Origin of the sequence: Mycolicibacterium austroafricanum (genome assembly GCF_000612725.1) — a bacterium.
GTDB classification, from domain to species: domain Bacteria; phylum Actinomycetota; class Actinomycetes; order Mycobacteriales; family Mycobacteriaceae; genus Mycobacterium; species Mycobacterium austroafricanum.
In genome coordinates, this window is record NZ_HG964457.1 from 155,568 (window position 1) to 268,205 (window position 112,638).

The following is a 112,638-nucleotide window of genomic DNA, read 5'->3' on the forward strand; positions in this document are numbered from 1 at the left end:
GCCGCCCGCTCCGCCGCCACGCCCGCAACCCCGCACCCCCGAACCGGCACCCACTGCTTCCGGGTGGAAGCCGGTGCCCGCTGAGGGGCAGTGGATTCCGGCGGGAGAGCCCGGCAGCCACTGGGCCGCCGCGCACGCCAACGGCGACCAGGGCGAGTATGTGGGCCGCCGCCGGGCGCCGGACCAGGTCGAGCCCGAGCCACCCCGCGGCAAGCATTCCGCGGCGGGTGAGGAGCCGACGGAGGCACCTGCTGCACCGGAGGCGCCGGCCGAGCCCGACGCCGACGGCGGCGCGCACACCGGTGGCCAGTCGGTGGCCGAGCTGCTGGCTCGGCTGCAGGCGGCCCCGTCGGGCGGTGGCAGGCGTAGGCGCCGCGAGGACTGAGCTAGGCTCGTACCCGACCGTCCGGTACCCGCGCCGCGGGACCGGAACGAAGCCATGAGGATCAGCGAGGTCGACTGCGATGGTGCAGCCTCCCGCGGGCGGTGATGTTCCGCACGACGGATTCCGCCCGGCCCGGCTCACGATCGGTGTCATCTCCGCCGGTCGCGTCGGCACCGCCATGGGCGTCGCACTCGAACGCGCCGAACACGTCGTGGTCGGCTGCAGCGCGGTGTCTGCGGCGTCCCGGGACCGCGCTCGACGGTGGCTGCCCGACACCCCGATCCTGCCCGTCGACGAGGTTGCGCGGCGGGCGGAGCTGCTGTTGCTGGCCGTACCGGACGCGGAACTGTCCGCGCTGGTGAGCGGGCTGGCCGCCACCGGCGCGGTGCGCCCCAACACGATCGTGGTCCACACGTCCGGGGCCAACGGCATCGGAGTTCTTGCGCCGCTTGCCGACCGGGGCTGCATCACGCTGGCGATCCATCCGGCGATGACGTTCGTCGGCACCGACGAGGACGTCGACCGATTGCGTGGCACCTGTTTCGGGGTGACCGCCGGTGACGACATCGGATACGCCATCGCGGCCTCGCTGGTGCTGGAGATCGGCGGTGAACCCTTCCGTGTCCGCGAGGACGCAAGGACGCTGTATCACGCGGCGCTGGCGCACTCCAGCAACCACGTGGTGACGGTGGTCCTCGACGCGGTCGACGCGCTGCGCGCGGCCCTGTGGGGGCAGGAACTACTGGGGCAGGAGCTGGTCGGGGACGTCCCGGGCGGTCTTCCGGAGCGGATCATCGGCCCACTGGCGCGGGCAGCGCTGGACAACGCCCTCCGGCGCGGTCAGGCAGCCCTGACCGGTCCGGTCGCGCGTGGCGACGCGGCCGCGGTGGCCGGCCATCTGCAGGCCCTCCGTGAGGTCAATCCCGATCTGGCGCAGGCGTATCGGACGAATTCGTGGCGCACGGCCCAGCGTGCGCACGCCCCGCAGGAAGTACTCGAGGTGTTGTCGGAAGCAGGACAATCATGACCAGGCGCGATACCCCGAAATTCACTGCGGGGCAATTGAATGTGTACACGCGACCCGGCGACGTCGCAGCTGTGACGCGTGCGTTGCGCGCCACCGGCAGGCGGATCGTGCTGGTGCCGACGATGGGTGCGCTGCACGAGGGCCACCTGACGCTGATCCGCGCCGCCAAGCGGGTGACGGGCGCGGTGGTCGTGGTGTCGATCTTCGTCAATCCGCTGCAGTTCGCCGCGAACGAAGACCTCGGCGCCTATCCGCGCACGCTGGACGCGGATCTCGACGCGCTGCGGGCCGAAGGCGTGGACATCGCGTTCACCCCGACCGCCGACGACATGTACCCGAACGGAATGCGGACCACCGTGCATCCGGGCCCGCTCGGCGCCGAGCTCGAAGGTGCCTTGCGCCCAACACATTTCGCCGGAGTCCTGACCGTCGTGTTGAAGTTGTTCAATACCGTGCGCCCGGACCGGGCCTACTTCGGCGAGAAGGATTTCCAGCAGCTCGCGCTGATCCGGCAGATGGTCCTCGACCTCGACCTCGAGGTCGAGATCCAGGGCGTGCCGATCGTGCGGGAGCCCGACGGCCTGGCGATGTCGTCACGCAACCGCTACCTCGACGCGGTGCAGCGTGAGCAGGCGGGCGCGTTGTCGGCGGCGCTGCTGGCCGGGATGTACGCGGCAGGGGAGGGAACCGCGGCGGCGGTGGACGCCGCGCGCGCGGTCCTCGACGAGGTGCCCGCGATCGAGGTCGACTACCTGGAGGTGCGTGACGCGATGCTGGGACCGGCGCCGGAGGTGGGGATGGGCAGGATGCTGGTCGCCGGCCGACTGGGCGCGACCAGACTTCTGGACAACATCGCCATCGACATCGGGGTGCCGTCGGGCCCGGGGCGGCAGGCCGAGTTCGATGAACACGAATTACCCTGGAGGAACTGATGTTCCGGACTATGCTGAAGTCCAAGATCCACCGCGCCACCGTGACGCAGGCTGATCTGCACTACGTCGGATCGGTGACGGTCGACGCCGACCTGATGGACGCCGCGGATCTCATCGAAGGTGAGCAGGTCACGATCGTCGACATCGAGAACGGTGCGCGACTGGTCACCTACGTGATCACCGGTGAGCGCGGCAGCGGCGTGATCGGAATCAACGGCGCGGCTGCTCATCTGGTGCATCCGGGCGATCTGGTGATCCTGATCGCCTACGGCACCATGGAGGACGCCGAGGCCAGGGCCTACCGGCCCAGGGTGGTGTTCGTCGACGCCGACAACCGTCCGATCGACCTGGGTGTCGACCCGGCGTACGTGCCGCCGGACGCCGGCGAACTGTTGTCGCCGAGGTGATGTCGTGCTACTAGCCATCGATGTCCGCAACACCCACACCGTCGTCGGGTTGATCTCAGGATCCGGTGACCACGCGAAGGTCGAGCAGCACTGGCGCATCCGCACCGAACCGGAGGTGACGGCCGACGAACTGGCGCTCACCATCGACGGCCTGATCGGTGACGACGCCGAACGCCTCACCGGCGCCGCGGGACTGTCCACCGTGCCCTCGGTGCTGCACGAGGTGCGGGTGATGCTCGACCAGTACTGGCCGTCGGTGCCGCATGTGCTGATCGAACCGGGGGTACGTACCGGCATCCCGCTGCTGGTGGACAACCCGAAGGAAGTCGGTGCCGACCGCATCGTGAATTGCCTTGCCGCATACCACAAATTCGGTACCGCATCGATCGTGGTCGACTTCGGGTCGTCCATCTGCGTCGACGTGGTTTCGGCGAAGGGTGAGTTCCTCGGCGGTGCGATCGCCCCTGGTGTGCAGGTCTCCTCCGACGCGGCCGCCGAGCGCTCGGCGGCGTTGCGGCGCGTCGAGCTGACCCGGCCCCGCTCCGTGGTCGGCAAGAACACTGTCGAGTGCATGCAGGCAGGTGCGGTCTTCGGATTCGCCGGTCTGGTGGACGGCCTGGTGAGCCGGGTACGGGACGACGTCGACGGTTTCGGCGGCGGCGACGTCAACGTGGTCGCCACCGGGCACGGGGCCCCGCTGGTGCTCGCCGATCTGCGCACCGTCGAGCACTACGACCGGCACCTGACCCTCGACGGTCTGCGGCTGGTGTTCGAACGCAACCGCGACAGCCAGCGGGGCAAGCTGAAGCAGGCCCGCTAGTCAGAAGAACGTGCGGATCAGGTCCACGACCCGGTCGTCGGCGTCCAGCACGGGAAGCAGCCGCCACTTGTCGAAAAGCGTGCAGGGGTGCGAGATCCCGAACCGCAGCCACTGACCCACCCCGGCGGCACCGCCGGGCCCGAGTTCCAGGTAGGCATGCTGGTCGTTGAGCTTGGTGACGGTGCCTACCGCCGGCGCCAGCGCAACCGGCAGCCCCTGGTCGAACGGCACGTCGCGGCGGCCCATCGTCAGGATCGCCAGATCGGGTTCCGGCCGCGAGACGACCTGTGCGTGCACCTCGAGCGCCGGACGCAGGCCGGTGCGGCCCCCGCGCGTCAGCGGGGACGTGTTCGCGTACAGGCCGTGGTCGTGCGTCAGATAGCAGCCGCTGCGCAGCACGGTGCGCACCGACAGGCCCGACAGGCCCGACGGCCAGCCGGTCAGCGCTTCCGCGACGTCGTCGAAATACGTGCTGCCGCCCGCGGTGACGAGGACGTCGTCGGTCTCGAACAACGCCGACAGCCGGATCACCGTCGCGCGCAGCTGCGCCAGGTGCGCGGTCACCGCGGCGACCGCCTCTGCGGTGAGGGTCTGCGACAGTGCGGCCTCGTACCCGGCCACCCCGACCAACCGAAGTCGCGGGGAATTGACCACGGCGCGGGCCACCTCGTCGGTGTCGGCCTCCGAGCGGCACCCGGTCCGTCCGTGCGGCATGCCCACCTCGACGCAAACATCGACCCGGCGCCGGGCGCCGGGCAGCGCGTCGGACATCAGCTCGACACCGCGGACCGAATCCACCCAGCACACGAATCGCAGGCCGGGATCGCGGTCCAGCTCGGCGGCCAGCCAGCGCAGCCCGGCCCCGTCGACGAGTTCGTTGGCCAGCACCAGGCTGCGCACGCCGAACGCGCGGTACACCGCGGCCTGGCCGATGGTGGCGACGGTGACGGCGCAGGCGCCCGCGGCGAGCTGGCGCGCGGCCAGCTGCGGGGACATGTGCGTCTTGCCGTGCGGTGCCAGCTCGACACCCCGGTCCCGGCACCAACCGGCCATCGTCTGCAAGTTGTGGGTCAACGCCTCGTCGCGCAAAACGCACACCGGGCCGATGGCGCCCGCGCCGAACAGCTCCGGGCGCTGCGCGACGATCTGGGCCGGGGTGCGGCCCCACCACTGCGCCGGGATTCCCTTGAAGCTCCAGTCCAGCGGCTGATCGGACAGGGCGCGCACCCCGGTGCGGTATACGGCCATGTCGATCGGCGCGTTGACGGGGACGGTCATTGGTTCATTTAAGCTGGCACGTCGTGACGTCCCCCGATTCTCCTGACGACATCCCCGAGCAGTTCCGCATCCGTCAGGGCAAGCGTGACCGGTTGTTGGCCGAAGGGCGTGACCCGTATCCCGTCAAGGTCGACCGCACCCACACCCTCGCGGAGTTGCGTGCCGCGTATCCGGACCTGCCCGCCGACACCAAGACCGGTCAGAAGGTCGGGGTGGCGGGGCGCGTGATCTTCGCCCGCAACTCCGGCAAGCTGTGCTTCGCCACGCTGCAGGAGGGGGACGGGACTCACCTGCAGGCGATGATCAGCCTCGACCAGGTGGGTCAGGACTCGCTCGACGCGTGGAAAGCCGACGTCGACCTGGGCGACATCGTGTTCGTGCACGGTGAGGTGATCAGTTCCCGGCGCGGCGAACTCTCTGTGCTGGCTGACTCCTGGCAAATCGCATCCAAGGCGCTGCGGCCGTTGCCGGTCGCGCACAAGGAGATGAGTGAGGAGTCCCGCGTCCGCCAGCGCTACGTCGACCTGATCGTGCGTCCGGAGGCCCGTGCGATCGCCCGCCAAAGGGTGGCGGTGGTGCGCGCGGTCCGGAACGCGCTGGAGCGTCGCGGATTCCTCGAAGTCGAGACCCCGATGCTGCAGACCCTTGCGGGCGGGGCCGCGGCGCGGCCTTTTGTGACGCACTCCAACGCGCTCGACGCCGACCTTTACCTGCGCATCGCTCCGGAACTGTTTCTGAAGCGCTGTGTGGTGGGCGGATTCGACCGGGTCTTCGAGTTGAATCGGAACTTCAGAAACGAGGGCGCGGATTCCACGCATTCACCGGAATTCGCGATGCTCGAGACTTATCAGGCCTACGGAACCTACGACGATTCCGCGCTGGTGACACGTCAACTAATTCAGGAGGTCGCCGACGAAGCCATCGGGACCCGCCAAGTGCCATTGGCCGATGGCTCTGTCTACGACCTCGACGGCGAATGGGACGACATTCAAATGTATCCCTCATTGTCTGAAGCACTCGGCGAAGAGATCACCCCGCAGACCGCTGTACCGCGTCTTTGGCGGATCGCCGACGGTTTGGGCGTCGAGATTCCCCGCGACCGCGGATATGGGCACGGGAAATTGGTCGAGGAACTGTGGGAATTCACGGTCGGCGACAAGTTGTGGGCGCCCACCTTCGTGCGTGACTTCCCGGTCGAGACCACACCGCTTACCCGACCGCACCGCAGTATCGAGGGAGTGACGGAGAAATGGGACCTCTACATCCGTAACTTCGAGCTGGCGACCGGATACTCCGAGTTGGTCGATCCGATCATTCAGCGGGAACGCTTCGAGGAGCAGGCCCGTGCGGCCGCGGCGGGCGACGACGAGGCAATGGCGCTCGACGAGGATTTCCTGGCGGCCCTGGAGTACGGGATGCCGCCCACCACAGGAACCGGAATGGGCATCGATCGCCTGTTGATGGCGTTGACAGGACTGTCGATTAGGGAGACGGTTTTGTTCCCGATTGTTCGCCGACACGGCAACTGAACCGCCGCGAATCGGGGTTTGTTGAAACAGCCCGCTCTTTTATGGCACATTGGTGCTCTAGATGGGGCGTATGCGTCCATCTGAGACGCACGAAAGGCAGCAGGCTAATGGCGAAGAAGGTAACCGTCACGTTGGTCGACGATTTCGACGGCGAAGGCGCCGCCGATGAGACGGTTGAATTCGGTCTCGATGGCGTCAGCTATGAGATCGACCTCTCCGCCAAGAACGCCGCAAAACTCCGCACGGATTTGAAGCAATGGGTCGAAGCGGGTCGGCGTGTCGGCGGCCGGCGGCGCGGCCGCGCCGTCGGGAACGGCCGGGGCCGCGCGGCGATCGATCGCGAGCAGAGCGCGGCAATCCGCGATTGGGCCCGTCGCAACGGCCACAATGTCTCGACCCGGGGCCGAATTCCGGCCGACGTGATCGACGCGTTCCACGCAGCAACGTAACGGTTCATTGCCGGCTCGCGTCGGGTAGCTTTTCCGTTCGCTAGCGGCGAACCATCGCCTGCGGGCGTCCGGAAACGATTTCCGGCACCGTCGCGTTGCTAGTAGCAGCGTCGGAGCCGCACTTCTGTCGTGTTCATGGTCATTTTCGCCAGGGGCCGACAGGCGGGGCACGCGACGTCGCCGACCATTACAGTGGACGGCGTAGGTGCAGAGCACTCGATAACCACCGCCAGCATCAGCATGGCGCCGCAGTGCGAGCACCTCCATATATGCGATGGAGAGCAGGTAACCACGGATGTTCGAAAGATTCACCGACCGTGCGCGTCGGGTTGTCGTCCTGGCTCAAGAAGAGGCCCGGATGCTCAACCACAACTACATCGGCACCGAGCACATCCTGCTGGGACTTATTCACGAGGGTGAGGGCGTTGCCGCCAAGTCACTCGAATCGCTGGGCATCTCCCTGGAGGGTGTGCGCAGCCAGGTCGAGGAGATTATCGGCCAGGGACAGCAGGCGCCGTCCGGGCACATCCCCTTCACCCCGCGGGCCAAGAAGGTGCTCGAGCTGAGCCTGCGCGAGGCGCTGCAGCTCGGCCACAACTACATCGGCACCGAGCACATTCTGCTCGGCCTCATCCGTGAGGGCGAGGGGGTGGCCGCCCAGGTGCTCGTCAAGCTGGGTGCGGAACTCACCCGGGTGCGCCAGCAGGTGATCCAGCTGCTGAGCGGCTACCAGGGCAAGGAGACCGCCGAGGCCGGTACCGGAGGCCGCGGCGGCGAGGCGGGCAATCCGTCCACGTCGCTGGTTCTCGACCAGTTCGGCCGCAACCTGACCGCCGCCGCGATGGAGGGCAAGCTCGACCCCGTCATCGGTCGCGAGAAGGAAATCGAGCGGGTCATGCAGGTGCTGAGCCGCCGCACCAAGAACAACCCGGTGCTGATCGGTGAGCCCGGCGTCGGCAAGACCGCCGTCGTCGAGGGGCTGGCGCAGGCGATCGTGCACGGCGAGGTCCCGGAGACGCTGAAGGACAAGCAGCTCTACACGCTGGATCTGGGCTCGCTGGTCGCGGGCAGCCGCTACCGCGGTGACTTCGAGGAGCGCCTGAAGAAGGTGCTCAAGGAGATCAACACCCGCGGTGACATCATCCTGTTCATCGACGAGCTGCACACGCTCGTCGGCGCGGGTGCCGCCGAGGGGGCGATCGACGCCGCCAGCATCCTCAAGCCGAAGCTGGCCCGCGGCGAGCTGCAGACCATCGGCGCCACCACCCTCGACGAGTACCGCAAGTACATCGAGAAGGACGCCGCCCTGGAGCGCCGGTTCCAGCCGGTGCAGGTGGGCGAGCCGACGGTGGAGCACACCATCGAGATCCTCAAGGGTCTGCGGGACCGCTACGAGGCGCACCACCGCGTCTCGATCACCGACTCGGCGCTGGTCGCGGCGGCCACCCTGGCCGACCGCTACATCAACGACCGGTTCCTGCCGGACAAGGCGATCGACCTGATCGACGAGGCCGGTGCCCGCATGCGGATCCGCCGGATGACCGCGCCGCCGGACCTGCGCGAGTTCGACGAGAAGATCGCCGACGCGCGCCGGGAGAAGGAATCCGCGATCGACGCGCAGGACTTCGAGAAGGCCGCGAGCCTGCGCGACAAGGAGAAGCAGCTGGTCGCGCAGCGCGCCGAGCGTGAGAAGCAGTGGCGCTCAGGCGATCTCGATGTGGTCGCCGAGGTCGACGACGAGCAGATCGCCGAGGTTCTCGGCAACTGGACCGGTATCCCGGTGTTCAAGCTGACCGAGGAGGAGACCACGCGTCTGCTCCGCATGGAGGACGAGCTGCACAAGCGGATCATCGGCCAGGAGGATGCCGTCAAGGCCGTCTCCAAGGCGATCCGCCGCACCCGCGCCGGGTTGAAGGACCCCAAGCGCCCGTCGGGCTCGTTCATCTTCGCCGGCCCGTCCGGTGTCGGTAAGACCGAGCTGTCCAAGGCGCTGGCCAACTTCCTGTTCGGCGACGACGACGCGCTCATCCAGATCGACATGGGCGAGTTCCACGACCGCTTCACCGCATCGCGGCTGTTCGGCGCCCCTCCCGGGTACGTCGGCTACGAAGAGGGCGGCCAGCTCACCGAGAAGGTGCGCCGCAAGCCGTTCTCCGTGGTGCTGTTCGACGAGATCGAGAAGGCCCACCAGGAGATCTACAACAGCCTCCTGCAGGTGCTCGAAGACGGCCGCCTGACCGACGGTCAGGGCCGCACGGTCGACTTCAAGAACACCGTGCTGATCTTCACCTCGAACCTCGGTACGAGCGACATCAGCAAGGCGGTCGGGCTCGGCTTCACCCAGGGCGGCGGCGAGAACAACTACGAGCGGATGAAGCAGAAGGTTCACGACGAACTCAAGAAGCACTTCCGTCCGGAGTTCCTCAACCGCATCGACGACATCATCGTGTTCCACCAGCTGACTCAGGACGAGATCATCAAGATGGTCGACCTGATGATCGGCCGGGTTTCCAAGCAGTTGGCGGCCAAGGACATGACGATGGAGCTGACCGACAAGGCCAAGTCCCTGCTGGCCAAGCGCGGCTTCGATCCGGTGCTGGGCGCCCGGCCGCTGCGCCGGACCATCCAGCGCGAGATCGAGGACCAGCTGTCGGAGAAGATCCTCTTCGAAGAGGTCGGCCCCGGCCAGCTCGTCACCGTCGACGTCGAGGGCTGGGACGGCGAGGGCGCGGGCGAGGATGCGAAGTTCACGTTCATCGGCACCAAGAAGCCGGTGAAGATCGAGGAGCCGGATCTTGCGCAGGCCGGCGCGGCAGGCGGGCCCAGCGCGGCCGAGTAACACCAGCGACACGCACAAGCGGGCGGTCACCTTCCCTTTTTCAACCCGAGGGGGAGGGTGACCGCCCCGCTTGCTTTACGATGCTCGAGTAATCGACGGATATCGGAATCTGGTGAGAGTCCAGAACGGTCGCGCCACTGTCAGAGTCAGACCCGGATCCGTCGCGCAACTGGTTGGGACGCGAAATCCCGGAAAGGAACCACAATGACCTCACCTGACCTGAGCAAGACATCCGCGAGGGCCATCGACTTTTCGGGGACCAAGGCGGCGCTCTGGCTCTCGATCACAGCCTTCCTGGCGCTTGTGGTTCTCTACTTCATCGGCATGGACCAGGGTGCGACCTCGGTGTTCGGCAGCAACACCTACATCCACGAATTCGTGCACGACGCACGTCATCTGCTCGGTTTCCCCTGCCACTGATCTCAGCGGCAGAAGGGATAACCGAAAATGGAGAAACAGATCATCGGGCGAGGCCTGCTGGCCGGCGCCGTCGCAGGCGTGCTCGCTTTCCTGTTCGCCCGGATCTTCGTCGAGCCCCAGATCCAGCTGGCCATCGGCTACGAAGAGGGCGTCGGCGCCGCACATGAGGCCCTCGAAGCCGCAGCGCACACGGGCCATTCACACAGCCACGGTGACGGCGGCGGGTTCACCCGCGGTGTGCAGATGAACATCGGTATGGGCTTGGGCGTGCTGCTGTTCAGCCTGGCCGTCGGTGCGTTGTTCGCCGTCGTGTTCGCCGTCGCGTACGGCCGGGTCGGAAATGTGTCGGCGCGGCTGCTGTCGCTGTACGTGGCCGGCGGCATGCTGTTGAGCCTCTACGTCGTGCCCACCCTGAAGTATCCGGCCAGCCCGCCGGCGCTGAGCCTGGACGAGACGATCCGTCAGCGCACGCTGCTCTACCTCGCGATCGTCGTGTTGTCGGCGGCGCTGCTGATCGGCGCGGTCTACCTCGGGAGGCGGTGGGCGTCGAAGCTCGGGGCGTGGAACGCCGCCGTGGCGGCCGGTGCCGGCTACGTGGTCGCGATCGCCGTCGTGATGCTGATCCTGCCGTCGATCAGGGAGACGCCGGGTCCGCTGGTCGACGACGCGGGCACCATCGTCTACGAAGGGTTCCCGGCCGACGTGCTCTACGAGTTCCGGCTGTACTCCCTGGGCACCCAGGTCGTCATCTACACGACGATCGGTCTGGTGTTCGCGGCGCTGGTGTCTCGGTTGGTCGGCGACCGGAAGCAGTCCGTAGCACCGTGAGTCCCGGTGAGTGAGGTCGTCCGGCTGACCCTCGTGTCACATGCCATGACCGATGCGATGGCAGCCGGACGATTTCCCACCGACGAATCGGTGAATCAGCTCGGGCGCGACCAGATCCACCGGGTGGATCTGGGGCCCGCCGGGCCGGCCTTCTGCGGGCCCGAGGCGCGCACCCAGCAGACGGCGGCGCTGCTCGGTCTGCGGGCGACGGTCGAATCCGGGCTTGCCGATCTGGACTTTGGGCGCTGGCGCGGTGACGTTCTCGGAAGGGTCCCGCCCGACGAGATGACCATCTGGCTCACCGATCCCACCCGCGCGCCGCACGGCGGCGAATCGGTGGTCGAGCTGATCGCCCGGGTGGGCCGGTGGATGGATTCGCTGACCACTGGACGCACTGAGCGCACCCGCGTGGTCGCCGTCACCCACCCCGCGGTGATCCGGGCGGCGATCCTGGTGGCGCTCGATGCGCCGCCGAAGTCGTTCTGGCGCATCGATATTGCGCCTGTCAGCCGCACGGTGATGCACTTCCGCGGCCATGCGTGGACCCTGCGCTCGGCGCCTTAGTCAGCCATTGGGAACGAGGTCGAAGGTCTGCCGGGCGATCGACATCAGCCATGCCGCGGCGGTCTGACTGCGGAACTCCGGCCAGTTCGACTGCAGGCTCACCACCCAGGGCTGCCCGGACGCGTCGACGGCGTACCAGCTGAACGTCAGGTCGCCGGGCAGGTTGCCCGCCTTGGCGCCGATGTAGGGCCACTCGTCGCGGTCGAGGTCGATCCCGGGAACCGCGGACAGGATGTCCCTGACCGGTGCGGCCTCGCCCACCGCGCCCTTCTGCAGCGCGGCGTGCAGCCGACAGATGTCGGCGGCGCTGCCGTACCACTCCGCACCGATGTCGGACGCCGGCAGGTGGGTGCGCTTCGGATCCGGTTCATAGGGACGCGAATTCGTCTGCTGAAGTAGCTGGGCGCGTCCCTCCCGGGTGGCCCGCTTCCACTGCTCACGGAGGTCGGGTGTGCCCCAGCCGACCGAGAACAACTCGTGCATCGTGGGGAACGGCGTCATGCTCGCGGGGTCGTGATGTCCGGCGGCGACCAGAGCCCGTTCGATGGCGCCGGGCCCCAGCCGTTCGATAAGCAGATCGGTGGCCATGTTGTCGCTCGCCGAGATCATCTGCTGGGCGGCCTCGCGCACGGACACCGTGGCGCCGGGCTCGAGCTCGTCGAACGCCGAGGAGCCGACCGCCTTGGCCCCTTCGGTGATCGTCAGCGCATCGGTCCACTCGAGCGTGTCGGCCTTGACCGCTTCGGCGACGGCGAACAGCACGTAGAGCTTGAAGATGGACGCCAACGGCAACGACGTGTCGGTGTTGGTGCCTGCCACCTTCACGCACTGCCCGTCGGTCACCTTGGCCACCTGGTAGGAGTAGCGCGCCCCGGACTTGGTCAGCTGCTCGTCGATGTCGGACCACGTGGCGATCTTCGGGGGGACCAGCTGCACCTGGAACCGGTCGACCATGCCCGCCTCGTCGGTACGCAGCTCGATCGTCTGCGCGACCCCGTAGGAGGTCAGGACGTCGAGCTTCGCGTGCCCGGCGCCGACGTCGACGTTGGTGACGGTGAACGGCCTGTCCCACCAGATTCTGTCGAGCGTGACGCCGACGTGCTCGACGGCCTCGGGCGCCGCGAGTGTGCGCACGCCGACCTCGCCGATGGGCCAGTCGCTGTTGAGCATGTCCATGGTCTGCTTGGCGCGCAGACCCTGCGGCGTGTTGATCTGGATGGGTGCGCCGTACGCGGCGTCCGCCGGCGCCGGACGCGTGGCGGCGCACCCGCAGGCCAGGGACGCGACGCAGACGAGTGCGACCGCAGCGGTGGTCGCTCTGCGCCGGGCCCGGCCTGCGTAACGCCTAGGTGTCAGTCCCCGCAACGTCGAGTACAACCTCGAACTCGAGAAGCGACGCACCTGTGGCCACCGGGTTGGCGCGCTCGCCTGCGTGTGCCTCGACGGCCGGACCGGTCGCCCAGGCTTGGAAGGCCTCTTCGGAATCCCACTGCGTCACGACGAAGTAGCGGTTGTCGCCCTTCACCGGACGCAGCAGCTGGAAGCCGAGGAAGCCCGGCTGGTTGTCGACGGCGTGCGCGCGGTGGGCGAACCGCTTCTCCAGCTCCGGACCGGCGTCCGGCGGAACCTCGATTGCGTTGATCTTCACCACAGGCGTCTTGGTGGACATGATCATCAGGCTACCGCGCCCGATCGGCATGATGACCTGATGGATCTGCTGACGTTCCGCGGTGGCGAGGGTCGGCCGCTGGTTCTCGTGCACGGCTTGATGGGCAGGGGGACCACCTGGCCGCGGCAGCTGCCGTGGCTGACGCGGCTGGGACGGGTCTTCACCTACGACGCGCCGTGGCACCGCGGCCGCGACGTCGCCGACGCGCACCCGATCGGCACCGAGCGCTTCGTCGCCGATCTCGGCGACGCCGTGCAGCAGCTCGGGGAGCCGGCGTTGATGGTGGGCCATTCGATGGGCGCGCTGCATTCGTGGTGCCTGGCGGCGGCGCGCCCGGAACTGGTGGCCGGGGTGGTCGTCGAGGACATGGCGCCGGACTTCCGGGGCCGGACCACGGGTCCGTGGGAGCCGTGGGTGCACGCGCTGCCCTTCGAGTTCGCCACCGCGGATGAGGTGTATGCCGAATTCGGGCCGGTGGCCGGTCAGTACTTTCTCGAGGCTTTCGATCGCACGGAGACGGGCTGGCGCCTGCACGGCCTGCCCGAGAAGTGGATCGAGATCGCCGCGGAGTGGGGGACGCGGGACTACTGGGAGCAGTGGCGGGCGGTGTCGGTGCCGACGCTTCTGCTGGAGGCCGGCGCCTCGGTCACTCCGCCGGGTCAGATGCGTGCCATGGCCGAGATGGCCCACCGGGCGACGTATCTGCACGTGCCCGGCGCTGGCCATCTCATCCATGACGACGCTCCCGGGAAATACCGGGATGCCGTGGAGGCGTTTCTAACGTCGTTCACCCGAGACGCCTGAGGCGGGCCAGCTCGGCTGCTGTTCAAACCGGGTGCGGATGGCGTCGGTGTCGTGCTGCATGCGAGACCAGTCGCGGTCGTCGGACAACCGGCCGGTCAGCGGGGCCGCCCACCGGAATTGGTCGAGATGGACGCGCAGCGCGCCGGCGCGGTTGGCGGCCCAGCACAGCAGCCCGGCCAGGGCGAACGGGGCGAGAAGGATGAGGAAGGCCAATGCAGTGCTCATGGCAGCAATAGTGCGTTCAGGCAATATCCCGCCAACAGTGGCAGGAGCGACATCTGTCGATAAGATACTGCCATGGCGATAAGAAGCGTGTCGGCGCTGGTGCTCGACAACCTCGCGATGTTCGAGTTCGGGGTCATCTGCGAGGTGTTCGGCATCGACCGCTCGGCCGACGGCGTGCCCAACTTCGACTTCAAGGTGTGCGGGCCCGAAGCCGGCAGCCCGCTACGGACGTCCGTGGGGGCGACGATCATCCCCGACCACGGGTTGGACCACCTGGTCGGAGCGGATCTGGTGGCCATCCCGGCGATCGGCGGCTCCGACTATCTGCCCGAGGCGCTCGACGCCGTCCGCCGCGCAGCCGAATCCGGCTCGATCATCCTGACCGTGTGCTCGGGGGCGTTCGTCGCAGGCGCTGCCGGGTTGCTCGACGGGCGACCGTGCACCACGCACTGGATGCATGCCGACGAGCTGGCCCGTATGTATCCGACCGCGAAGGTCGACCGCAACGTGCTGTTCGTCGACGACGGCAACCTGATCACCAGCGCGGGCACCGCGGCGGGCATCGACGCCTGCCTGCACCTGGTGCGCCGTGAGCTCGGTAGCGAGGTGACCAACAAGATCGCCAGGCGGATGGTGGTGCCGCCGCAGCGCGACGGCGGCCAGCGGCAGTACATCGACCAGCCGATCCCGGTGAAGTGTTCGGAGCGGTTCGCGCCGCACCTGGACTGGATCCTGGCCAACCTGGACAAACCGCACACCGTCACGACGCTGGCGCGCCGCGCGCACATGTCCGGCCGCACCTTCGCCCGCCGCTTCGTCGAGGAGACCGGTCGCACGCCGATGCAGTGGGTCACCGACCAGCGGGTGCTGTTCGCGCGCCGGATGCTCGAAGAGACGAACCTGGACATCGACCGCATCGCCGAGCAGTCCGGCTTCGGCACCGCGACGCTGCTGCGGCATCATTTCCGCCGCATCATCGGCGTCACCCCGTCGGACTACCGCAGGCGGTTCAACTCCACGGCGTCCGAGGACGTCGCGGTCATCGCGTAGAGGTGGCGTGACGCAGGTCACTTTCTGTCACGTGGCGGCACCGGGCGGTGTCTAGAGGGCATGACTGATCACAATGCACCCACGAAGGTCGTCGTCATCGGCGGCGGCTACTCCGGAACGCTGGCGGCGAACCACCTGCGGCTGCGCTCCGATGTCGACATCACGCTGGTCAACCCTCGGCCCAAGTTCGTCGAACGCATCCGGCTGCATCAGTTGGCGGCCGCAGGCCGCGACGCGACCGTCGACTACGGCACGCTGCTCGGCGAGGGCGTCCGGCTCGTCGTCGACAGCGCGTCCCGCATCGACACCGCCGCCCGTAAGGTGCGGCTCGCGTCGGGCCGTCAGCTGGACTACGACTACGTCGTCTACGCCGTCGGCAGCACCGGCGCGCCGCCGGCGGGAGTGCCCGGGGCGGTCGAATTCGCCTATCCGGTAGCCGAACTCGAACAGGCCGACCGGCTGCGCGCCGCGCTCGACGACCTGCATCCCGCGGCGCCGGTCACCGTGGTGGGCGCCGGGCTGACCGGCACCGAAACCGCCGCCGAGCTCGCCGAGGCCGGCCGCAACGTGACGCTGGTGTGCGGCGGCGGGCTGCTCCCGACGTTCTCCGCAGCGGGTCGCAGGTCGGCCGCCAGGTGGCTGCGGCGGCACGGGGTCGCCGTACTCGAGTCCGACACAGTCGCCGAGGTTCGTGCCGGCGCGGTGGTGTTCGCAGACGGAGCGGTGCGCCCGAGCGCATTGACCGTCTGGACCACCGGGTTCGGTGTGCCAGACCTCGCTGCCGTCAGCGGGCTGGCCACCGACGACATCGGGAGGCTGCTCACCGACGAGACCCTGACCAGCGTCGACGACCCGCGAATCGTGGCGGCTGGTGACTGTGCGGCGCCGTCGGGCGCGCCGCTGAGGATGTGCTGCGCATCGGCCTCGCAGCTCGGCCCACAGGCGGCCAACACCGTGTTGAGCCGGATCGCCGGCGAGCAACCCTCGGATTTCGACTACGCGTTCGCGGGGTCGTGCGTCAGCCTGGGCCGGCGGACCGGGATCCTGCAGTTCGCCCGCAAGGACGACTCTCCGGTGTCGGTCTACATCGGCGGGCGGGTTGGGGGCTCGCTCAAGGAGGCGATCTGCAAGGGCACGCTGTGGGGGCTGCGCCGCGGGGCCCGCAAACCTGGTTCGGCAATCTGGTTCAAGGGCGGGCCACGCCCAGGGCAGCCGGCGGTGCGTCCGAGGGCGGTCACGCAGTCGTGACGGCCTCAACGGACGAGCACGGTGAGCGGTTCACCGTCCTGCGGCCGCTGCTGTTCACCATCGCCTACGAAATACTGGGCAGCGCAACTGAATCCGAAGACGTGCTGCAGGACAGCTATCTGCGGTGGGCCGACGTAGACCTCGCAACCGTGCGCGATACGAAGTCATACCTCGCCCAGCTGGTGACCCGCGAGGCGCTCAACGCGCTGCGTGCCCGGTCGCGTCGGCGTGAGGAGTATGTCGGTCCCTGGCTGCCGGAGCCGCTGCTGCTCGACGAGCGTGACGCGTCCGCCGACATCGTGCTGGCCGAGTCGGTCTCGATGGCGATGTTGGTTCTGCTCGAGACCCTCACGCCCGACGAGAGGGCGGTTTTCGTGCTGCGTGAGGTGTTCGGCTTCGACTACGACGAGATCGCCGGGGCGGTCGGCCGGTCGACACAGGCGGTCCGCCAGATCGCGCACCGCGCAAAGGAACACGTGCATGCGCGACGCAAGCGGTTCGGTCCCGTGGACTCGCGCAGGACCACACAGATCACCGAGCAGTTCCTGACCGCTGCGGCCACCGGTGACATGGAGGAACTGGTGTCGATGCTGGCACCCGGTGCGACCTGGACCGCAGACCACGGCGGAAAGGCCACAGCCGTCCGCAGGCCCGTGGCCGGGGCGCGCAAGGTGGCGGCAATCATGGCCCGGGTTTTCCAGGTGGTCAGGAAGACGCCACAGATGCGGCTCGAGACAGCGGTGTACAACAGCGCGCCCGCGGTGGTCGTCTACACCGAAGACCACCTGGAGGGAGTCCTGCTGTTCGAGGTGGTCGACGACAAGATCACCAACCTGTACGCGATGCGGAATCCGGACAAACTGACGGGCATCACCATCCCACGGAAGATCACCCGTTAGTCAGGATCCCGCCTCGCCGCACAGCGCGAACCGGCCGTCGGCGGTCTGCTCCACCAGCCCGTCGACGAGCAGCGAGTCCAGCGCCCGGTCGCGCTGGGCGGTGTCGGTCGTCCACGCCACGTCGAGCTCGGCTCGGGTCACCGGAGAATCGCTGCCGCGCAACACATCCAGCAGGCGTCCGCGGGCCTGACGGTCGGTACCCGCGTATTTCTGCGCCCGGCGTGCCGGGCCGGTGCCTGCCGGGAACCCTCGCGCGCGCCACGCGCACCTCTGCAGCGGGCACACACCGCACCGCGGGGCGCGGGCCGTGCACACCGTCGCGCCGAACTCCATGAGCGCCACCGAGAATCGGGGTGCGGTGTCGTCGGCGGGCAGCAGTGTCTCGACGTCACCGAGGTCGCGGGACGACGGGGATCCGGCGTCGGCCAGGCCGTGGACCGCGCGCGCCACCACCCGACGAACGTTGGTGTCCACCACGGGAACCCGCTGCCGGTAGGCGAAGCACGCGACCGCGCGTGCGGTGTAGGTCCCGATCCCGGGCAGTGTCAGCAGCGTTTCGACGTCGTCGGGCACCGTGTCGTCGTGGTCGGTCGCGATCACGGTGGCGCACTCGTGCAGCCGCTTGGCCCGCCGCGGATACCCGAGCTTGCCCCATGCCCGCAGGATGTCGGCCGGGCCGGCGGCCGCCGTCGCCGACGGCGTCGGCCAGCGCGCGATCCAGTCCAGCCAGATCGGCTCAACACGGGCCACCGGGGTCTGCTGCAGCATGAACTCGCTGACCAGGATTTGCCACGCCGAGACACCCGGCCGGCGCCACGGCAGGTCGCGTTGGGCGTGCTCGTACCAGTCGAGCAGCGCATCGGGATCGATCATCGGCACTGGTTGGGGCAGAATGACGACCATGCCCAACACCAACCCTTTGACCGCGTGGAAAGCACTCAAGGAGGGTAACGAGCGCTTCGTCGCAGGCAAGCCCGAACATCCCAGCCAGAGCATCGAGCGCCGCACCAGCCTGGCCGCGGCGCAGAAGCCGACAGCCGTGGTCTTCGGGTGCGGCGACAGCCGCGTCGCCGCGGAGATCATCTTCGACCAGGGGCTGGGCGACATGTTCGTGGTCCGCACCGCCGGTCACGTGATCGACGGCGCCGTGCTCGGATCGATCGAGTACGCCGTCTCGGTGCTCCACGTGCCGCTGATCGTGGTGCTCGGACACGACAGTTGTGGGGCGGTAGGGGCGACGCTGGCGGCGCTCGACGAGGGCGAGGTGCCCGGCGGATACATCCGCGACATCGTCGAGCGGGTGATGCCGTCGATCCTGCTGGGCCGTCGGGACGGGCTGACCCGTGTCGACGAGTTCGAGGCGCGCCATGTCACCGAGACCGGCAAGCAGCTGCTCAGTCGGTCCACCGCGATCGCCGAGGCGGTGCGGGACGGGAAGCTGGCGATCGTCGGGCTGACGTATCAGCTGGCCGACGGGAAGGCCGTGCTGCGCGACCATATCGGTGACATCGGCGAAGCCTGACCGCGACACGCCGGGTCACGTCGGACAACGCGGCGTGACCTGGCCTTACCGTGATGTTGTGCTGGATCTAGAACCACATGGGCCGCTGCCCAGGCAGATTTACTGGCGCCGCAGGGCGCTTGCGCTCGGTATCGCCGCGCTGGTCATCGGCATCGTCGTCGCTGTGGTCGCGGTCGTGGTGATGAACAGCACGAGCAACGAGCAGCCGACGGCGAACGAGTCGGCGGCACCGGCGGCCGAGGCCGCCCCGCCACCGCTGCCCGGCGAGAACCCCGAGGTCAAATCGCCGATCCAGCCGCCGGCGCAGCAGGCGCCGCCGCCCACCCCGACGCCGACGGCCGCGGTGGTGCCGCCGCCGATCCTCAAGGAGGGGGACGACTGCCCCGACTCCACGCTGGCGGTCAAGGGCATCACCAACCAGCCGCAGTACGTCGTCGGGGATCAGCCGAAGTTCACCATGGTCGTCACCAACATCGGCCTGGTCGCCTGTCAGCGGGACGTGGGGGCGGCTGTACTCGCGGCCTACGTGTACTCGCTGGACAACCAGCGCCTGTGGTCGAACCTGGACTGCGCGCCGTCCAACGAGACGCTCATCAAGACGTTCCAGCCCGGGGAGCAGGTGACCACCGAGGTCACCTGGACCGGTATGGGTTCGGCGCCGAACTGCCCGTTGCCCCGTCAGCCGATCGGGCCCGGCACCTACAACCTGGTGGTCCAGTTGGGCAATCTGAGATCGGCGACGGTGCCGTTCATCCTGGCCCAGCCGGCTCAGGCTCCTCCGCCCGCGCCCGCGGACGGAGCGCCTCACCTGCCGGTCCCCGGACCGGTCGGCTGAGCTCAGCCGAGGCGGTCGGCGATCGTCGACTCGGCCAACTGGGACAGGCCCTCCCTGATGTGGCGCGCCCACATCGAGCCGATGCCGTCCACCGACTGCAGGTCGGTGGCGGTCGCCGCGAGCAGCCCCTGCAGTGACCCGAAGTTGCGGACCAGCAGGTCGACGTGGGCGAACTGCAGTCTCGGAATGCCGGACATCGCCCGGTAGCCGCGGGAACTCATCGCCGAGTCCTGCGCCTCGGCAGTCGACGGATAGCCGAAAACCCTTGCCAGCGTGGTGAAGTCGAGAAGTTCGCTGTCGGAAAGTGCGTCGAGCTCCTCCAGCGTCGCGGTCACCTGCGCCGACGTCGGCGGGTCGGGGTTGGCATGGTAGTCGCGCACGAGCAGCTCACGGTCGGTGTCGTTGTCTCCGACGAGCTCGTCGAGCTGGAGCTTGAGCTGGCGTCCGTCGGTGCCGAGCTCGACCACATCGGAGTCGATCTCCAGGCTGATCCGGCGCACCATCTCCAACCGCTGCACCACGGTCATCACGTCGCGCAACGTGACGAAGTCCTCGATCTCTGCCATCGACAGCTGCCTGCTCACCTCGTCGAGCCGCGTCTTGTAGCGCTCGAGGGTGTCGATGGTCTGGTTCGCGCGCGACAGGATGGTCGCCGACTCCGGGACCACGTGGCGTTCGCCTGCGACGTAGACGGTGACGATGCTCATCGAGTGGCTCACCGAGATCACCGGGTAGCCGGTCTGGATCGCGGTCCGCTCGGCCGACCGGTGCCTGGTCCCCGACTCCTCGGTGGGGATCGACGGGTCCGGCACCAGCTGGACGTTCGCGCGAAGGATCCGGCTGCCGTCGCTGGACAGCACCACCGCACCGTCCATCTTCGACAGCTCGCGCAGTCGGGTCGGTGCGTAGCGCACGTCGAGCGAGAAGCCGCCGTCGCAGATTGTCTCGACACTGTCGTCGTAGCCGATCACAATCAGGGCGCCGGTCCGGCCGCGCAGGATGCGCTCCAGCCCGTCCCGCAGGGGTGTGCCCGGAGCCAGCCGGGCGATCGTCTCCCGCAGCGTCGGGCGCACCAGCGGCACCACCGTGCGCGCGGCCCGGGCTGACGACGACTTCACGGCCACATCTTCTCCACGCTCTGCCCTGGACTGTCAGTTTGCGTCATTCTGGCTGATCCGCCGTAGCACCTGCAATGCCGAGGTGATGTTGTCGGCCGGTAGCACCTGAAGACCGGCCGGTGCCGACGTCACTCCCGACGGCACCACGGCGTAGGTGAACCCGAGCCGGGCCGCCTCGGCCAGTCGGCGGTCCATCCCGGTCACCCGGCGCAGATCACCGGCGAGCCCGACCTCACCGATGGCGATCGCCGTCGTCGGCAGCGCCAGATCCGTGAACGCCGATGCGATCGACAGCGCGACCGCCAGGTCCGACGACGAATCGGTCAGCCGCATACCGCCGACCGTCGACAGGTAGATGTCGTTCATGCCGACCGGCAGCTTCGCGCGCTTCTCCAGCACAGCCGTGATCATGGCTGCGCGCGAGGAGTCGATACCGCTGACGGCGCGGCGCGGACTGCCGCTGGCCGGCGAGCCGATCAGCGCCTGCACCTCGCCGATCATCGGGCGCTTTCCGTCCAGGGTCACCGTCACCGCGGTGCCCGAAACCGGCTTCGGCCGCTGGTCGAGAAACAGCCCCGACGGGTCGGACACACATTCGATTCCGTTGTCGTGCAACAGGAAACAGCCGACCTCGTCGGCGGCGCCGAACCGGTTCTTGATGCCACGCACCATCCTCAGCGCCGACGCTCGGTCGCCCTCGAAGTGCAGTACGACGTCGACGAGGTGTTCCAGCGAGCGCGGCCCGGCGATCGCCCCGTCCTTGGTGACGTGCCCGACGAGCAGCATCGCGACCCCGGTGGTCTTGGCGGTCATGGTCAGCGCGGTGGTGACGGCGCGGACCTGGGTGACCCCGCCCGTCACCCCGTCGGCCTCGGTGGTCGACATGGTCTGCACCGAGTCGACGACCACGAGGCTGGGTTGCACGGCGTCGATGTGGCCGAGCGCGGTCTGCAGATCGGATTCCGCGGCCAGGTACACCTCGTCGTGGCTGCACCCGGTGCGCTCGGCCCGCAGCCGGATCTGCCCGGCCGACTCCTCACCCGACAGGTACAGCGCGCGGCGGCCCTTCGACGCCCAGCGGTGCGCCACCTCCAGCAGCAGCGTCGACTTGCCGACCCCCGGATCACCCGCGAGCAGGGTCACCGACCCCGGCACCAGGCCGCCGCCGAGCACCCGGTCGAGTTCGCTGATCCCGGTGTGGAAGTGCCGGGTGCTGCCCGGATCGATCGAGCTGATGGGCACGGCGGGGGAGGCGGGCGCCACCGCGCGCCGGGTCGCCGAACCCCCGACCGCGGTCAGCGCGACTTCGTTGACTGTGCCCCACGTGCCGCAATCGGGGCAGCGGCCCACCCACTTGGGCATGACATGGTGGCATTCCGAACAACGGAACTGCGAACGTGTTTTCGAATTTGTCCGGGCCACGGGCTGACGGTAGCCGCCACGACCGACAGAACCGGGGCGCTACGCAACCGTGTCGGGCAGGGGACGGGTCTAGTGCCCGCCGCCCTCGCCCGCGGAGCCGCCCGATCCTGCGGCCTCTTCGCGGCGCGGCGCCTCACCGGCCGAGATGGGCACCGCGACGATGGTCTCGCCGGCGTTCTCGAACTTGAAGGTGAAGTCGTAAGTCAGGCCGTTGGTGATGGGCTTGCTCAGCTCCACCTTCGCCTCGGCCGCGTCGGCGGGCTCGATGCTCTCCAGCGGCGTGATCTGGCCGTCGGGTGAACCGACCACCAGCACGCCGTTCACGGGCACCTCGCCGTCGCCGGTCAGCGTCACGGAGCCGATGTCGGACGTGATCGAGACCAGTTTGTCGGCGACGTCGGGGGACGTGTTCGCCGCGACGAAGATCAGCTCCACCTCGGTGCCCGGCTGCACGTAGTCCTTGGTCTGGTCGGCGCGGATGTGGACGTTGCGCAACGCGATGGGGCCCGCCGTGGCGCTGGTGCCGTTGACTGCGGGCTCCTGCGTCGCGGTCTGGGAGACCTGACCGGCGCTGCAGCCGCTCAGCACGACCGATGCGGCCAGGCCACAGGCCGCCAGCGTGGTGAGGACAGAAGAGCGCCGATTGAAGGGTTTCACTGGGGGCCTCCTGCTCAGCCGGCGGTATGACTTTCCCGCCGGGCACCGTCGTTCGACTATGCACAGTAGTAGGTGATGAATCGGCGCGGTAGCCGAGGTCGTGGCGGGTTGGAAAAGGGTCGAAAATAAGCCCGCCGGAACCGCTCACGATGCACGTATTCGCTGGCCTGTCAACCCCTAGTGTTCGCTGTCGGTGCCCCTGACCTGCATTGTTGATCCGCGCCCGCTGGCGGCGCGTGTTAAGATCGAGGGGTGAAAGGGGCTCGGAACTGATGATTTTTAAGGTCGGAGACACCGTCGTCTATCCACACCACGGTGCTGCGTTGATCGAGGCGATCGAAACCCGGACCATCAAAGGCGAGCAGAAGGAATACCTCGTCCTGAAGGTGTCGCAGGGAGATCTCACCGTTCGTGTTCCCGCAGATAACGCAGAGTACGTGGGTGTGCGTGATGTCGTCGGACAGGAGGGTCTGGACAAGGTCTTCCAGGTGCTGCGCGCCCCGCACACCGAAGAGCCGACCAACTGGTCGCGTCGGTACAAGGCCAATCTGGAGAAGCTGGCCTCCGGTGACGTGAACAAGGTCGCCGAGGTCGTCCGTGACCTGTGGCGCCGCGATCAGGAGCGTGGGCTGTCCGCTGGCGAGAAGCGGATGCTGGCCAAGGCTCGGCAGATTCTGGTGGGTGAGCTCGCGCTCGCCGAGAACACCGATGACGCCAAGGCCTCGACGATTCTGGACGAAGTACTCGCTGCAGCGTCCTGACCGCACCTCTTGATGCGGCGGTGATGTTGCCGAGTATCCGCGTCGGGCTCGGTACCGACGTACATCCCATCGAGGCCGGTCGTCCGTGCTGGCTGCTGTGTCTGTTGTTCGACGACGCAGACGGCTGTGCCGGTCATTCGGACGGCGACGTCGCTGCCCATGCCCTGTGTGACGCGTTGCTGTCCGCAGCGGGCATGGGCGATATCGGCGAGGTGTTCGGCACCGGTCTGCCGCAGTGGCGGGGAGTCAGCGGCGCGGACATGCTGCGGCACGTCCATTCGATGATGACGGCCGAAGGGCTGCGCGTGGGCAACGCCGCCGTGCAGGTCATCGGCAACCGACCGAAGATCGGACCCCGCCGTGCGGAGGCGCAGCGGGTCCTCTCCGGCATTCTCGGCGCCCCCGTGTCGGTGTCTGCGACCACGACCGACGGTCTGGGTTTGACTGGGCGCGGAGAGGGGCTGGCGGCCATCGCCACGGCCCTGGTCGTTGGCGATGAGGGTAAAGGCTGAAACGGCCGGTAAGCTGGCCGGTCGTGACCGAAAGCCCCGCAGCTGTCATGCGGCTCTATGACACCTTGTCTGGTGGTGTGCGCGACTTCGTGCCACTGCGGCCCGGCCACGTGTCCATCTACCTGTGCGGCGCGACTGTCCAGGGCCTGCCCCACATCGGGCACGTCCGCAGCGGCGTCGCGTTCGACGTGCTGCGGCGCTGGCTGACCGCCAAGGGCTTCGACGTGGCGTTCATCCGCAACGTCACCGACATCGACGACAAGATCCTCCACAAGGCGGCCGATGCGGGCCGCCCGTGGTGGGAGTGGGCGGCCACCTACGAGCGGGCGTTCACCGCCGCCTACGACGCGCTCGGCGTGTTGCCGCCGTCGGCGGAGCCGCGGGCGACCGGGCACATCACCCAGATGGTCGAGTTGATCGAGCGGCTGATCGAGCGCGGTCACGCCTACACCGGGGACGGCGACGTCTATTTCAGCGTGGCGACCCTGCCGGACTACGGCAAGCTCTCCGGTCACCGGATCGACGACGTGCACCAGGGCGAGGGCGTGGCGACGGGCAAGCGCGATCAGCGGGACTTCACGCTGTGGAAGGGCGCGAAACCCGGCGAGCCGTCGTGGCCGACGCCGTGGGGCCGCGGCCGTCCCGGCTGGCACACCGAATGTGTGGCGATGTGCGAGTCCTACCTGGGCGCCGCGTTCGACATCCACGCCGGCGGCATGGATCTGGTGTTCCCGCACCACGAGAACGAGATCGCGCAGGCCGAGGCCGCCGGTGACGGCTTCGCCCGGTTCTGGCTGCACAACGGTTGGGTCACCATGGGCGGCGAGAAGATGAGCAAGTCGCTGGGCAACGTGCTCGCGATTCCCGCTGTGCTGCAACGAGTTCGGGCTGCCGAGCTGCGGTACTACCTGGGTAGCGCGCACTACCGGTCGATGCTGGAGTTCTCCGAGACGGCGCTGCAGGACGCCGCGAAGGCCTACGCCGGTATCGAGGACTTCCTGCACCGGGTCCGCACCCGCGTCGGCGCGGTGGTGCCGGGCGAGTGGACGCCGAAGTTCGGCGCCGCCCTCGACGACGATCTGGCCGTGCCCGCCGCGCTGGCCGAGGTGCACGCCGCGCGCGCCGAAGGCAACCGGGCGCTGGATGCGGGTGATCACGACACCGCGCTGACCCACGCCATGTCGATTCGCGCGATGATGGGCATCCTGGGCGCCGACCCGCTCGACGAGCGCTGGGAGTCCCGCGACGAGACCTCCGCGGCGCTGGCCGCCGTCGACGTGCTGGTGCAGGCCGAGGTCCAACGCCGGGAAGACGCAAGGGCCCGGCGCGACTGGGCCGAAGCCGACGCCATCCGCGACCGCCTCAAGGAGGCGGGTATCGAGGTGACCGACACCGCCGACGGTCCCCAATGGTCACTTCTGGACGGAACGGACAAGTAGATGGCGGGCAATTCACAGCGGCGCGGCGCGGTGCGCAAGGCCGGTACCAAGAAGGGGCCGACCGTCGGCTCCGGCGGCGTCCGCAGGCGCGGGCTGGAGGGCAAGGGCGCGACGCCCCCGGCGCACCAGCGCCCGCACCACCCTGCCGGCAAGCGGGCCGCCAAGGCGGCACGACAGGCCCAGGGCAGGCACAAGAAGACCGACGACACCGAGATCGTCCTCGGCCGCAACCCGGTGCTCGAGTGCCTGCGCGCGGGCGTTCCGGCGACGGCTCTCTACGTCGCCCTCGGGGCCGACTCCGACGAGCGTCTCACCGAGTCGGTGCAGATCGCGGCCGACAAGGGCATCGCGATCCTCGAGGTGCCGCGCCACGACCTGGACCGGATCGCGGCCAACGGCATGCACCAGGGCATCGCGTTGCAGGTGCCGCCGTACAACTACGCGCACCCCGACGATCTGCTCGCCGAGGCGAAGTCCGATGCGATGCCGGCGCTGTTGGTCGCGCTGGACAACATCTCCGACCCGCGCAACCTCGGGGCGATCGTCCGCTCGGTGGCCGCGTTCGGCGGGCACGGGGTGCTGATCCCGCAGCGCAGGTCGGCCTCGGTCACCGCGGTCGCGTGGCGCACCAGCGCGGGCGCGGCGGCGCGGACGCCGGTCGCGCGGGCGACCAACCTCACCCGCGCGCTCAAACAGTGGGCCGACGCCGGGTTGCAGGTGGTCGGGCTCGACGCCGACGGCGACACCACGGTCGACCAGATCGACGGAGCCGGCCCGATCGTGGTGGTGGTCGGCTCGGAGGGCAAGGGCCTGTCGAGGCTGGTGCGGGAGAACTGCGACGCGGTGGTGTCGATCCCGATGGCCGGGCCGACCGAGTCGCTCAACGCGTCGGTCGCCGCGGGTGTGGTGCTCGCCGAGATCGCCAGGCAGCGGCGTTCCGCTTAGAGCCCGAACAGCTGGATCCAGGCCCACAGTCCGAGCACCGCGGCCACCAGCGTGAGCGGTGCGGTCACCAGGCCGACGCGGCTGAACTCGGCGAAACCGACGCGCATGTCCCGGCGTACCACGCTGCGCCACAGCAGGTTCGCCAGTGATCCGACATACGTGAGGTTGGGTCCGATGTTCACCCCGATCAGCACCGCCAGCACCGCGGCGGGCCCTATGGGTGTGGCCAGGGGGAGCAGTACCAGTACCGCGGGCAGATTGTTGACGACGTTGGACAGCACCGCGGCCACCGCGGCGATCCCGAGCAGCGCGGCCAGGCCCTGGCCCTCGGGTATCGCGTCGCGCATCGCCGACTCGAGTCCGTTGCGCATCACCGCGGCGACGACGACGCCCAGGCAGAGCACGAAGATGAGGAACGGCACGTCGGCCGCCGCGGCGATCCGGGTGACGGTGGTGTGCCGCGTGGCCAGCGCACGCACGCCCAGCACCAGCGCGCCCGCCAGCGCCGCCCAGGCCGGCGAGAGGCCCAACAGCGAGGTCACGGCGAACCCGAGCAGCGTCAGGCCGAGGACCACCAGCGCGAAGACCGGCACCTCGACCGGCTCGGTGACCGCAGCGCGCCGGGGTTCCACCGCCAGATCCTTCGCGAAAAACCAACGCAACAACACGAACTCGACCGCGATGGCGGCCAGCCAGGGCAGCGACATGGCCGCGGCGAAATGTAGAAAGGACAGCCCCGCGGCTCCGAACGCCAGCAGGTTGGTCAGGTTCGACACCGGCAGCAGCAGCGACGCGCTGTTGGCCAGGTGAGCGGTGGCATAGGCGTGGGGGCGGGGCGGGACGGCCAGCGTGCGCGCGGTGGCCAGTACCACCGGGGTCAGCAGGACGACGGTGGCGTCCAGGCTCAGTATTGCTGTCACACCCGCCGCGATCGCGAAAACCGAAGCCAGCAAGCGAGTTTGGCCACCGGAGGTGGCCCGCGCCATCATCACCCCGGCGGTGTGGAACAGCCCGACGTCATCGCACAGCCGGGCCAGCACCAGCACGGCGGCCAGGAAGCCGACCACGGGCGCCAGGCGGCCGGCCTCGGCCACGGCGTCGTCCCAGGAGATGGCGCCGCTCGCGATGACCAGACCAGCGGCCGGGACGGCGACGACGGCCTCGGGCCAGCGGTGCGGGCGCAGCAGGGCGAACGCGAGAACCGAGGCGAGGGTGGCGACGGAGAGGATCAACTCCATGGAGCGGCAGGCTGCCACAGCGTGGGCAGGTGTAGACCGACCCCGTCCTCGGCGGCGAGCCGGGACAACACACGCATCGAGACGTCGAGGTCGTCGACGGCGAACGGCAAGGCGCGCAACGGTTTGTCGAGCGGCCGGAAGAAGTCGTCCCAGTGGATCAGGACCACCTGGCGCGCGCCGACGGTCCGCACGGTCTGCGTCCAGTAGTCGACCAGGTACCCCTCCGGCTGCAGGCCCAGCTGTCCGACCCCGAGGTAGACCACGTCGGCGCGGCGACCGGCGAGCGCGTCAGGTACGAAACCGGCACTGCCGACGACGAGCAGTCCCACTCCGGTGGGGCGGTGGTGCACCAGTGTCGACCACGCCTCCCCGCACCGGTAGGCCGAAACCCGCGCCGGCGGGGTGACCGGTGCCGTGATCGTGCCGGGAAACCGGTCCGGCGGGCAGTGGCTGCCCTCGACGAGGGTGATGTCGTAGCTGCCTACTGACACGGTCTCGGCCGGGGCGACGACGTCGACGCGGTCCAGCCCGTGCCCGCGGCCGATCGCGGCCGCCGACCGCCCGCCGATCAGCCGGGCCCCGGTCAGGTCGGCCACCACCGCGGAGTCCATCGCGTGGTCGTAATGGGTGTGCACCGGGGTGACCGCATCCAGGCGCCGCACACCGAGCCGGGACAGAGCATCGTCGATACGGGATCGCGACGACCTCAGCGGCCGGGCGGCGACGCTCAGATGGCTCGGTCGGGAGAAGAACCCGTCGGTCATCACCGCGGATTCGCCGTCGTCGACCAGAAGTGTGGTCACTCCCGCCCACGTCACCGTCACCGGCGCGCCGGGCGGGGCCGGGGGTAGGTCGAAGTACGCGGAGTAGGCCTGCAAGTCAGGCCGGCCGAGCTTGAGGCGCATCTGGTCACCCTAGGTGGACCACTGCGAAGGGGGCGACAGTTGCAGCCGGCCGAAGCTATCGCCGGGGGTGCTCGGAAAACAGTTCGCCCCAGATTCGCAGCGCCTCATCACGGTGTGATGTGTGCCCGCTGTGGGCATCGGCGACGGCGATAAGCGCTCTGGTGACCTCGCCGAGGGGAAGGCCCATACGGTGCGCGGCGGCAGCGATCTCTGCGAAAGCCTGATCTTCGGAGCAGCGGCGCAGGGCCATGAGGATACCGACCGCAACATCAATGCTTCTACGGGACAGGAGATCTGGGTGCAGCGGCGCATGCATCGGGAAGGGCACCTCCTCTGGATCGGCGCGGGGGAAGCCCGTTCGGGCCGTTCGGGTTGTCACTGTACCCTCGGAAGCGTATTAATGGAAATGGTTTTCAATAACGACAGTGGAAGGTGCACATGAAGCCAGGAATCCACCCCGACTACCACCCGGTCGTCTTCCAGGACGCGAACACCGGCAAGCAGTTCCTCACCCGATCCACGTTGACGAGCGCGCGAACCGTCGAATGGGAAACGTCCGAGGGTGTTCGCGAATATCCGCTTGTCGTCGTCGAGGTCACGTCGGATTCACATCCGTTCTGGACCGGCAGTCGTCGAATCGTCGATGCGGCCGGACAGGTCGAGAAGTTCCGTCGGCGATACGGCTCTCGCAAATCGGGTGCTAGCTCCGACTGAAGCCGGTGGGGTCGCCCTCGTCGGGCCGGTCGCGGGTGGCGGCCCCGTCCGCCTTGTCGAGGCCCTCGCAGGGGTCTTCATGCCATTCCCCGAACGGGTCTTCCCAGTGTGCCCACAGGTCGGGCCGGGAAAGTTCATCGTCGGTGAGCAGCGCTGCGGAAAGTGAGGCGGTGACGGCCTCGGGGTCGGCCCCGCAGATGAGTGCGGTCAGAGAGATGTGACGGTCGCCGAACTGCTCGTCCCATCGCAGGCTGGCCAACACCGCGCGTTCGGGGTCGGGGTCGGCCGGTTCGTCAATCGCCGAGGCGGCCAGCCACTCGCCGGCATGGCCCACGCGCAGTCCGCCGCCGGCCGATTCGATCCACAGCACAACGTCGGGTTGACTTGCCAGCCAGGCACGTCCGCGCAGTCGGACTACACCGTCGAGAAGGTCATCGATTGCCCGGTGCAGGCGAAGCGGGTGAAACGGCCGGATCGCCTGGAATTCAACGAGCTTCACGCCGTGCTCGGCGACCAGCGGAGGCTCGCCGGAGAGCAGAGGCTCGTGCGGGTCATGGTCCGCGCCACGCCGTGCGCTGTCGCTCAGCGCATCAAGTGCCGAGCTCAGTTGTTCGGTGCCGGTGATGATCTGAGCCCGGGGTGCGAGTCGGTGAAGTACCGCCTGCGTCGTGCGGTCGGGTGCCGATAGCAGCAGCACGTCGGCGAACTCGGCCTGTCCCACCACCACTTGGGCAACGGTCCGGCCATCGTCGAGGACGTCGGCGCCCAGGGCATCGGTCAGCCATTGCCCGGTGGCCACGGTGGTGATCACCGCCTCGATTCGCACGTCGCGGGCGGCGGGTCCGTCGATATACCCGGGTCCCACCACCACGTCGACGTTGTTGATGTCCCAGCAGAGCGGTTCTGGCTCCAGCCACGGGGGAAGGTGAACGACGACGCGGCTCACGTCATCACGGCGGTGCAACCGGCGCAACAGGACGAGCAGGTCGCTTCTGATCGTGCAGTCGACGCAGCAGTTCATGAGCTCGATCGGCCACTGCGAGGTGTGTGGTTCGTCGCCTCGGCGGATGCAGACCGACCGCAGCACGACTTGTCCGTCGAAGCGGTGTCTGACCACAAGGGTGCCCGACTTGTGGAGCAGGGCTTCACTGATCTGGTCCGTCAATTCCTGGCCGGAGACGAGGAGCACCGGTGTCCGATTCACAACCCAACCCTAACGAAAATCATTTCCATTAACACTCGGGTGCAGATTACGCTGTCGCGCCTCACGTGGGAAACCGAGCTCGGTCAGTAGCTGTAGGTGTTCTCGGGTGGATCGATCTGCTCGACGACCGTGACATCCAGCTGCGGTATGAAGCTGCGCGACGAATCGCTTTGTCCGGCTGGGACCTTGCCCTCAACCCGGACCCAGGTGCCGTCGGGAAGGTTGCCCGCCGAGGTGGCCGCCGGTCCGCCGAGGACGATCCTGGCCAGCTGGGCGTCAGCGGCGCAGCACAGAATGACCACCCGTCCGAGATCGGTACGGGCACCGTCCTTGATCGTGAATCCGGTGACGCTGACGACCCGATCGTCGAGCGTGCCTGCGGAGTCCTGTGCGATTCGGATGAGCAGGTCGGGAAGCGAGATCTCCGGAGCACGCTCGTCGGACAGCGGAGGAAACGGTCTCCGGAGCACATCGGTGGAGATCGCGGTGACCGAAGTGCGCGCGGTCAGCGGACCGATGGCAGGCGGAACAATGAACGCCAGCAACGCAACCGGGACCAGAAGCAACCAGACGATTCCCGACCGGTGCTCATGGCCGCCGTGTGTGGCTTCGGTGTGGCCACCCCGGCGGACATCTCTGACGATGGAGACCACCGCCAATGTGATGAGTAGGGCTGCCGAGGCCAACAACCACGGCTGCAGTGAGGGTTTCACGTAGCGGGTGTAGGCGCCGCTGAAAGTGATGAGCGCGGCGCTCACCCCGACGAGCAGCAGCAGGGCATTCTCGGTTTCGCGGTTCATCGATTTCCCAGCACGAGAAGTCCGACGATCGTCGCCGTCGCCGTCGCGACGACGAACGTCACCGGCGCGAACCGAATGGCGAAGGCGCGTCCGAACATCCCCACTTGCATTGCGAACAGTTTGATATCGACGGCGGGTCCGACCACGAGAAACACCAGGCGGGGCAGCAGCGGCAGCATCGACAGGCTGGCGGCGACGAACGCGTCGGCTTCGGAGCACAGCGCCAGCACCACTGCGAGCAGCGCCATCACTGCGATGCCGAGCAGGAGTTGACCGGCGAGATGCTCGAACATCCAGGCTGGGACCAGCAAATGCAGCGCCGCGGCGGCTGCCGCTCCCACGACGAGGAACGAACTCGCCTGCAGGAAATCGTGCCGCGCCGCCTCGGAAAAGGCCGTCCAGCGGGAGCCACCGGTCGAATGCTCGTGCGGGACGCGGCGGGTGATCCAGCGTGGCAGGCCGAATCGCGCCCAGAGCCCGCCCATGATGAGCGCGGTGATGAGCGACGCCGCGCAGCGCGCGACGACCATGCCGGGTTCGCCGGGAAAGGCTACTGCGGTGGCCACCAGGACGACGGGGTTGATCGCGGGTGCGGCCAGCATGAATGTCAAAGCCGCTGCCCCGACGGTGCCCTCGCCGAACAACCGGCGGGCGATGGGTACCGAACCGCATTCGCACCCGGGTAGCGCGAAGCCGCCGACACCGGCCGCCAGGATTGCCGCGGACGGCCGCTTGGGTAGCCATCGCGCCAACCGGTCCGGGGTGACCAGTGCGGCCACTGCGCCGCTGATCACCACTCCGAGTGCCAGAAAAGGCAAGGCTTGGACGAAGATTCCGCAGAACACAGTGGCAGCGGTGGCGACACCGGGTGTGCCCGCGACGAATCCACGCAAGATACCGCCGACGAGTGCGAGTCCCACCACCGCGATGACGAGAACGTGCATCGAATTGGGTCGGTAGCGCGTTGACGGTGTCCCGACTGCCACGGCGGCCATTGTGCCACCGGGGCGTCGTCCCCATCCCGGATGGCGATGGTGAGTTCGAAAGCTGAGGTGGTTTCCGCCTGCGGTCGCTGCGGTCCGAATGTGCTTGCCGGTGCCGCGTTTTCCAACGACTCGGATTTCGCCACACAGAAACGGCCGTCGAGATCAACTCGACAGCTCAGCTATTGCGCCAGCCGCACACTGCGCACACCCGCGATTGCCGCGCCCATGCACGCTGCGGCGACAACCCCTGCGAACCAGGGGAACACCGCCGCGAGGTCCCACCGTGTGGCGGCCCAGCCGGCGATCAGCGTGGGCACCGCCATGGCGGAGTAGGCCAGCAGGTAGAACGCCGACATCGTCTCGCCGCGCCTCCCTGCGGGGACCACGTCGGACAGGTGTCGCAGTGAGCCTCCGAAGCCGAGCCCGAACGTCGCACCGAGCAGGGCGGCAGCGACGAACACCAGTTGCCATTGATGGGTCAGCAGCACCGGGATGGTGAGCAGCAGCGCGGCGGCCATCCCGGCGTCGCCGAGGATCGCCGAGTATCGTGCCGGCACCCTGGTCGCCGCCAACTGGGCGAGCGCGGCGGCGAACGCGGTGGTGCCGACGACGGCGCCGCCGAACACGAGGTTGTCGATGTGGGTCTGGCGCGCCGCCAGCGACGGATACAGCGACAGGAGCACGCCGAGCACCGACCACGACGCCATCGCGCCCAGCGCGGAGAACCAGAAGTCGGCGCGGATCTCCGCAGGGACGGCGGGTCTGGCGATCCGGATCGGGCCGCGGGTGCGGGCGGTGTGCGGTTCGCGCAGCGCCAGCACTCCGACACCGACGACCAGGCAGATCACCGCGACGACCGCGTACGGCGTGCGCAGCGGATGCGGGGCGTACTGGGCGAGCAGTGCGGACCCGAGGATCGCCACGGTCATGCCGATGTTGAAGCTGACCCCGCTGAGCTGACCGGCGCGCACGCCGTGGTCGGGTCGCAGGTCGAGCAGGGCCGCGGCGCCAGCGACCACGATCGAGCCCACCGCCGCCCCGTGGATCGTGCGGGCCAGCAGCAGCATCGCCATGCTGTCGGCGATCAGGAACACGCCGAGCCCGATCAGCAGCGCGACAAGGGCGCCGACCAGCACCGGCTTGCGGCCCACGACGTCGGAGATCCTGCCCGAGACGAGCACGGCGGCCAGCGCGGCGACGGCGTACACCGCGAACACGACGGTGGTGGCCAGCGGTGAGAGGTGCCAGTTCGTCTCGTAGATGCCGTACAGCGGTGCAGGCAGTCCGGACACCCCGAGCGCCACCCCGCTCAACACCAGCAGCAACGGGTAGGCCCAGCGCTGGGTGTCGGGGATCGAGCGGTCGAACGCCACCATTCGGCTTCACTCCCGGATCGGCAAGGTTTGACGGACATCGAACCCGGCCGAGCGTACGCTGGGTTCGACCAACATCAAACCCGCCGTGACGAAGGATATTCCCGTGGCCGCTGAAGCGCTGGTCGGCGATCCGTCGGCGCATCCCGTGGCTCCGCTCCAGCAGGTGCTGGCCGCGATCCACGATCCCGTCCGTCTCGAGATCGTCCGGCGTCTGCACAACGCGGGAGGGCCCATGCAGTGCGGGGCACTCTACGACGGCATCAACAAGTCGACGGCCACTCACCACTTCAAGGTTCTGCGGGAGGCGGGCGTCACCGAACGCCTCGTCATCGACGGCCTGACCTACCAGCGGCTGCGCCGTGAGCAGGTCGGCGCCGCCATTCCCGGTCTGCTCGAGAGTGTGGTGGCCGGCGCCAACCGGGAGGCCGGCCTCAGCTGAACGGGGCCAGCGTCACGCCGTCGGCGATCAGCCGTTCGCGCACCGCGGTCGCGATCTGCACCGCCCCGGGTGAATCCCCGTGCACACAAACGGATTCCACGGTGATGGGGATGGTCGAACCGTCGACGGCGGCGACCCGTCCGGTGGTGACCATGGAGATGACGCGGTCGACGATCTCGTCGACGTCGCGCAGCACCGCGTTGCGTTCCCGGCGGGAGACCAGTTGCCCGTCGGGCCGGTAGGCCCGGTCGGCGAAGGCCTCGGGAACGGTGCGCAGCCCCAGTTCGGTTGCCGCGGTGAAGAACACCGACCCGGCCAGCCCGAGGACCGGCAGCGTGGGGTCGACGGTGTGAACGGCCTCGGCCACGGCGTGGGCCTGCAGGTGATTGGTGGTAATCGCGTTGTACAGCGCCCCATGTGGTTTCACATAGGACACCGACGAGCCGGCGACGGCGGCCAGCGTCGACAACGCGCCGATCTGGTACATCACGTCGGCGACCAGGTCCTCGGCGCTGACGTCGATGAAGCGCCTGCCGAACCCGGCCAGATCGCGGTAGCTCACCTGGGCGCCGATCCGCACTCCACGTGCGGCGGCCGCTCGGCACACCCTCACCAGGGTTGCGGGGTCGCCGGCGTGAAATCCGCACGCCACGTTGGCGGACGTGACGATGTCGAGCATCGCGTCGTCGTCGCCGAGCGTCCACACGCCGAAGCCCTCGCCGAGGTCGGCGTTGAGGTCGACGGAGACCGTGGTCATGGCGTTCAGCCTAGTGCGGGCCCGGCCTGTCCAGATCGATGCGATGGTCGGCGGTCTGCACGACGGCGGGGTCGTGGGTGGCGGTGACCACCGTGGTGCCCTCGCCGGCGAGACGCCGGAGATGGCCGATCACCACGCCGGCCGAGTCGGTGTCCAGGCCGGTGGTCGGCTCGTCGAGCAGCAGCAGCGGGGCCTGCTGCACGAACGCCTGGGCCAACAGGACCCGTTGCCGCTGACCTCCGGAGAGCTCCCCGAGGGCCCGGTGCCGAAGATCGCTCAGACCCAGTTCGGTCAGCCAGTGCTCGACCACCGCGCGGTCATCGGCCTTCGGCCTCCGCAGCAGTCCGAGCCGGCGCCAGCGTCCCATCATGACCGCCTCGCCGGCGGTGACGGGAAAGGAGTCGGTGACTGCGCTGCGTTGCACGGCGAGGGCGATGTTGCGCGCGTCGACGTCCACCCGGCCGGTGGCGGGGCGGAGCACCCCGGCAAGCAGGCTCAACAGCGTCGACTTCCCCGAGCCGTTCGCCCCCACGACGGCCGTCACGGCGCCCGGGGTGACGGACAGTGTCAGGCCACGGAACACCGGCATGCCGGGGTAGCCGAAGTCGACTGCCGACACGTCGATTCGGGCGGTGGCCGAGGTGCCCTTATTAAAAATGATTGTCATTACTGCTAAGACTTTACGGCATGATGCACGCGCTGGTCGACCCGTTCCAGGCCGACATGGTCCTGCGGGCCTTGGTCGCCGGCGTGATCGCCGCGTGCCTGTGCTCACTCGTTGGCTGTTGGGTCCTGTTGCGCGGCAACGTCTTCCTCGGCGAAGCGATGACACACGGCATGCTGCCCGGGGTGGCCCTGGCGGCACTGCTGGGAATCAGCCTGCTCATCGGCGGCCTGGTCGCCGCCCTGGTCATGGCAGTGGGTGTCGCTGCCCTCGGAAGGTCGTCGAGACTGTCGTCCGACACCAGCGTCGGGCTGCTGCTGGTCGGCATGCTCGCCCTCGGCGTCATCGTGGTGTCCCGCTCGCAGAGCTTCGCCGTCGACCTCACCGGATTCCTGTTCGGCGACGTATTCGCCGTCCGCACCGCCGACCTCGTCGTCCTTGCGACGGCGCTCGTCCTGACGCTGGGAGCTGTGATCATCGGGCACCGCGCATTCGTCGCCGTCACATTCGATCCGCGCAAGGCCGCGACACTCGGACTGCGCCCGCAGCTCGCGATCCCGGTGCTGACCATGCTCATGGCCGTCGCGATGGTGGCGTCCTTCCACGTCGTCGGCACCCTGCTCGTGCTCGGACTGCTCGTCGCGCCTCCCGCGGCCGCCTTGGCCTGGTCCCGATCGATCCCGCGGGTCATGTTGCTGTCCGCCCTGATCGGCTCGGCCGCAGTCTATTTGGGTCTGCTCATCTCGTGGTATGCCGGCACGGCCGGTGGTGCGACGATCGCGGGGGTGGCTGTTCTGATCTTCTTCGCCTCCACGCTGCTGTCGTTCGGCCGGGGCAACTGGAAGCGCATGTCTGTCGTCGCCGCCTCGGCCTGCGTGGTGGCGGGTTGCGGAACCGGGGGCGAGTCGCCGGCGCCGGCTGAACAGCCGACGTCCGCCGGCGAGGACGAAGTCGTCGTGGAAGGAGCGCGCGAACTCGACGGCGCCCTGACCAGGTTGGTGCTCGTGGACCCGGCCACCGGTGCCACCTCGGTCTATGACGCCGTCGACGAGGTGGAGACGTCGATCGGCTCGTACGGGCCGGTCGACGGTATCAGTGGTGACGGCCGGTTCGCCTACCTGCGCACCGGCGGCCGCACCACGGTCGTCGACGCCGGTGCATGGACCTTCGGCCACGGCGACCACGACCACTATTTCGCCACCGAACCGGCGGAGGTCGCCACTCTCGACGTGCCTGCGGCCTCCGTCAGCGCCGTCAACTCGATCGTCGCCGTCCGGACACCGACGAACGCGACAGCATTGTTCGACCGGGAGAAGCTGGCGGACAACGTCATCGAAGCGCCCGCGGGACTCGCGCTCTCCCCGGACGTGGTCGCGGTGGCGCCCTACGGCAGTCGGCTCGTCACGGTCACGGCAGCGGGCCGGATGCAGGTGACCGGGGATACCGGGACCACGGATCTGGTCGGCGAATGCCCGAACCCGACCTGGGCGATGCCGACCCGACGCGCCGTGGTCTTCGGGTGCGACACCGGGGCGGTCAGGGTCACCGGGGGCGACGGGGACCTGACCGTCACCCCCGCTCCGTTCCCGGCAGAGGCGCCGGTCGAGCGTCCCCGGCGGATGGAGCACCGCGACCGAGCCGACGTCTTCGCGGGGGTGTCTGCAGGTACGGTGTGGATACTCGACAGCAGGCAGCGATCGTGGACGCTGATCCCGGTAGCGGATGCGGTGGCGACCAACACTGCCGGTGGCGGAACCGTTCTGGTCCTGCACCGCGACGGCACGCTCAGCGCATACGACGTCAACTCTCGCGCCGAGACCGCGCGGATTCCGTTGTTCCCTGACGACATCCCCGCCGACGGTGCACAACCGGTCGTCGACCTCGACTCCGACCGGGCCTACGTGAACAACGCGGCCACCCGCGAGGTCTACGAGATCGACTACGCAGACGGGCTGCGGATCGCCCGCACGCTGCGCACCGAGGTGGCTCCCGGCCTGATGGTGGAGGCCGGCCGGTGAGGCGGTGGACGCTGGTCTGCATCTGCGCGATCCTGACCGCGGTTGCTGCGTGCACTGGTGGCACTGCCGCCTCGGCCACGGGTGAGGTCATCGTCACCACGAACATCCTCGGGGATGTCGTCCGCAACGTGGTCGGCGATGCTGCCGACGTCCGCGTGCTGATGCAACCGAATGCCGACCCCCATTCCTTCGGCGTCTCCGCCCAGGACGCGGCGGCCATGGGTCGTGCCGGCCTGATCGTCTACAACGGACTCGGCCTGGAAGAGACTGTCATCCGCAATGTGGAAAGCGCTGCAGCCGAGGGGGTTCCGACGCTCGCGGTGACCGACCACGTCGACCCGATCGAGTTTGCGGAAGGGGACAGCGCCGGCACCTCTGACCCACACTTCTGGACCGATCCGCAGCGCATGATCATGGCGGTGGACGCCATCGAGGAGGCGGTCCGCGAGATTGACGGAATCGACCGCGACGCCGTGGCACGCAACGCCGAGAGCTACCGCGCGAAGCTGCGGGAACTCGACACCTCGATGCGCACCGGCTTCGACACCATCCCGGCCGAACGGCGCAAGCTGGTGACCAACCACCACGTATTGGGTTATCTCGCGCAGCGCTTCGGTTTCACAGTGACCGGCGCGGTTGTGCCCAGCGGAACCACTCTCGCCGCGCCCAGCGCGTCAGATCTGCAGTCTCTGGTCGACGCAATCGATTTCGCGCGGGTGCCCGCGATCTTCGTCGACTCGTCGCAACCTGACAAGTTGGCCAGGGTGCTGGCCCGGGATGCCGGCGTGGACGTCGAAATCGTGCCCCTCTACAGCGAGTCACTCAGCCCTCCCGGCACCCCCGGAGCGACCTACCTCGACATGATGCGCGCCAACACCGACGCCATCATCACCGGCCTGCGCTGACCGCAGGTCAAGACAATTCAGCTCGGAAGGGAGCGAACATGTCCAATCCGCGGTGGCTGTACCGCGTCGGAGTGTTGTCGTGTGCGGCGGCGCTGACCGCCTGCTCGTCGGGCGACGACAACGCCCAAAGCGCGGGGACTTCCGAGCCGACCTCACCGGTTCAGAGCGCCCCGATCCCCGAACCCCTGGTGGCCACCTACGACGGCGGCCTCTACGTTCTCGACGGTGAGACGCTGGAGCTCAGGCAGGACATTCCGCTCGACGGGTTCCTGCGCGTCAACCCGGCCGGCGACGACGCGCACGTGCTGGTGACCACGAACGAGGGGTTCCGGATCCTCGACGCGGCATCCGGGCAGCTCACCGACGAGACCTTCCCGGCTGCAGAAGCGGGACACGTTGTGCCGCACGGGGAAACGACGGTGCTGTTCGCCGACGGCTCCGGTGAGATCACCGCATTCGATCCGCACGCGCTGGCGGACGGCATGCCGGAGACGCAGACGTTCACCACTCCGCAACCCCATCACGGGGTGGCGGTGATTCTGTCCGACGGGACCCTGGTGCACAGCCTCGGCGATGCCGAAAGCCGCACCGGCGCCGTCGCGCTGCAGGGCGACCGTGAGATCGCGCGCAACGAGAACTGCCCCGGCCTGCACGGCGAGACCGTCGTCGCCGACGAGGAGGTGGTGCTCGGCTGCGAGAACGGCGCACTGATCTTCGCCAACGGTCGCTTCACCAAGGTGGCGAGCCCGACTCCGTACGGCCGCATCGGCAACATCAAGGGCCACGACGACTCCCCGGTAGCGCTGGGCGACATGAAGATCGACCCGGACGCCGAGCTGGAGCGCCCCACGCAGTTCTCGCTGATCGACACCACCACCGACAAGCTCACGCTGGTGCAGCTACCGCCGTCGGTGAGCTACTCCTTCCGGTCGCTGGCCAGGGGACCCCAAGCCGAGGCGCTGATCCTGGGCACCGACGGCAAGCTGTATGTGTTCGATCCGGTGACGGGTGCGCAGATCAAGACCATCGATGTGACCGGCGCATGGACCGAACCAGACGACTGGCAGGATCCGCGGCCGACCGTCTTCACCCGTGAGGACGTCGTGTACGTCACCGATCCCGCCACCAGGCAGATCCACCTGCTCGACCTGCAGAGCGGGACGGTGACCGCGTCGGTGACGCTGGACCAGGCGCCGAACGAGTTGAGTGGGGCCGTCGGCCACGACCACTGAAACAGTGCGACGATGGCAGGGTGACGCGTGCTGACATCTTCATCACCGCAGCGGAACTGGCCCGCCTGATCGCCGAAGGCGCACCTGTGAACGTCCTCGATGTCCGCTGGGAGCTGACCCGGCCGGACGGACGGGAGGCGTACACCCGAGGGCATGTGCCCGGGGCGGTGTACGTCTCCCTCGAGGACGAACTCAGCGACCATGCCGTCACCGGTCGCGGGCGTCATCCCCTTCCCTCGGGAGATTCCGTCGAGTCGGCGGCGCGCCGCTGGGGCCTACGCCGGGGCGTTCCCACCGTTGTCTACGACGACTGGAATCGAGCCGGCTCGGCACGCGCATGGTGGGTGTTGACCGCAGCCGGCATCGGAGGGGTGCGGATCCTCGACGGTGGACTGGCCGCGTGGACCGCTGCCGGTGGGCGGCTCGAAACTGGGGTCCCGGCAATCGAACCCGGCGACGTCGCGGTCGAGTTCCGCGACCTGTACCGTGGTGCGCTGCCCGCCCTCACCGCCGAGGACGTGACCGGGTTCGACGGAGTGCTGCTCGACGCCAGGGCGCCGGAGCGGTTCCGTGGTGACACCGAGCCCGTCGACCGGGTGGCTGGTCACATTCCGGGTGCCCGCAACGCGCCGAGTGTCGAAACCCTTTCCGTTGACGGCACGTTCCTGCCCGACGATGAGCTGGTCCGCTACTTCCGAGGTCGCGGCGCCACCGAGGGCGGTGTCGGCGTCTACTGCGGATCCGGTGTCACCGCCGCGGTGACCATCGCTGCGCTGCGGGCAACCGGCGTCGAGGCCAAGCTGTTCCCCGGCTCGTGGTCACAGTGGAGTGCGGACGCCTCGCGCCCGGTCGCCACGGGGGAGTGAGGTCCCGTCAATTTGCGTGACTGTGCGTCACGCCCCAGGCTGGGAGTGGATCGGCGTATTCCGTCCAAATCTGTTCGCCTTCGGCCAGTTCGGCATCCGTCAGCAGCGCGTCCTCGAGCAGTCGCCGCACCTTGTCGCGGTCGAGCTTCACCCCGATGAACACGATCTCCTGGCCCGGCGCGATCTCGGTCGACGACCAGTACTGGGCGGGCTCGATCACGAGGTTCGGTCCGGCCTGCGACCAGATAGCCGCGATCGTCGGTCTACTGGCGATCCAGCAGAACCCCTTGCTGCGCAGGATCCGCGTCATCTTCCCGAGCGATTCGGCGAGCCGTTGGGGATGGAACGGCCGGTCCGAGTGGAACGTCATCGAGCTGATGCCGTACTCCTCGGTCTCGGGCGTGTGGCCGTCGGCGATTTCCTAGTCCCAGCCGGGCGCCTCTTCTGCGGCGATGGGATCGAACAGGCCGGTGTCGAGCACCTCGGCGATGTCGACGACGCCGTGATCGGTCCGGATGAGTTTCGCGGTCGGGTTGAGACGGCGCACCAGGGTCTCCGCCGTGCCGAGCGTGGCCGCGCTGACCAGATCCGTCTTGTTCAGCAGGATGACGTCGGCGAATTCCACCTGGTCGACGAGAAGGTCCGAGATGCTGCGGGCATCGCCCTCGCCGGCCGTCAGATCGCGGTCGGCGAGTGCTTCACCGCGGGCGATCTCGGTGAGGAAGGTCGACGCGTCGACGACCGTCACCAGAGTGTCGAGACGCGCGAGTTGTCCGAGGCTGGACCCGTCCTCGAACTCCCAGCTGAACGTAGCCGCCACCGGCATCGGTTCGGAGATGCCGGTCGATTCGATGACCAACTGGTCGAATCGTTGTTGGCGGGCGAGCGCACCGACCGCCTCGATCAGGTCCTCGCGCAGCGTGCAGCAGATGAAGCCGTTGGTCAGCTCGACGAGCTTCTCCTGAGTGCGATCGAGGTGTCCCTGGCCGGCGACCAGCGCGGCGTCGATGTTGACCTCACTCATGTCGTTGACGATCACCGCGACCCGCCGCCCTTCCCGATTGGCGAGGATGTGGTTGAGCAGGGTGGTCTTGCCTGCCCCCAGAAAGCCGGAGAGGACGGTGACGGGAAGCAGGGGAGCGGGCGCCGATGACATGTTCTTAATGATAATCATTTTCAATAAGTGCGGCAACCGACATTGCGCGATGTGCGTCAGTTAATGAAAACGGTTATCGTTGCGAAGTGATTTCCTCGTTCCGGGGCGTGCGCGTCCTCGCCGCGATCCTCGCCGTCTCCCTGCCCTTCGTCCTGTCCGCCTGCGGCGGCGACGACACCTCCGCCATGGACACCTCGGCCGCCCCGGACTGCCCGACGACGCCCGTGAACGTGGTGGTCAGCGTCGACCAGTGGGGAAACATCGTGTCGCAGCTCGGCGGTGCGTGCGCCGAGGTCACCACGGTGCTGGCCGGCTCGGCAGTCGACCCCCACGACTACGAGCCCGCACCGTCGGACGCCGCGGACTTCGAGGGTGCGCAGCTCGTCGTCCTCAACGGCGGCCATTACGACGAGTGGGCTGCCAAGCTGGCCGCGACGTCGGCGGCGGACGCACCGGTGGTCAACGCCGTCGAGCTCAGCGGCGGTCACGCCGAGCAAGGCCAAGAGCACGCGGGCGAGGACGGGCACGGTCACGCCGAGGAGGGGCAAGAGCACGCGGGCGAGCAAGGCCAAGAGCTCGGCGACGAGGGCAACCCACACGTCTGGTACAACCCGACCGCGGTGACCGAGGTCGCCGAAGCCGTCACCGCCCAACTCGGCAAGCTCTCCCCCGACGCGGCGGGGTACTTCGCCGAACGTCACGCCGAGTTCGCCGAGTCGATGAAGCCGTATGACGAGGTGATCGCTGCGATCAAGGCGGGTGCGACCGGCAGGACCTACGCGGCCACCGAGAGCGTGTTCGGCGATATGGCCACCGCGCTCGGGTTGGTGGATCGGACGCCGCAGGGCTACCAGGTCGCCGCGGCCAACGAGAGCGACCCGTCGCCGGCAGACCTCGACGCCTTCCTGCAGCTGCTCGCCGACCGTGGTGTCGACGTACTGATCTACAACACCCAGACCGAGGGTTCGGTGCCCGAGCAGATCCGCTCGGCGGCCGAACAGGCGGGCATCGCCGTCGTCGACGTGACCGAAACATTGCCCTCGGATGCCAAGTCGTTCCAGGATTGGCAGGTGGCACAACTCGATTCCCTGGCCAAGGCCCTCGATGTCAGGACCTGAGTCCGTCGAGGCGGCTCCGGCGCTGACGTTCGACGACGTCAGTGTCGACCGCGGCGGACGGACCATCTGGTCCGAGTCGACGTTCCGCGTCGACGCCGGCAGCTTCGTTGCGATCATCGGTCCCAACGGTTCGGGCAAGACCACGCTGCTGCAGGTGATCCTCGGGCTCCTCCCGCCGTCGTCGGGCACGGTGCGGGTGTACGGTCGCCAGCCCGGCGCCGCCAACGACGAGATCGGTTACGTCCCACAGAATTACGACGCCAACGCCAACGAGGCGATCCGGGCCAGCGACGCCGTCCTACTCGGGCTGACCGGGCGCCGGTGGGGCTTCGGGCGCACCAGCACCGCCGATCGGCGCAGGGTCGACGAGGCGCTGGGATGGGTCGATGCGCTCGACATCGCCGACCGGCGGCTGTCGGATCTGTCCGGTGGACAACGGCAACGCATCGCGTTGGCCGGCGCGCTGGTCGCACGCCCACGGATGCTGATCCTCGACGAGCCGCTCGCCTCCCTGGATCTGCGCAACCAGCACGAGATCGTCGCGGTGCTGGCCCGCCTCAAGCGTGACCTCGGCGTCACGGTCCTCGTGGTGGCCCACGATCTCAACCCGCTGCTGACCGTCCTCGACAGCGCCATCTATCTCCTCGACGGGCACGCCCACCACGCCGCGCTGGACCGGGTGGTGGACTCCCAGCTGCTCACCCACATGTACGGGACCAGGATTCAGGTGGCCCACACCCTGCAGGGGGAGCTCTACATGCGGAGCGGGGGATGACGCAGGTCCTCGCAGTGGAATATGTCGCGCTGGGCTACCAGGACAACTGGCTGCACATTCTTGGTTCGTCGTTCATGCGTAACGCGTGGGCGGGCGGCACGATAGTCGCGCTGGCCGCCGGACTGATGGGCTATTTCATCGTCGTTCGGCACAGCTCTTTCGCCGCGCACGCGCTGGCCCACATCGGGCTGCCGGGGGCGACGGGAGCGGTGCTGATCGGACTGCCCGCCGCGGTCGGTCTCGGGGTGTTCTGCGTCGGTGGGGCGCTGGTGATCGGCGCGCTGGGAAAGCGTGCCGCCGACCGCGAGGTCGCCACCGGCACGGTACTGGCGTTCGCCACCGGCCTCGGACTGTTCTTCAACTCGCTGGCCACCCGCAACTCCTCGACGCTGACCAACGTGCTGTTCGGCAACCTGCTGGCGATCACGTCCGAGCAGTTGTTGTCATTCTTCGCGCTGTTGGTGTTGACCGCGGCGGGCATCGCGTTCATCTTCCGCCCGCTGCTGTTCACCTCGGTCAACAGCAAAGTGGCTGAGGCCAAGGGTGTTCCGGTGCGCGGGCTGTCGATCGTGTTCATGGTGCTGCTGGGGCTGACGGTCACGATGGCTGTGCAGGCGGTCGGGACGCTGCTGTTGTTCGCCCTGGTCGTCACCCCGGCCGCGACGGCGTTGATGGTCACCGCCCGGCCGGTCATGGCGATGGCCGTCTCGGCGGTCATCGGTCTGGTGTCGGTCTGGGCCGGCCTGGCGTTCTCGGCGATGTTCAACCTGCCGCCGAGCTTCGTCATCGTCAGCATCGTCTGTGCGGTGTGGCTGCTGGTGTGGGCGGGCTGCAGGGTGCCCGTCCGAGCCTGAAGCCGAGCCTGCGGCCGGCGGCGCACGTCATCCACTAACCTCGGAGGGCATGCCGAGGAGTCCGACGCCGAGACGGCGTGCGACCCTGGCTTCCCTTGCCGCCGAACTGAAGGTGTCGCGCACCACCGTCTCCAACGCCTACAACCGGCCCGACCAGTTGTCGGCCGAGTTGCGCGAGCGGGTGCTCTCGACGGCGGAGCGGCTCGGCTACCCGGGGCCGGACCCGGTCGCGCGGTCACTGCGCACCCGCAGGGCGGGGGCGGTGGGCCTGGTGATCACCGAGCCGCTCAATTACTCGTTCAGTGATCCTGCGGCGCTGGATTTCGTTGCCGGACTTGCCGAATCGTGTGAAGCGGTGGGTCAGGGCCTGCTGCTTGTCGCGGTCGGTCCCAACCGCAGCGTGGCAGATGGTTCGGCAGCCGTGCTGGCCGCCGGTGTGGACGGCTTCGTGGTGTATTCGGCGTCCGACGACGATCCGTATCTGCCTGCGGTGTTGCAGCGCCATCTCCCGGTCGTGGTGGTCGACCAGCCCAGGGATGTAGCCGGGACGTCCCGGGTGTGTATCGACGACCGCGCGGCGATGCGGCGGCTGGCCGAGCACGTCATCGAGCTCGGTCATCGCGAGATCGGCCTGCTGACGATGCGCCTGGGCCGCGATCGGCCGCACGGCGGCTCCACCCCGGTGCTGGCCGATCCCGAGCGGCTGCGCACTCCGCACTTCCATGTGCAGGGCGAACGCATCCGCGGCGTGTACGACGCGATGACGGCTGCGGGACTGGATCCGGGGTCGCTGACCGTCGTGGAAAGTTATGAGCACCTGCCGTCGTCCGGCGGGGCGGGCGCCGACGTGGCCCTGGACGCCAATCCGCGGATCACCGCGCTGATGTGCACGGCCGACGTGCTCGCGCTCTCCGCCATGGACCATCTGCGCGCGAAGGGCATCTACGTGCCGGGTCAGATGACGGTGACGGGGTTCGACGGTGTGCCCGAGGCGAGGCGACGCGGCCTGACCACCGTCGTGCAGCCCAGCGTCGAGAAGGGCCGTCGTGCAGGCGAACTCCTGCACCACCCGCCGCGGTCGGGTCTTCCCGTCATCGAGGTATTGGACACGGAGATGGTCCGGGGACGGACGTCGGGGCCTCCCGCCTGACCAGCACCCGCGCGCCCGGGCACCTCGAGCAGAGCCGCGCGACGGATCCAGGCTCGGAGATCCCGGGACACAGATAGAGTTTCGAGGTGAGCACCGCTTCGCGTGACGCTCCGGCCGCAGGTCCGGGTGGCCCGTCGGAGCGCACCAGGACCCTGGGAATTCTGCTGCTCGCCGCATTCGGCTGGGTCGGTGCCTACGTCCTGAACGAGCACCTCTGGGATGCGGCAGTCGGTTGGCTGGGGCTCGATCTTCACACTCGCGCCGTCGGCGCCGTGCACTTCTTCCTGTACGACACGGTGAAGATCTTTCTGCTGCTCACCGGACTGATGTTCGTCGTCGGCATGCTGCGCGCGAGCCTCGATCTGGACAGGGCCAGGGACTATCTGCGAGGGCGCGGGCTGTTCGTCGGGCTGGTGCTCGCAGTGTTCCTCGGCGTCGTGACGCCGTTCTGCTCCTGCAGTTCGATTCCGCTGTTCATCGGGTTCGTCGCGGCGGGCATCCCGCTGTCGATCACCCTGACCTTCCTCATCGCGTCGCCGCTGGTCAGCGAGATCGCCGCGATCATGATCGGTGACCAGTTCGGCTGGCACATCGCAGCCGTCTACGTGGTGGCCGGCAGTGTGCTGTCCCTGGTGATCGGCTGGATCTTCTCGCGCTTCGACCTCAGCCGATGGGTCGAGCCCATGGTGTTCACCACGAAGGTGGCGGCGCTGCGCGCCGACGGGCGCGTGCCCTCGCTGGCCGAGCGGGTCGATGCCGCGGTCGACGAGACCAAGGACATCTTCCGGAGCGTGTGGCTGTGGGTACTGCTCGGAGTCGGCATCGGAGCCGTCATCCACGGGTGGGTTCCGGCCGACTTCTTCGTGCGTTTCGCCGGACCGGGCAACCCGTTCGCGGTCGTCGTTGCGACGCTGGCCGGAGTGCCCCTGTATGTCAACGGCGCCGGCGTCGTGCCGATCGCAGAGGCGCTGTGGGCCAAAGGAATGTCGCTGGGCACGGTGATGGCGTTCACGATGAGCACGATCGCCTTGTCGGTGCCGCAGGCGGTCATGCTGCGCCGGGTGATGAAGCCGCCCCTGCTGGCATTGTTCTTCGGCACGGTGGCCTTCGGAATCATGATCATCGGATTCCTGTTCAACCTCGTCGGCTGAAGGTCCCCCAACCATTTCCAACGAACGGAGTTGATCTCATGATCGTCAAGATCCTCGGACCCGGCTGTCGTAACTGCCACGCCCTCGAGGAGCACACTCGCGAGGCGCTCGCCCAACTGGGTCTGGACGCCGAGATCGAGGCCGTCACCGACTACGCCGAGATCGCCGGCTACGGCGTGATGAAAACGCCCGGCCTGGTGGTCGATGAGGAAGTGGTCGTGGCCGGGAAGGTGCCGAGCGTCAAGGACCTCACCCGACTGCTCGCCCCACGCTGACGCAGGTCACGCAGCTCGGGGCCTCCTGCCTGATCAGTGCCTGCGGGCAAGGACGATGTCGTCATGGGTGTGCTGTCCGTCGATCCCTGCAGGCACTACACGAAGGCGTCTTTTCTGGACGCTGACTTCCCACTCCTCGCAGAGCAATTCGATGACGTCGTCGTGGCTGAGGTAGTCGGCCGGGTCGAAGCCGTGTGCTTTGGCCGAATCGACGTCGATGTCGGCATGGTGCACGACCAGCAGGGTCCCTCCGGGTGCGACGGCCGCGAGAAGGGCGCGCTCGGCGTCCGCATCCGGCGAGTGCAGCAGAGCTGGGTAGTGCGCGGTGACCAGATCGAACCCGGCGGGCGGCAGTGGCAGATCCTCCAGCCTGCTGCACACCCAGTTCACGTCGACACCCGCGCGCCTGCCGCGTTCGGCGGCACGGTTCAGAGCTACCTGGGACACGTCCAGCGCTGTGGCCTTCCAGCCCTGGGCCGCGAGCCAGATCGCGTCAGACCCGACACCGCAGCCGACGTCCAATGCCGTGCCGGGCCTGAGGTTCCCCGCGGTCTCGATCAGTACCGCGCTCGGTGTGCCGTCCGGGATGCGTTCGGCGAGTGACGTGTAACGCTCGTCCCACTCCTCGGCGAGCGCGGCGGCGTCCGGTGGGTACGTCATGGCACCCAGCGTGCCCGGCTGTCCGGAACCGCGCAAACACTGTTGCCGATCAGGCAAATCGTTTCCGCGACGCCACCAGGTGTTCCAGCGCGGCCGCGACGTCGTCGGGGGAACCGATCCGGTACCCGGCCGCGGAGTCCCCCGGTCCGACCTTCACGCCGACGTCGTTGCCGCGCAACCGGGCGAATGCCTTCTCGTCGGTGACGTCGTCGCCGAAGAACACCACCGCTGTCGCATCGCATTCGCCGCGCAGGATGTCGACCGCCTCGCCCTTGTCGGTGTCGATGACGGCGAATTCCAGTACCGCCTTACCGGTCGTCACATGCGCCTCCCATTCGGGGGCCGCCTCCCAGGCCGCGGCGAGGGCGGCCTCACCGTCGGCGGGTGAGGCGTTGCGGACGTGCAGTGCCACGCTGGCGGGTTTCGTCTCCACCGCCACCCCCGGTTTGTCCGAGGCGATCGCGCGCAGTCGATCGGTGATGGCCCGCAGCAGGTCGTGGTCGATGTCGTGGGCGAAGCCGGAATCGAACTCGGCTCCGTGGCTTCCGATCAGATGCACCGTCGCCGGCATCGAGGACAGCTCCCGCAGTGTCTCCAGCGCCCGCCCGGAGATCAAAGCCGTTGTGGTGGCGGCCAAGTCGGCGAGAGCGACCAGTGCCTGCGCCGCGGCGGGCAGCGGGCGGGCATCGGCGGGATTGTTCACGATCGGCGCCAGTGTGCCGTCGAAGTCCGAGGTGACCAACAGGCGCGTTGTCGCTGCAGCCGAATCCAGCGCGGACACCAGTTCGGACGGGAGGTCGACGCTCACGCGTCAGATCTTAGGCTGGTCACCGTCTCCGATGAGCAGTCGCACGGCCAGGTCCAGCCGCTTGGCCACATCGGTGGCCGAGGCGCGCCGGGTCAGCCAGGCCAGCAGGTTGGACAGCCACACGTCGGAGATCACCCGGGCGATGTGGTACTGGTCCTCGGTGGGTTCGCCGTCGCTCATCGCGCGGGCGAACATCGAGTCCATCAGCTTGCCGACGTGGTCGACCTCTCCGGCGGCGGACGCGTCGGCGAACACGAAAGCCCGCGTCATCGCCTCGGTGAGCAGCGGGTTGCGCTGCATCGCCCGGTTGAGCTTGCCGACCATGATGTTGAGCCGCTGATAGGCCGTGGCTCCGGCAGGAAACGCGGACCGGTCGGTCTTGGCGTCGATGCGCTCGAACTCGCGGCCCAGCGCCGAGACCAGCAGATGCACCTTCGACGGGAAGTAGCGGTAGAGCGTGCCGACCGCGACGTCGGCACGTTCGGCCACCGCACGCATCTGGACGGCCTCGTAGCCGCCCTTCGACGCGATCGCCAGGGTGGCGTCCAGGATGCGCTTGCGGCGCTCACGCTGTGCCTCGGAGCCGAGTTCGGATTCGGCCAGCACCGCGACGTTCATCACCTGGCGGGGGCGGGATTCAGAGCCGGCACCCGACGTGGCGCGAGCAGACGTCTGCGACTTGTCAGCTGCGAACTCCGATGTCCCCGACATGCGGCGAATGGCTCCTTCGTGATGCGTTACCGGTGAAAACGATACGCATCCCGGTCCCGTATTTCTCTTCTCTGTGTCGTATGTACACCGACGTGCCCTGCTGTGATGGCGGTCGACTTGACGGTCGAACGCTGTCACTATTAGAACACGTTCTAGTGGGAAGCATGGCCTTCTCGCCCAATCGCTAGGAGACACGGTGTCGGCATCAACGTCCGCTCCCACCACCGACGACCAGTCCGCTGCGCGGGACCTGGTGCGGACCTGGGCCGCAGCGTCGCGCGCCGTCGAGGCGGCGCGCGACGTCGAGCAGGGCGACCCGGACGCGTGGCGGGCGCCCTACGCCGGCGTGGCCGAACTGGGGATCTTCGGGGTGGCGCTGCCCGAGGAGCACGGCGGGGCCGACGGGACGGTGTCCGACCTGGCCGCGATGATCGACGAGGCGGCCGCCGCGCTGGTGCCGGGCCCGGTCGCGACCACGGCACTGGCCACGCTGGTGCTGTCCGGCCCGCACGCCGACCTGCTGGAGGAGCTCGCGACGGGTGAGCGCACCGCGGGCGTCACGCTGACCGCCGACCTGGACTACGCCGACGGTCGGGTGTCGGGCAGCGCGCCGTACGTGCTGGGCGCGGCCGCGACGGGGGTATTGCTGCTGCCTGCCGGTGACACGTGGCTGCTGGTCGACGCCGCGGCGGACGGTGTGACGGTCGAGTCACTCAAGGCCACCGATTTCTCCCGCCCGCTGGCCCGTGTCGTGCTGGACGGAGCGCCCGCCGAGGTGTTGGACGTGCCGTCCCAGCAGGTCGTCGACATGGCGGCCACGCTGCTGGCCGCCGAGGCGGCCGGCCTGGCCCGCTGGCTGCTGGACACCGCGACCGAGTACGCGAAGGTGCGTGAACAGTTCGGCAAGCCGATCGGCAGCTTCCAGGCCATCAAGCACATGTGCGCCGAGATGCTGTTGCGCTCCGAGCAGGCCTCCGTCGCCGCGGCGGACGCAGCGAGGGCCGCCGGTGAGTCGGACGCAGACCAGCTGTCGATCGCCGCGGCGTTGGCCGCCTCGGTCGGCATCGAGGCGGCCAAGGCCAACGCCAAGGACTGCATTCAGGTGCTGGGCGGGATCGGCATCACCTGGGAGCACGACGCGCACCTGTACCTGCGGCGGGCGTACGGCATCGCACAGTTCCTCGGCGGTCGGTCACGCTGGCTGCGCCGTGTCGCCGCGCTGACGCAGCAGGGGGTGCGCAGGGAACTGCACATCGACCTGGAGTCGGTGGCCGGCCTGCGGCCCGAAATCGTTTCTGCGGTAGCCGAAGTCGCGGCCGCTCCGGAGGACAAGCGGCAGGTCGCCCTCGCCGAGGCCCGTCTGCTGGCGCCGCACTGGCCGCCACCGCACGGCCGCGCCGCGGGCCCGGCCGAGCAATTGCTCATCGACCAGGAGCTGGCGGCTGCGGGCGTGGTGCGCCCGGATCTGGTGATCGGTTGGTGGGCGGTGCCGACCATCCTGGAACACGGCAGCCCGGAACAGGTCGAGCAGTTCGTTCCGCCGACGCTGCGCGGCGAGCTGACGTGGTGCCAGCTGTTCAGCGAGCCCGGCGCGGGTTCGGACCTTGCGGCATTGCGCACCAAGGCTGTTCGGGTTGATGACGCATCCGCGAGCGGTGCATCAGGGCCCGGCTGGAAGCTCACCGGGCAGAAGGTGTGGACCTCGGCGGCGCAGAAGGCGCACTGGGGCGTGTGCCTGGCCCGCACCGACCCCGACGCCCCGAAACACAAGGGCATCACCTACTTCCTCATCGACATGAAGTCCCCGGGAATCGTGATCCGCCCGCTGCGCGAGATCACCGGGGACGAACTGTTCAACGAGGTGTTCTTCGACGACGTGTTCGTGCCCGACGAGATGGTGGTCGGCCAGGTCAACGACGGCTGGCGGCTGGCACGCACCACGCTGGCCAACGAGCGCGTCGCGATGGCGCAGGGCACCGCGCTGGGCAATCCGATGGAGGAGCTGCTCCGTGTCGTCGCCCAGCTGGAAGTCGATGGTGCGCAACAGGATCAGCTCGGTCAGCTGATCGTCACCGCCCAGGTGGGTTCGCTGCTGGACCAGCGGATCGCCCAGCTCGCGGTCGAGGGCCAGGATCCCGGCCCGCAGGCCAGCGCGCGCAAGCTCATCGGGGTGCGGTACCGCCAGGCGCTGGCCGAGTTCCGGATGGATCTGTCCGACGGTGCCGGCGCGGTCGAGAACCGACAGGTGCACGACTTCCTGAACACCCGCTGCCTGACCATCGCCGGCGGCACCGAGCAGATCCTGTTGACCATGGCCGGCGAGCGGCTGCTGGGCCTGCCGCGCTGAGGTTTCTCAGAACGTGGTCTGCGCGCAGGCGCTCGGCGTGGTGAGGTTCACCCCGCCGTAGACCACCTGGATCTGCGAGCACACGATGAAGTCCGACCCCTTGGCCGGAAGGCCGGTGGTCCACTCGGTCGGCACCGAGTCGCCGTCGGTGGTGAAGCGCTCGATCGGTCCGCCGCCGAAGTAGGTCACCGAGACCTCGACGTCGCGAAGCGATTTCAGCATCCGGGACAGCACATTGTTGTGGTTGGCGCCCTTCAGCTCGCGAGGGGTGCCCGCCGGGGCGCTGTACCAGGCCTCCTGCCAGACGTCCTGGGAGTTGCTGCGCAGCGTCACGGTCTGCCGGGCCCAGGTGTCGCCCGGGAACCCGGTCGGGCCGTTGGGCGTCAGCAGGTTCGCCGAGGTGTTGAAGAAGCACCTGTTCTGCGCGGGGTCACAGTTCGCGGTGACGTGCATCTGGATCTGAGTGGCGGGGTCGACGGCAATCGACGACGTCGCCGTGTTCGAGGCGGCCGTGGCCGGGGGAGATGCCGTGAGCGCCGCCATCAGCATCGTGGCCAGCGCCGCCGCACTTGTTGCTGCGAGCCGATTCATCGTGATGAAGGTAATCCCCCCGCTACTCGTCATAGGTGACTTCGACCGAATCCGACGTCGGATGCGCCTGGCAGGCCAGGATCAGGCCTTCGTCGAGATCCTGCTGCTCAAGGACGTCGTTGATCTCCATCTCGGTGTCGCCGGACTTCTTCAGCACCGCGCAGGCCCCGCAATGTCCTTCACGGCACGAGAACGGCGCGTCCAGTCCCTTGTCCAGCAGCACGTCGAGCAGCTTGGCGCGGCGCGGCCACGACACCTCGTGGGTCTGCCCGTCCAGCGTCACGATTGCCGTCGCCGGCCCTTCGTCGCTGTCGTCTTCCTCGATCTTGACTGCAGCGAACGGGTCCGACTCCAGCGACTTGAACACCTCGATGTGGATGCGCTCGGCGGGCAGCCCCGCGGCCTTGAGCGCTTCCTCGGAGGCCGCCATGAACGGGCCGGGACCACACACGAACGCCTCGCGCGCCCCGTACGGCTCGAACAGCTCGGTCAGCGCGGACACGCTCGGCAGCCCCTGCACCGATTCCAGCCAGTGGATCGCGGTGAGCCGGTCCGGGTACTTGGCCGCGAGGTCGCGCAGCGTCTCGGCGAAGATCACCGATTTCTCGTCACGGTTGGCGTAGACCAGCGTGACCTTGCCGGTGCCCTCGGACAGCGCCGATTTCAGGATCGCCAGCATCGGGGTGATACCACTGCCTGCGGCGAGCAGCAGGAAGTCGGTGTCCAGGCTCCTGGGGACGAAGGTGCCCGACGGGGCCAGCACGTGGATCCTCATGCCGGCATGGGCGTTGTCGCACAACCAGTTCGACGCATAGCCGTCGGCGGTGCGCTTGACGGTCACGGTGAGCGGGTCGCCGGTGAACGGCGAGCTGCACAGCGAGTAGCAGCGCGCCACCGAACCCGTGCGATCGCTGGGCACCCGCAGGGTGAGGAACTGGCCGGGCGCGTAGCGCAGCTTCTCCGGCGGGACCGGGGCATCGGCGGGAGATTTGAACACCAGCGACCGTGCGTCGGCGGTCTCGTCGATGACGTCGGCGATCTCCAGCTCGAGCACATGAGTGCCCAGCGGTTCGTCGGCGGCTACGTCCGTCACTAGATGGGCCCTCTCTCCACGCCAGCGTCGGTCATAATTAGAACAGGTTACAGAAATGCATGTCCGCAGGTCCAGCTGCCACAGGACACCGCTACTCGACACAAATCGTAACGTGTTCTAATCTCTTGTAGGTTACTTCGCACGCCTCGGGAGGCACACCAGTGACGTCCATTCAACAGCGCGACGCGCAATCAGTTCTCGCCGGTATCGACGACCTGTTGCCGCGGATCGCCAAGCGCTCGCAAGCCGCCGAAGAGCTGCGCCGACTGCCCGACGAGACCGTGACCGAGCTAGACGAGGTCGGTTTCTTCAAACTGCTCCAGCCCGAGCAGTGGGGCGGCCTCCAGTGCGACCCGACCATCTTCTACGAAGCCGTCCGGCGCATCGCCAGCGCGTGCGGCTCCACCGGTTGGGTCGCGTCGATCATCGGGGTGCACAACTGGCACCTGGCGTTGTTCGATCAGCAGGCCCAGGAAGAGGTGTGGGGCAGCGATCCGACGGTGCGGGTGTCGTCCTCGTACGCACCGATGGGTGCGGGCACCGTCGTCGACGGCGGCTACCTGGTCAGCGGGGCCTGGCAGTGGTCGTCGGGATGTGACCATGCGACCTGGGCGTTCCTGGGCGGCCCGGTGATCAAGGACGGCAAGCCGGTCGACTTCGGCAGCTTCCTGATCCCGCGCACCGAGTACCGCATCGACGACGTCTGGAATGTGGTCGGCCTGAAGGCCACCGGAAGCAACAACGTCGTGGTCAAGGACGTCTTCGTCCCGCGGCACCGCTTCCTGTCGTACAAGGCGATGAACGACGGCACCGCGGGCGGCTACCAGAACAACACTGCGCCGGTCTACAAGATGCCATGGGGCACCATGCATCCCACCACGATCAGCGCCCCGATCATGGGGATGGCGTACGGGGCCTACGACGCTCACGTCGAGCATCAGGGCAAGCGCGTGCGCGCGGCGTTCGCGGGCGAGAAGTCCAAGGACGATCCGTTCGCCAAGATCCGGATCGCCGAGGCCGCCAGCGACATCGACGCCGGCTGGCGGCAGTTGATCGGCAACGTCGGTGCCGAGTACCGGCTGCTGGAGGCAGGTGAGGAGATCCCGTTCTCGTTGCGCGCCGCCGCCCGTCGTGACCAGGTCCGTGCCACCGCGCGCGCGATCGCATCCATCGACCTGCTGTTCGAGGCATCGGGTGCGACGGCTCTGCAACTCGATCAGCCCGTCCAGCGATTCTGGCGGGATGCGCACGCGGGCCGGGTTCACGCGGCCAACGAGCCTGAGCGCGCGTACCTGATCTTCGGTAACGACGCGTTCGGTCTGCCACCCCAGGACACGATGGTCTAGATGACTTCCTTTGCCGCAGAAGCTGCCCAGCAGCAGGAGATCACGTTCGAGTCGACCTCGCGCTTCGCGCAGGTGCGTGAGGACATGCGCCTGCACTACCACGAGGCCGGCGACCCGGAGTCGCCCACCGTGGTGCTGCTGCACGGCGGCGGACCGGGAGCCTCGAGCTGGTCGAACTTCGGGAAGAACATCCCGGTGCTGGCCGAGCACTTTCACGTGCTGGCCGTCGACCAGCCGGGGTACGGGCACTCCGACAAACACACCGAGCACGAGCAGTACAACCGCTACAGCGCCACCGCTCTGCTGAACCTGTTCGACTACCTCGGCATCGAACGTGCTGCGCTGGTGGGCAATTCGCTCGGCGGCGGCACTGCGGTCCGGTTCGCGCTGGATAACGGGAAGCGGGCAGGCAAGCTCGTGCTGATGGGGCCGGGCGGGCTCAGCGTGAACCTGTTCTCGCCGGACCCGACCGAGGGTGTCAAGCTGCTCGGCAAATTCGCCGCGGAGCCGACGCGGGAGAACATCGAGAAGTTCCTGCGCATCATGGTTTTCGACCAGAACATGATCACCCCGGAGCTGGTCGAGGAGCGGTTCCAGATCGCCAGCACACCGGAGTCGTTGGCCGCAACCAAGGCGATGGGCAAGTCGTTCGCCGGCGCCGATTTCGAGCTGGGCATGATGTGGCGTGACGTGTACAAGCTGCGTCAGCGGGTACTGCTGATCTGGGGTCGCGAGGATCGGGTGAACCCGCTCGACGGAGCTCTGGTGGCGCTCAAGCAGATTCCGCGGGTACAGCTGCACGTGTTCGGCCAGTGTGGCCACTGGGCGCAGCTGGAGAAGTTTGACGAGTTCAACAAGCTCACCATCGATTTCCTCGGAGGGGGATAGTTCGTGACGATCAAGTCCCTGGGCTACCTGCGCATCGAGAGCACCGACGTCGCGGCGTGGCGGGAGTACGGGCTGAAGGTGCTCGGCATGGTGGAGGGCTCCGGTAGTACCGAGGGTGCCCTCTACCTGCGCATGGACGAGTTCCCCGCCCGCCTGGTGATCGTGCCGGGCGAGCGCGACCGGCTGCTGGTGTCGGGCTGGGAAACCGCGAACGCTTCGCAGCTGCAGGACATCCGGAAGCGGCTGGAGGTCGAGGGCACTCCGTACAAGGAGGCCACCGCCACCCAGTTGGCCGAGCGCCGCGTCGACGAGATGATCATCTTCGACGACCCGTCGGGTAACACGCTCGAGGTGTTCCACGGCGTCGCGCTGGAGCACCGCCGAGTCGTCAGTCCGTACGGCCACAAGTTCGTCACCGAGGAGCAGGGGCTCGGCCACGTCGTGCTGACCACCCGCGACGACGCAGAGACGCTGCACTTCTACCGCGACGTCCTCGGCTTCTATCTGCGCGACTCGATGAAGCTGCCGCCGCAGTTGGTGGGCAGGCCCGCCGACGGAGCCCCGGCGTGGCTACGGTTCCTCGGGGTGAACCCGCGCCATCACAGCCTCGCCTTCATGCCGGGCGAGACCCCCAGTGGCATCGTGCATTTGATGGTCGAGGTGGAGAACTCCGACGACGTCGGCCTGTGCCTGGACCGCGCGCTGCGGCGCAAGGTCAAGATGTCGGCCACGTTGGGCCGCCACGTCAACGACAAGATGCTGTCGTTCTACATGAAGACCCCGGGCGGCTTCGACATCGAGTTCGGTTGCGAAGGACTCGAAGTCGACGACGAGAACTGGGTGGCGCGGGAGAGCACCGCGGTCTCGCTGTGGGGTCACGACTTCAGCGTGGGCTTCAAATCCTAGTGTCCTCCGCTGTGTCCAAGCCCCCGATCGATCCGCGCACGTTCCGGAATGTGCTGGGGCAGTTCTGCACCGGCATCACCGTGATCACCACGGTCCACGACGGCTCGCCGGTGGGCTTCGCCTGCCAGTCGTTCGCCGCGCTGTCCCTGGATCCGCCGCTGGTGCTGTTCTGCCCGACCAAGGCGTCACGGTCCTGGGCGGCCATCGAGGCCAGCGGGACGTTCTGCGTGAACATCCTGCACGAGAACCAGAAGGACGTCTCTGCCCGGTTCGGCTCCCGGGAGCCGGACAAGTTCGCCGGCATCGACTGGACGCCGTCGAAAACGGGCTCGCCCATCATCGACGGCACGCTGGCCCACATCGACTGCTCGGTACATTCGGTGCACGACGGTGGTGACCACTTCGTGGTGTTCGGAGCGGTGCACTCGCTGTCCGACGTTCCGAAGACGAAGCCGCGGCCGCTGTTGTTCTATCAGGGCCAGTACACCGGCATCGAGCCCGACAAGAACACCCCGGCCGACTGGCGCAACGACCTCGAGGCGTTCCTCACCGCTACCACCGACGACACCTGGCTCTAGCCGGTCCGCTCGGCGGCCCCCTCGACGAGGGACCGCACCATCGCCAGGTGTGCAGGCAGGACCTTCGCCCACACCATTCGGGCGACCGGGTTCCCCAACCGGACGAACGTTGCGAACGTGACACCGTCGTCGGACACCCGGGTCACGAGTTGACCCGTGAGGCCGGCTCGCGAATCACCGTGCAGCCGAACGTATTCAGCAGTGTTCGCGGTGATCGGCCAGCCCGCGATCGTGTCGTGTCGACCGTGGTGCAGCGTGATCCCCAGGGCGGACCATCCGGTGCGGAGCCGCATGCGCATCGTGACGGACGTGTGCTCGAGGATCTCGCGCGCCCACGCCTCGGGTGTGCGCACCCGCGGCCGGCCGATGCGCAGGAGGTGCACGTCGACGTGATCGACGCGGGGGAGGGTGCTGCACGCCAGGAGTGCGTCGTCGGCCTCGATGCGGTCGACGGTGCCGGGTCGGGAAATGTTCATCGGATACCGCCTCGATAGATACAGAACAGTACTGTATCTATCGTAGGGTGGGGGATCAAGGGCAGACGACGATCGGAAGCGAGAATGCCGCCACCAGTTCGGACCACACGCGACACATGGATCGAGGCCGGGCTGGCGCTGTTGGCCGCCGACGGGCCGGATGCCGTGCGGGTCGAGGTGCTGGCCCAGAGGCTCGGCGTGACCAGGGGCGGGTTCTACCGGCAGTTCGGCGGCCGACGCGAACTCATCGACGCGATGCTCGACACCTGGGAGCGGCGCAGCATCGACGAGGCGCAGGCGCGGGTGGAATCAGAGGGTGGTGACGCGCGGAGCAAGGTCCGCAGAGCCGGGATGTTGACGTTCTCCGCGGAGTTGCTGCCACTCGACCTCGCCGTGCGGGACTGGGCCCGGCGCGATGTGGAGGTGGCGGCACGGTTACGCCGGGTGGACAACCGCCGAATGGACTACCTGCGTGAACTCATCGCGACGATCTCCGACGATGCCGGCGACGTCGAGGCCAGGGCGATGCTCGCATTATCGTTGGTGATCGGGAACCACCTGATCGCGGCGGAGCATCCCGGACGGCCCCGCGACCGTGTGGTGCGCGATGCCGCCCGACTGCTGCTCGGTGAAATGACACCGATGTGATTCATCCACACTGTTAGTAACTCCTGTGGATGAAGTCGATGATCGCGGCGGCGACGTCGCGGTGCTGGACCTCGTTGAGGACGTCGTGCCGGGCGCCTGCGAACTCGACCAGCTGCAATGCCTCGATCTGCTCGGCGTAGGCGCGGACCGCTCCGATCGGCGCGATGGGGTCGTTGACGCCGTGGACGGCCAACGTCGGAACCGACAGTGACGGCAGGTCGGTGCCGAACCGGTCCCAGCCCCGGTCCAGTTCCCGGGTCAGCGCCGTGCTGTCGGAGGCGACGAATGCCAGCGGATCGTTCTCCAGGGAATCCACGTAGAACGGGTCGGCGGACAGCCATGCCGGATCGAGGTCGAACGAGGTGTCGGCGTCGAGCAGGTCCGGGATCGGGATCAGCGGGGCACCGGAGACGACCGCGGCCCGGTAGCGGGCGGCACCGTCGAGGAGCCGGAACAGGGTGACGATCGCGCCGAACGAATGTCCCTGAGCGATCAGCGGCAGGTCCGGGTGCTGCCGCGCGACGAGGTCGGTGAGCTGTTCGGCCAGCGCCGAGCTGTCCTCGATGGTGCCGAAGTCGCCGCGATCGCCGGGGGTCAGCCCGTGCCCGAACTGGTCGACAGCCCACAGGTCGATCCCGGCCGCGTTGAGCGCGAACCCGTACCGGTGGTAGAGCCCGGTGTGCTCACCGAAACCGTGCAGGAAGACCACGGCCGCCGCGGGTTCGGCCGCCGCCCAGTGTCGGTAGTAGGCGCGTCCGCGCTCGTGGCCGAGGAAGGGCATGGGTCGACGTTAGCCCGCTCCGAGCAGCACGTCGTGCTGCTCACGAACGCGGTCGCGGATCGCGTCGACGACCGCCGCCACCTCGGGGCGGCGCAGCGTCTCGGCGCGGGTGACGAGCCAGTAGGTGAGCCGGATCGAGACCGCCGCGGCCAACACCCGCTCCAGGTCGGGGTGGCGGTCGGCCATGAAGCAGGGCAGCAGCCCTATCCCCGCCGCCGCCCGGGTGGCCTCGACGTGGACGAACACGTTCGTCGACGTCACGGATTCCCGCATGGCAGGCGCGAAGCTGGTCGCCAGGTCGAGGTCGTCGACCTGCAACATCACGTCGATGAAGTACACGAGCGGAAACCGTTGCAGATCAGCGACACTCGTCGGGTGGCCGTGTTCGGCCAGGTAATCGCGGGACGCGTAGAGGCCGAGGCAGTAGTCGCCGAGCCGCAGTGCCTTCGCCCGGTGCACCTTCGGCTCACCCACCACCACCTCGATGTCCAGGCCCGAGCGCTGCTGGGTGGCGCGGCGCGTGGTGGCCACGATCTCGACCGCCACCTTGGGATGTCTGCGTTGCACCGCCGCGGCGGCCGGCGCGGCGATGTAGGCGGAGAACCCGTCGGTGGCCGAGATCCGCACCACGCCTTCCAGCGCGCGCTGCCCGGCGGCGTCGGTGGCCAGAGAACGCACCGCGGTCTCGACGGCCTCGGCAGCCGCGAGCGCCTCGCGCCCGAGATCGGTGAGCTCCCAGCCGCCCGCGACGCGGGCCAGCACGCGGCCGCCCATCGCGCGCTCCAGCGCAGCGATGCGGCGGCTGATCGTGGTGTGGTTGAGCCCGAGCTCGTCGGCCGCCGTGGTGTATCTGCCGGTGCGTCCGACCGCCAGCAGAACCAGGAGATCGTCGGCGCTGGGGCGCCGGACGGGCGAGGACATCTCTGCATTTTTGCAGATGCCTGGTGCAGTTTTGGCCATTGCCGCACGGGGTAGCTGCATGAATACTCACACAGGTCTGTGGTGGGCATCACAAAGGAGGGGTGTGCGATGAGCACGCAACACGACGCGCGGCCGGACGGGCCGCCCTCGATCACAACCGGCCTGAAGCGGGTCGTCGTCGCCTCGATGGCAGGCACGGTCGTCGAATGGTACGAGTTCTTCCTCTACGCGACCGCGGCGACGCTGGTCTTCAACAAGGTGTTCTTCGCCGAAGGCACCAGCGAGGCCGCCGGCCTGATCGCCGCGCTGCTGACCTATGCGGTCGGGTTCGTCGCGCGGCCGCTGGGCGGCGTGGTGTTCGGCCATTTCGGCGACAAGTACGGCCGCAAGAAGCTACTGCAATTCGCGATCCTGCTGGTCGGGGCGGTCACGTTCCTGATGGGATGCCTGCCCACCTACGCGCAGATCGGAGTGTGGGCACCGATCCTGCTCGTCGTCCTGCGGTTCATGCAGGGCTTCGCGGTCGGCGGCGAGTGGGGTGGAGCGGTTCTGCTCGTGGCGGAGCACAGCCCGAACAAGGAACGCGGGTTCTGGGCCAGCTGGCCGCAGGCGGCGGTGCCGGTCGGCAACATGCTCGCCACCGTCGTGCTTCTGGTGTTGACCGGGACCCTGTCGAACGACGCGTTCCTGTCCTGGGGCTGGCGGGTCGCCTTCTGGCTGTCGGCGGTGGTGGTGCTGGTCGGGTACTACATCCGCACCAAGGTGACCGACGCGCCGATCTTCGTCGCCGCCCAGGAGGAGGTCGAGCGGGTCAAGTCGGTGTCGTACGGCGTGGTCGAGGTCTTGAAGCGTTATCCCCGTGGCGTTTTCACCGCGATGGGCCTGCGTTTCGCGGAGAACATCATGTACTACCTCGTCGTCACGTTCTCGATCGTCTACCTCAAGACGCACGTCGGCGCCGACACCAGCGACATCCTGTGGTGGCTGCTGGCCGCGCACGCGGTGCACTTCCTGGTGGTCCCGCAGGTGGGGCGCCTCGCCGACCGGTTCGGGCGCCGACCGGTGTACATCGCCGGTGCGATCCTGGCGGCCACGTGGGGGTTCTTCGCGTTCCCGATGATGAACTCCGGCGACTATCTGCTGATCCTGGGCGCGGTCATCCTGGGCCTGATGATCCATGCGCTGATGTACGCGCCGCAGCCGGCGATCATGGCCGAGATGTTCCCCACCCGGATGCGGTATTCCGGTGTCTCCCTTGGCTATCAGGTGACCTCGATCGTCGCGGGATCGCTGGCGCCGGCCATCGCCACCTGGCTGCTCGACCGGTTCGGCACGTGGGTTCCGATCGCGCTCTATCTGGCCGGTGCCGCGGTGATCACGCTCGTCGCGGCCTGGTTCACCCGGGAGACCAACGGCATCGACCTGCATTCGCTCGATGTGGCCGACCGTGAACAGCTGGCCAAAGCGGGCATCGTATGAGTGAGCCTCCGGGTGGGCTTCGTGGTCGCACCGCGCTGGTGACCGGCGGGGCCGGCGGGATCGGTGCGGCGTGCGCGCGGGCCCTGGCGGAGCAGGGAGTGACGGTCACGGTCGCCGACATCGACGACGTCGGCGCCAAGTCGGTAGCGCAGGAGATCGGTGGAAAGGCCTGGGCGCTGGACCTTCTCGATGTGGAGGCGCTGGAAGGCCTGCAGCTGGAGACCGACATCCTGGTCAACAACGCCGGCGTGCAGAGCATCCACGAAATCGCCGAGTTCCCGCCGGAGAAGTTCCGCTCGATGATGAGGTTGATGGTGGAGGCGCCGTTCCTGTTGATCCGGGCGGCGGTGCCGCACATGTACCGCAACGAATTCGGTCGGGTCATCAACATCTCGTCGATCCATGGGCTGCGCGCCTCGCCGTACAAGGCGGCCTACGTCACCGCCAAGCACGCGTTGGAGGGATTGTCCAAGGTGACGGCACTCGAGGGCGGACCCCACGGCGTCACCAGCAACTGCATCAACCCCGGCTACGTCCGGACTCCGCTGGTGACCAGACAGATCGCCGATCAGGCCAGAACGCACAACATCGGTGAGGATCAGGTGCTGTCTGACATCCTTCTCAAGGAGAGCGCAGTGAAGCGTCTCGTGGAACCGGAGGAGGTTGGCGCATTGGCCGCTTGGCTGGCATCGCCCGTTGCGGGCATGGTCACGGGGGCGTCGTACACCATGGACGGTGGATGGAGCGCGCGGTGACGGTGACCACCATCGAGGCGCAATGGGTGCCCAGCGACCGTGACATCGCCGAGGCTCAGGTCACCCGGTTCGCCCGCTTCGCCGAGGAACGCACCGGAAGGACGTTCGCGGACTACCACGCGCTGTGGCAGTGGTCGGTCGACGACGTCGAGGCGTTCTGGGGTGCGCTGTGGGACTACTTCGACCTCGGCGAGCGCGCCGACGTCCTCGATGGTGCGGAAATGCCTGGTGCCCGGTGGTTTCCGGGCGCCACGCTGAACTATGTCGACCAGGTCGTCCGGCAGGCGCGCACCGACCGGCCGGCGATCATCCACGTCAGCGAGGACGGATCCGACCGCGAGGTGTCGTGGGCCGAACTGCTCGGACGGGCCGCGGCGTTCGCCGAGCGGCTGCGGGCCGCCGGGATCGGGCCCGGCGACCGGGTGGTCGGCTATCTGCCCAACATCCCGGAGGCGGTGATCGCGTTCCTGGCGACCGCCGCCGTCGGCGCCGTCTGGAGCGCCTGCGGGCAGGACTACTCGGCCAAGGCCGCACTCGACCGGCTCGGCCAGCTGGAGCCGAAAGCCCTGGTGGCCGCCGACGGCTACCTGTTCGGCGGAAAGTACCGCGACAAACGCGACGACGTCCGTGCCGTGGCGGCCGGCCTGCCGACACTGCAGGCGACGTTCTCGACCGACGACCTCGCCGAGTGCAGCGACAATGCACTGGACCCGGTGCGGGTGCCGTTCGAGCATCCGCTGTGGATCCTGTTCTCGTCAGGCACCACCGGCCTGCCCAAGGGCATCATGCACGGCCACGGCGGTGTGTTGCTCGAACACCTCAAGGCCGTGGCCCTGCAGTCGGACATCGGCCGCGACGACACGTTCTTCTGGTACACCAGCCCCAGCTGGATGATGTGGAACTTCCAGGTCGCCGGGCTTCTGGTGGGTGCGACGATCGTCTGTTACGAGGGCAGCCCCAACGCGCCGCAGCCGGACTCCTTGTGGGGCATCGCTGCGCGGATTCGTGCGACCGTGCTGGGCACCAGCCCCGGCTATGTGCTGGGTTGCATCAAGGCCGAGGCCGAACCCGGCCGCACACATGATCTTTCGGCGCTGCGGACCGTCGGGATCACCGGCTCATCGCTTCCGCCGTCGTCGTCGCTGTGGCTGCGTGACCATGTCGGTGTGCAGATCGCCTCGATCAGCGGGGGCACCGATGTGGTGTCGGCGTTCATCGGCGGTGTGCGAACCGTCCCGGTGTGGCCCGGCGAGCTGTCGGCCCCGTACCTCGGCGTCGCGCTCGACGCGTGGGACGAGTCCGGCAAACCGGTGCGCGGTGAGGTCGGCGAACTCGTGATCACCAAGCCGATGCCGTCGATGCCCGTGGGCTTCTGGAACGACCCGGACGGAAAGCGTTACCGCTCCGCCTATTTCGAGACGTTTCCCGGTGTGTGGCGGCACGGCGACTGGATCACCATCACCGACCACGGCAGCGTCATCGTGCACGGCCGCTCCGATTCGACGTTGAACCGCCACGGCATCCGGATGGGCAGTGCCGACATCTACCAGGCAGTCGAGAGCCTGCCCGAGGTCACCGAGGCGCTGGTGATCGGCGCCGAGCAACCCGACGGTGGCTACTGGATGCCGCTGTTCGTCGTGCTCGCCGACGGCGTCGAACTCACCGACGAGGTGCGGGGGCGCATCAACGACACCATCCGCAGCGAGGTGTCGCCGCGCCACGTGCCCGACGAGATCATTCGCGCGCCAGGAGTCCCACACACCCGCACCGGCAAGAAGCTCGAGGTGCCGATCAAAAAGCTGTTCCAGGGCGGAGATCCGGCGAAGGTAGTCGAGCGCAGCGCCGTCGACGACCCTGCACTGCTCGACTGGTACGTCAGGCGGCGTCGAAGTTGACGACGGCGGTTCCTCAGGCGGCGTCGAAGGTGACGAGGTCGATGCTGAGTCGGCCTTCGAGCAGGCTGAGTCTGCGTCGGACGGGTGGTCCGGGCAGGGGTGGTGCGGTGGAGCGGTAGACCGCGCCGGTGGGGGTTTCGAAGTCGGCGGTGTGTGCGCCGTCGACGTCGCTGGTGGTGACCGTCCAGCCGGGGGCTTCTTTGGCGTAGTTGCAGGCCTCGCACTCACCCAGGCCGTTGAGGGCGCTGGTCGGCCCGCCCTGGCGGTCGGGGGTGGCGTGGTCGTGGTGGCGGATCGGCGCGTCACAGTACGGGGTGCGGCAGGTGCGATCCCGACGCTGCAACAGCATGCCCAGCCCTTTCGGGAAGATCCGGGCCCGCGACTCCATCGCCACCAACTGCCCACTCGTTGGGTGCCGGTACAGCCGCCGCAGCGTGGCCTTGACCTCAGCCTCAGCCTCGGCGTCGGCGTCGGCGTCGGCGTCGGCGTCGGCGTCGGCGACCGCGTTCCCGATCAGCGCCCGGCAGAACCCGGCCGGGACCGGGCCGTAGCCGTCGAGCCAGCCCAGTTCGTCATCATCACCGGCCAGCGTGGTGTCGGCCATCACCAGGTTCAACGCCACCGGCACCGGCGTGTCCGCCGGCCGCCCGGTGACCCGTTCATAGACGGTGTCGGTCATCACCTGCCCGCGCGGGCGCCCGTCGAAGGTGGTGTCGGCGGCCCGTTTACAGGCGGCGTAGATCCCGACCCCGCGGGTCAGCGGCAACCGCAGCGTGACATAGACCATGTTGTTCGGCGCCGGCCGGCACGTCACCGCACAATCGGCGGCGGCCTTTTCAGAGCGCTCGACGACCGCGGCGGCGTCGAGGCGGGCCGCGATCGTCTTGGCCTCGGCCTCCACCCGTTTGTTGCCCCACCCCTCCATTTTGGTGACGTCCCCGCACAGTTCGGCGTCCAACGCCCGCCGGTGCTGCACCGACAGACAGGCCGATTCCCGCACGATCAGGGTGGCCCGCCACTCCGACAGCGCCCCACTCTCCAGCGCGGCCAGGGTGTGCGGCATCTCCTGCACCAGGGCCTTGGCGAATCCCAGGTGTCGGTTGCCCAGCACCGGGGCGTCGTGGCGGGCCAACGCCACCTCCGACGCCAACCCCTTGCCACGTCGGGCGGCAGGCACACCACGAGCCTGCTCGGCCGCATGCCGTTTGGCCGCCCACAGCGCGGTCGCGCGCGCTTGGGCGGCCGCGGCCTGAGATTTCAGCCGCTCGCACCGCTCCACCGCAGCCCGCAGCTCGGCCTGCGACGCCCCCACATCGATATCGAACAAACTTTCGAACATAAACCCGACGCTACACCGCGCCCCCGACAAAACGGCTACAGGTCCAACGCCTGGCGCCGACAAACCGGAGCCGCGGCCTCCGACAAAACTGGAGCCGCACCCCCCACAGAAACGGCTACCGCAACGTCAGGGATGCCGCGGCGCGGTACCGCTCGAGCACCTGCGGCGTCGCGTCGGCGTCGTAGCGCGCAGGCTCCCCGACCGACCATGGCGGCGGTGTGTCCTGACCCGAGAGCACCCAGGCCGCCTGGCGGGCCGCGCCCAGCGCGACGTACTCGGCAGGCGTCGGGACATACACGGTCGCGCCCAGCACGGCGGGCGCGATCCGCCGAACCGCTTCGGACCGTGAGGCGCCGCCCACGAGGATGATGCGTTCGGCGGCAACTCCCTGATCGCCGATCTTGTCGATGCAGAAGGCCATCGAGCTGAGCAGTCCCTCCACCGCTGCGCGGGCGATGTTGGCGGGGTGTAGGTTTCGCATCGTCATCCCGTGTAGCGCTCCGGCCGCCAGTGGCAGGTTGGGCGAACGTTCCCCCGCGAAGTACGGGACCAGGACCAGCCCGTCGGCGCCCGCGGGTGCCGACAACGCGAGCCGGTCGAACTCGTCGAAATCCACCTGCAGCATCTCCGCGACGGTGGCGAGCACCGGGGCGCCGTTGAGGGTGCACACCAACGGCAACTGGTGTCCGGTTGCGTCGGCGAAACCGGCGACGATGCCCTCCGGGTCGTGCGGTGCGGCCCGTCCCACGGCGCTCACCACCCCCGAGGTCCCCAGCGAGACCACGCAGTCGCCGGACGCGGCGCCCAATCCCAGTGCGGCAGCCGCGTTGTCGCCCGCCCCGGGTCCCAGCGCGGCGCCGTGCGGGGTGGCGCCCGCGGACTCCCGCGGACCGAGCACCCTGGGCGCCAAGGGAATCCGGCCCCGCAGGGCGAGTGCGAGCAGATCGTACTGGTAGCCGTCGGTTTCGGCCGAGTAGTAGCCGGTCCCGCTGGCATCGCTGCGGTCGGTGCACAGGTCGGCGATGTCCGTGGACCCGCTCAGGCGCCACGTCAGCCAGTCGTGGGGAAGGCACACCGCCGCGGTGGCATCGGCATGGACCGGCTCATGGTCGGCCAGCCAGCGCAGCTTCGCCGCGGTGACCGCCGCCACCGGTACCACGCCGATGCGCTCGGCCCAGGCCGCGGGGCCGCCCAACTCGTCGACGAGCTGCTCGGCGGCCTCCGCGGAGCGGGTGTCGTTCCACAGCAGGGCATCACGAACCACCTGCCCGGCAGAGTCGAGGCAGATCATGCCGTGCTGCTGCGCTCCGACCGAGACGGCGGCGACGTCGTCGAATCCGCCCACCGCTTCGATAGTGCGTTGCAGCGCTTCCCACCACCGGTCCGGGTGGATCTCGGTGCCGTCCGGGTGTGGTGACGACGCCGAACGCACCACCTGTCCGGTGGCGGAGTCGCAGACCACGACCTTGCACGACTGGGTAGACGAGTCGACTCCGGCCACGAGTGTCATGTCAGTACCTCCCGGGATCGGCCAGTACGGGTGCAAACGCCAGTTCGGCCGCACCGATGACCAGCGTGTCGGCGCCGAGGGTCGCAGGCACGACTCGCACCAGGGCGCGCGGCGCGGCCATGCAGCGGCGCGCCAGTTCGTCGCGCAACATCGGGGCGGCGAAGGTCGGGAACACCCGGAGGAAGCCGCCGAGCACGATGAGTCCCGGGTTGAGCATGTTGACTGCGTTGCCGAGCGCGATCGCCAGCGCGCGGGACTGCCGGGCGAGTACGTCGCGCTCGGTGCTGCTCGGGTGTCTTGTTGCCGCGCCGTCCAATTCGGACAGCAGGCTGGTCAAAGGAGCCTGGGTGACCTCGGTCTCCAGGCAGCCGACACTGCCGCAGTGGCACTGTTCGCCGCCGCCCACGAAGGTGTGTCCGAGCTCGCCGGCGTAGCCTGCGACACCCTCCAGGAGCCCGCCTGCGACCACGAACCCGGCGCCGATGCCGCTCGGGCCGCCGTTGACGTAGATCAGGTGCTCGGCGTTGTGATGGTTGCCGAACCGGTGTTCGGCGACCGCTCCGGCGTTGGCGTCGTTGCCGGCGAACACGGGTAACTCTGTCGCGGCACTGAGCATCTGACCGATCTCGACGTCATGCCAGTCCAGGTTCGGGGCCAGCTGTACCGCCGACTCCCGACCGTGCACCAGTCCCGGTACCGCGACGCCTACGGCGGTCACCGTCTGCCCGTCCCGCAGGGTGCGCTGGATGTCGCAGATCGCGTCGGCTGCGATGGTCACGGTGTCGGCCGGGGTCGGCACCCGAGCGGTGGGTCGGCGGATGACCTCACGCACCGTGCCGCCCATCGACACGAGTCCCACCGTGACCGCGTCGACCTCCGGGGTGACCGCCACGGCGAGCACGCGATCACCCGGGCGCACAATCGGACTCGGGCGTCCGACCTGCGACGCCGAGGGCGCGGGCGACTCGTCGACCAGGCCCCGGGCCACCAGCTCCTCGACGAGGTCCTTCGTGGTGGATCGCGACAGGCCGGTGTGGCGGGTCAACTCGGCTCGGCTGACCGCCCGGCGACGGTGCACCATCGTCAGCACGCTGGACAGATTGCGCCGCCGCACGTCGTCGGTGCTGGTGCCCACGCGTGGCGTCCGGTTGCCTTGCGTCGCCCTCACCAGCGCACCATTCCCCTCGATTTCGGCCTTGACAGTGTCGCAGGCCACATCTTATGTTCGCACAGAGAACAAAACCATATCTCGTTGCCACTTGGAGTATCCGATGACCGTGCTGGAGTCCAGCCGCCCCGTTCCCGACGCCCTGAGCCCGAGACGCGAGGACAAGTTCTCGTTCGGCCTATGGACGGTCGGATGGCCCGGCGTCGACCCGTTCGGCGTCGCCACCCGTCCGGCGCTCGACGCCATCGAGGCCGTGGATCGGCTGGCCGCACTGGGCGCCTACGGCTTGACGTTCCACGACGACGACCTCTTCGCGTTCGGCAGCTCCGATGGCGAGCGCCGGCGGGCCATCGATCGGCTGACCTCCGCGTTGAGCGCCAACGGTCTGGTCGTTCCGATGGTGACCACCAACCTGTTCACTCAACCGGTCTTCAAGGACGGCGGCTTCACCAGCAACGACCGCGCGGTGCGTCGCTTCGCGCTGCGCAAGGTGCTGCGCAACCTCGATCTGGCCGCCGAACTCGGTGCCCAGACCTTCGTGATGTGGGGCGGCCGTGAGGGCGGCGAATACGACTCGGCCAAAGACGTGCAGGCGGCGCTGGAACGCTATCGCGAGGCGCTGGATGTGCTGTGCCAGTACGTGATCGACCAGGGCAGCGGAATCCGCTTTGCGATCGAGCCGAAACCCAACGAACCCCGGGGTGACATCCTGCTGCCGACGGTCGGTCACGCTCTCGCGTTCATCGAGACCCTTGCCCATCCGGAGATGGTCGGGGTCAACCCCGAGACCGGGCACGAGCAGATGTCCGGGTTGAACTTCACGCACGGCATCGCCCAAGCCCTGTACAGCGGCAAGCTTTTCCACATCGACCTGAACGGGCAGCGCGGTATCAAGTTCGACCAGGACCTGGTGTTCGGGCACGGAGACCTGGTCAACGCCTTCTCGCTGGTGGATCTACTCGAGCACGGTGGACCCGACGGTGGTCCGGCCTATGACGGCCCTCGGCATTTCGACTACAAGCCGAGTCGCACCGAGGACGCCGAAGGGGTATGGGCGTCGGCCGCGGCCAACATGCGGATGTATCTGCTGCTGCGGCAGCGCGCTGCGGCCTTCCGCGCCGATCCCGACGTGCGTGAGGCGATGGCTGCCGCCAAGGTGGCCGAACTGCGTAAGCCGACGCTGGCGGCCGGGGAGACCTACGCCGACCTGCTGAACGACCGGTCCGCCTACGAGGAATTCGACACCGGCGCCTATTTCGGTGGAAAGGGTTGCGGCTTCGTGGCTCTGCACCAGTTGGCCGTCGAGCACCTGATGGGGGCGCGGTGACGATGCGGACCGAAGACCTGTACCACGCCATACGTCTCAACACGCAACAAATACCGTCTGCCACCCACTCGGAAGGATCCTCGTGAAGCGAACCAGCAGCCTGCTCTTCACCGCAGTCGTCGGGGTCGGCCTGACCTTGACAGCGTGCGGATCCAACTCGGACTCGGGGTCGACCGAAGCGCGAAGCGGCAAGGTCGGTGTCATCCTGCCCGACACCAAGTCGTCGGTGCGCTGGGAGACCAAGGACCGGCCCGCGCTGGAGGCGGCGTTCCAGAACGCCGGCGTGGACTACACCATCCAGAATGCCGAAGGATCGGCTGACACGATGGCCACCATCGCCGACGGCATGATCGCCGACGGTGTCACGGTGCTGGCCATCGTCAACCTCGACTCCGACAGCGGTGCCTCGATCCAGCAGAAGGCGGCCTCTCAGGGCGTCAAGACCATCGATTACGACCGGCTGACGCTAGGTGGCTCCGCCGATGTCTACGTCTCGTTCGACAACAACGTCGTCGGTGAACTCCAGGGGCAGGGTCTCGTCGACTGTCTCGGCGGCAGACCGGCGAATGTGGTGTTCCTCAACGGTTCTCCCACCGACAACAATGCGACGCTGTTCAGCTCGGGCGCGCACTCGGTCGTCGACGCGACGCCGTCGATCACGATCGTCGGTGAGCAGGCGGTCCCCGACTGGGACAACGACAAGGCCGTGACGATCTTCGAGCAGCTCTACACCGCGGCGGACGGCCGGGTGGACGGGGTGTACGCCGCCAACGACGGCCTCGCCGGTTCGGTCATCTCGATCCTGGAGAAGAACAAGCGCGCCGGCCAGGTTCCGGTGACCGGGCAGGACGCGACGGTCGAGGGTCTGCAGAACATCCTGGCAGGAACACAGTGCATGACGGTGTACAAGTCGGCCACCGAAGAGGCCAATGCGCTCGCCGAAGTTGCGATCGCGCTCGCCAACGGGGAGCAGCCCCAGACCACCAGCACCTCGCGTGACGACACCGGCGGACGCGACGTGCCGTCGGTGCTGTTGACACCGAAGTCGATCACCAAGGACAACATCAACGTGGTGTTCGACGACGGTGGACAGTCCAAGGACGAAGTGTGCTCCGGCCAGTTCGCCGAGGCGTGCTCAGCCGCGGGAGTCTGATGGACACCCAACCGCCGATCCTCGAATTGCGGGGCGTCAACAAGAGTTTCGGTGTCGTGCACGTCCTCCACGACGTGGACTTCTGCGTCTACCCCGGCCAGGTGACGGCACTGGTCGGCGACAACGGTGCGGGTAAATCCACCCTGGTCAAGGCGATCGCCGGCATCCATCCCATCGACACCGGCACCTACCTGTTCGAGGGCAAACCGGTGACGGTGCACAGCCCCAACGACGTGTCGGCCCTCGGAGTCGAGGTCGTTTACCAGGATCTGGCGCTGTGCGACAACCTCGACATCGTCGAAAACATGTTCCTGGGAAGGGAACTCAAGCGCCGCGGGATGCTCGACGAGGCGCGGATGGAGACGATGGCCCGTGAGGCGCTGACCTCGCTGTCGGTGCGGACGGTGAAATCGGTGCGCCAGCCGGTGTCCAGTCTGTCCGGCGGACAGCGCCAGACCGTGGCGATCGCGAAATCGGTGCTGTGGAACTCGAAGGTGGTTCTGCTCGACGAGCCGACCGCCGCCCTCGGTGTCGCCCAGACACGTCAGGTGATCGAGCTGGTGCGCGGACTCGCCGAGCGTGGCGTGGGTGTCGTGCTGATCTCGCACAACATGAACGACGTGTTCGAGGTCGCCGACCGGATCTGCGCGTTGTACCTCGGCAGGGTGGCCGCCGAGGTCAAGGCCTCCGAAGTCTCGCACGGCCAGGTGGTCGAACTCATCACCGCCGGCCGCTCGGGCAGTCTCGGTCTGGCGCCCGCGCAGGCCGCCGAGTCGATGTGAACCCGGCCGTGCATTCCCGAGACACAGGTGAGGATCTCGAAGTGACCACTGTCCGTTCCGATTCCGATGTCAGCCTGGCAGACGCTGACTTCTCCGGTGACACCCGCGCCGACGAGACATTCGGCGCCGCGGTTCGCGGCTACCTGCAGCGTGTGCGCGGCGGCGACATGGGCTCGCTGCCTGCTGTTCTCGGTCTCGTCGTGTTGTTCGTGGTGTTCGGCCTGGCCAACGACCGCTTCCTGTCGGCGCTGAACCTGGCCAACCTCATCACCCAGGCCGGGTCGATCTGTGTGCTGGCGATGGGTCTGGTGTTCGTGCTGCTGCTCGGCGACATCGACCTGTCCGCGGGGGTGGCCGGCGGGGTGTCGGCGTGCGCGACGGCGCTGATCGTCGTCAACCTGAGTTGGCCGTGGTGGGCGGCGCTGTTGGTCGGAATCGCCTGCGGCGCACTCATCGGCCTTGCCATCGGGTTGCTGCGCGCCAAGCTCGGGATTCCGTCGTTCGTCGTCACTCTCGCGTTCTTCCTCGGTTTGCAGGGAGTCACGCTCAAGCTCATCGGCGAGGGCGGCTCCGTGCGTGTCGACGATCCGGTGATCCGGGGTCTGACCATCAGCAACCTGCCCGTCGCCGCCGGCTGGGCGATCGCGGCGGTGGTGGTGGTCGGGTTCGCCGGTCTGGAGTTGCACCAGCATCGGCGCAAGATCGCCCTGCGGTTGTCGCACTCACCGCTCGGCGTCGTCGTCGCGCGGGTGGCCGCCGTGGCCGCGGTGGTGCTCGGCGTGACGTACGTGATGAGTGTCAACCGCAGCGTCAGCGCCGTCGCGGACATCCGCGGCATTCCGTATGTGCTGCCGCTGATCCTGGTGCTGCTGATCGCGATGACCGTCGTGCTCAGGCGCACCTCCTACGGCAGGCACATCTACGCCGTCGGCGGCAACGCCGAGGCCGCGCGCCGCGCCGGTATCTCGGTGGACCGCATCCGGGTGTCGGTTTTCGTGGTCTGCTCGTCGCTGGCGGCGTTGAGCGGAATCATCGCCGCGTCGTACGCGGGCAAGGTGTCGGCGTCGTCGGGCGCGGGGAACACACTGCTCTACGCGGTCGGTGCGGCGGTCATCGGCGGCACGAGCCTGTTCGGCGGCAAGGGCCGTGCCATCGACGCGGTGATCGGCGGTGTGGTGGTCGCGACCATCGCCAACGGGCTGGGACTGCTCAATCAGTCGTCGTACATCAACTTCCTGGTTACCGGCGGCGTCCTGCTCCTTGCCGCGAGCGTCGACGCGATCTCCCGCCGCAGACGGTCGTCGACCGGGCTGGGGTAGACCGCTCCGTCAGGCCAGCCATGCCCCGATGCGGCGCAGCGCCTCTTCGAGGTCCGAGGCGGGGCCCGCGAACGACAGCCGCACGAACGCGCCACCGCGGACGGTGTCGAAGTCGACCCCCGGCGCGATCGCAACGCCGGTGTCGTCCAACAGCTTCGAGCAGAACGCCAGCGAATCGGTGGTCAGGTGCGACACGTCGGCGTACACGTAGAACGCGCCGTCGGTCGGGGCCAGCCGGTCGATACCGAGCGCGCGCAGCCCGTCGAGCAGCAGTGTCCGGTTCGCGGCGTAGTCGTGGAGCAGGGCCTCGGCCTCGGCGATGGATTCGGGGGTGAACGCGGACACGGCGGCGATCTGCGGCAGCGCGGGAGGGCAGATGGTGAAGTTGCCGGTCAGACGGTCCACTGCGCGTTTGAGTTCGTCGGGCACCAGCAGCCACCCCAGCCGCCACCCGGTCATCGCGAAGTATTTCGAAAAGCTGTTCACCACAACGGCTTCCCGCGACGTTTCCCATGCGCAGCTGGTCGCGGGTGCCCCCGGGTACACCAGCCCGTGGTAGACCTCGTCGCTGATCAGCCGCACTCCGGAGGATTCGCACCACGCCGCGATGGCGGCGAGTTCCGCTGGTGGGATGACGGTGCCGCTCGGGTTCGCCGGGCTCGCGACGATCACGCCCGACACCGGCGGGTCCAGCTCGGTGAGCATCTGCAGCGTCGGCTGGAACCGGGTCTCGGGTCCGCAGGGCAGCTCGACGACCTCGCAGCCCAGTGCGGTCAGGATGTTGCGGTAACACGGGTAGCCGGGGCTGGCGATCGCGACGCGGTCGCCGGGGTCGAAGCATGCCAGGAACGTCAGCAGGAATCCGCCCGACGAACCCGTTGTCACGACGACGTCGTCGGGATCGACGGTGAGTCCGTGACGCGCCGTGTACGAGCCGGCGATGGCCGCCCGCAGCTCCGGAATGCCCAGGGCGACGGTGTAGCCGAGGTCGTTGCGGTTCAGCGCCGCGACGGCCGCGTCGCGCACCGCCGACGGGGCGCCGGCGCTCGGCTGCCCGGCGGAGAGGTTGACCAGGTCACCGTGGGTGCGCTGGCGCTCGGCCGCGGCCAGCCACACGTCCATCACATAGAACGGTGGGATACCCGAGCGCTGCGAGACGGTCATCCCGCCAGGCTAGAACACCTGCGCTTCGAGCCGGCGCAGCTGTTCCCGCGGCGGCCCGAAGAGCTGGGCGCTGCCGTGGGCCCGCTTGAAGTACAGCTGGATGTCGCTCTCCCAGGTGATCGCGATGCCGCCGTGCATCTGCACCGCCTCGGCCGCGACCTTCGAGAACGCCTCGCCGGCCGCCAGCCGGGCCAGCGCCGCCGATGTCGCGGTCGGTTCCGCCACCGCCTCGTCGACGACGGCCTTGGCCGACTGCACGGCGACGTAGAGGTCGGCCATCCGGTGCTTGAGCGCCTGGAAGCTGCCGATCGGCCTGCCGAACTGCACGCGGTCCTTGGTGTACTGCACCGTCAGCTCGAGGCAGCGGGTGGCGGCCCCGATCTGCTCGGCCGCCAGCAGGATTGCCGCGGTGTCGGCCAGGCCGGGATCGGCGCCCAACGGCGAGGTTTCGGTGGCCTCGACGGCGGCCAGCGGCCGGGTGATGTCCATCGCCACGGCGGGTGTCGCGGTGAACGAGGTCCAACGCGTCAGCGCGTCGCCGTCTGCGGCGATCACGACGTCGGCGACGTTGCCGTTCACGACGTAGCCGGGATCGAAGACGACGGTGCCGATGGCAGCACCCTCAGCCAGCGCTGCCAGCGCTTCCGCGTCGGGCTCTGCGACGGACAGCAGTGCCAGCTCGGCGAGTGTGGTGCCCAGCAGCGGCGTCGGCACCAGGCCCTTGCCCAGTTCCTCGAGAACGACTGCGGCGTCACCCAATTCGCCGCCCGCTCCGCCGAGTTCCTCGGGCACCACCAGTGCGGCGGCACCCACCTGCTCGCACAGCATCTTCCACAGCGCCTCGTCGTAGCCCCGCTCGGAGGCCGCGGCCGTGCGCACCGCCTCCGGCGAGGCATGCTTGTCGACGAGCGCGGCGACGGTGTCGCGTAACAGGTCCCGTTCTTCGCTCATTTGGTCAGTGCCTCCAACACTCGCCGCCGGTGCCATGTCGGGTCGCCCCAGGCGGGGCGCAGCGCCTGCACCCGCAGCAGCAGCAGCGACAGGTCGTGTTCCTGGGTGAAGCCGATCGCCCCGTGGGTCTGCAACGAGGAACGCGCCGCCAGCAGGGCGGCGTCGGCAGCGGCCACCTTGGCCGCGCTGACGTCGCGCCCGGTGTCCGTCGAACCGTCGGCGAGCGACAGCGCCGCGCCGTAGACGAGCGGCCGGGCCAGCTCGACCGCGATCAACACGTCGGCCAGCTTGTGCTTGATGGCCTGATAGGTGCCGATCACCGTGCCGAACTGGCTGCGCTGCTTGGCGTACTCCACCGACGCGTCCAGCATCGCCTGCGCCGCGCCGACGAGCAGGGCCGAGGTCGCCAGCGCGCCGAATTCGAACGCGCGCGCCACATCGGCGGCCTTCCGGTCACCGGAGGCACTGACCTCGAACAACTTCCGGCTCGGATCCACCGACTCGTGTTCGGCGCCTGCCGATGCATTGCTGACTGAGCCGTCCTCGGCGAGCAGGATCAAGCCTGCGGTGTCCGCGTTCACGGCTCGGGGGACCAGCGGCGGTGCGGCGACGGTGGCGATCAGCTCTCCGGCGGCCAGCGCGGCGCTGCGATCATCGTCGGCCAGCAGCACCGGAGCCACCGCGACGGATTCGGCGACCGGACCCGGCACGTTCCACCGGCCCAGTCGCTCCAGCGCCACCACCAGGTCCACCGGGTGGGCTTCGATGCCGTCGAACTTCTCGGGCACCATCAGCGCGGTCACGCCGAGGTCGGCAAGCTGTGACCACACCTTGCGGCCGGGGGCGGTGTCGCCCTCATCCCACGCCCGCACCGCGGCGGGCACGTCCGCAGCACCCAGTGCGGCGTCGATGCTCGCGGCGAAATCCCGCTGCTGTTCGTCGATCTCAAAGTTCACGTTCGTCTACTTTCGGGGCAGGCCCAGGAGCCGCTCGGCGATGATGTTGCGTTGGATCTCGTTGGTCCCGGCATAGATCGGCCCGCCGAGCGCGAACAGTAGACCCTCGGTCACCGAATCGGTCAGCTCACCGTCTGCGCCGCGCAGATCCAGCGCGGTCTGGTGCAGGGCGACGTCGAGCTCGGACCAGAACACCTTGGTGATCGACGATTCCGCGCCCAGTTCACCGCCGTTGCTCACCCGGGTGACGGTGCCGAACGTGTGCAGCCGGTAGGCCTGGGCCTTGATCCAGGCGTCGGCCACCCGATCGGTGAACGCCGGGTCGGGATTGTCCTTCCATTGCGCGACAAGGCGTTCGGCAGGAGCGAGGAAACGGGCCGGGCTGCGCAGCGACATGCCGCGCTCGTTGCTCGAGGTGCTCATCGCCGCGCGCCACCCGTCGTGCACGCCACCGATCACGTCCTGATCGGGCACGAAGACGTCGTCGAGGAAGATTTCGCCGAAGCCGGTGTCGCCGCCGAGCTGAGCGATGGGGCGGACCGTGACCCCCTTGGCCTTCAGGTCGAACATGAAGTACGTAAGCCCCTTGTGGCGCTGTGCTTCCGGATCCGAGCGGAACAACCCGAACGCCCGCTCGCCGAACACCGCCCGCGAACTCCAGATCTTCTGCCCGTTGAGCAGCCAGCCGCCGTCGGTCCTGGTCGCCGTCGAACGCAGCGAGGCCAAATCGCTGCCGGACTCCGGCTCCGACCATGCCTGCGCCCAGATCTCCTCGCCGCTGGCCATCTTCGGCAGGATGCGGTCCAGCTGTTCCTCGGTACCGTGCGCGAACAGTGTCGGCGCCAGCATCGAGGTGCCGTTGGCGCTGGCCCGGCCCGGGGCGCCGGCGCGGAAGTACTCCTCCTCGTACACGATCCACTGCAGCAGCGACGCATCACGGCCGCCGTACTTCTCGGGCCACGTGATCACCGACAGCCCGGCGTCGAAAAGCACCTTGTCCCAACGGCGGTGCTGTTCGAACCCTTCTGCGGTGTCATAGGACTTGGTCGGGAACGCGCTCTTGTTCGCGGCGAGGAAATCACGTACCTCGGCCCGGAACTCGGACGTGGCGTCGTCGAAGGTCAGGTCCAATTCAGGCCCTCTCACTGTGTTGGCGCAGAAGTGGCTTGACCACCTTGCCGCCTGGGTTGCGCGGCAGCGCGTCGAGGAATTCGACGGTCCGCGGGGTCTTGAAGTTCGCGAGATGCTCTCGCGCGTAATCGATTACCGTCTTCTCGTCGAGCTCGGCGCTGGGGAGTGTGACCACGAATGCCTTGCCGACCTCACCGAGCCGCTCGTCGGGAACGCCGATCACCGCTGCTTCGGCAACACCGTCCAGGCGGGCCAGCACCTGCTCGATCTCGGCGGGATACACGTTGAACCCGCCGCAGATGTACATGTCCTTCAGGCGGTCGGTGATCTTGAGATTCCCGGCGTCGTCGAGCTCGCCGACGTCACCGGTGTGCAGCCACCCGTCGGCGTCGATCGCCGCGGCGGTGGCTTCCGGGTCGTCGAGATAGCCCAGCATCACGTTGGGGCCACGCAACAGCACCTCGCTTTGCTCGCCGATCCGCAGCTCGAAGTCGGCGATCGGGCGGCCGGACGTGGTCGCGACCGTCACCGCGTCGTCGTCGGCGCGGCACATCGTGCCGAATCCCGCGGCCTCGGTCAGTCCGTACGCCGTCAGCACGATGTCGATGTCGAGTTCGCTCTGCATCCGCTCGATCAGCACGACGGGAATGGTGGCCGCACCGGTGACCGCGAAGCGCAGCGAGCTCAGGTCGTAGTCGCCGCGCTTCGGGTGGTCGAGCAGCGTCTGATAGATCGTCGGGGGACCGGGCAGCACGGTGATGCCGTGCTCCTGGACGGCCCGCATCGCGTTCTCGGGGTCGAACGTCAGCTCGGGGAACAGCGTGGCACCGGTCTGCAGGCAGGCCAGGATGCCCGCCTTGTAGCCGAAGTTGTGGAAGAACGGGTTGATGCACAGGTAGCGGTCGTCGCTGGTGACCTGTCCGCACGCGGCCCACGCCGCGGACGCGTCGAGCGACTGGCGGTGCGCGCAGCGCACACCCTTGCTGCGGCCGGTGGTGCCGGAGGTGAACAGGATGTCGGAGACGTCGTCGCCGGTGACAGCCGCGACACGTTCGTCGACCGCATCCAGGTTGGCGCCCCTGCTCATGAACTCGTCCCAGGTCCCGTCGCTCTTCTCGATCGGGATCCGCACCACGTGTCGTAACGCGGGCACCGCGGCACGGTCGACCGAAGCGGCCTTGTCCGCGCCGAGGAACTCCCCGGAGGCGAACAGCAGGGGCGCCGCGGTACGCACCAGGATGTCTTCGGCCTCGCTGGCGGTGTAGCGCGTGTTCAGCGGGACCAGGACGCCGCCGGCGTGGTGGATGGCCAGGCACGCGACCACCCAGTGCCAGGTGTTCGGCGACCAGATCGCCACCCGGTCGCCCGGTTCGATGCCCAGGTCGATCAGGGCCGCGGCGGCCTGCCGGACCTCGGCGCGCAGTTCGGCGTAGGTGAGAGTCCGGGCTGCGGCCGGATTGCCGGATTCGCCTGCCACGGCTGGATTGCCGGCTCCGCCGGCGGTGGTCACGACCGCGGGGTGGTCGGGCAGCTCACGCGCGATCCGGTCCAGAACCGCGGGAGTGGTCCGCATCGATACTCCTCCAGGGATCGGCTACCCAAGCAAGTGCTTGGTAGGCTACCCTACAGGGGTGATAGAGGTCCAGGAGTTCAGGGCTGAGGTCCGCGACTGGCTCGCCGAGAATCTGGTCGGTGAATACGCCGCGCTGAAGGGCCTGGGAGGCCCCGGCCGCGAGCACGAGGCGTTCGAGGAACGGCTGGCATGGAACCGGCATCTGGCCGCCGCCGGCCTCACCTGTCTGGGGTGGCCCGAGGAGCATGGCGGCCGCGGCCTGTCGGTCGCGCACCGCGTCGCGTTCTACGAGGAGTACGCCAAGGCCAACGCCCCCGACAAGGTCAACCATCTCGGTGAAGAGTTGCTCGGCCCGACGTTGATCGCGTACGGCACGCCGGAACAGCAGCAGCGGTTCCTGCCGAAGATCCTCGACGTCACCGAGCTGTGGTCGCAGGGCTACTCCGAGCCGGGCGCGGGCAGCGACCTCGCCAACGTGTCCACCACCGCCGTGCTCGATGAAGAGGGTCGGCAGTGGCACATCAACGGCCAGAAGGTGTGGACCTCGCTGGCGCACTGGGCGCAGTGGTGCTTCGTGGTGGCCCGCACCGAGAAGGGGTCCAAGCGTCACGCCGGCCTGTCCTACCTGCTGGTCCCGCTGCAGCAGCCCGGCGTCGAGATCCGGCCGATCATCCAGCTGACCGGTGACTCGGAGTTCAACGAGGTGTTCTTCGACGACGCCCGCACCGACGCCGACCTCGTGGTCGGTGAGCCCGGCGACGGGTGGCGGGTGGCGATGGGGACGCTGACGTTCGAGCGCGGCGTGTCCACGCTCGGGCAGCAGATCCGTTATGCGCGTGAGCATTCCAACCTCGTCGAGCTGGCCAAACGCACCGGTGCCGCCGACGACCCCCTGATCCGGGAGCGCCTGACCCGGTCGTGGGCGGGTCTGAAGGCGATGCGCTCGTACGCCTTGGCCACCATGGATGTCGAGCAACCCGGCATGGATAACGTGTCGAAGTTGTTGTGGGCCAACTGGCATCGCGAGCTCGGCGAGATCGCGATGGACGTGCAGGGCATGGCCGGGCTGACCCTTCCCGGCGGCGAGTTCGACGAGTGGCAGCGGCTGTACCTGTTCTCCCGGTCCGACACCATCTACGGCGGATCCAACGAGATTCAGCGCAACATCATCGCCGAGCGCGTGCTCGGCCTGCCCCGCGAGGCCAAGGGATGAGCGCTCGCGCGAAGACCAGAGGAGCAGCATGACCGATCTTTCCGTCGCGCCCACCGAGATCGAGGGCCACGGCCTGCTCAAGGGCAAGGTTGTCCTGGTGACCGCCGCCGCAGGCACCGGCATCGGGTCGACGACGGCGCGGCGTGCGCTGCTGGAGGGTGCCGATGTCGTCGTCTCCGACTACCACGAACGGCGGCTGACCGAGACCCGCGACGAACTCGCCGCGCTCGGGCTCGGCAAGGTCGACTCGGTGGTCTGCGACGTCACCTCCACCGAGGCCGTCGACGCGCTGATCACCTCGACCGTCGAGAAGGCCGGTCGCCTGGACGTTCTGGTCAACAACGCGGGCCTGGGCGGCCAGACCCCGGTGATCGACATGACCGACGACGAATGGGACCGCGTCCTCAACGTCACGCTGACCTCGGTGATGCGCGCGACCCGCGCGGCGTTGCGGTACTTCCGCGACGCCCCGCACGGCGGCGTCATCGTCAACAACGCCAGCGTGCTGGGGTGGCGCGCGCAGCATTCGCAGTCGCACTACGCCGCCGCGAAGGCCGGCGTGATGGCCCTGACCCGGTGCAGCGCAATCGAAGCCGTCGAGTACGGGGTGCGCGTCAACGCGGTCTCACCCAGCATCGCCAGGCACAAGTTCCTGGAGAAGACCAGTAGCTCGGAGCTGCTGGACCGGCTGGCCGAGGGTGAGGCGTTCGGCCGGGCCGCCGAGCCCTGGGAGGTGGCGTCCACCATCGCGTTTCTTGCCAGCGACTACTCCAGTTACCTGACCGGCGAAGTGATCTCGGTGTCGAGCCAGCACCCATGAGCAGTGGGCAGGCCCCACAGGCCAACACCCGACGCGACGAGCTCCTGCAGCTCGCCGCGACGATGTTCGCCGAGCGTGGACTGCGCGCCACCACCGTGCGTGACATCGCCGACTCGGCGGGCATCCTGTCGGGCAGCCTCTACCACCACTTCTCCTCCAAGGAGGAGATGGTCGATGAGGTGCTGCGTGGTTTCCTGGATTGGTTGTTCGACCGCTACCAGCAGATCGTGGCGACCGAGCCGAACCCGCTGGAACGCCTGAAGGGTCTGTTCATGGCGTCGTTCGAGGCGATCGAGACCCGGCACGCCGAGGTCGTGATCTACCAGGACGAGGCCAAGCGGTTGTCCGCACAGGGCCGGTTCGCCTACGTCGAGGAACGCAACAAGGAACAGCGCAAGATGTGGGTCGACGTGCTGACACAGGGCATCGACGAGGGCTACTTCCGTCCCGACGTCGACGTCGACCTGGTGTACCGGTTCATCCGCGACACCACCTGGGTGTCGGTGCGCTGGTACCAGCCCGGTGGCCCGCTGACCGCCCAACAGGTTGGCCGGCAGTACCTTTCGATCGTCCTCGGTGGGATAACCGCCGAGCCAACAAGCAAGGAGAGCACCAATGGCTGAGGCGTATGTCATCGACGCTGTACGCACCGCGATCGGCAAGCGCAACGGCTCACTCGCCGGCATGCACCCTGTCGACCTCGGCGCGGCGGGCTGGCGTGGGTTGTTCGCGCGCAACGACGTGGACCCCGGCGCCGTCGACGACGTCATCGCCGGCTGCGTCGACGCGATCGGTCCGCAGGCGGGCAACATCGCGCGGCTGTCCTGGCTGGCGGCGGGCTACCCCGAAGAGGTGCCGGGTGTCACCGTCGACCGGCAGTGCGGCTCCAGCCAGCAGGCGATCTCGTTCGGCGCGCAGGCGATCCTGTCCGGCACCGCCGACCTGATCGTCGCCGGCGGCATGCAGAACATGAGTCAGATCCCGATCAGCTCGGCGATGATCGTCGGCGAACAGTTCGGGTTCACCTCTCCGACAAACGAATCCAAGAGCTGGCTGCACCGGTACGGCGACCAGGAGATCTCCCAGTTCCGCGGCGCGGAGATGATCGCCGAGAAGTGGGACATCTCCCGTGAGGACATGGAGCAGTTCGCGCTGACCAGCAACCAGCGTGCCCAGGCCGCGATTCGCGCCGGTCACTTCGAGAACGAGATCATCGATGTGGACGGCTTCCGTGTCGACGAGTGCCCTCGCGAAACCACGCTGGAGAAGATGGCCGGCCTCAAGACGCTCGTCGACGGCGGCCGGCTGACCGCGGCGATGGCGAGCCAGATTTCCGACGGTGCCAGCGCCGTGCTGCTGGCCTCGGAAAACGCAGTGAAGGTTCATAACCTGAAGCCGCGCGCGCGAATCCATCACATCAGCGCCCGGGGCGCCGACCCGGTGTTCATGCTCACCGGCCCGATCCCCGCCACCCAGTACGCGCTGGACAGGGCCGGTCTGACGATCGAGGACATCGACACCGTCGAGATCAACGAGGCCTTCGCGCCCGTCGTGCAGGCCTGGCTCAAGGAGACCAAGGCCGACCCGGAGAAGGTCAACCCCAACGGCGGCGCGATCGCACTCGGGCACCCGCTCGGGGCCACCGGCGCAAAGCTCTTCGCCACCATGCTGAACACGCTGGAGCGCACCGGCGGCCGTTACGGCCTGCAGACCATGTGCGAAGGTGGCGGCACCGCGAACGTCACGATCATCGAACGCCTCTAGCAGTACCCTGCCAGGACGCCGATGCAGGCGTGTTGGCGTGATGTGTCGAGAACCCCCGGTTCGGAGCGTCCTTCGAAGGCCGCCGCCGATCCCGGGGGTTCTCGTCGTTCTCGGCCGGGGAGTCCGCCGCGGTGACCGCGGAGATGACGGCTCGCAGTCACCGCGGACCCGGCCGGGCAGGGGTGAGGTAACGATTTGATCACAAGCTGAGAGGCTGCTGTGACCTGCCCAATCGGGCGATCGTCGCCGTCCGAGCGTCGCAGCCTCCAGGGTTTTCGCGGTCCGGGCGACCACCGCAGGTTTGCGTGCAAAACCTTTGCCGGAATACGGTCGGAGCACCGATGACGTAACTGATGACGCACGAAAACTCTGTTCGGTGGTGATCTTCTAGGTGAACATCCATGTGTCGCGTGGCGCGGGCATCGCGTCGCGTACTTGGACAACTGCTGCGAAAAGTACTGTGGTGCGCAGCAATTCGTGGGTCCGTTTTCTCCGGCGACCGTCTGATCGCGACGCGATCTCGATGCATCGCCTCGTGGCCGACACCAGGGTGCTCGATGTGAACTCGACGTACACCTATCTGCTGATGGCCACAGACTTTGCCGACACGACGATCGTGGCCGATCGGGACGGCGAACTCTGCGGTCTGATCACCGCCTACCACCCCCCGGTTCGGCCGGAGGTCCTGTTCGTCTGGCAGGTGGCGGTCGCCGAGTCGGCGCGGGGCACCGGGCTGGCCGGCGTCATGCTGGACACCCTGGTGGACCGGGTCCGGCGCGACCGCCACGGTCATCCGGTCACCGTGGAGGCGACGGTGTCCCCGGACAACGCGGCGTCACGGGCCTTCTTCGGCGCGTTCGCCAAGCGACACGGGGTGCTTCTCGTCGAACAGCCCCACTTCACTTCTGCCCAGCTCGATTCCGACGGAAACCACGAGGACGAGCCGCTTCTGCGAATCGGTCCAATCGCGACACCCATGGTCGACTGACCACCATCGAAAGGACACATGTCAACTCCAGCCACGATCGTCCGTCCCGGGGAACCCGACCTTCCAGCGGTGTACAGCTCCGTCGAATCGGAGGTGCGCAGTTACTGCCGCAACTGGCCGGCCACGATGGCCCACGCCCAGGGATCGTGGGTGACCGACGTGTCGGGTCGTCGCTATCTGGACTTCTTCGCCGGTGCAGGGGCATTGAACTACGGGCACAACAACCCCATCCTCAAGCAGCCGCTTCTCGATTACCTCTCCAGCGACATGATCGTGCACTCACTGGACATGGCGACCGAAGCCAAGACCCGTTTCCTCGAGACATTCGAGCGGCTGATCCTGAGGCCGCGCGGGCTCGACTACAAGGTGCAGTTCCCGGGGCCGACCGGCGCGAACACCGTCGAGGCGGCGCTCAAACTCGCCCGCAAGGTGACCGGCCGCGAGTCGATCATCAGCTTCACCAACGCATTTCACGGAATGACGCTCGGGGCGTTATCGGTTACCGGCAACTCGATGAAACGCGCCGGCGCCGGCATCCCGCTGGTGCATGCGACACCGATGCCGTACGACAACTACTTCGGCGGGGTCACCGAGGACTTCCATTGGTTCGAGCGGGTGCTCGACGACTCCGGCAGCGGTCTGAATCGACCGGCCGCTGTCATCGTGGAGACCGTGCAGGGCGAAGGCGGTCTCAACGTGGCGCGGGTGGAGTGGCTGCGCGGACTCGCCGAGCTGTGTCAGCGCCGCGAGATCCTGCTCATCGTCGACGACGTCCAGATGGGGTGCGGACGTACGGGTCCGTTCTTCAGCTTCGAAGAGGCTGGGATCGTCCCGGATATCGTCACGCTGTCGAAGTCGATCAGCGGTTACGGATTGCCGATGGCGCTGACGCTGTTCCGCCGCCAGCTCGACGTCTGGACTCCCGGTGAGCACAACGGAACTTTCCGGGGACACAACCCGGCCTTCGTCACCGCCGCGAAGGCGCTTGAAACCTACTGGGAAACTGAGACATTCGTCGAGGATACGCTGGCAAAGGGCCGACGGGTCCGGGAGCGGCTCGTCGGCATCGCCGGGAATCATCCCGGTGTCACTGCGCGCGGGCGGGGTATGGCCCAGGGGCTGAAGTTCGAGGATGCGGCGGTGGCGGGCGCCGCCGCCGGTGCCGCGTTCGAGCGAGGTCTCTTGGTGGAGACGAGTGGTCCGGCCGACGAAGTGATCAAGCTTCTGCCGCCGTTGACGACATCCGAAGAAGACCTGGACTCGGGCATCGACATCCTCGCCGAGGCGATCGCGGTAACGGTCGCCTGAACAACCGCCGGACCATGCGCAGAAAGGAGCGTGCAGACCATTGATCGTCCGCACCACTGACGAGATCACCGGGACGAATCGTGATGTGGCAGCCGAGCACTGGAGGTCCAAGCGGATCATCCTGGCCGACGACGGCGTCGGGTTCTCGTTTCATGAGACCACGATCGACGCGAACTCCGTGAGCGAGTTCCACTATCAGCACCATGTGGAGGCCGTGTGGGTCGTGGAGGGCACGGGTACGCTCACCAACCACGAGACCGGTGAGGTGCACCCGTTACGGCCCGGCACGATGTATCTGCTGAACGGCCATGAGCGGCACAGGGTTACCTGCGACACCACGATGCGCATGCTGTGCGTGTTCAACCCGCCCGTCACCGGCCGGGAGATCCACGACGAGAACGGTGCCTACCCTCCGGCGGTGCAGGCAAGTTGAGTTCCCGGCATCTTTCGCAGAGCACAGACCGGTACCCGACCCGGCTGGACACGCAGATCGACCCGATCGCACGCGAGGAGCCGACCGTGTGGGGCTCGGCGGCCAACGGTCCGCTGGCCGCGGCCGATCTCGACTCCATGGCGAGCAATGGATACATGGTGCGGCGCGACGCGGTGGAGGCAGCTTGGCTGCCGGCCCTGACCGCAGAACTCGACCGTGTCGCGGCGACGGCGGACCCGCGGGACCCGCGGATCATCCGCGAGCCGGGCGGCAGCATCCGGTCGGTGTTTCAGCCGCACCTCTTCAGCGATCTGATCAGCGAGGTCGTCACGCTGGACACCGTGCTTCCCGTCGCCCGTCAGTTGCTGGGCAGTGACGTCTATCTGCACCAGGCGCGCATCAACATGATGCCCGGCTTCACCGGGACCGGCTTCTACTGGCATTCCGATTTCGAGACCTGGCATGCCGAGGACGGCATGCCCGAGATGCGTGCGGTGTCATGTTCCATCGCCTTGACTCAGAACTTCCCGTACAACGGTTCGTTGATGGTGATGCCCGGGTCGCATCGGGTCTTCTATCCCTGTGTCGGGGCCACGCCCCGCGACAATCACGCGTCATCGTTGGTCAAGCAGGAGATCGGCGTCCCGAGTCATGCCACCTTGACCGCAGCTGCCGATCGGCACGGTATCGACCAGGTCACCGGTCCCGCCGGAACCGCGCTGTGGTTCGACTGCAACATCATGCACGGGTCGGGCTCGAACATCACGCCGTACCCCAGGTCGAACATCTTCCTGGTGCTCAACTCGGTGGAGAACCGGCTGCTCGCGCCGTATCGGGCGGAGACGCCACGTCCGGAGTACCTGGCGGCCAGGACCAGCCAACCGTTCAGCGCCACCGCCCTCACCACTTGACGCCGAAATTGCATTCCAGCAGGCCTCTACTCGAAAAACCGCTGCTGGAATGCAATTTCGGCGGATCGGTCAGTGGTCGTGCAGGATGACGCCGCGGATGTTGCGGCCCGCCCGCATGTCCTCGTAGCCCTCGTTGACCTCGGCGAGCTTGTACTCGTGGGTGACGGTCTCGTCGAGCAGCAGCTTGCCCTCGCGGTACAGCGACAGCAGGCGCGGGATGTCGGCGCGCGGGTTGGCCTCGCCGTAGAGGCTGCCCAGCAGCCGCTTCTGGAACAGCGTGAACATCATCATGCCCAGGGTCGGCTGGTTGTCGGCCATCGTCGACAGCGCCGTCATCACCACGGCGCCGCCCTTGCGGATGATATTGGCCGCCTCCTCGAGCATCGAGCCCTCCAGCAGGCCGACGGTCAGGATCGCCGAGTCGGCCATCACGCCACGGGTGAGGTCGGCAACCAACGCGGTCGCCTCTTCCATCGAGGTCACGAAGTGGGTGGCGCCGAACCGGAAAGCCAACTCCCGCTTCGATTCCACCGGTTCGATGACGATGATCTTCTCGGCGCCGGCCAGTCGGGCCCCCTGGATTGCACCGCTGCCGATCCCGCCGAGCCCGATGATGACGACGGTGTCGCCGGGTGACACGTCGGCGGTGTTGACCGCCGAGCCCCAGCCGGTGGTGACGCCGCAGCCGAGCAGGCACGCCCGCGACAACGGAATGTCGTCGTCGATCTTGACGATGGACGCCTCGGGCACGGTGCCGTACTGGGAGAACGTGCCGACGAGTGCCATCACGCCGACGTCTTGCCCGCGGACGTGGCGGCGGTAGGTGCCGTCGAGTTGCGTGCCGGCCATGATCATCGCGCCGAGGTCGCACAGGTTCTGGTGGCCGGTCGAACAGAACCGGCACCGCCCACAGGCAGGCAGGAACGACGCGACCACGTGGTCGCCCGGCGCGAGACCGACGACGCCAGGACCGACCTCGCGGACGATGCCCGCGCCCTCGTGACCGCCGATCAGCGGCAGCGGCGCGGGCAGATCACCGGTGCGGATGTGCTCGTCGGAGTGGCACAGGCCGGTTGCCTCCCAGGACACCAGCACCTCGCCGTCGCCCGGCGGGTCAAGGTCGATCTCCTCGACCGTCCAGTCGCCACCGTACTCCCACAGAATCGCCGCGTTGGTCTTCATGCGGCCGAGTCTAGGAAGCTCAGATGGAGCGCACGGCGGAATCGCTGGACGCGCGTCAAATGTGTGCTCAGCGGATGTGTTGCGAGGCCTTCTGCAAGTGTTCGACGGCTTCGGCGACGATCGCCGGCACCAGTTCCGCGCACGAGGGCAGATCATCGATGATCCCGGCCACCTGGCCGGAGGCGAGCACACCGGCATCGGTGTTGCCCTCGACGAGGCCCGCCTTGAGCAGCATCGGAGTGTTGGCGGCCATCACGACCTGCGACCACGTCAGGTCCTTGCCGTGCCGCATGGCCAGCCCGTCGGTGATCATCGACTTCCAGGTCATGCCGGACATCTTCTTGAACTTCTGCGCGTTGAGCACCGCTGCCGAGAGCCCCCGGATCGGGGACCCGCTCTCCAGCTTCTCGACCAGCCCGGTGCGCAGCACCCGGTGCGGCATACCGTCGACCTTGGTCGACACCACGGTGCCGTCCAGCGCGGCGTCCAGGTAACGCTGCTTGACCGCGTCGGGCACGGTCGAGTCCGACGTCAGCAGGAACCGGGTGCCCATGGCGACCCCGGCCGCGCCGTACGACAGCGCGGCGGCCAGGCCCCTGCCGTCGAAGAAGCCACCCGCGGCGATCACCGGCATCCCGGTGTCGGCGACGGCGTCGAGCACCGACGGCAGCAGCAGCGTGGTGGCGATCGGGCCGGTGTGCCCGCCGCCCTCACCACCCTGCACGATCACTGCGTCGGCGCCCCAGCCCGCCACCTTCTTGGCGTGTTTGGCCAGACCGACCGACGGAATCACCACCACGCCGGCGTCTTTCAGCCTCGCGATGAGATCGGGCTTCGGGGCCAGCGCGAACGACGCGACCTTGACCCCTTCGCGGATCAGCAGGTCGACGCGTGCGTTCGCATCGCCGGCATCGGCGCGGATGTTGATGCCGAACGGCTTGTCGGTGGCGGCCTTGACCTTGGCCACCGCGGTGGTGAGCTCCTCCAGCGTCATCGTCGCCGAGGCCAGGATGCCCAGCCCGCCGGCATTCGACGTCGCCGACACCAACCGGGCGCCGGCGACCCACCCCATCCCGGTCTGTACGACGGGATGCTCGATGCCGACCAGTTCGGTCAGCGGGGTGCTGAGCCGACTCATACCTTTACTTCCTTGTCGCGCAACGACTTCGGGTCGATGACCTCGCGCAGCAGCTTCTGCTCGTCACCGGACGGCAGTCGGGTAGTCGCTGCGTCGGCCAGGCCGTGCACCTCGAACGAGGTGTTCTCGGCGACCTGGTCCGGCTCGACGCCGGGGTGCAGCGACACCGCGCGCATCTGATGGTCGGGGCCGTTGAAGTCGAACACGCCGAGGTTGGTCACCACCCGGTAGACGTTGACGAACCGGTAGGCCGGATTGTCGGGATCGACCTTGTCCCAACCGATCCCGGACACGATGTCGACTTCTGTGCCGAACACCCGCTTGGAGTGGTTGCCCACCCAGTAGCTGGTGGCGTGGTTGATGGTGTTGCCTGGCGCGCCGCGCACGCCGAACATCTGGCGCGTCGGGTGCTGCAGCGGACCGAACGCGGACAGGTTCTGGTTGCCGTAGCGGTCGATCTGGTTTGCGCCCATCACCACATGCCGTCGACCCCAGGCCAGCGTCTCGAAGACCCGGCCGAAGGGCATCCAGCCCTCGATCGTCGCGGCGGCACCGATGGCCGGGGTGTCGGCGATCAGTCGGGCCTCACCGTCGGTCAGCACGATGTCGGGGGAGAACGTCAGCCGGGCCAGCCGGGCGCCGATCGACACGATGGTCGTCATCGGGCTGACCATGATCTCGCCTGCGTCGCGGAACAATTCGGCACAGGCGACGGCGCACACCTCGGCGCGGGTTGCGGAGATCACTTGGCGGCCTCCCGATCCTCGGTGAACTTGCGGACGGCGGCCTGGTAGTCGGCCTCGCTGCCGGACAGGTAGGTCTTGACGAACTCGGCCCACGTCTCGTCGGAGCCCGCAGCCTCGGCGTAGTGCCGCTGGAACTTCTCATCGCGGCGGTAGTCGGGCTCGGCGGTGGTGAAGTGAGCCCCGTTGGGCGCCTCGACCACGGTGTCGACCATCATCCGGTTGATCAGCAGAGCCTGTGGCGGAACGGATTTCACCAGCTCTTCGGTGGACACCACCCTCTCCACCGACAGGAGACGCTTCTGCGCCGACATCAGGAACAGGTCGTCGAAGTACGGGTCGATGCCGGTGTAGGCCGCATTGCCCTTGGCGTCTCCGATGTTCATGTGCACGAACGCGGCGTCCAGGTTCAGCGCGGGCATCGCGACCAGTTCCTCGTAGCCCGAACCCGTCGGATACGGCGAACGCACGGTCTTGAGCTCGTCACCCCAGAACGCGCGGACGTCGCTGCCCAGTCCGGCGCGGATCGGCAGGAACGGCAGGCGCTGTGCGGCCGCCTGCAGGCCGCAGCGCAGCATGCCCTCGTCCATCTCGCGGGCCTCGATCGATCCCGACGTGCGGGCCTTGGCAAACCACGGATCGTAGAACGGCGGCGAATCCAGCGACACGAAGCCGTAATACACCCGCTTGACCTTGCCCGCCGAGCACAGCAGCCCCAGGTCGGGTCCGCCGTAGGTGACCACGGTCAGGTCGGTGACATCGGTGCGCAGCAGGGCGCGGACGAACGCCATGGGCTTGCGCCGCGACCCCCAGCCGCCGATGCCGATGGTCATCCCGCTCTGTATCGAGGACACCGCCTCGTCCAGAGTTGTTCTCTTGTCGCTCACGCCTTCCCCTTTTCTGTCCCGGCGAACGCGTCGCGGTGCTCGTCGGACACGCCGGCGAGGTTCAGTTCGAACGTGAAGCCTTGCTCCATGCGGTATCTCGCGTTGACCGGCTGGATGTCGATGAAGTTCAGCGCTTCCTTGGCGGCGCGGATCACCCGGGTGTCCTTCGACGCGATGTCGCGCGCGACTCGCAGCGCGGCCTCGTCGAGATCGGCCCGTGGCACCACCTCGTGAACCGAACCGAAGTGGTGCAGGGTGTCTGCGGTGACGGTGGCGGCGGTGAAGAACAGCCGGCGCATCATGTGCTGTGGCACCAGTCGCGACAGGTGGGTGGCCGCGCCGAGCGCGCCCCGCTCGACCTCGGGCAGCCCGAACTTGGCGTCGTCGGAGGCGACGATCACGTCGGAGTTTCCGACCAGGCCGATGCCGCCGCCGACGCAGAAGCCGTTCACCGCCGCGACGACGGGCACCGCGCACTCGTAGACCGCGCGGAACGCCTCGTAGCAGCCGCGGTTGGCGTCGATCAGCGCGGTGAACCCTTCGGTGTTCTGCATCTCCTTGATGTCCACACCGGCGTTGAAACCGCGGCCCTCGGCCCGCAGGATCACGACGTGCGTGCTGTGGTCGCGCCCCGCGGCGGTGATGGTGTCGGCCAGTTCGAACCAGCCGCGGGACGGGATCGCGTTTACGGGCGGGTAGTCGACCGTGACGGACACAATGCCCGGTTCCACGGTCTTTGTGGTGATCGGCATGCAAACTCCTGGGTCGCTACCTAAGCAAGCACTTGCTTGGTACGCTAGCACAGTGACTGACGCCGTCGACAGTGCCCGCAGCGGCATCGCCCTTGGCCTGACCGGACGCGTCGTGCTCGTCACCGGTGGCGTGCGCGGCGTGGGTGCGGGTATCAGCAAGGTCTTCGCCGACCAGGGCGCCACCGTCGTGACGTGTGCGCGCCGTCCGGTGGAGGGATCCCCCTACGAGTTCCGGTCGTGTGACATCCGCGAGGACGACTCGGTCAAAGGCCTCGTCGAAGGCATCGTGTCCGACCACGGCCGCCTCGATGTGGTGGTGAACAACGCGGGCGGCTCCCCGTATGTGCTCGCCGCCGACGCGTCGGCCAAATTCAGCGCCAAGATCGTGGCACTGAACCTGCTTGGTGCGCTGTCTGTTTCAACCCACGCCAACGCAGCGATGCAGGCGCAGGCCGCCGGGGGCTCGATCGTCAACATCACCAGCGTGAGCGGCAGGAGGCCCACTCCGGGCACCGTCGCGTACGGCGCGGCCAAGGCCGGCATGGAGAACATGACCGCCACACTGGCCGTGGAATGGGCGCCGAAGGTCAGGGTGAACTCCGTCGTGGTGGGCATGGTGGAGACCGAACAGTCGGAACTCTTCTACGGAGACGCCGATTCGATCGCGGCGATCTCCAAGAACGTGCCGCTGGGCCGGCTGGCCAAACCCGAGGACATCGGTTGGGCCACCGCATTTCTGGCCTCTGACGCGGCGTCCTACATCAGCGGTGCGTCGCTCGAGGTGCATGGTGGCGGGGAGCCGCCGCACTACCTGGCGACCACCACTGCCGACATCAAGACACAAGGGTGACTTCAGAAAAGGGGTTAGCAATGGGACTGCTCGACGGCCGCGTGGTCATCGTGACAGGTGCAGGTGGCGGAATCGGTAGGGCGCACGCGCTGGCGTTCGCCGCCGAGGGAGCGCGCGTGGTGGTCAACGACATCGGCGTCGGACTGGATGGTTCCCCGGCCGGCGGAGGAAGCGCCGCCCAGGCGGTCGTCGACGAGATCGTCGCCGCCGGTGGTGAAGCGGTCACCAGCGGCGCCAACGTCGCAGACTGGGCTCAGGCCGAGGGGCTGATCCAGACTGCCGTGGACAGTTTCGGGACTCTCGACGTCCTGGTGAACAACGCGGGCATCGTCCGGGACCGGATGTTCGCCAACACCAGTGAGGAAGAGTTCGACGCCGTCACCGCCGTGCACCTGAAGGGCCACTTCGCCACGATGAAGCACGCCGCCGCGTACTGGCGCGCGAAGTCCAAGGCGGGCGAGAGTGTGGACGCCCGCATCATCAACACGAGTTCCGGTGCGGGACTGCAGGGCAGCGTCGGGCAGGCCAACTACAGCGCTTCCAAGGCAGGCATCGCGGCGCTGACCTTGGTCGCCGCCGCCGAGATGGGCAGGTTCGGCGTCAGCGTGAACGCGATCGCGCCGTCGGCGCGCACCCGGATGACCGAGACCGTGTTCGCCGACATGATGGCCACCCAGGACAACGACTTCGATTCGATGGCACCCGAGAACATTTCACCGCTGGTCGTGTGGCTGGGCAGCGTCGAGTCTCGCGATGTGACCGGCAGGGTGTTCGAGGTCGAAGGCGGCAAGATCCGTGTCGCCGAGGGCTGGGCGCACGGCCCGGAGATCGACAAGGGTGCCCGCTGGGATCCGGCCGAGCTCGGCTCCGTGGTGCCGGATCTGCTGGCCAAGGCGCGGACGCCGGTGCCTGTCTACGGCGCCTGACCCCGCTGCGCGCGGGGGAAGATGTGGTCGGCGGCCAGTTGCGCCAGGTCGCGCAGTGTGGTCACGTGACCCGACGTCCAGTCGCGGGGGATGGTGTCCCAGACGCACAGCGTGCCGACGGCGTGACGGTCTTCACCGATCAACGGGATGCTGAGGTAGGCGACCACGCTGCCGTCGCTGACCGCGGGGTTGTGCTGCAGCACAGGATCGGTGCGGGCGTCGGCGAGCACCAGCGGCTGGCCCGACGCCACGGCGTACTGGCACAGGGACCGCTGGATCGACGTCTCCCGTGATTCCGGCTCCTGGCCCGCCGACCCGTGCATGCTGACGAAGAACTGTCGGTCGTGGTCCACGAGTGAGACAGCCGCGCCCGGCGCTGCCAAGGCGGCGGCCGCCATGTCGACGATGCGGTCGTACACCTTCTCGGCGGGCGAATCGAGCAGACCGGTCGCGTACAGCACCCTAAGCCGTTCCGGGTCGGTGATGATCGATTGCGGCCACTGCCACTGTGCGGGAACCGGGATCTGCGCGTTGGACAGATGCGCCAGCAACTCGTCGTGCACCCCGTCGTTGGTCGTGACGTCGTCCATCAGTCGCATGGCGACGGCCTCGGCGACGTAGCGGTCCGGCGACAGGCCGGCCTTGTCCGCCAGCTCCATCACCAGGCGGTTGAGCCAGTCGTCGAAGCCGGATACCGAGACCACCCGCCAACGATAATTGAGCAGGGACACCCGCGGGCCGGTGTTCGCACCGAAATCCCGTGGTCAGACCAGGAAACGCGCCGATTTTCGCGGCCTGCCGAATCGGCTCAGGCGGCTTCCTTCTCTGCGGCACCGTCGGTACCTTCAGCCACTGCGGCACCGTCGTCGGTCTCGTCGGTCTCGTCGTCTCCGGTGGTGTCGGCGGTGGTGGTTTCGGTCTCGATCTCCGATTCCTCGGGCTGCGACGCGGAGATGTCGGGTTCCAGGGCCTCGGGTTCCGGGGCTTCGGATTCCTCCGGTGTCTCGGCATCGCCGGACGCCGCCTCGCGCGTTGGGCTCTCGACATCCTCGGACGGGACCACCGCGACGACGTCATCCGGCACGTCGGCGGGGACGTCGGCGGGGACATCGGATTCGTCGGTGGTGGATTGGGCCGACGTCGGCGCCTCGACCTGTATGGATGGTGCCGGAGGGAAGACCAGCTCGAAGACGTCGGTGGCGACCGCGCCGACGAACCTCACCGGCGCCAACACGACGTCGATGACCGCGTGCGCGAACGCGTCGGTGATGGCGGCGAGGTCTCCGGTGGCGAATGCCTTCTTGACGTTGTAGACCGCGGTCTGCGGAGTGGTGATCAGTTCCCGGACGTTGACGAACGTCTTGGTCAAGAATGACGGGTCCGGGTCCACGGCGACGCCGTCCCAGCTCACCAGCGTCCAGCCGTCCTCCGGATTGCCTTCGAGCACAACCACTCCGGTGTTCGGCAGCTGATGGCTGAGCAACAAGCCGAGGTCGGGGTTCTCGACGTTCATCATCGTCCAGAACATGATGGTCGCGCCGTGGGAGAACGCGACCGGCCGCGCCCACCCGTCCTCGTAGATGATCTGCACGGCTTCCGACATCCGGTCCTGGAAGACGTTGCCGTTGGTGTCCGTGGAGTGGGGGATCCACGCGGATCGCAGGCCCAATGTCCACAGCGCCGGGGTCAGTCCGTACCCCAGCCGGCCCAGGCCGTCGGTTTCCGAGGAGCCTTCGTAGGTGCCGGCGTCGATCTCGCGCAGACCGGGCAGCACCGTGACCGACTCACCGAGGATGTCGGCCAGCGGCGCGGCGGTTTCCTGGGTGCGGACCATGTCCGAGGCGTAGATGCCGTGGTAGCCGCCGGCCGCGAGCACTCCGGCGATGAGGGCGGCCTGCTGCTGTCCCAACGCCGTGATGTGGGGACCGGGAACCTCGGTGTTGATGATTCCGTCGGCGTTCGCCTGTGATTCGCCGTGCCGGACGAAGGTCAAGACGATGTCGGCGGCTGCGAACGCCGACGCGGCGAAAAGGACCGCCGCGGCCAGCGTCGCGACCAGGATTGTCAGCAGCCTGCGCGCTGTCCGGCGAACGTCCCGCATGGTGCTGACGCTAACAACAGCGTGCGCAGAATTACCGCGAATCTGGATCGCAGATCAGGATCGGGATCTGGCGGTCGGTGTAGGAGCGGTAGTTCGCGAAGTCCGGGTACATCGCGTCGAGCTTGGGCCAGTACTCGTCACGCTCGGCATCGGTCGCTTCGCGCGCGATCAGCTTGAGCTTCTCGTTCTTGATCTGGAACGTCACCGCAGGGTTGGCCTTGACGTTCAAGTACCACATCGGGTTTGTGGCGCGACCGCCCTGCGAGGCGACCAGCACGATCCGCTCGCCCTCGCGCAGGAACAACAGCGGGCTCTCCCTGGGCTGCCCGGACTTGCGGCCGATCGTGGTGAGGATCCCGACCGGAGGTGGCGCCGAGAACCGGTTGGAGCCGAGGCGCCAGTTGTAGCCGATCCGCCCGCCGGTGGCCTTGTAGGCCCACGTGTTGAACTTCGACATCCACTTGATGGCGACTCCGACGGCCTTGGAGTTGAGGTTCTCGACCTGCTTGGGGGTCAGCGGACGCGGGGATTGGGCCATGGCGTGCACCTTAACGGGTCAGGAACGGACGGATGGAGGCCTTGATGTGGTGGATCTGCGCCCGCCCGGACGGGTCGTCGGCCGGGATCAGAAACGTCTCGTCGATGCGCGCGCCGACGCGGCGGCCGGCCAACGAGGGCTTGGTGGCGAGCTCGAAGCGGGCACGGACGGTGTCGCCGTCGAGCGTGAACTCCGGCGCCGTCACATCCCGGATCACCCGGTATTGCAGGCCACGGTTGAGGCTGCGGCGCAGGTGATCTCCCGAGAAGCCGGTTTTGAGCCCGACCTCCACGCGGGTGCACCCGGGCGCGAACGGCACATCATCGGCCCGGTGGGTGGCCAACGCGCTGATGTAGGCCTGGGCCGCGGCGATACGGTCCGCGTCCGGAATCATCGGCAGGCCTCTAGATCCGCTCGATGATCGTTCCGGTGGAGAGTGCGCCGCCGGCGCACATGGTGATCAGCGCCGTCGCCTTGTCGGTGCGTTCCAGCTCGTGCAGCGCGGTGGTGATCAGCCGGGCGCCGGTGCTGCCCACCGGATGTCCGAGCGCGATGGCGCCGCCGTTGACGTTGACGGTGTCCATGTCGGCCTCATGCACCCGGGCCCACGACAGCACCACGGACGCGAAGGCCTCGTTGATCTCGGTGATGTCGATGTCGCCCATCTTCATGCCGGCCTTCTCGAGCACCCTGGCGGTCGACTGGACGGGGCCGTCGAGGTGGTAGTAGGTCTCGGCGCCCACATTGGCCTGCGCGACGATGCGGGCGCGCGGCTTCAGGCCAAGAGCCTTCGCCTTGTCCTCATCCATCCAGAGCACCGCGGCCGCGCCGTCGGAGATCTGCGAGGACGTCCCGGCGGTGTGAATCCCGCCCTCCATCACCGGGTTCAGCGCCGCCAGCGCTTCGGCGGTGGTGTCACGCAGGCCCTGGTCGCGGGTCACCGGCGCCCACTCGGCGGTCGGCTGCTTGTTCTCGTCGAGCACCGGAGCCGAGATGGGCGAGATCTCCCGGTCGAACCGGCCCTCGGCCCAGGCCTGCTTGGCCTTGGCCTGCGACGCCACGCCGAGCGCGTCTACGTCGGCACGGGTGATGCCGCGCCGCTTGGCGATCCGCTCGGCAGCCTCGAACTGGTTGGGCATGTCGATGTCCCACGACGAGGCGCGGATGATCGAACGGTCCGGCCCGGCGTTGGCGCCCAGCCCGACCCGGCTCATCGCCTCGATACCGCACGCGATGCCGACGTCGATGGCCCCGGTGGCGATCAGGCCGGCGATCAGGTGGTTGGCCTGCTGCGCACTGCCGCACTGGCAGTCGATGGTGGTGGCGCCGACATGCTCGGGCAGACCCGCGGTCAGCCAGCCGACCCGGGTGATGTTGTTGGACTGCTCGCCGAACTGGGTGACGCAGCCGCCGATGACCTGCTCGACCATTCCTGCGTCGATGCCGGCCTTCTCCACGAGCGCCTTCTGCACCGCGCCCAACAGCTCGGTGGCGTGCAGACCGGACAACCATCCGTTGCGTTTACCGATGGGGCTGCGAGTGGCTTCGACGATGACAGGGTTACCCATTGCGTCAGGCTAGAACACGTTTCATTACTCTGACAAGCGGCGATGCCGCCGCGCCTTTTATCTGCGGTGGAGGCATGTTTTACTGGCACTAGAACACGTTGCAATTGAGGAGTGCTTTCCTATGCCTGGCCCCAATTCCTGCCCCATCAGTCCCGAGTTCGATCCCCTCGACGCGAGCCTGAACCTCGAGCGTCTGCCCGTAGAGGAGTTGGCCGAACTCCGCAAGGCCGAGCCTGTCCACTGGGTCGACGTGCCGGGCGGCACGGGCGGCTTCGGAGACAAAGGTTACTGGCTGGTCACCAAGCACGCAGACGTCAAGGAAGTGTCCAAGCACAACGAGATCTTCGGCAGCTCCCCCGACGGCGCCATCCCGGTCTGGCCGCAGGAGATGACGCGTGAGGCGATCGACCTGCAGAAGGCGGTCCTGTTGAACATGGACGCACCGCAGCACACCCGGCTGCGCAAGATCATCTCCCGTGGATTCACCCCCCGCGCCGTCGGACGGCTCGAAGACGAACTGCGGACCCGCGCCCAGCGGATCGCCGCGACCGCCGCGGCCGAGGGCTCCGGAGACTTCGTCGAGCAGGTGTCCTGCGAGTTGCCTCTGCAGGCCATCGCCGAGCTGCTGGGCGTACCGCAGGAAGACCGCGACAAGCTTTTCCGCTGGTCCAACGAGATGACCGCCGGCGAGGACCCCGAGTACGCCGACGTCGATCCCGCGATGTCGTCGTTCGAGCTGATCACCTACGCGATGAAAATGGCCGAGGAGCGGGCCAAGAACCCGACCGAGGACATCGTCACCAAGTTGATCGAGGCCGACATCGAGGGCGAGAAGCTCTCCGACGACGAGTTCGGCTTCTTCGTGGTGATGCTCGCGGTGGCAGGCAACGAGACCACCCGCAACTCGATCACCCACGGCATGATCGCGTTCTCCCAGAACCCCGAACAGTGGGAGCTGTACAAGAAGGAACGTCCCGAGACCGCCGCCGACGAGATCGTCCGCTGGGCGACCCCGGTTTCGGCGTTCCAGCGCACCGCGCTGGAGGACACCGAACTCGGCGGCGTACAGATCAAGAAGGGCCAGCGCGTGGTGATGTCCTACCGCTCGGCGAACTTCGACGAAGAGGTGTTCGAGAACCCGCACTCGTTCGACATCATGCGCAACCCGAACCCCCATGTCGGCTTCGGCGGTACCGGCGCCCACTACTGCATCGGCGCCAACCTCGCCAAGATGACGATCAACCTGATGTTCAACGCGATCGCCGATGCGATGCCGGACCTCAAGCCGATCGGCGACCCGGAGCGGTTGAAGTCGGGCTGGCTCAACGGGATCAAGCACTGGCAGGTTGACTACACGGGTACATGCCCGGTCCAGCACTGACGGGCTGACAGGCCCAGAGGCTCAAGGAGGAGTCGGTGGATTTCAGTCCAGACGAGGGGCAGCAGGCTGTCGCCGATGTGGTGACGTCGGTGCTCGAGCGGGACAACACCTGGGACGCTCTGGTTTCCGGGGGTGTCACGGCGCTCGGCGTGCCCGAGCGTCTCGGCGGTGACGGCGTCGGCTTTGCCGAGATGACGACGGCCCTGACCGAGATCGGCAGGCACGGCACCATCAGCCCGGCGCTGGTCACGCTCGGGACGACGGCGGTGCTGCTCGACCTGGCCTCCGAGGCCCAGCAGGACCGGTACCTCGGCGGTGTCGCAAAGGGGTCGGTGCTGACGTTGGCGCTGAACGAGCCGGGTGCGCAGTTGCCGGTCCGGCCCGCTGTGACACTCTCCGCGGGAAAGCTCAACGGCACCAAGGTGGGCGTCGGATATGCGGCGCAGGCCGAGTGGATCGTGGTGACGACCGACAACGGCGTCGTGGTGGTCCCCGGCAAGGCCGACGGCCTGACGGTCACCAAGACGCCGACGTCGAACGGATCCGACGAGTACGTGCTGGCCTTCGCCGACGTCGCTGTCGCCGACGCCGACGTGCTGGAAGGGGCGACACCGCATCGGGTCAACCAGCTGGTGCTCGCCGCCGTCGGCGCGTTCTCGGCCGGGCTGGTCGCCGGCGCGCTGCGCCTGACCGCGGACTACGTGGCGACCAGGGAACAGTTCGGCAGACCGTTGTCGACGTTCCAGACGGTGGCCGCCCAGCTCTCGGAGGTCTACATCGCCTCGCGCACCATCTCGCTGCTCTCCACATCGGTGGCGTGGCAGCTGACCGAGGGCCGCGATGCCGCCGACGATCTGGCGGTCCTGGGTTACTGGCTGGCATCGCAGGCCCCGCCGGCGATGCGACTCTGCCATCATCTGCACGGCGGCATGGGCATGGACATCACCTACCCCATGGACCGCTACTACTCCTCGATCAAAGACCTGACCCGGTTGCTGGGTGGTCCGTCGCACTGTCTGGATCTGGTGGGAGCCTGATGTACATCGACCTGACACCCGAACAGCGGCAGCTGCAAGCCGAACTGCGGCAGTACTTCTCGACTCTGATCACGCCCGACGAGGCGGCGGCGATGGAGACCGACCGGCACAACGAGGCCTACCGCGCGGTCATCAAGCGGATGGGCTCCGACGGCAAGCTCGGGGTGGGCTGGCCCAAGGAATACGGCGGCCTGGGCTTCGGCCCGGTCGAGCAGCAGATCTTCGTCAACGAGGCCAACCGGGCGGATGTTCCGCTGCCGCTGGTGACCCTGCAGACGGTGGGCCCCACCCTGCAGGTGTACGGAACCGAGGAGCAGAAGAAGAAGTTCCTTCCCGGAATCCTCTCCGGCGACATCCATTTCGCGATCGGCTACTCCGAACCCGACGCCGGCACCGACCTGGCGTCGCTGCGGACCACCGCGGTCAAACATGGCGACGAATACATCGTGAACGGGCAGAAGATGTGGACCACCGGCGCCCACGACGCCGACTACATCTGGCTGGCCTGCCGCACCGACCCGGAAGCGGCCAAGCACAAGGGCATCTCGATCCTGATCGTCGACACCAAGGATCCGGGCTACTCGTGGACACCGATCATCCTGTCCGACGGGGCACATCACACCAACGCGTCGTACTACAACGATGTGCGGGTGCCCGCCGACATGCTCGTCGGCGAGGAGAACGGCGGCTGGAAGTTGATCACCACCCAGCTCAACCACGAGCGGGTCGGTCTCGGTCCGGCGGGGCGCGTCGCGGGAATCTACGACCAGGTGCACGCCTGGGCCTCGAAGCCGGGCTCGGACGGGGTGATACCGGTCGAGCACGACGACGTCAAGCGGCTGCTCGGCCAGATCAAGGCGATCTGGAGGGTCAACGAACTGCTCAACTGGCAGGTGGCGGCATCGGGGGAGACGATCGCGGTCGCCGACGCAGCTGCCACCAAAGTCTTTTCCACAGAACGCATCCAGGAGGTCGGTCGGCTGGCCGAGGAGATTGTCGGCGGCTACGGCAACCCGGCGGATCCCGAAACCGCAGAACTGCTCGACTGGCTGGACAAGATGACCAAACGCAACCTGGTCATCACCTTCGGCGGAGGTGTGAACGAAGTGATGCGGGAGATGATCGCGGCGTCGGGTCTGAAAGTCCCGAGGGTGCCACGGTGATGAGCGCTTGCGCGAAGAACGGACAATCGGGATGAGCGCTTGCGCGAAGAACGGACAATCGGGATGAGCGCTTGCGCGAAGAACGGACAATCGGGATGAGCGACCTGCAGTCCGCCATCGCGGAAATCAAGGCCGCCGGCCGCAGCAAGCCGCGCGCCGGCCGGGATCCGGTGAACCAGCCCATGATTCATCATTGGGTCGACGCCATCGGCGACAAGAACCCGATCTACGTCGACGACGAGGCCGCGAAGGCCGCCGGGCACCCCGGAATCGTGGCGCCGCCTGCGATGATTCAGGTGTGGACGATGGGCGGGCTCGGGCAGGGCCGCTCGGACGACGATCCACTGTCGAAGATGATGAAGCTGTTCGACGACGCCGGCTATGTCGGGGTGGTCGCCACCAACTGCGAGCAGACCTACCATCGTTACCTGCAGCCGGGCGAGGAAGTCACCATCGCGGCCGAGCTCACCGACGTGATCGGGCCCAAGCAGACCGCTCTGGGTGAGGGTTTCTTCATCAACCAGAAGATCACCTGGCAGGTCGGCGACGAGGATGTCGCCGAAATGATGTGGCGCATCATGAAGTTCAAGCCTGCCGAGCGAGCCAAGGGCGCGCAGGTTCCCGAAGATCTGGACCCGGACAAGCTGATGCGGCCCGCGTCGTCCCGGGACACCCAGTTCTTCTGGGACGGCGTGAACGCCCACGAGCTGCGGATCCAGCGCCGTCCTGACGGCACGCTGCAGCATCCGCCGGTGCCCGCGGTGTGGCAGTCCCAGGACGCACCGATCGATTACGCGGTGGCCTCGGGCAACGGAACCGTCTACAGCTACGTCGTGCACCACGCGCCCAAGGTGCCCGGCCGCACCCTGCCGTTCGTGATCGCCCTCGTTGAACTGGATGAAGGAGTGCGCATGCTGGGTGAGCTGCGCGGTGTCGACCCGGACCAGGTGGAGATCGGATTGCCGGTACGCGCAACGTATATCGATTTTCCGGACAGCGAGGTCAGCCCCGCATGGACGCTGTACGCGTGGGAGCCGGTGCGGTGAGCGCGCCCGCTCTGGAGGTCGGGACCAAGCTGCCCGAGCTGAAGATCTACGGTGACCCGACGTTCATCGTCTCCACGGCCATCGCCACCCGCGATTACCAGGACGTGCACCACGACCGGGACAAGGCGCAGGCCAAGGGGTCCAAGGACATCTTCGTCAACATCCTGACCGACACCGGTCTGGTGCAACGCTATCTGACCGACTGGGCGGGCCCGACGGCGCGGATCAAGTCGATCGGCCTGCGCCTGGGCGTGCCGTGGTACGCCTACGACACCATCACGTTCACCGGTGAGGTCACCGCCGTCGACGACGGTGTGGCCACCGTGAAGGTGTTGGGCAGCAACAGCCTCGGCGATCACGTCATCGCCACGGCGACACTATCTTTGGGGGACCGCTGATGCTCTCCGGAAAGGCCGCGATCGCCGGTATCGGCGCGACCGATTTCTCCAAGAACTCCGGCCGGAGCGAACTTCGCCTGGCGGCCGAGGCCGTCCTCGATGCGCTCGACGACGCCGGGCTGACACCGTCCGATGTCGACGGCCTGGTGACGTTCACCATGGACTCGAACCTGGAGACCGCGGTCGCGCGTTCCACCGGGATCGGGGACCTGACGTTCTTCAGCCAGATCGGCTACGGCGGCGGCGCCGCGGCCGCGACCGTGCAGCAGGCTGCGCTGGCCGTCGCGACCGGGGTGGCCGAAGTCGTTGTGGCGTACCGGGCGTTCAACGAGCGCTCGGAGCACCGCTTCGGCCAGGTGATGACCGGCCTGACGGTCAACGCGGATTCCCGCGGCGTCGAGTACAGCTGGTCCTATCCGCACGGGCTCAGCACCCCGGCCGCGTCGGTGGCGATGATCGCCAGGCGTTACATGCATGAATACGGCGCCACCAGCGCGGATTTCGGTGCCGTGTCGGTGGCCGACCGCAAGCACGCCGCGACGAACCCGAAGGCGCACTTCTACGGCAAGCCGATCACCATCGAGGACCACCAGAACTCGCGCTGGATCGCCGAGCCGCTGCGGCTGCTGGATTGTTGCCAGGAAACCGACGGTGGTGTCGCCATCGTCGTCACCACCCCGGAGCGCGCCAAAGACCTCAGGCACCGCCCGGCGGTCATCGAAGCGGCCGCCCAGGGTGCGGGCGCCGACCAGTTCACCATGTACTCGTACTACCGCGACGAGCTCGGCCTGCCGGAGATGGGTCTGGTGGGGCGGCAACTGTGGGAGCAGAGCGGCCTGTCCCCCGAGGACATCCAGACCGCGATCCTCTACGACCACTTCACCCCGTACACACTGATCCAGCTCGAAGAGCTCGGGTTCTGCGGCAAAGGGGAGGCCAAGGACTTCATCGCAGGCGGCGCGATCGAGATCGGCGGCCGGCTGCCGATCAACACCCACGGCGGCCAGCTGGGCGAGGCCTACATCCACGGGATGAACGGCATCGCCGAAGGTGTGCGTCAGCTGCGTGGGACCTCGGTCAACCAGGTGCCCGATGTGGAGCATGTGCTGGTGACCGCGGGCACCGGGGTGCCTACGTCGGGGCTGATCCTGGGCTGAGGCTCACAGTGTGAACGCGCGGTCGTAGACCGCGAACACCGCATCGCGCGAATAGGTCGACGCAAAATGTTCCCGAGCCTCGTCGGACACCTCTGCGTTGCGTTCGACTGAGGTCAGGGAGCAGAGCAGGTCCGCCGTCGCGGCGGCGTCGTCGGCAATCAGGATGCCGGTGCCCGGCCCGCTGTCGATCCCCTCCGCCCCGACCGTCGTGGAGATCACCGGCAGCGACCGTCTCAGTGCCTCGAACACCTTGAGCTTGATGCCCGAGCCGAAGCGCAGAGGGTTGATCAACGCGGCCGCACCGTTGAGTGCGTCGTCCAGATCGGGGACGTAGCCGGCGACCGTCACGCTGCCGGCGAGTTCGGCGGTCAGGGCCAGCAGTCTGGGCGAAGCGTCGCGACCGATCACGGTCAGGTGGGCATCCGGCATCCGGGCGAGCACGAGCGGCCATGCCGTCCGTAGGAACGACTCCAGCCCGTCCTCGTTGTGCGGCAACGACAACAGCCCCAGGAAAATGAATTCCTTTGTGCCCCGGTATGTCCGGCCTGACGACGCCACGATGTTGAGCAGCGGCGGCACGCACTGGATACGACCGGGGGCCACGCCGGTTCGCCGCTGCAACTGAGCTGTCTCGCCGGAGTTCAGCAGCAGGCAACGACCGAACCTGCGGGCCGCCCTGTCCTCGCTGCGCAACACCAGCCTGCGCTCGAGGCGAAGCAGCGCTGACTGGCTGACGCGGTGCGTTGCCAGCGGTTGGAGACGCTTGGGCACGTGCTCGGCGAAGTTGCCGAGCGGGCTCAACTCGACATCGGGGTAGCGGGCGGCAGCCTTGAGCATCCGGTCGTAGCGTTCGGAGAACAGATCGTCGAGGTAGCAGATCGAGTTTGCGGCGATGTCGTCGGATGCGTACTGCGCCATCCGGACCGTGTCGTAGATCCGCAGTCCCGGCTTGATGTCCTCGAGGATCTGGGTGATGGCCTCCATGGTCTGCCGCGAGCCGAGGAATGCTTCTTGAAGACTGGCTCGACCGGTCGCCACCCTGGCCGCCACATTGCGGAGGACGTCGACGCGGCGGGGGCCGGGTACCTCGTGAAGTTGCACGGGAAAATTCTCACGGCGCGCTGTTCCGACCTTGATGTAGTGCACGTTGTCGGCGCCGTGGCGGTCGGCCAGGTAATCGACGAAACCCGCCAACACCACTTTCTTGCCAGCATCGGTGGGGTACGGGTCCACTGCACTGATCAGCGCGACTGACACGACGCCATGATGGCACGAAGAAATCGCAGGAGCGGGCCTTTGCCCAGCGCCTAGCCGGTAACCTCGGCTGCTAGTTGGGGGAGCGCGGTGTCGCGCCGTGGGCGGGGGAGGGTGGTGTGACGGGCTCGGAACCGGCAGACGCACGTCCGCCGGACGCGAACCCCGCATCGGCATCGGCCGAGGGGGGCGGGGGCGATGACCGTGCCATGCCGTCGACCGCGCGGCAGACGGCATGGAACTACCTGGTCTTCGCGCTGAGCAAGAGCTCGACCCTGCTGATGACGATCGTCCTCGCCCGCATTCTGACCCCGACGGAATTCGGCATCTTCGCCCTGGCGGTGCTGGTCGTCAACCTCTTCGACTACGTCAAAGACCTCGGTGTCGCCGCAGCGCTGGTGCAGAACCGGCGGGAGTGGAGCATCCTCGCGCCGACCGGGCTGACCCTCTCGGTGCTGTTCGGTCTGGGCGCCAGCGGACTCCTGGCGGCCACCGCCGGCATCGCCGCGCGTGCCCTCGGCCAACCGGAACTCACCGACCTGATCAGGATCTTGGCCGTCGGACTGGCGATATCGGCACTGAGCACCATCCCGGCGGCGTGGCTGCGAAGGTCGATGAACTTCTCGGCCCGCCTGATGCCGGAGTTCGCCGGCGCGGCGACCAAGGCCGGGCTGACCATCGGGTTGGCAGCTGCGGGGTACGGCGTGTCGAGCCTGGCCTACGGCCAACTGGCCGCCGCGGTGGTGATGACGGTGTTGTATTGGCGGGTCGCGCACATCCGCCCGAGGCTTGCCTTCGACAGCGCGGTGTCCAGGGAGCTGATCCGGTTCGGGGTGCCGGTGACGGCCGTGACGCTGCTCGCCTACGCCATCTACAACGTCGACTACCTCGCGATCGGCGAGCGACTGGGTGCCACCGAACTCGGGCTGTACACCATGGCGTACCGCATCCCGGAACTCCTGGTGTTGAGCATGTGTGTGGTGATCAGCGAGGTACTGTTCAGCGCGCTGTCGGGGCTGCAGGACGATCGCACGCGGCTGACCGGGCACTACATGCAGGCCCTCACCGTGGTGGCTGCCCTGACGTTTCCCGTCGGAGTCGGTCTCGCCGTCGCGGCGCAACCGCTGGTGGGCACCCTCTACGGCAGCGCTTTCGCCGAATCGGCCCCGATACTCTCGGTGCTGGCGATCTACACAGCCGTGTACTCGGCCTCGTTTCACGCCGGCGACGTCTTCAAGGCGATCGGGCGCCCGGGCATCCTGACCGCGATCAACGCCGGAAAGCTCGTCGTCCTCGTCGGGCCGATCTGGTGGGCTGCCGGGCACAGCGCCTTGATGGTCGCTGTTGCTCTTCTGGGCGTCGAGGCGCTGCACTTCGTGGTCCGCATGTCGGTGCTGCACCGGCTGATGGGCACCCCGTGGCGGTCCATTGCGGGGGCGTTGTGCCGTCCGGCCGCCGCGGCGGTGCCGATGGGCTTGGCCCTGCTGGCTCTCGGCCGTGTCACCGATGGACTCGCCGACCCACTGGAACTCGTGGTGTTGGTCCTTGTCGGCCTGTGCGTCTACGGCCTGATATTACGATTTACCGCAGCGCAGCTTGTCAAGGCTGCGTTCGGGATGGTGCGGCAACGGCTTTCTCGGTCCGCGGCGGCATCAGCGACGACGGCGAAAGAAGGGCCATGACGAAGCGCCGAATGTTGATCGCGGTCCTCGCAGTGCTCGGCGCTGTCCTCGGGGCGGGGATCGGAGTCTTTGCCGTTGCCGCCCCGAGCCGGTACAGCGCCTCTGCCGATGTCGCGTTTCTGCCTGCACCGAATCTGACCACCGTAGAGGCCTCGGACTTCTGGGAGGTTCTGACCCGCGGCCAGGTCACCCGGACCGCGGCCATCGTCTACGACGATCCCCGCTGGCTCCCGTCCGCGGCCGACGCGGCGAAAGTCCCGCGCGACGACCTGACACTGGAGGCGGTGGCGCTCCCGGACACCACGATGTTGACGGTGACGGTGTCCGCCGGTTCGGCGGGCGCTGCCGAGGCGGCGCTGAACAACGTGCTGACCACCGCCACTCCGGAGGTGAGTTCGCTTGTCGCACCGTATTTCGTCAAGGTGCTGTGGCCGCCGGAGAACAGCGCGTGGCCGGAAGCCTCACCGGGGCGGCTGCAGTTGGCGGCCGCCGGTGCGCTGGGCGGGTTTCTCATCGGCGCGGGCATCGGGTGGTTGGTCCAGCGGCGACGCGGTGATGCCGGGTCGCCGGGTAAGCACTCAGATGGCTCAACCCACGGCGCCCCACCGGGCTCATGACCGGCTCCACCCGCGTCAGCCAGGGTGAGCTCGCGGGACTCGTTGTCGCGGTGGGCTTCGTCAGCATCGGGTCGCTTCTCGTTTTCGGATCGCGCAGCACGCTGCTTCTGATCGCCGCGCCGATCGGGGCGATCGCGTTGTTTGTCGTCGCCCGACGCCCGGTGCTGGCGCTGAGCATCATGGTGGTCATCGAGTTCGCCAATCTGTCCGGCCTTCTCGCGCCGAAGACCGGCCTCCCCATCTTTCCGGCGTCGCTGTTGCTGGGGCTGATCGCCGTCGGATTCGCGCTGCGCGATCCACAGTGTCGGGGCCGGATCAACGGCTGGACAGCGGTCTGTGCGGGATTGCTCGCCGTCTATCTGGCCACCCAGGCGGTCGCGGGGATCGGAAGCGTCGATACCGCAGAATCCGTTGCGATCCTGCAGCGCCACGTCATCGATTGCGTTTTCGTCATGGTGGTGCTGGTGCTGGTCCAGGTCACGGCACGACCCTGGACGGTGGCCGCCGTCATCGTCGTGACGTTGGCAGCGTTGTGCACGCTCACCGTGATCAGCCAGGTTGTCTACGGTGGTGCCGCGACGTTCGGCGGGTTGTCCACGGTGACAACGGCATCTGGAGAGATGGTCACCACGTTGCGCTACGGCGGTCCGCTTCCGGACTCGAACTTCTGGGGTCGGCACCTCGTCATGGGGTTGCCGATGGCCGCTGCGCTGATGACGCGCGCCCTCCGGTCCGCCCGCCGGGCGACGGCAGCGCCCTGGGCGATTGCACTTGCCCTGCTGCTCTGCGGCATCTACCTGACACAATCTCGTGGCACGTTCCTCGCCGCGGGTGTCGCGATCGTGGTGTGGTTCGTGGCCGTCGACCGCGCAGTCCGGCGGTGGGCGCTGATCCTAATACCGCTCGGCGTCGCCGTCTTCGCTGTCCCGGGCGTGGGCAACAGGATGGTGGCCGCATTCGAGGACTTCACCCACGCACAGGTGCAGACCGACATCGACCCTTCGGTCGTGCAGCGGATCTCTGCCCAGCAGCAGGCGTGGCTGATGTTCAACGAACGCCCGACTTTCGGATTCGGCCCTGCGACCTTCCCCGGCCAGGTGATCAACTTCGCCGACCGCACCGACATTGCTCCTCGCGATCCGACCAACGCGCCCCACAATCTCTACGCCGAACTCGCCGCCGAGTCGGGATGGGTCGGCCTGCTCGGCTGGACGGTGGTGATCCTCGGGTTCCTGACGATCACAGTCTTGGGCATCCTCGCGAATCCCTTTCGGCGCGACCGTGTCCTGGCCGCAGCGGTATGCGCGGCGATCGTCGCGTGGTCGGTGGCCAGCATCGGGCTGCACATGGCCTACTTCCGGACGTTCGGGGTGGTGCTCGCCCTCGTCGGTGCACTTGCGCCGATGTGGCCGGTGCCGGCCGAACCCGTGCGCAGGCTGGTCCACGGTGTGATCACTTGGGGCACCGCGGGTCTGCTCGGGTTCGCCGCATTCTGGATCTTCCTGTCAGCGAACAGCTCTGCGGCCGTGACCGCCCGTCAGCCGATGACGCTGGTCCCCGCGGGGCCCGTCGACGGGTGGTACGCCTACGCCCTTGACATCCGCTCCCGCGCCGAACTACTGCCCACTGTCGCACGTCTGTTGGAAGACCCTCGGTCGCCGGTCGACATCATTGCCGACCCGGCGCGCGGCGTGCTGATATTCACGGCCACCGCGGACAACGTCGACCGGGCGCGCACCGATATCCAACGCGCAGCCGCGCATGCGGAAACGGCCCTGCACAGCGCAATCGGCTATCAGCAGTACTCGCTGCAGACTGTCGGCAGCATGCGCGCCCAGACCACGCGGCAACCCTCACCAGGCACGCTGATCGTCGCCATCGGCGTGGGGGTGGGCACCATGCTCATCGTCCGCGCGGTGTGGCTGCGGGCGGCAACCCGGCGGCGCACCGGCGCCGTTGACGATCGACCCACGACCCGGGAGGCGACATCGGTACCCGCGGCAAGCCCATAGTGCTCGTCGAGCTTTCACCCTCCGGGGGACTGTTCCAGTTCGCGTTCGAGCTGGGTAGCGCTCTGGCCGCCCGCGGCGAACGGGTGGAGCTGTGGACCGGTCCGCGTCCCGAATTGGCTTCGTCACAGCCGGGTTTCACCGTCCGGCCGGTGTTGCCGACGTGGCACCCCGGCGACACGGGTGTGCATTCCCGCGCATTCCGGCTCGCGCGGAGGGGGTTTCGCGCGGGACAGTTGATCTTCGCCTGGACGGTACTGAGCGTTCGCCTGCTCGCCGCCCGGCCTCATGCGGTGCTCTGGTCGCAGTGGCGCTTCGCGTTCGAGCCCATGTTCGTGGTCGCGGTTTCAACGCTGTTGAGATCGAGCATTCTCGGTCTCATCGCCCACGAGCCGGTGCCGCGGTCGGACGCCAAGGACACCAGCACGGCCAAGGCCGGGGCGCTGCTCACCAGAGCCTTCCGTGCCGCCTGGCGACGACTGGATGTGGCCTTCGTTCTCGGACCGCGCACGCGTGATCTCGCTGTCACCCACTGGCAGCCGCGGTGTCCGGTCTATGTCATCCCGCACGGTGCTGAGCCGGGGGTTCGTGGGGGCCGTTCGGTGCGGCCGGTGGCCGACACAGAACCCGTGGTGCTCTTCTTCGGGGTGTGGGCCAAATACAAGGGAATAGAGGTGCTGCTCGACGCCTTCGCCCGGGTGCGCGCCGAGCTGCCGGAATCACAACTGGTTCTGGCGGGGGATGTCGGCGCCGATATCGACCTGCCGTCGGTGTTGGATCGCGCCGGGCAGATCGGCAACGTCGACGCACGCCCCGGCTATGTGGCGATCGACGACGTGGCGGCGCTGTTCGACGCCGCCCGTGTGGTGGCAGTCCCCTACATCCGCGCCACACAGAGCGGGGTCGCCCACCTGGCGTTCACTTTCGGCCGTCCGGTCGTCTCCAGCGTCGTCGGAGACCTTCCGGAGGTGATCGAGGACCGCGTGACCGGCTTGCTGGTCGAACCCGACGACGCCGACGGACTCGCCGCTGCGCTCGTGGAACTGTTGAGAAACCCGTCGCTGGCGGCCACTTTGGGCGCGGCGGGGGAGCAACGCGTCAATGACGCATGGACAACAGCGGCGGCGCGCGTCTGCGACGCGCTGGCTGAAGCGGCGACGGTCCGCTCCCGCAGGGGAGACTGATGGCTGTCACGGGCCGGCCCGACCGGATCATGGTGCCCCGCGTCTGCGCGCTTGTCGCGGCTCTGGCAGTCGTCGTGGGTGGCGGAACATCGTGTTCGTCTCCGTCCGCCTCCGGGGCGCTCGCCAGTCCGTTCGACGCCTCCAGCCCGTGGCGTCAGGTGATCCCGGCGGATGCCCCCGTCGACCCGAACAGCACGGCGATGATCGCTTCCGTGCAGCCGACTCCGGCGCTGAACGCGAACCTGGTCGCGTACGGCATCCCGATCTACGCGGCCGGCAGGGACACCCCCACCTACGCCGTCGCGTGTACCCGGGTCGACTACGGCCTATGTCCGTTCGCCGGCTGGCCGGTCGCCATTCCCGATGGGGCAGAACCCAATACGGGCTCTGACGGGGTCCTCGTCAGCGTTCAGGAATCGAGCGGGATCATCTTCGAGTTCTGGCGCGCGGTTCGCGACGGCGAGACATGGACAACTGCTTTCGGGGCGGTGAACAGTCTCCACGGATCCGGCTGGGGCGGAGCCGCCACCGGTTCGGGTGCCTCCCGGCTTGCCGGCGTGGTGCGGGTGGCCGAGATCGCTGACGGCGAGATCCCCCACGCCCTGGCCCTGCAGTCCAACAACGCATGCCCGACCTTTCGTGCACCCGCATTGAAGAGCGACGGCACGTCGACGCGAGCCGACTGCATTCCCGAAGGCGCCCGTCTCCAGCTCGACCCGGAACTGGACCTCGGTTCGTTGGATCTGCGGCCCGGCGAGCTCGCTGTTGCGCGGGCGATGCAGCGCTACGGTGGCTATCTGATGGATGTGGCGAACACACCGCTGAGCGTGAGTTTCGAGCGCGAGGCTGACCCGGCCGCGGATGAGGTGGGCCAGACCTACTCCGACGCAGGTTTCCGTTGGGACTACGACGCGATGGAGAACGTTCCGTGGGACAAACTCAGGGTGCTGAAATGACGGTGGTGAAATGACAAGAGGAATCAGCGCGCTCGTGCTCATCGACGCGTTTCGGATGGGCGGAGCGGAGACTCTTCTGGCCCCGATGATCGTGGCGTCCCGCGACACGGACGTCAGCATGGACGTGGTCAGCATCTCACCGGCGGACTGGAACTCCGAAAAGACCATGGCGATCCTGGCCGACGCGGGGATCGCGACCCGGTCGCTGGGAATCCGCCGGCTGCTCGATCCGGTTGCGTTGCCGCGGTTGGTGAAGACAATCAGGCAGGGACGGTACGACATCGTCCACGCCCATCTGGAGATGGCGATGACGCTGGCGGTTCCAGCCGCGGCGTTGGTCGGCCGGCCCGCAGTGTGCACCTTCCATCACGTCGCGCGTCCGTTGCAGGGCCGGGCGGCCTGGCGCGAACGCCTGGCTGTCGAGGCGGCAACCCGTTCCCGGCGTGCGCTTTTCGTGTCCGAGGCGTCACGTCGTTCGTTCGCGCAGACCTACCGGCCGAACCGCATGCCCAAGAACTGGGAGGTCATGCACAACGGCATCGACATCTCGAATTTCTCTCCCGGCCAGGCTGATCCGCGGGTCCGCAGCGAGCTCGCGGCAGGCACTCAGGGTCCTGTCGTGGTGCTGCCGGCGGCGTTTCGCGACTTCAAGGGCATTCCGGTGGCGATCAAGGCGTGGCCGGCGGTCAAGCAGAGGTTCCCCACCGCGGTGCTCGCTCTGACCGGGGGAGGTGAGCTGGAAGGCGAGTTACGACGGCTCGTCGCCGACCTCGGGTTGGGTGACTCGGTGAATTTCGTGGGCGTGCGTACGGATATGCCGGAGGTCTACCGTGCCGCCGATGTCGTGGTGCTGCCGTCGACACATGGCGAGAACCTGCCCACGGTACTGATCGAGGCATCGGCGACGGCATGCGCCATTGCAGCGTCGCGGGTCGGCGGGATTCCGGACATCGTCCTCGACGGCGCGACCGGACTGCTGTTCGAGCCGGGATCGGCCGACGGGTTGGCCGAGGCGGTCTGCCATCTCCTCGACGACGTCGAACTGCGCCGGCGGATGGGCGCCGCGGCCAGTGAGCGGGCGCGAACCGAGTTCTCGGCGACAGCATGGCTGGCCCGGCTGCGGACGACATACCTCGAGGCGATGGGCGTTCCCCGGTGAGCCGGAGAGACGTCGTCTATCTGGTGTCACGATTTCCGGTGACGTCCGAGACGTTCATCGTTCGTGAGATCGAGGCGCTCGACCGGTCGGGCAAGTTCCATCTGGAGATCAGGTCGCTGTTCCCGTCGCCGGATGAACCGGTGCACGACATCGCGCGGCGATGGAGCAGGCACCTTGTCCGGCCCACCGCCCGGGATGCCGCGACCGGCTTGGCATGGGCCCTGCTGACGCGGCCGATCGCTGTCATGTCGGTGCTGGCGACGGTGACGTCCGGCTACCTCAGGCGTCCGCCGCTGCTGGTGCGCGCGCTGACCACGGTGCCGATCGCGTGCGCACACGCGCGAGATCTGGCCCGACGGGGCCGTCCGTGTCATGTGCACGCGCATTACGCGACCTATCCCGCCCTCGCCGCATGGGTGTGCCGACGGCTGGCCGGAATCTCCTACAGCTTCACCGTCCACGCACACGATCTTTATGTCGACATGTCGATGCTCGACAGGAAGATCGCCGACGCCTGCTATGTGGTGACGATCTCGCAATACAACCGCGCCCTGCTGGAGCAGCACAATTCGAAGGGCACGCCGATTCGTGTCGTCCATGCCGGTATCGATTTGGGGGCCTATCGGTTTCGTGCTCGGGGGGTGCCCGCCGAGGGTGAGGTGCGAGCGCTGACGGTCGCCTCGCTTCAGCAGTACAAGGGCCACGCCGTGCTGCTGGAAGCACTCGCGATGGGCGGTCCCGAAGTCGACCGCATCACGCTGGACCTCATCGGTGACGGCGTGCTGCGCGGTGATCTCGAGGCCCTCGTCGATCGGCTGGGGCTGCGGGACAGGGTTCGCTTTCTGGGAAGTTGCAGCGAGGAGGCCGTGCGGGCCGCGCTTGACGCCGCGGACCTGTTCGTCCTGCCGAGCATCGTCGCCGACGACGGCCAGATGGAAGGCCTCCCGGTTGCTCTGATGGAGGCCTTGGCCTGCGGGGTGCCTGCCGTCTCGACCAAGCTCTCCGGGATCCCCGAGATCGTCGTCGACGGGGTCACCGGCCTGTTGGCGA

The 112,638-nt window shown here is 67.9% G+C and carries 112 protein-coding genes and 2 pseudogenes (1 of these 114 cut by a window edge); 69 read left to right on the plus strand and 45 right to left on the minus strand.

Annotated elements, in window-relative coordinates:
* The 5 genes and pseudogenes from BN976_RS25675 to BN976_RS25695 all read left to right on the plus strand — a co-directional run.
* Positions 1-385 (plus strand): annotated as a pseudogene (locus tag BN976_RS25675) (DUF6779 domain-containing protein); the annotation flags it as partial.
* Between the two features lie 79 nt (positions 386-464).
* Positions 465-1,412, plus strand: coding sequence for a Rossmann-like and DUF2520 domain-containing protein (locus tag BN976_RS25680; protein WP_011782504.1), 948 nt, complete (start codon positions 465-467; stop codon positions 1,410-1,412).
* A complete protein-coding gene (panC, locus tag BN976_RS25685; RefSeq protein WP_036375261.1) occupies positions 1,409-2,344 on the plus strand; it encodes a pantoate--beta-alanine ligase in 936 nt (311 codons plus the stop codon). Before BN976_RS25680 ends, panC begins: the two co-directional genes overlap by 4 nt.
* Positions 2,344-2,751, plus strand: a complete 408-nt coding sequence (gene panD, locus BN976_RS25690) for an aspartate 1-decarboxylase (protein WP_011782502.1) — start codon at positions 2,344-2,346, stop codon at positions 2,749-2,751. The genes panC and panD overlap by 1 nt, the downstream gene beginning before the upstream one ends.
* Before the next feature lie 4 nt (positions 2,752-2,755).
* Complete coding sequence (locus BN976_RS25695) at positions 2,756-3,571, plus strand: type III pantothenate kinase (RefSeq protein WP_011782501.1); 816 nt, start codon at positions 2,756-2,758, stop codon at positions 3,569-3,571.
* Here BN976_RS25695 and BN976_RS25700 read toward each other — a convergent pair whose 3' ends face one another.
* Positions 3,572-4,849: an alanine racemase gene (locus BN976_RS25700; RefSeq protein WP_051558562.1), complete on the minus strand. Its 1,278-nt coding sequence runs from the start codon at positions 4,847-4,849 to the stop codon at positions 3,572-3,574.
* 23 nt (positions 4,850-4,872) lie between these two features.
* Between BN976_RS25700 and lysS the strand changes: the two genes are divergently transcribed.
* The 6 genes from lysS to BN976_RS25730 all read left to right on the plus strand — a co-directional run bounded on the left by lysS (position 4,873) and on the right by BN976_RS25730 (position 11,478).
* Complete coding sequence (lysS, locus tag BN976_RS25705; RefSeq protein WP_036375264.1) at positions 4,873-6,378, plus strand: lysine--tRNA ligase; 1,506 nt, start codon at positions 4,873-4,875, stop codon at positions 6,376-6,378.
* A gap of 107 nt (positions 6,379-6,485) precedes the next feature.
* Complete coding sequence (gene lsr2, locus BN976_RS25710; RefSeq protein ID WP_036375266.1) at positions 6,486-6,827, plus strand: histone-like nucleoid-structuring protein Lsr2; 342 nt, start codon at positions 6,486-6,488, stop codon at positions 6,825-6,827.
* A gap of 295 nt (positions 6,828-7,122) precedes the next feature.
* Positions 7,123-9,666 (plus strand): ATP-dependent protease ATP-binding subunit ClpC, encoded by a 2,544-nt coding sequence (clpC1, locus tag BN976_RS25715; RefSeq protein WP_011782497.1) that lies wholly within the window; start codon positions 7,123-7,125, stop codon positions 9,664-9,666.
* 204 nt (positions 9,667-9,870) lie between these two features.
* Complete coding sequence (locus BN976_RS25720) at positions 9,871-10,086, plus strand: CbtB domain-containing protein (RefSeq protein WP_011782496.1); 216 nt, start codon at positions 9,871-9,873, stop codon at positions 10,084-10,086.
* Between the two features lie 27 nt (positions 10,087-10,113).
* Positions 10,114-10,914 carry a CbtA family protein gene (locus tag BN976_RS25725; protein ID WP_011782495.1) on the plus strand — a complete coding sequence of 267 codons (801 nt, stop codon included), beginning with the start codon at positions 10,114-10,116 and terminating at the stop codon, positions 10,912-10,914.
* 6 nt (positions 10,915-10,920) lie between these two features.
* Complete coding sequence (locus BN976_RS25730; RefSeq protein WP_011782494.1) at positions 10,921-11,478, plus strand: histidine phosphatase family protein; 558 nt, start codon at positions 10,921-10,923, stop codon at positions 11,476-11,478.
* On the opposite strand, the gene BN976_RS25735 is transcribed toward BN976_RS25730, so the two are convergent.
* Entirely contained in the window at positions 11,479-12,843 is a 1,365-nt protein-coding gene (locus BN976_RS25735) for a serine hydrolase (protein ID WP_011782493.1), read from the minus strand. It lies immediately after the preceding gene.
* Positions 12,824-13,147 (minus strand): mycobilin-forming heme oxygenase MhuD, encoded by a 324-nt coding sequence (mhuD, locus tag BN976_RS25740; RefSeq protein ID WP_036375545.1) that lies wholly within the window; start codon positions 13,145-13,147, stop codon positions 12,824-12,826. Before mhuD ends, BN976_RS25735 begins: the two co-directional genes overlap by 20 nt.
* A 39-nt stretch (positions 13,148-13,186) precedes the next feature.
* Between mhuD and BN976_RS25745 the strand changes: the two genes are divergently transcribed.
* Positions 13,187-13,951, plus strand: a complete 765-nt coding sequence (locus BN976_RS25745; RefSeq protein ID WP_036375268.1) for an alpha/beta fold hydrolase — start codon at positions 13,187-13,189, stop codon at positions 13,949-13,951.
* On the opposite strand, the gene BN976_RS25750 is transcribed toward BN976_RS25745, so the two are convergent.
* Positions 13,925-14,176, minus strand: a complete 252-nt coding sequence (locus BN976_RS25750; RefSeq protein ID WP_036375270.1) for a hypothetical protein — start codon at positions 14,174-14,176, stop codon at positions 13,925-13,927. The genes BN976_RS25745 and BN976_RS25750 overlap by 27 nt on opposite strands.
* A 72-nt stretch (positions 14,177-14,248) precedes the next feature.
* Here BN976_RS25750 and BN976_RS25755 point away from each other — a divergent pair, with 72 nt between their 5' ends.
* The 3 genes from BN976_RS25755 to BN976_RS25765 are packed head-to-tail and all read left to right on the plus strand — an operon-like array spanning position 14,249 to position 17,373.
* Positions 14,249-15,226: a GlxA family transcriptional regulator gene (locus BN976_RS25755; protein WP_036375271.1), complete on the plus strand. Its 978-nt coding sequence runs from the start codon at positions 14,249-14,251 to the stop codon at positions 15,224-15,226.
* 60 nt (positions 15,227-15,286) lie between these two features.
* Positions 15,287-16,474 carry an NAD(P)/FAD-dependent oxidoreductase gene (locus BN976_RS25760; RefSeq protein WP_036375273.1) on the plus strand — a complete coding sequence of 396 codons (1,188 nt, stop codon included), beginning with the start codon at positions 15,287-15,289 and terminating at the stop codon, positions 16,472-16,474.
* Positions 16,471-17,373 (plus strand): RNA polymerase sigma-70 factor, encoded by a 903-nt coding sequence (locus tag BN976_RS25765; protein WP_036375276.1) that lies wholly within the window; start codon positions 16,471-16,473, stop codon positions 17,371-17,373. Before BN976_RS25760 ends, BN976_RS25765 begins: the two co-directional genes overlap by 4 nt.
* On the opposite strand, the gene BN976_RS25770 is transcribed toward BN976_RS25765, so the two are convergent.
* Positions 17,374-18,246 carry an iron-sulfur binding domain-containing protein gene (locus BN976_RS25770; RefSeq protein ID WP_036375548.1) on the minus strand — a complete coding sequence of 291 codons (873 nt, stop codon included), beginning with the start codon at positions 18,244-18,246 and terminating at the stop codon, positions 17,374-17,376. It abuts the gene before it with no gap.
* Positions 18,247-18,274: 28 nt separating this feature from the next.
* Between BN976_RS25770 and BN976_RS25775 the strand changes: the two genes are divergently transcribed.
* Together BN976_RS25775 and BN976_RS25780 are read left to right on the plus strand one after the other, a co-directional pair.
* The gene (locus tag BN976_RS25775) at positions 18,275-18,895 is read left to right on the plus strand and encodes a carbonic anhydrase (protein WP_011782485.1); all 621 of its coding nucleotides are present in this window, start codon (positions 18,275-18,277) and stop codon (positions 18,893-18,895) included.
* A gap of 58 nt (positions 18,896-18,953) precedes the next feature.
* Positions 18,954-19,730, plus strand: a complete 777-nt coding sequence (locus tag BN976_RS25780; RefSeq protein WP_199559012.1) for a hypothetical protein — start codon at positions 18,954-18,956, stop codon at positions 19,728-19,730.
* Positions 19,731-19,732: 2 nt separating this feature from the next.
* Here BN976_RS25780 and disA read toward each other — a convergent pair whose 3' ends face one another.
* The 3 genes from disA to BN976_RS25795 form a co-directional block, all read right to left on the minus strand.
* Positions 19,733-20,854, minus strand: a complete 1,122-nt coding sequence (disA, locus tag BN976_RS25785) for a DNA integrity scanning diadenylate cyclase DisA (RefSeq protein WP_011782483.1) — start codon at positions 20,852-20,854, stop codon at positions 19,733-19,735.
* A gap of 27 nt (positions 20,855-20,881) precedes the next feature.
* Positions 20,882-22,270, minus strand: coding sequence for a DNA repair protein RadA (radA, locus tag BN976_RS25790; RefSeq protein ID WP_036375279.1), 1,389 nt, complete (start codon positions 22,268-22,270; stop codon positions 20,882-20,884).
* A gap of 69 nt (positions 22,271-22,339) precedes the next feature.
* Positions 22,340-22,927: a copper chaperone PCu(A)C domain-containing protein gene (locus BN976_RS25795; protein ID WP_011782481.1), complete on the minus strand. Its 588-nt coding sequence runs from the start codon at positions 22,925-22,927 to the stop codon at positions 22,340-22,342.
* Between the two features lie 272 nt (positions 22,928-23,199).
* Here BN976_RS25795 and carD point away from each other — a divergent pair, with 272 nt between their 5' ends.
* Genes carD through rlmB form a run of 4 tightly spaced genes read left to right on the plus strand, consistent with a single transcriptional unit; the run spans position 23,200 to position 26,584 of the window.
* On the plus strand, positions 23,200-23,688 hold the full coding sequence (gene carD / locus BN976_RS25800) for an RNA polymerase-binding transcription factor CarD (protein WP_003930663.1): 489 nt from the start codon (positions 23,200-23,202) through the stop codon (positions 23,686-23,688).
* 23 nt (positions 23,689-23,711) lie between these two features.
* Positions 23,712-24,200: a 2-C-methyl-D-erythritol 2,4-cyclodiphosphate synthase gene (gene ispF / locus BN976_RS25805; protein WP_011782480.1), complete on the plus strand. Its 489-nt coding sequence runs from the start codon at positions 23,712-23,714 to the stop codon at positions 24,198-24,200.
* Positions 24,201-24,247: 47 nt separating this feature from the next.
* Complete coding sequence (cysS, locus tag BN976_RS25810) at positions 24,248-25,639, plus strand: cysteine--tRNA ligase (RefSeq protein ID WP_036375286.1); 1,392 nt, start codon at positions 24,248-24,250, stop codon at positions 25,637-25,639.
* Positions 25,640-26,584, plus strand: a complete 945-nt coding sequence (rlmB, locus tag BN976_RS25815; RefSeq protein ID WP_011782478.1) for a 23S rRNA (guanosine(2251)-2'-O)-methyltransferase RlmB — start codon at positions 25,640-25,642, stop codon at positions 26,582-26,584.
* Here the strand turns inward: rlmB and BN976_RS25820 are convergent.
* The 3 genes from BN976_RS25820 to BN976_RS34820 are packed head-to-tail and all read right to left on the minus strand — an operon-like array spanning position 26,581 to position 29,043.
* Positions 26,581-27,822: an SLC13 family permease gene (locus BN976_RS25820; RefSeq protein WP_036375289.1), complete on the minus strand. Its 1,242-nt coding sequence runs from the start codon at positions 27,820-27,822 to the stop codon at positions 26,581-26,583. The two genes, rlmB and BN976_RS25820, sit on opposite strands and share 4 nt — an antisense overlap.
* Complete coding sequence (locus BN976_RS25825; RefSeq protein WP_036375294.1) at positions 27,813-28,727, minus strand: MBL fold metallo-hydrolase; 915 nt, start codon at positions 28,725-28,727, stop codon at positions 27,813-27,815. The genes BN976_RS25820 and BN976_RS25825 overlap by 10 nt, the downstream gene beginning before the upstream one ends.
* Positions 28,728-28,782: 55 nt before the next feature.
* A complete protein-coding gene (locus BN976_RS34820; protein WP_011782475.1) occupies positions 28,783-29,043 on the minus strand; it encodes an ANTAR domain-containing protein in 261 nt (86 codons plus the stop codon).
* A 122-nt stretch (positions 29,044-29,165) separates the two neighbouring features.
* Between BN976_RS34820 and BN976_RS25835 the strand changes: the two genes are divergently transcribed.
* On the plus strand, positions 29,166-29,441 hold the full coding sequence (locus tag BN976_RS25835; RefSeq protein ID WP_011782474.1) for a type B 50S ribosomal protein L31: 276 nt from the start codon (positions 29,166-29,168) through the stop codon (positions 29,439-29,441).
* On the opposite strand, the gene mrf is transcribed toward BN976_RS25835, so the two are convergent.
* The 4 genes from mrf to BN976_RS25855 form a co-directional block, all read right to left on the minus strand.
* Positions 29,428-30,645 carry a ribosome hibernation factor-recruiting GTPase MRF gene (mrf, locus tag BN976_RS25840; protein WP_036375296.1) on the minus strand — a complete coding sequence of 406 codons (1,218 nt, stop codon included), beginning with the start codon at positions 30,643-30,645 and terminating at the stop codon, positions 29,428-29,430. The genes BN976_RS25835 and mrf overlap by 14 nt on opposite strands.
* 83 nt (positions 30,646-30,728) lie before the next feature.
* Positions 30,729-31,445, minus strand: a complete 717-nt coding sequence (locus tag BN976_RS25845; RefSeq protein ID WP_011782472.1) for a TIGR03943 family putative permease subunit — start codon at positions 31,443-31,445, stop codon at positions 30,729-30,731.
* Positions 31,442-32,440 (minus strand): permease, encoded by a 999-nt coding sequence (locus BN976_RS25850; protein WP_036375303.1) that lies wholly within the window; start codon positions 32,438-32,440, stop codon positions 31,442-31,444. Before BN976_RS25850 ends, BN976_RS25845 begins: the two co-directional genes overlap by 4 nt.
* Before the next feature lie 170 nt (positions 32,441-32,610).
* Complete coding sequence (locus BN976_RS25855; protein WP_011782470.1) at positions 32,611-33,807, minus strand: MFS transporter; 1,197 nt, start codon at positions 33,805-33,807, stop codon at positions 32,611-32,613.
* Positions 33,808-33,910: 103 nt separating this feature from the next.
* Here BN976_RS25855 and BN976_RS25860 point away from each other — a divergent pair, with 103 nt between their 5' ends.
* Positions 33,911-34,246, plus strand: a complete 336-nt coding sequence (locus BN976_RS25860) for an ArsR/SmtB family transcription factor (RefSeq protein WP_011782469.1) — start codon at positions 33,911-33,913, stop codon at positions 34,244-34,246.
* Here the strand turns inward: BN976_RS25860 and BN976_RS25865 are convergent.
* Together BN976_RS25865 and aztA are read right to left on the minus strand one after the other, a co-directional pair.
* Positions 34,239-35,003, minus strand: a complete 765-nt coding sequence (locus BN976_RS25865) for a LamB/YcsF family protein (RefSeq protein WP_011782468.1) — start codon at positions 35,001-35,003, stop codon at positions 34,239-34,241. The genes BN976_RS25860 and BN976_RS25865 overlap by 8 nt on opposite strands.
* A 10-nt stretch (positions 35,004-35,013) precedes the next feature.
* Entirely contained in the window at positions 35,014-35,670 is a 657-nt protein-coding gene (aztA, locus tag BN976_RS25870; protein ID WP_011782467.1) for a zinc ABC transporter ATP-binding protein AztA, read from the minus strand.
* A gap of 20 nt (positions 35,671-35,690) precedes the next feature.
* On the opposite strand from aztA, the gene aztB reads away from it, so the two are divergent.
* Genes aztB through BN976_RS25890 form a run of 4 tightly spaced genes read left to right on the plus strand, consistent with a single transcriptional unit; the run spans position 35,691 to position 40,688 of the window.
* Positions 35,691-37,685 (plus strand): zinc ABC transporter permease AztB, encoded by a 1,995-nt coding sequence (gene aztB, locus BN976_RS25875; RefSeq protein WP_051558563.1) that lies wholly within the window; start codon positions 35,691-35,693, stop codon positions 37,683-37,685.
* Positions 37,682-38,590 carry a zinc ABC transporter substrate-binding protein AztC gene (aztC, locus tag BN976_RS25880; RefSeq protein WP_036375306.1) on the plus strand — a complete coding sequence of 303 codons (909 nt, stop codon included), beginning with the start codon at positions 37,682-37,684 and terminating at the stop codon, positions 38,588-38,590. The genes aztB and aztC overlap by 4 nt, the downstream gene beginning before the upstream one ends.
* A 38-nt stretch (positions 38,591-38,628) precedes the next feature.
* Positions 38,629-39,822 carry a zinc metallochaperone AztD gene (gene aztD / locus BN976_RS25885; protein ID WP_036375307.1) on the plus strand — a complete coding sequence of 398 codons (1,194 nt, stop codon included), beginning with the start codon at positions 38,629-38,631 and terminating at the stop codon, positions 39,820-39,822.
* Between the two features lie 20 nt (positions 39,823-39,842).
* Positions 39,843-40,688: a sulfurtransferase gene (locus BN976_RS25890; protein ID WP_036375311.1), complete on the plus strand. Its 846-nt coding sequence runs from the start codon at positions 39,843-39,845 to the stop codon at positions 40,686-40,688.
* Positions 40,689-40,695: 7 nt separating this feature from the next.
* On the opposite strand, the pseudogene BN976_RS25895 reads toward BN976_RS25890, so the two are convergent.
* Positions 40,696-41,862: pseudogene (locus BN976_RS25895) on the minus strand (GTP-binding protein).
* 68 nt (positions 41,863-41,930) lie between these two features.
* Between BN976_RS25895 and BN976_RS25900 the strand changes: the two are divergent.
* The 6 genes from BN976_RS25900 (at position 41,931) to BN976_RS25925 (ending at position 47,167) form a co-directional block, all read left to right on the plus strand.
* Positions 41,931-42,962, plus strand: coding sequence for a metal ABC transporter solute-binding protein, Zn/Mn family (locus BN976_RS25900; RefSeq protein WP_109489665.1), 1,032 nt, complete (start codon positions 41,931-41,933; stop codon positions 42,960-42,962).
* Complete coding sequence (locus tag BN976_RS25905; RefSeq protein WP_011782460.1) at positions 42,949-43,737, plus strand: metal ABC transporter ATP-binding protein; 789 nt, start codon at positions 42,949-42,951, stop codon at positions 43,735-43,737. The genes BN976_RS25900 and BN976_RS25905 overlap by 14 nt, the downstream gene beginning before the upstream one ends.
* Positions 43,734-44,591 carry a metal ABC transporter permease gene (locus BN976_RS25910; protein ID WP_011782459.1) on the plus strand — a complete coding sequence of 286 codons (858 nt, stop codon included), beginning with the start codon at positions 43,734-43,736 and terminating at the stop codon, positions 44,589-44,591. The genes BN976_RS25905 and BN976_RS25910 overlap by 4 nt, the downstream gene beginning before the upstream one ends.
* 49 nt (positions 44,592-44,640) lie before the next feature.
* Positions 44,641-45,741, plus strand: coding sequence for an Rv3575c family transcriptional regulator (locus BN976_RS25915; protein WP_011782458.1), 1,101 nt, complete (start codon positions 44,641-44,643; stop codon positions 45,739-45,741).
* An 86-nt stretch (positions 45,742-45,827) separates the two neighbouring features.
* Positions 45,828-46,892, plus strand: coding sequence for a permease (locus BN976_RS25920; protein ID WP_011782457.1), 1,065 nt, complete (start codon positions 45,828-45,830; stop codon positions 46,890-46,892).
* 38 nt (positions 46,893-46,930) lie between these two features.
* Entirely contained in the window at positions 46,931-47,167 is a 237-nt protein-coding gene (locus tag BN976_RS25925; RefSeq protein ID WP_011782456.1) for a thioredoxin family protein, read from the plus strand.
* Positions 47,168-47,200: 33 nt separating this feature from the next.
* Here the strand turns inward: BN976_RS25925 and BN976_RS25930 are convergent, their stop codons facing one another.
* From BN976_RS25930 to kstR, 3 genes are read right to left on the minus strand one after another with little or no spacing between them, the layout of a single operon-like run.
* Positions 47,201-47,827: a class I SAM-dependent methyltransferase gene (locus tag BN976_RS25930; protein WP_036375563.1), complete on the minus strand. Its 627-nt coding sequence runs from the start codon at positions 47,825-47,827 to the stop codon at positions 47,201-47,203.
* Between the two features lie 49 nt (positions 47,828-47,876).
* On the minus strand, positions 47,877-48,635 hold the full coding sequence (gene otsB / locus BN976_RS25935; protein WP_036375314.1) for a trehalose-phosphatase: 759 nt from the start codon (positions 48,633-48,635) through the stop codon (positions 47,877-47,879).
* 3 nt (positions 48,636-48,638) lie between these two features.
* Entirely contained in the window at positions 48,639-49,346 is a 708-nt protein-coding gene (gene kstR / locus BN976_RS25940) for a cholesterol catabolism transcriptional regulator KstR (protein ID WP_011782453.1), read from the minus strand.
* Positions 49,347-49,542: 196 nt separating this feature from the next.
* On the opposite strand from kstR, the gene BN976_RS25945 reads away from it, so the two are divergent.
* Positions 49,543-51,693, plus strand: coding sequence for an acyl-CoA dehydrogenase family protein (locus tag BN976_RS25945; protein WP_036375317.1), 2,151 nt, complete (start codon positions 49,543-49,545; stop codon positions 51,691-51,693).
* A gap of 6 nt (positions 51,694-51,699) precedes the next feature.
* Here BN976_RS25945 and BN976_RS25950 read toward each other — a convergent pair whose 3' ends face one another.
* Both BN976_RS25950 and BN976_RS25955 read right to left on the minus strand, forming a co-directional pair.
* Positions 51,700-52,284, minus strand: coding sequence for a hypothetical protein (locus BN976_RS25950; RefSeq protein ID WP_036375319.1), 585 nt, complete (start codon positions 52,282-52,284; stop codon positions 51,700-51,702).
* 22 nt (positions 52,285-52,306) lie between these two features.
* Positions 52,307-53,377, minus strand: a complete 1,071-nt coding sequence (locus BN976_RS25955; RefSeq protein WP_011782450.1) for a ferredoxin--NADP reductase — start codon at positions 53,375-53,377, stop codon at positions 52,307-52,309.
* A 161-nt stretch (positions 53,378-53,538) separates the two neighbouring features.
* Here BN976_RS25955 and hsaA point away from each other — a divergent pair, with 161 nt between their 5' ends.
* From hsaA to hsaB, 4 genes are read left to right on the plus strand one after another with little or no spacing between them, the layout of a single operon-like run.
* A complete protein-coding gene (gene hsaA / locus BN976_RS25960; protein WP_011782449.1) occupies positions 53,539-54,723 on the plus strand; it encodes a 3-hydroxy-9,10-secoandrosta-1,3,5(10)-triene-9,17-dione monooxygenase oxygenase subunit in 1,185 nt (394 codons plus the stop codon).
* Positions 54,724-55,611: a 4,5:9,10-diseco-3-hydroxy-5,9,17-trioxoandrosta-1(10),2-diene-4-oate hydrolase gene (gene hsaD / locus BN976_RS25965; protein WP_011782448.1), complete on the plus strand. Its 888-nt coding sequence runs from the start codon at positions 54,724-54,726 to the stop codon at positions 55,609-55,611.
* A gap of 3 nt (positions 55,612-55,614) precedes the next feature.
* Positions 55,615-56,517: an iron-dependent extradiol dioxygenase HsaC gene (gene hsaC, locus BN976_RS25970; protein WP_011782447.1), complete on the plus strand. Its 903-nt coding sequence runs from the start codon at positions 55,615-55,617 to the stop codon at positions 56,515-56,517.
* An 11-nt stretch (positions 56,518-56,528) separates the two neighbouring features.
* Positions 56,529-57,095, plus strand: coding sequence for a 3-hydroxy-9,10-secoandrosta-1,3,5(10)-triene-9,17-dione monooxygenase reductase subunit (gene hsaB, locus BN976_RS25975; RefSeq protein ID WP_011782446.1), 567 nt, complete (start codon positions 56,529-56,531; stop codon positions 57,093-57,095).
* On the opposite strand, the gene BN976_RS25980 is transcribed toward hsaB, so the two are convergent.
* Positions 57,092-57,571: a hypothetical protein gene (locus tag BN976_RS25980; protein WP_199559013.1), complete on the minus strand. Its 480-nt coding sequence runs from the start codon at positions 57,569-57,571 to the stop codon at positions 57,092-57,094. The genes hsaB and BN976_RS25980 overlap by 4 nt on opposite strands.
* 84 nt (positions 57,572-57,655) lie before the next feature.
* Between BN976_RS25980 and BN976_RS25985 the strand changes: the two genes are divergently transcribed.
* Complete coding sequence (locus BN976_RS25985; protein WP_036375320.1) at positions 57,656-58,219, plus strand: TetR/AcrR family transcriptional regulator; 564 nt, start codon at positions 57,656-57,658, stop codon at positions 58,217-58,219.
* 13 nt (positions 58,220-58,232) lie between these two features.
* Here the strand turns inward: BN976_RS25985 and BN976_RS25990 are convergent, their stop codons facing one another.
* Together BN976_RS25990 and BN976_RS25995 are read right to left on the minus strand one after the other, a co-directional pair.
* Positions 58,233-59,000: an alpha/beta fold hydrolase gene (locus BN976_RS25990; RefSeq protein ID WP_036375322.1), complete on the minus strand. Its 768-nt coding sequence runs from the start codon at positions 58,998-59,000 to the stop codon at positions 58,233-58,235.
* A 9-nt stretch (positions 59,001-59,009) separates the two neighbouring features.
* A complete protein-coding gene (locus BN976_RS25995; protein WP_051558564.1) occupies positions 59,010-59,960 on the minus strand; it encodes a LysR family transcriptional regulator in 951 nt (316 codons plus the stop codon).
* 69 nt (positions 59,961-60,029) lie between these two features.
* Here BN976_RS25995 and BN976_RS26000 point away from each other — a divergent pair, with 69 nt between their 5' ends.
* From BN976_RS26000 to BN976_RS26010, 3 genes are read left to right on the plus strand one after another with little or no spacing between them, the layout of a single operon-like run.
* Positions 60,030-61,400, plus strand: coding sequence for an MFS transporter (locus BN976_RS26000; RefSeq protein ID WP_036375328.1), 1,371 nt, complete (start codon positions 60,030-60,032; stop codon positions 61,398-61,400).
* Complete coding sequence (locus tag BN976_RS26005) at positions 61,397-62,155, plus strand: 3-hydroxybutyrate dehydrogenase (protein ID WP_011782440.1); 759 nt, start codon at positions 61,397-61,399, stop codon at positions 62,153-62,155. The genes BN976_RS26000 and BN976_RS26005 overlap by 4 nt, the downstream gene beginning before the upstream one ends.
* The gene (locus BN976_RS26010) at positions 62,140-64,050 is read left to right on the plus strand and encodes an acetoacetate--CoA ligase (RefSeq protein ID WP_036375331.1); all 1,911 of its coding nucleotides are present in this window, start codon (positions 62,140-62,142) and stop codon (positions 64,048-64,050) included. Before BN976_RS26005 ends, BN976_RS26010 begins: the two co-directional genes overlap by 16 nt.
* Positions 64,051-64,063: 13 nt before the next feature.
* On the opposite strand, the gene BN976_RS26015 is transcribed toward BN976_RS26010, so the two are convergent.
* The 3 genes from BN976_RS26015 to BN976_RS26025 all read right to left on the minus strand — a co-directional run bounded on the left by BN976_RS26015 (position 64,064) and on the right by BN976_RS26025 (position 68,115).
* The gene (locus BN976_RS26015) at positions 64,064-65,389 is read right to left on the minus strand and encodes a 13E12 repeat family protein (protein WP_036375332.1); all 1,326 of its coding nucleotides are present in this window, start codon (positions 65,387-65,389) and stop codon (positions 64,064-64,066) included.
* A 115-nt stretch (positions 65,390-65,504) separates the two neighbouring features.
* Complete coding sequence (locus BN976_RS26020; RefSeq protein WP_036375334.1) at positions 65,505-66,899, minus strand: xylulokinase; 1,395 nt, start codon at positions 66,897-66,899, stop codon at positions 65,505-65,507.
* Position 66,900: 1 nt separating this feature from the next.
* Positions 66,901-68,115 carry an ROK family transcriptional regulator gene (locus tag BN976_RS26025; RefSeq protein ID WP_011782436.1) on the minus strand — a complete coding sequence of 405 codons (1,215 nt, stop codon included), beginning with the start codon at positions 68,113-68,115 and terminating at the stop codon, positions 66,901-66,903.
* Positions 68,116-68,170: 55 nt separating this feature from the next.
* On the opposite strand from BN976_RS26025, the gene xylA reads away from it, so the two are divergent.
* From xylA to BN976_RS26045, 4 genes are all read left to right on the plus strand, one after another.
* Complete coding sequence (gene xylA, locus BN976_RS26030; RefSeq protein ID WP_036375337.1) at positions 68,171-69,394, plus strand: xylose isomerase; 1,224 nt, start codon at positions 68,171-68,173, stop codon at positions 69,392-69,394.
* 82 nt (positions 69,395-69,476) lie between these two features.
* A complete protein-coding gene (locus tag BN976_RS26035) occupies positions 69,477-70,547 on the plus strand; it encodes a sugar ABC transporter substrate-binding protein (RefSeq protein ID WP_036375339.1) in 1,071 nt (356 codons plus the stop codon).
* Positions 70,547-71,329 (plus strand): ATP-binding cassette domain-containing protein, encoded by a 783-nt coding sequence (locus tag BN976_RS26040; RefSeq protein ID WP_011782433.1) that lies wholly within the window; start codon positions 70,547-70,549, stop codon positions 71,327-71,329. Before BN976_RS26035 ends, BN976_RS26040 begins: the two co-directional genes overlap by 1 nt.
* Before the next feature lie 41 nt (positions 71,330-71,370).
* Positions 71,371-72,648, plus strand: a complete 1,278-nt coding sequence (locus BN976_RS26045; RefSeq protein WP_036375572.1) for a sugar ABC transporter permease — start codon at positions 71,371-71,373, stop codon at positions 72,646-72,648.
* A 9-nt stretch (positions 72,649-72,657) separates the two neighbouring features.
* Here BN976_RS26045 and BN976_RS26050 read toward each other — a convergent pair whose 3' ends face one another.
* The 5 genes from BN976_RS26050 to fadD3 are packed head-to-tail and all read right to left on the minus strand — an operon-like array spanning position 72,658 to position 78,423.
* Positions 72,658-73,812, minus strand: coding sequence for a pyridoxal phosphate-dependent aminotransferase (locus BN976_RS26050; protein WP_036375342.1), 1,155 nt, complete (start codon positions 73,810-73,812; stop codon positions 72,658-72,660).
* Positions 73,813-73,821: 9 nt separating this feature from the next.
* On the minus strand, positions 73,822-74,763 hold the full coding sequence (gene ipdE2, locus BN976_RS26055; RefSeq protein WP_036375345.1) for an acyl-CoA dehydrogenase IpdE2: 942 nt from the start codon (positions 74,761-74,763) through the stop codon (positions 73,822-73,824).
* Positions 74,760-75,719 carry an acyl-CoA dehydrogenase family protein gene (locus BN976_RS26060; protein WP_036375348.1) on the minus strand — a complete coding sequence of 320 codons (960 nt, stop codon included), beginning with the start codon at positions 75,717-75,719 and terminating at the stop codon, positions 74,760-74,762. Before BN976_RS26060 ends, ipdE2 begins: the two co-directional genes overlap by 4 nt.
* Positions 75,720-75,725: 6 nt before the next feature.
* Complete coding sequence (locus BN976_RS26065) at positions 75,726-76,850, minus strand: acyl-CoA dehydrogenase family protein (protein ID WP_011782428.1); 1,125 nt, start codon at positions 76,848-76,850, stop codon at positions 75,726-75,728.
* A gap of 1 nt (position 76,851) precedes the next feature.
* Positions 76,852-78,423, minus strand: a complete 1,572-nt coding sequence (gene fadD3, locus BN976_RS26070; RefSeq protein ID WP_036375351.1) for a 3-((3aS,4S,7aS)-7a-methyl-1,5-dioxo-octahydro-1H-inden-4-yl)propanoate--CoA ligase FadD3 — start codon at positions 78,421-78,423, stop codon at positions 76,852-76,854.
* A 58-nt stretch (positions 78,424-78,481) separates the two neighbouring features.
* Between fadD3 and ipdE1 the strand changes: the two genes are divergently transcribed.
* The 8 genes from ipdE1 (at position 78,482) to thpD (ending at position 85,860) form a co-directional block, all read left to right on the plus strand.
* Positions 78,482-79,636, plus strand: a complete 1,155-nt coding sequence (ipdE1, locus tag BN976_RS26075) for an acyl-CoA dehydrogenase IpdE1 (RefSeq protein WP_011782426.1) — start codon at positions 78,482-78,484, stop codon at positions 79,634-79,636.
* 28 nt (positions 79,637-79,664) lie between these two features.
* Complete coding sequence (ipdF, locus tag BN976_RS26080) at positions 79,665-80,456, plus strand: (5R,7aS)-5-hydroxy-7a-methyl-1-oxo-2,3,5,6,7,7a-hexahydro-1H-indene-carboxyl-CoA reductase (protein ID WP_036375354.1); 792 nt, start codon at positions 79,665-79,667, stop codon at positions 80,454-80,456.
* Positions 80,453-81,079 (plus strand): TetR family transcriptional regulator KstR2, encoded by a 627-nt coding sequence (gene kstR2 / locus BN976_RS26085; RefSeq protein ID WP_011782424.1) that lies wholly within the window; start codon positions 80,453-80,455, stop codon positions 81,077-81,079. The genes ipdF and kstR2 overlap by 4 nt, the downstream gene beginning before the upstream one ends.
* Positions 81,072-82,220, plus strand: coding sequence for a steroid 3-ketoacyl-CoA thiolase FadA6 (gene fadA6 / locus BN976_RS26090; RefSeq protein WP_011782423.1), 1,149 nt, complete (start codon positions 81,072-81,074; stop codon positions 82,218-82,220). The genes kstR2 and fadA6 overlap by 8 nt, the downstream gene beginning before the upstream one ends.
* Before the next feature lie 403 nt (positions 82,221-82,623).
* Positions 82,624-83,208, plus strand: a complete 585-nt coding sequence (ectA, locus tag BN976_RS26095; RefSeq protein ID WP_036375575.1) for a diaminobutyrate acetyltransferase — start codon at positions 82,624-82,626, stop codon at positions 83,206-83,208.
* Between the two features lie 18 nt (positions 83,209-83,226).
* Positions 83,227-84,516, plus strand: coding sequence for a diaminobutyrate--2-oxoglutarate transaminase (ectB, locus tag BN976_RS26100; RefSeq protein WP_011782414.1), 1,290 nt, complete (start codon positions 83,227-83,229; stop codon positions 84,514-84,516).
* A 40-nt stretch (positions 84,517-84,556) separates the two neighbouring features.
* Positions 84,557-84,949 carry an ectoine synthase gene (locus BN976_RS26105; protein ID WP_036375357.1) on the plus strand — a complete coding sequence of 131 codons (393 nt, stop codon included), beginning with the start codon at positions 84,557-84,559 and terminating at the stop codon, positions 84,947-84,949.
* Positions 84,946-85,860: an ectoine hydroxylase gene (thpD, locus tag BN976_RS26110; protein WP_036375360.1), complete on the plus strand. Its 915-nt coding sequence runs from the start codon at positions 84,946-84,948 to the stop codon at positions 85,858-85,860. The genes BN976_RS26105 and thpD overlap by 4 nt, the downstream gene beginning before the upstream one ends.
* A 69-nt stretch (positions 85,861-85,929) precedes the next feature.
* Here thpD and BN976_RS26115 read toward each other — a convergent pair whose 3' ends face one another.
* The 5 genes from BN976_RS26115 to echA20 form a co-directional block, all read right to left on the minus strand.
* Positions 85,930-87,042, minus strand: coding sequence for an NDMA-dependent alcohol dehydrogenase (locus tag BN976_RS26115; RefSeq protein ID WP_036375363.1), 1,113 nt, complete (start codon positions 87,040-87,042; stop codon positions 85,930-85,932).
* Positions 87,043-87,109: 67 nt separating this feature from the next.
* Positions 87,110-88,180: a (3aS,4S,5R,7aS)-5-hydroxy-7a-methyl-1-oxo-octahydro-1H-indene-4-carboxyl-CoA dehydrogenase gene (gene ipdC, locus BN976_RS26120; RefSeq protein WP_011782410.1), complete on the minus strand. Its 1,071-nt coding sequence runs from the start codon at positions 88,178-88,180 to the stop codon at positions 87,110-87,112.
* Positions 88,177-88,926: a cholesterol ring-cleaving hydrolase subunit IpdB gene (gene ipdB, locus BN976_RS26125; protein WP_036375366.1), complete on the minus strand. Its 750-nt coding sequence runs from the start codon at positions 88,924-88,926 to the stop codon at positions 88,177-88,179. The genes ipdC and ipdB overlap by 4 nt, the downstream gene beginning before the upstream one ends.
* A complete protein-coding gene (gene ipdA / locus BN976_RS26130; RefSeq protein ID WP_011782408.1) occupies positions 88,923-89,810 on the minus strand; it encodes a cholesterol ring-cleaving hydrolase subunit IpdA in 888 nt (295 codons plus the stop codon). Before ipdA ends, ipdB begins: the two co-directional genes overlap by 4 nt.
* Positions 89,807-90,562 (minus strand): (7aS)-7a-methyl-1,5-dioxo-2,3,5,6,7,7a-hexahydro-1H-indene-carboxyl-CoA hydrolase, encoded by a 756-nt coding sequence (echA20, locus tag BN976_RS26135; RefSeq protein WP_011782407.1) that lies wholly within the window; start codon positions 90,560-90,562, stop codon positions 89,807-89,809. The genes ipdA and echA20 overlap by 4 nt, the downstream gene beginning before the upstream one ends.
* 52 nt (positions 90,563-90,614) lie before the next feature.
* On the opposite strand from echA20, the gene BN976_RS26140 reads away from it, so the two are divergent.
* Both BN976_RS26140 and BN976_RS26145 read left to right on the plus strand, forming a co-directional pair.
* Positions 90,615-91,412: an SDR family oxidoreductase gene (locus BN976_RS26140; protein WP_036375369.1), complete on the plus strand. Its 798-nt coding sequence runs from the start codon at positions 90,615-90,617 to the stop codon at positions 91,410-91,412.
* Positions 91,413-91,432: 20 nt separating this feature from the next.
* Complete coding sequence (locus BN976_RS26145; protein WP_036375372.1) at positions 91,433-92,338, plus strand: SDR family oxidoreductase; 906 nt, start codon at positions 91,433-91,435, stop codon at positions 92,336-92,338.
* Here BN976_RS26145 and BN976_RS26150 read toward each other — a convergent pair.
* From BN976_RS26150 to BN976_RS26170, 5 genes are all read right to left on the minus strand, one after another.
* Complete coding sequence (locus BN976_RS26150) at positions 92,326-93,042, minus strand: GAF domain-containing protein (protein ID WP_036375577.1); 717 nt, start codon at positions 93,040-93,042, stop codon at positions 92,326-92,328. The genes BN976_RS26145 and BN976_RS26150 overlap by 13 nt on opposite strands.
* A gap of 104 nt (positions 93,043-93,146) precedes the next feature.
* Positions 93,147-94,439 (minus strand): histidine phosphatase family protein, encoded by a 1,293-nt coding sequence (locus BN976_RS34075; RefSeq protein ID WP_051558565.1) that lies wholly within the window; start codon positions 94,437-94,439, stop codon positions 93,147-93,149.
* A 31-nt stretch (positions 94,440-94,470) separates the two neighbouring features.
* Positions 94,471-94,977: a nitroreductase family deazaflavin-dependent oxidoreductase gene (locus BN976_RS26160; protein ID WP_036375585.1), complete on the minus strand. Its 507-nt coding sequence runs from the start codon at positions 94,975-94,977 to the stop codon at positions 94,471-94,473.
* Between the two features lie 10 nt (positions 94,978-94,987).
* Positions 94,988-95,371, minus strand: a complete 384-nt coding sequence (locus tag BN976_RS26165) for a DUF8021 domain-containing protein (protein WP_036375375.1) — start codon at positions 95,369-95,371, stop codon at positions 94,988-94,990.
* A 10-nt stretch (positions 95,372-95,381) separates the two neighbouring features.
* Positions 95,382-96,545, minus strand: coding sequence for a steroid 3-ketoacyl-CoA thiolase (locus tag BN976_RS26170; protein WP_036375378.1), 1,164 nt, complete (start codon positions 96,543-96,545; stop codon positions 95,382-95,384).
* A gap of 121 nt (positions 96,546-96,666) precedes the next feature.
* Here BN976_RS26170 and BN976_RS26175 point away from each other — a divergent pair, with 121 nt between their 5' ends.
* The 6 genes from BN976_RS26175 to BN976_RS26200 all read left to right on the plus strand — a co-directional run bounded on the left by BN976_RS26175 (position 96,667) and on the right by BN976_RS26200 (position 102,727).
* On the plus strand, positions 96,667-97,926 hold the full coding sequence (locus tag BN976_RS26175) for a cytochrome P450 (RefSeq protein ID WP_036375381.1): 1,260 nt from the start codon (positions 96,667-96,669) through the stop codon (positions 97,924-97,926).
* A gap of 35 nt (positions 97,927-97,961) precedes the next feature.
* The gene (locus tag BN976_RS26180) at positions 97,962-98,963 is read left to right on the plus strand and encodes an acyl-CoA dehydrogenase family protein (protein WP_036375384.1); all 1,002 of its coding nucleotides are present in this window, start codon (positions 97,962-97,964) and stop codon (positions 98,961-98,963) included.
* A complete protein-coding gene (gene fadE29 / locus BN976_RS26185) occupies positions 98,963-100,126 on the plus strand; it encodes an acyl-CoA dehydrogenase FadE29 (protein ID WP_036375387.1) in 1,164 nt (387 codons plus the stop codon). The genes BN976_RS26180 and fadE29 overlap by 1 nt, the downstream gene beginning before the upstream one ends.
* Before the next feature lie 95 nt (positions 100,127-100,221).
* A complete protein-coding gene (locus BN976_RS26190) occupies positions 100,222-101,172 on the plus strand; it encodes a bifunctional MaoC family dehydratase N-terminal/OB-fold nucleic acid binding domain-containing protein (protein ID WP_036375390.1) in 951 nt (316 codons plus the stop codon).
* Positions 101,169-101,570, plus strand: coding sequence for a MaoC family dehydratase (locus BN976_RS26195; protein WP_011782395.1), 402 nt, complete (start codon positions 101,169-101,171; stop codon positions 101,568-101,570). The genes BN976_RS26190 and BN976_RS26195 overlap by 4 nt, the downstream gene beginning before the upstream one ends.
* A complete protein-coding gene (locus BN976_RS26200) occupies positions 101,570-102,727 on the plus strand; it encodes a 17-hydroxy-3-oxo-4-pregnene-20-carboxyl-CoA lyase (RefSeq protein ID WP_011782394.1) in 1,158 nt (385 codons plus the stop codon). Before BN976_RS26195 ends, BN976_RS26200 begins: the two co-directional genes overlap by 1 nt.
* Before the next feature lie 3 nt (positions 102,728-102,730).
* Here the strand turns inward: BN976_RS26200 and BN976_RS26205 are convergent, their stop codons facing one another.
* The gene (locus BN976_RS26205; protein ID WP_051558566.1) at positions 102,731-103,984 is read right to left on the minus strand and encodes a glycosyltransferase; all 1,254 of its coding nucleotides are present in this window, start codon (positions 103,982-103,984) and stop codon (positions 102,731-102,733) included.
* Between the two features lie 206 nt (positions 103,985-104,190).
* Here BN976_RS26205 and BN976_RS26210 point away from each other — a divergent pair, with 206 nt between their 5' ends.
* The 7 genes in view from BN976_RS26210 to BN976_RS26240 are tightly spaced (at most 10 nt apart) and all read left to right on the plus strand, a layout consistent with a single transcriptional unit that may run on beyond the window.
* Positions 104,191-105,663, plus strand: a complete 1,473-nt coding sequence (locus BN976_RS26210; RefSeq protein ID WP_036375393.1) for a lipopolysaccharide biosynthesis protein — start codon at positions 104,191-104,193, stop codon at positions 105,661-105,663.
* Positions 105,660-106,280, plus strand: coding sequence for a YveK family protein (locus BN976_RS26215; RefSeq protein ID WP_011782391.1), 621 nt, complete (start codon positions 105,660-105,662; stop codon positions 106,278-106,280). Before BN976_RS26210 ends, BN976_RS26215 begins: the two co-directional genes overlap by 4 nt.
* On the plus strand, positions 106,277-108,292 hold the full coding sequence (locus BN976_RS26220) for an O-antigen ligase family protein (RefSeq protein WP_036375396.1): 2,016 nt from the start codon (positions 106,277-106,279) through the stop codon (positions 108,290-108,292). The genes BN976_RS26215 and BN976_RS26220 overlap by 4 nt, the downstream gene beginning before the upstream one ends.
* Positions 108,292-109,473: a glycosyltransferase family 4 protein gene (locus tag BN976_RS26225; protein ID WP_036375399.1), complete on the plus strand. Its 1,182-nt coding sequence runs from the start codon at positions 108,292-108,294 to the stop codon at positions 109,471-109,473. The genes BN976_RS26220 and BN976_RS26225 overlap by 1 nt, the downstream gene beginning before the upstream one ends.
* Positions 109,473-110,429, plus strand: a complete 957-nt coding sequence (locus tag BN976_RS26230) for a hypothetical protein (protein ID WP_011782388.1) — start codon at positions 109,473-109,475, stop codon at positions 110,427-110,429. The genes BN976_RS26225 and BN976_RS26230 overlap by 1 nt, the downstream gene beginning before the upstream one ends.
* A 10-nt stretch (positions 110,430-110,439) precedes the next feature.
* On the plus strand, positions 110,440-111,588 hold the full coding sequence (locus BN976_RS26235; protein ID WP_036375402.1) for a glycosyltransferase: 1,149 nt from the start codon (positions 110,440-110,442) through the stop codon (positions 111,586-111,588).
* On the plus strand, positions 111,585-112,638 hold the 5' portion of the coding sequence (locus tag BN976_RS26240; RefSeq protein WP_036375405.1) for a glycosyltransferase. It continues 179 nt past the right edge of the window; 1,054 of the gene's 1,233 nt are visible here — the first part of the coding sequence; it begins with the start codon at positions 111,585-111,587; its stop codon lies beyond the right edge, outside the window. The genes BN976_RS26235 and BN976_RS26240 overlap by 4 nt, the downstream gene beginning before the upstream one ends.

What these genes read in the sequence shown, in the direction of transcription:
- BN976_RS25680 (WP_011782504.1), top strand. Translation starts at nt 465, where the DNA reads ATGGTGCAGCCTCCCGCGGGCGGTGATGTTCCGCACGACGGATTCCGC.
- panC (WP_036375261.1), top strand. Translation starts at nt 1,409, where the DNA reads ATGACCAGGCGCGATACCCCGAAATTCACTGCGGGGCAATTGAATGTG.
- panD (WP_011782502.1), top strand. Translation starts at nt 2,344, where the DNA reads ATGTTCCGGACTATGCTGAAGTCCAAGATCCACCGCGCCACCGTGACG.
- BN976_RS25700 (WP_051558562.1), bottom strand. Translation starts at nt 4,849, where the DNA reads ATGACCGTCCCCGTCAACGCGCCGATCGACATGGCCGTATACCGCACC.
- lsr2 (WP_036375266.1), top strand. Translation starts at nt 6,486, where the DNA reads ATGGCGAAGAAGGTAACCGTCACGTTGGTCGACGATTTCGACGGCGAA.
- clpC1 (WP_011782497.1), top strand. Translation starts at nt 7,123, where the DNA reads ATGTTCGAAAGATTCACCGACCGTGCGCGTCGGGTTGTCGTCCTGGCT.
- BN976_RS25720 (WP_011782496.1), top strand. Translation starts at nt 9,871, where the DNA reads ATGACCTCACCTGACCTGAGCAAGACATCCGCGAGGGCCATCGACTTT.
- BN976_RS25725 (WP_011782495.1), top strand. Translation starts at nt 10,114, where the DNA reads ATGGAGAAACAGATCATCGGGCGAGGCCTGCTGGCCGGCGCCGTCGCA.
- mhuD (WP_036375545.1), bottom strand. Translation starts at nt 13,147, where the DNA reads ATGTCCACCAAGACGCCTGTGGTGAAGATCAACGCAATCGAGGTTCCG.
- BN976_RS25745 (WP_036375268.1), top strand. Translation starts at nt 13,187, where the DNA reads ATGGATCTGCTGACGTTCCGCGGTGGCGAGGGTCGGCCGCTGGTTCTC.
- BN976_RS25750 (WP_036375270.1), bottom strand. Translation starts at nt 14,176, where the DNA reads ATGAGCACTGCATTGGCCTTCCTCATCCTTCTCGCCCCGTTCGCCCTG.
- BN976_RS25755 (WP_036375271.1), top strand. Translation starts at nt 14,249, where the DNA reads ATGGCGATAAGAAGCGTGTCGGCGCTGGTGCTCGACAACCTCGCGATG.
- BN976_RS25760 (WP_036375273.1), top strand. Translation starts at nt 15,287, where the DNA reads ATGACTGATCACAATGCACCCACGAAGGTCGTCGTCATCGGCGGCGGC.
- BN976_RS25770 (WP_036375548.1), bottom strand. Translation starts at nt 18,246, where the DNA reads ATGATCGATCCCGATGCGCTGCTCGACTGGTACGAGCACGCCCAACGC.
- BN976_RS25775 (WP_011782485.1), top strand. Translation starts at nt 18,275, where the DNA reads ATGCCCAACACCAACCCTTTGACCGCGTGGAAAGCACTCAAGGAGGGT.
- carD (WP_003930663.1), top strand. Translation starts at nt 23,200, where the DNA reads ATGATTTTTAAGGTCGGAGACACCGTCGTCTATCCACACCACGGTGCT.
- ispF (WP_011782480.1), top strand. Translation starts at nt 23,712, where the DNA reads ATGTTGCCGAGTATCCGCGTCGGGCTCGGTACCGACGTACATCCCATC.
- cysS (WP_036375286.1), top strand. Translation starts at nt 24,248, where the DNA reads ATGCGGCTCTATGACACCTTGTCTGGTGGTGTGCGCGACTTCGTGCCA.
- rlmB (WP_011782478.1), top strand. Translation starts at nt 25,640, where the DNA reads ATGGCGGGCAATTCACAGCGGCGCGGCGCGGTGCGCAAGGCCGGTACC.
- BN976_RS25820 (WP_036375289.1), bottom strand. Translation starts at nt 27,822, where the DNA reads ATGGAGTTGATCCTCTCCGTCGCCACCCTCGCCTCGGTTCTCGCGTTC.
- BN976_RS25825 (WP_036375294.1), bottom strand. Translation starts at nt 28,727, where the DNA reads ATGCGCCTCAAGCTCGGCCGGCCTGACTTGCAGGCCTACTCCGCGTAC.
- BN976_RS34820 (WP_011782475.1), bottom strand. Translation starts at nt 29,043, where the DNA reads ATGCATGCGCCGCTGCACCCAGATCTCCTGTCCCGTAGAAGCATTGAT.
- BN976_RS25835 (WP_011782474.1), top strand. Translation starts at nt 29,166, where the DNA reads ATGAAGCCAGGAATCCACCCCGACTACCACCCGGTCGTCTTCCAGGAC.
- BN976_RS25845 (WP_011782472.1), bottom strand. Translation starts at nt 31,445, where the DNA reads ATGAACCGCGAAACCGAGAATGCCCTGCTGCTGCTCGTCGGGGTGAGC.
- BN976_RS25850 (WP_036375303.1), bottom strand. Translation starts at nt 32,440, where the DNA reads ATGGCCGCCGTGGCAGTCGGGACACCGTCAACGCGCTACCGACCCAAT.
- BN976_RS25855 (WP_011782470.1), bottom strand. Translation starts at nt 33,807, where the DNA reads ATGGTGGCGTTCGACCGCTCGATCCCCGACACCCAGCGCTGGGCCTAC.
- BN976_RS25865 (WP_011782468.1), bottom strand. Translation starts at nt 35,003, where the DNA reads ATGACCACGGTCTCCGTCGACCTCAACGCCGACCTCGGCGAGGGCTTC.
- aztA (WP_011782467.1), bottom strand. Translation starts at nt 35,670, where the DNA reads ATGACAATCATTTTTAATAAGGGCACCTCGGCCACCGCCCGAATCGAC.
- aztB (WP_051558563.1), top strand. Translation starts at nt 35,691, where the DNA reads ATGATGCACGCGCTGGTCGACCCGTTCCAGGCCGACATGGTCCTGCGG.
- aztD (WP_036375307.1), top strand. Translation starts at nt 38,629, where the DNA reads ATGTCCAATCCGCGGTGGCTGTACCGCGTCGGAGTGTTGTCGTGTGCG.
- BN976_RS25905 (WP_011782460.1), top strand. Translation starts at nt 42,949, where the DNA reads ATGTCAGGACCTGAGTCCGTCGAGGCGGCTCCGGCGCTGACGTTCGAC.
- BN976_RS25910 (WP_011782459.1), top strand. Translation starts at nt 43,734, where the DNA reads ATGACGCAGGTCCTCGCAGTGGAATATGTCGCGCTGGGCTACCAGGAC.
- BN976_RS25915 (WP_011782458.1), top strand. Translation starts at nt 44,641, where the DNA reads ATGCCGAGGAGTCCGACGCCGAGACGGCGTGCGACCCTGGCTTCCCTT.
- BN976_RS25925 (WP_011782456.1), top strand. Translation starts at nt 46,931, where the DNA reads ATGATCGTCAAGATCCTCGGACCCGGCTGTCGTAACTGCCACGCCCTC.
- BN976_RS25930 (WP_036375563.1), bottom strand. Translation starts at nt 47,827, where the DNA reads ATGACGTACCCACCGGACGCCGCCGCGCTCGCCGAGGAGTGGGACGAG.
- kstR (WP_011782453.1), bottom strand. Translation starts at nt 49,346, where the DNA reads ATGTCGGGGACATCGGAGTTCGCAGCTGACAAGTCGCAGACGTCTGCT.
- BN976_RS25950 (WP_036375319.1), bottom strand. Translation starts at nt 52,284, where the DNA reads ATGAATCGGCTCGCAGCAACAAGTGCGGCGGCGCTGGCCACGATGCTG.
- hsaD (WP_011782448.1), top strand. Translation starts at nt 54,724, where the DNA reads ATGACTTCCTTTGCCGCAGAAGCTGCCCAGCAGCAGGAGATCACGTTC.
- BN976_RS25980 (WP_199559013.1), bottom strand. Translation starts at nt 57,571, where the DNA reads ATGAACATTTCCCGACCCGGCACCGTCGACCGCATCGAGGCCGACGAC.
- BN976_RS25985 (WP_036375320.1), top strand. Translation starts at nt 57,656, where the DNA reads ATGCCGCCACCAGTTCGGACCACACGCGACACATGGATCGAGGCCGGG.
- BN976_RS25990 (WP_036375322.1), bottom strand. Translation starts at nt 59,000, where the DNA reads ATGCCCTTCCTCGGCCACGAGCGCGGACGCGCCTACTACCGACACTGG.
- BN976_RS25995 (WP_051558564.1), bottom strand. Translation starts at nt 59,960, where the DNA reads ATGGCCAAAACTGCACCAGGCATCTGCAAAAATGCAGAGATGTCCTCG.
- BN976_RS26000 (WP_036375328.1), top strand. Translation starts at nt 60,030, where the DNA reads ATGAGCACGCAACACGACGCGCGGCCGGACGGGCCGCCCTCGATCACA.
- BN976_RS26005 (WP_011782440.1), top strand. Translation starts at nt 61,397, where the DNA reads ATGAGTGAGCCTCCGGGTGGGCTTCGTGGTCGCACCGCGCTGGTGACC.
- BN976_RS26010 (WP_036375331.1), top strand. Translation starts at nt 62,140, where the DNA reads ATGGAGCGCGCGGTGACGGTGACCACCATCGAGGCGCAATGGGTGCCC.
- BN976_RS26015 (WP_036375332.1), bottom strand. Translation starts at nt 65,389, where the DNA reads ATGTTCGAAAGTTTGTTCGATATCGATGTGGGGGCGTCGCAGGCCGAG.
- BN976_RS26020 (WP_036375334.1), bottom strand. Translation starts at nt 66,899, where the DNA reads ATGACACTCGTGGCCGGAGTCGACTCGTCTACCCAGTCGTGCAAGGTC.
- xylA (WP_036375337.1), top strand. Translation starts at nt 68,171, where the DNA reads ATGACCGTGCTGGAGTCCAGCCGCCCCGTTCCCGACGCCCTGAGCCCG.
- BN976_RS26040 (WP_011782433.1), top strand. Translation starts at nt 70,547, where the DNA reads ATGGACACCCAACCGCCGATCCTCGAATTGCGGGGCGTCAACAAGAGT.
- BN976_RS26050 (WP_036375342.1), bottom strand. Translation starts at nt 73,812, where the DNA reads ATGACCGTCTCGCAGCGCTCGGGTATCCCACCGTTCTATGTGATGGAC.
- ipdE2 (WP_036375345.1), bottom strand. Translation starts at nt 74,763, where the DNA reads ATGAGCGAAGAACGGGACCTGTTACGCGACACCGTCGCCGCGCTCGTC.
- fadD3 (WP_036375351.1), bottom strand. Translation starts at nt 78,423, where the DNA reads ATGCGGACCACTCCCGCGGTTCTGGACCGGATCGCGCGTGAGCTGCCC.
- ipdF (WP_036375354.1), top strand. Translation starts at nt 79,665, where the DNA reads ATGACCGATCTTTCCGTCGCGCCCACCGAGATCGAGGGCCACGGCCTG.
- kstR2 (WP_011782424.1), top strand. Translation starts at nt 80,453, where the DNA reads ATGAGCAGTGGGCAGGCCCCACAGGCCAACACCCGACGCGACGAGCTC.
- fadA6 (WP_011782423.1), top strand. Translation starts at nt 81,072, where the DNA reads ATGGCTGAGGCGTATGTCATCGACGCTGTACGCACCGCGATCGGCAAG.
- ectB (WP_011782414.1), top strand. Translation starts at nt 83,227, where the DNA reads ATGTCAACTCCAGCCACGATCGTCCGTCCCGGGGAACCCGACCTTCCA.
- BN976_RS26115 (WP_036375363.1), bottom strand. Translation starts at nt 87,042, where the DNA reads ATGAAGACCAACGCGGCGATTCTGTGGGAGTACGGTGGCGACTGGACG.
- ipdC (WP_011782410.1), bottom strand. Translation starts at nt 88,180, where the DNA reads ATGAGTCGGCTCAGCACCCCGCTGACCGAACTGGTCGGCATCGAGCAT.
- echA20 (WP_011782407.1), bottom strand. Translation starts at nt 90,562, where the DNA reads ATGCCGATCACCACAAAGACCGTGGAACCGGGCATTGTGTCCGTCACG.
- BN976_RS26145 (WP_036375372.1), top strand. Translation starts at nt 91,433, where the DNA reads ATGGGACTGCTCGACGGCCGCGTGGTCATCGTGACAGGTGCAGGTGGC.
- BN976_RS34075 (WP_051558565.1), bottom strand. Translation starts at nt 94,439, where the DNA reads ATGCGGGACGTTCGCCGGACAGCGCGCAGGCTGCTGACAATCCTGGTC.
- BN976_RS26160 (WP_036375585.1), bottom strand. Translation starts at nt 94,977, where the DNA reads ATGGCCCAATCCCCGCGTCCGCTGACCCCCAAGCAGGTCGAGAACCTC.
- BN976_RS26165 (WP_036375375.1), bottom strand. Translation starts at nt 95,371, where the DNA reads ATGATTCCGGACGCGGACCGTATCGCCGCGGCCCAGGCCTACATCAGC.
- BN976_RS26170 (WP_036375378.1), bottom strand. Translation starts at nt 96,545, where the DNA reads ATGGGTAACCCTGTCATCGTCGAAGCCACTCGCAGCCCCATCGGTAAA.
- BN976_RS26175 (WP_036375381.1), top strand. Translation starts at nt 96,667, where the DNA reads ATGCCTGGCCCCAATTCCTGCCCCATCAGTCCCGAGTTCGATCCCCTC.
- fadE29 (WP_036375387.1), top strand. Translation starts at nt 98,963, where the DNA reads ATGTACATCGACCTGACACCCGAACAGCGGCAGCTGCAAGCCGAACTG.
- BN976_RS26190 (WP_036375390.1), top strand. Translation starts at nt 100,222, where the DNA reads ATGAGCGACCTGCAGTCCGCCATCGCGGAAATCAAGGCCGCCGGCCGC.
- BN976_RS26200 (WP_011782394.1), top strand. Translation starts at nt 101,570, where the DNA reads ATGCTCTCCGGAAAGGCCGCGATCGCCGGTATCGGCGCGACCGATTTC.
- BN976_RS26210 (WP_036375393.1), top strand. Translation starts at nt 104,191, where the DNA reads ATGCCGTCGACCGCGCGGCAGACGGCATGGAACTACCTGGTCTTCGCG.
- BN976_RS26215 (WP_011782391.1), top strand. Translation starts at nt 105,660, where the DNA reads ATGACGAAGCGCCGAATGTTGATCGCGGTCCTCGCAGTGCTCGGCGCT.
- BN976_RS26220 (WP_036375396.1), top strand. Translation starts at nt 106,277, where the DNA reads ATGACCGGCTCCACCCGCGTCAGCCAGGGTGAGCTCGCGGGACTCGTT.
- BN976_RS26230 (WP_011782388.1), top strand. Translation starts at nt 109,473, where the DNA reads ATGGCTGTCACGGGCCGGCCCGACCGGATCATGGTGCCCCGCGTCTGC.
- BN976_RS26235 (WP_036375402.1), top strand. Translation starts at nt 110,440, where the DNA reads ATGACAAGAGGAATCAGCGCGCTCGTGCTCATCGACGCGTTTCGGATG.